The organism is Massilia sp. TS11 (assembly GCF_022012445.1).
In the GTDB taxonomy this organism is placed as follows: domain Bacteria; phylum Pseudomonadota; class Gammaproteobacteria; order Burkholderiales; family Burkholderiaceae_D; genus Telluria.
Map to the genome: position 1 here is coordinate 229,245 of NZ_JAKLTS010000003.1, position 115,343 is coordinate 344,587.

The 115,343-nt window shown below is 65.1% G+C and carries 96 protein-coding genes, 1 tRNA gene and 2 riboswitches (2 of these 99 cut by a window edge); of the genes, 62 read left to right on the forward strand and 35 right to left on the reverse strand.

The window, feature by feature from the left end:
- The 12 genes from LZ005_RS06505 to LZ005_RS06560 all read left to right on the forward strand — a co-directional run.
- A protein-coding gene (locus LZ005_RS06505; protein ID WP_237805884.1) for a heavy metal translocating P-type ATPase crosses the window boundary here: on the forward strand, window positions 1–1,397 show its 3' portion. The gene continues 1,015 nt to the left of window position 1, outside the view; only the last 1,397 of its 2,412 coding nucleotides appear in the window; the start codon falls outside the window, past its left edge; the stop codon is at window positions 1,395–1,397.
- A 13-nt stretch (window positions 1,398–1,410) separates the two neighbouring features.
- Window positions 1,411–1,578: a cbb3-type cytochrome oxidase assembly protein CcoS gene (gene ccoS / locus LZ005_RS06510; protein WP_237805886.1), complete on the forward strand. Its 168-nt coding sequence runs from the start codon at window positions 1,411–1,413 to the stop codon at window positions 1,576–1,578.
- Between the two features lie 103 nt (window positions 1,579–1,681).
- Window positions 1,682–3,109, forward strand: a complete 1,428-nt coding sequence (gene ccoN, locus LZ005_RS06515) for a cytochrome-c oxidase, cbb3-type subunit I (RefSeq protein ID WP_237805888.1) — start codon at window positions 1,682–1,684, stop codon at window positions 3,107–3,109.
- A gap of 12 nt (window positions 3,110–3,121) precedes the next feature.
- Window positions 3,122–3,736, forward strand: coding sequence for a cytochrome-c oxidase, cbb3-type subunit II (gene ccoO, locus LZ005_RS06520; protein WP_237805890.1), 615 nt, complete (start codon window positions 3,122–3,124; stop codon window positions 3,734–3,736).
- 2 nt (window positions 3,737–3,738) lie between these two features.
- Window positions 3,739–3,909 (forward strand): CcoQ/FixQ family Cbb3-type cytochrome c oxidase assembly chaperone, encoded by a 171-nt coding sequence (locus tag LZ005_RS06525; RefSeq protein ID WP_237805892.1) that lies wholly within the window; start codon window positions 3,739–3,741, stop codon window positions 3,907–3,909.
- Entirely contained in the window at window positions 3,902–4,900 is a 999-nt protein-coding gene (gene ccoP / locus LZ005_RS06530) for a cytochrome-c oxidase, cbb3-type subunit III (protein WP_237805894.1), read from the forward strand. The genes LZ005_RS06525 and ccoP overlap by 8 nt, the downstream gene beginning before the upstream one ends.
- 16 nt (window positions 4,901–4,916) lie before the next feature.
- Window positions 4,917–6,299, forward strand: coding sequence for a cytochrome c oxidase accessory protein CcoG (gene ccoG / locus LZ005_RS06535; RefSeq protein WP_237805896.1), 1,383 nt, complete (start codon window positions 4,917–4,919; stop codon window positions 6,297–6,299).
- A 9-nt stretch (window positions 6,300–6,308) separates the two neighbouring features.
- Window positions 6,309–6,833 carry a FixH family protein gene (locus LZ005_RS06540; protein ID WP_237805897.1) on the forward strand — a complete coding sequence of 175 codons (525 nt, stop codon included), beginning with the start codon at window positions 6,309–6,311 and terminating at the stop codon, window positions 6,831–6,833.
- Window position 6,834: 1 nt separating this feature from the next.
- A complete protein-coding gene (gene hemN, locus LZ005_RS06545) occupies window positions 6,835–8,232 on the forward strand; it encodes an oxygen-independent coproporphyrinogen III oxidase (protein ID WP_237805898.1) in 1,398 nt (465 codons plus the stop codon).
- 258 nt (window positions 8,233–8,490) lie between these two features.
- Window positions 8,491–9,879, forward strand: a complete 1,389-nt coding sequence (locus LZ005_RS06550) for a tetratricopeptide repeat protein (RefSeq protein WP_237805899.1) — start codon at window positions 8,491–8,493, stop codon at window positions 9,877–9,879.
- Window positions 9,880–9,958: 79 nt separating this feature from the next.
- Window positions 9,959–10,558, forward strand: a complete 600-nt coding sequence (locus LZ005_RS06555; RefSeq protein WP_237805900.1) for a hypothetical protein — start codon at window positions 9,959–9,961, stop codon at window positions 10,556–10,558.
- An 85-nt stretch (window positions 10,559–10,643) separates the two neighbouring features.
- A complete protein-coding gene (locus tag LZ005_RS06560; protein WP_237805901.1) occupies window positions 10,644–10,877 on the forward strand; it encodes a hypothetical protein in 234 nt (77 codons plus the stop codon).
- A gap of 3 nt (window positions 10,878–10,880) precedes the next feature.
- Here the strand turns inward: LZ005_RS06560 and LZ005_RS06565 are convergent, their stop codons facing one another.
- From LZ005_RS06565 to LZ005_RS06575, 3 genes are read right to left on the reverse strand one after another with little or no spacing between them, the layout of a single operon-like run.
- Complete coding sequence (locus tag LZ005_RS06565) at window positions 10,881–11,426, reverse strand: DUF1353 domain-containing protein (protein ID WP_237805902.1); 546 nt, start codon at window positions 11,424–11,426, stop codon at window positions 10,881–10,883.
- A gap of 60 nt (window positions 11,427–11,486) precedes the next feature.
- A complete protein-coding gene (locus tag LZ005_RS06570; protein ID WP_237805905.1) occupies window positions 11,487–12,050 on the reverse strand; it encodes a chromate transporter in 564 nt (187 codons plus the stop codon).
- Window positions 12,047–12,610, reverse strand: coding sequence for a chromate transporter (locus LZ005_RS06575; RefSeq protein ID WP_237805907.1), 564 nt, complete (start codon window positions 12,608–12,610; stop codon window positions 12,047–12,049). The genes LZ005_RS06570 and LZ005_RS06575 overlap by 4 nt, the downstream gene beginning before the upstream one ends.
- A 299-nt stretch (window positions 12,611–12,909) precedes the next feature.
- On the opposite strand from LZ005_RS06575, the gene LZ005_RS06580 reads away from it, so the two are divergent.
- On the forward strand, window positions 12,910–14,973 hold the full coding sequence (locus tag LZ005_RS06580) for an ATP-dependent helicase (protein WP_237805909.1): 2,064 nt from the start codon (window positions 12,910–12,912) through the stop codon (window positions 14,971–14,973).
- A 3-nt stretch (window positions 14,974–14,976) separates the two neighbouring features.
- On the opposite strand, the gene LZ005_RS06585 is transcribed toward LZ005_RS06580, so the two are convergent.
- Together LZ005_RS06585 and LZ005_RS06590 are read right to left on the reverse strand one after the other, a co-directional pair.
- Window positions 14,977–15,855, reverse strand: coding sequence for a PAS domain-containing protein (locus LZ005_RS06585; RefSeq protein ID WP_237805911.1), 879 nt, complete (start codon window positions 15,853–15,855; stop codon window positions 14,977–14,979).
- Between the two features lie 266 nt (window positions 15,856–16,121).
- Window positions 16,122–16,712 carry a hydrolase gene (locus tag LZ005_RS06590; RefSeq protein WP_237805913.1) on the reverse strand — a complete coding sequence of 197 codons (591 nt, stop codon included), beginning with the start codon at window positions 16,710–16,712 and terminating at the stop codon, window positions 16,122–16,124.
- A 110-nt stretch (window positions 16,713–16,822) separates the two neighbouring features.
- Here LZ005_RS06590 and glpD point away from each other — a divergent pair, with 110 nt between their 5' ends.
- Both glpD and LZ005_RS06600 read left to right on the forward strand, forming a co-directional pair.
- On the forward strand, window positions 16,823–18,337 hold the full coding sequence (glpD, locus tag LZ005_RS06595; RefSeq protein WP_237805915.1) for a glycerol-3-phosphate dehydrogenase: 1,515 nt from the start codon (window positions 16,823–16,825) through the stop codon (window positions 18,335–18,337).
- 34 nt (window positions 18,338–18,371) lie between these two features.
- Window positions 18,372–19,001 (forward strand): LysE family translocator, encoded by a 630-nt coding sequence (locus tag LZ005_RS06600; protein ID WP_237805917.1) that lies wholly within the window; start codon window positions 18,372–18,374, stop codon window positions 18,999–19,001.
- Here the strand turns inward: LZ005_RS06600 and LZ005_RS06605 are convergent.
- The 3 genes from LZ005_RS06605 to LZ005_RS06615 are packed head-to-tail and all read right to left on the reverse strand — an operon-like array spanning window position 18,918 to window position 23,188.
- On the reverse strand, window positions 18,918–19,610 hold the full coding sequence (locus LZ005_RS06605; RefSeq protein WP_237805919.1) for a YceI family protein: 693 nt from the start codon (window positions 19,608–19,610) through the stop codon (window positions 18,918–18,920). The genes LZ005_RS06600 and LZ005_RS06605 overlap by 84 nt on opposite strands.
- Entirely contained in the window at window positions 19,607–20,575 is a 969-nt protein-coding gene (locus LZ005_RS06610; RefSeq protein WP_237805921.1) for a type II secretion system F family protein, read from the reverse strand. Before LZ005_RS06610 ends, LZ005_RS06605 begins: the two co-directional genes overlap by 4 nt.
- 3 nt (window positions 20,576–20,578) lie before the next feature.
- Window positions 20,579–23,188 carry a M1 family metallopeptidase gene (locus LZ005_RS06615; RefSeq protein WP_237805923.1) on the reverse strand — a complete coding sequence of 870 codons (2,610 nt, stop codon included), beginning with the start codon at window positions 23,186–23,188 and terminating at the stop codon, window positions 20,579–20,581.
- Window positions 23,189–23,271: 83 nt separating this feature from the next.
- Here LZ005_RS06615 and LZ005_RS06620 point away from each other — a divergent pair, with 83 nt between their 5' ends.
- The 5 genes from LZ005_RS06620 to recD all read left to right on the forward strand — a co-directional run bounded on the left by LZ005_RS06620 (window position 23,272) and on the right by recD (window position 35,793).
- The gene (locus LZ005_RS06620) at window positions 23,272–23,895 is read left to right on the forward strand and encodes a glutathione S-transferase family protein (RefSeq protein WP_237805925.1); all 624 of its coding nucleotides are present in this window, start codon (window positions 23,272–23,274) and stop codon (window positions 23,893–23,895) included.
- Window positions 23,896–23,961: 66 nt separating this feature from the next.
- Window positions 23,962–26,913 carry a CHASE domain-containing protein gene (locus LZ005_RS06625; RefSeq protein ID WP_237805927.1) on the forward strand — a complete coding sequence of 984 codons (2,952 nt, stop codon included), beginning with the start codon at window positions 23,962–23,964 and terminating at the stop codon, window positions 26,911–26,913.
- The gene (recC, locus tag LZ005_RS06630; RefSeq protein ID WP_237805930.1) at window positions 26,910–30,284 is read left to right on the forward strand and encodes an exodeoxyribonuclease V subunit gamma; all 3,375 of its coding nucleotides are present in this window, start codon (window positions 26,910–26,912) and stop codon (window positions 30,282–30,284) included. Before LZ005_RS06625 ends, recC begins: the two co-directional genes overlap by 4 nt.
- Entirely contained in the window at window positions 30,281–33,850 is a 3,570-nt protein-coding gene (gene recB / locus LZ005_RS06635; RefSeq protein ID WP_237805932.1) for an exodeoxyribonuclease V subunit beta, read from the forward strand. Before recC ends, recB begins: the two co-directional genes overlap by 4 nt.
- Window positions 33,847–35,793 (forward strand): exodeoxyribonuclease V subunit alpha, encoded by a 1,947-nt coding sequence (gene recD, locus LZ005_RS06640; RefSeq protein WP_237805934.1) that lies wholly within the window; start codon window positions 33,847–33,849, stop codon window positions 35,791–35,793. The genes recB and recD overlap by 4 nt, the downstream gene beginning before the upstream one ends.
- 1 nt (window position 35,794) lies before the next feature.
- Here the strand turns inward: recD and LZ005_RS06645 are convergent, their stop codons facing one another.
- A complete protein-coding gene (locus LZ005_RS06645; protein ID WP_237805936.1) occupies window positions 35,795–36,679 on the reverse strand; it encodes a serine hydrolase in 885 nt (294 codons plus the stop codon).
- Between the two features lie 125 nt (window positions 36,680–36,804).
- On the opposite strand from LZ005_RS06645, the gene LZ005_RS06650 reads away from it, so the two are divergent.
- The 5 genes from LZ005_RS06650 to LZ005_RS06670 all read left to right on the forward strand — a co-directional run bounded on the left by LZ005_RS06650 (window position 36,805) and on the right by LZ005_RS06670 (window position 40,005).
- Window positions 36,805–37,338, forward strand: coding sequence for a GNAT family N-acetyltransferase (locus tag LZ005_RS06650; RefSeq protein WP_237805938.1), 534 nt, complete (start codon window positions 36,805–36,807; stop codon window positions 37,336–37,338).
- 19 nt (window positions 37,339–37,357) lie between these two features.
- A complete protein-coding gene (locus LZ005_RS06655) occupies window positions 37,358–38,068 on the forward strand; it encodes a DUF882 domain-containing protein (protein WP_237805940.1) in 711 nt (236 codons plus the stop codon).
- Window positions 38,069–38,470: a hypothetical protein gene (locus tag LZ005_RS06660; protein ID WP_237805942.1), complete on the forward strand. Its 402-nt coding sequence runs from the start codon at window positions 38,069–38,071 to the stop codon at window positions 38,468–38,470. It abuts the gene before it with no gap.
- A gap of 98 nt (window positions 38,471–38,568) precedes the next feature.
- Window positions 38,569–39,354 carry a transporter substrate-binding domain-containing protein gene (locus LZ005_RS06665; protein ID WP_237805944.1) on the forward strand — a complete coding sequence of 262 codons (786 nt, stop codon included), beginning with the start codon at window positions 38,569–38,571 and terminating at the stop codon, window positions 39,352–39,354.
- A 3-nt stretch (window positions 39,355–39,357) separates the two neighbouring features.
- Window positions 39,358–40,005 carry an amino acid ABC transporter permease gene (locus LZ005_RS06670; protein ID WP_237805946.1) on the forward strand — a complete coding sequence of 216 codons (648 nt, stop codon included), beginning with the start codon at window positions 39,358–39,360 and terminating at the stop codon, window positions 40,003–40,005.
- Here the strand turns inward: LZ005_RS06670 and LZ005_RS06675 are convergent.
- Entirely contained in the window at window positions 40,002–40,418 is a 417-nt protein-coding gene (locus tag LZ005_RS06675) for a BLUF domain-containing protein (protein WP_237805948.1), read from the reverse strand. The two genes, LZ005_RS06670 and LZ005_RS06675, sit on opposite strands and share 4 nt — an antisense overlap.
- Window positions 40,419–40,517: 99 nt before the next feature.
- The gene (locus LZ005_RS06680) at window positions 40,518–42,146 is read right to left on the reverse strand and encodes an electron transfer flavoprotein-ubiquinone oxidoreductase (RefSeq protein WP_237805949.1); all 1,629 of its coding nucleotides are present in this window, start codon (window positions 42,144–42,146) and stop codon (window positions 40,518–40,520) included.
- Window positions 42,147–42,315: 169 nt separating this feature from the next.
- Between LZ005_RS06680 and LZ005_RS06685 the strand changes: the two genes are divergently transcribed.
- Window positions 42,316–43,107 carry an SDR family oxidoreductase gene (locus LZ005_RS06685; RefSeq protein WP_269106537.1) on the forward strand — a complete coding sequence of 264 codons (792 nt, stop codon included), beginning with the start codon at window positions 42,316–42,318 and terminating at the stop codon, window positions 43,105–43,107.
- 7 nt (window positions 43,108–43,114) lie between these two features.
- Here the strand turns inward: LZ005_RS06685 and LZ005_RS06690 are convergent, their stop codons facing one another.
- Window positions 43,115–43,675, reverse strand: coding sequence for a PAS and helix-turn-helix domain-containing protein (locus LZ005_RS06690; RefSeq protein WP_237805951.1), 561 nt, complete (start codon window positions 43,673–43,675; stop codon window positions 43,115–43,117).
- A gap of 91 nt (window positions 43,676–43,766) precedes the next feature.
- On the opposite strand from LZ005_RS06690, the gene LZ005_RS06695 reads away from it, so the two are divergent.
- Window positions 43,767–44,465, forward strand: coding sequence for a CoA transferase subunit A (locus LZ005_RS06695; protein ID WP_237805953.1), 699 nt, complete (start codon window positions 43,767–43,769; stop codon window positions 44,463–44,465).
- A gap of 18 nt (window positions 44,466–44,483) precedes the next feature.
- Entirely contained in the window at window positions 44,484–45,134 is a 651-nt protein-coding gene (locus tag LZ005_RS06700; RefSeq protein ID WP_237805955.1) for a CoA transferase subunit B, read from the forward strand.
- Between the two features lie 186 nt (window positions 45,135–45,320).
- On the opposite strand, the gene LZ005_RS06705 is transcribed toward LZ005_RS06700, so the two are convergent.
- The 3 genes from LZ005_RS06705 to LZ005_RS06715 all read right to left on the reverse strand — a co-directional run bounded on the left by LZ005_RS06705 (window position 45,321) and on the right by LZ005_RS06715 (window position 48,862).
- Entirely contained in the window at window positions 45,321–46,622 is a 1,302-nt protein-coding gene (locus tag LZ005_RS06705; protein ID WP_237805957.1) for a dicarboxylate/amino acid:cation symporter, read from the reverse strand.
- Window positions 46,623–46,745: 123 nt separating this feature from the next.
- On the reverse strand, window positions 46,746–48,014 hold the full coding sequence (locus LZ005_RS06710) for an amidohydrolase family protein (RefSeq protein WP_237805959.1): 1,269 nt from the start codon (window positions 48,012–48,014) through the stop codon (window positions 46,746–46,748).
- Window positions 48,015–48,067: 53 nt separating this feature from the next.
- Window positions 48,068–48,862, reverse strand: coding sequence for a 3-hydroxybutyrate dehydrogenase (locus tag LZ005_RS06715; RefSeq protein ID WP_237805961.1), 795 nt, complete (start codon window positions 48,860–48,862; stop codon window positions 48,068–48,070).
- A 121-nt stretch (window positions 48,863–48,983) separates the two neighbouring features.
- Between LZ005_RS06715 and LZ005_RS06720 the strand changes: the two genes are divergently transcribed.
- Genes LZ005_RS06720 through LZ005_RS06730 form a run of 3 tightly spaced genes read left to right on the forward strand, consistent with a single transcriptional unit; the run spans window position 48,984 to window position 52,475 of the window.
- Window positions 48,984–49,862: an alpha/beta fold hydrolase gene (locus tag LZ005_RS06720; protein ID WP_237805963.1), complete on the forward strand. Its 879-nt coding sequence runs from the start codon at window positions 48,984–48,986 to the stop codon at window positions 49,860–49,862.
- A gap of 27 nt (window positions 49,863–49,889) precedes the next feature.
- Window positions 49,890–50,240 carry a RidA family protein gene (locus LZ005_RS06725; protein WP_237805965.1) on the forward strand — a complete coding sequence of 117 codons (351 nt, stop codon included), beginning with the start codon at window positions 49,890–49,892 and terminating at the stop codon, window positions 50,238–50,240.
- A gap of 6 nt (window positions 50,241–50,246) precedes the next feature.
- The gene (locus LZ005_RS06730; RefSeq protein WP_237805967.1) at window positions 50,247–52,475 is read left to right on the forward strand and encodes a bifunctional (p)ppGpp synthetase/guanosine-3',5'-bis(diphosphate) 3'-pyrophosphohydrolase; all 2,229 of its coding nucleotides are present in this window, start codon (window positions 50,247–50,249) and stop codon (window positions 52,473–52,475) included.
- Between the two features lie 4 nt (window positions 52,476–52,479).
- On the opposite strand, the gene LZ005_RS06735 is transcribed toward LZ005_RS06730, so the two are convergent.
- Window positions 52,480–53,403, reverse strand: coding sequence for a cation diffusion facilitator family transporter (locus LZ005_RS06735; protein WP_237805969.1), 924 nt, complete (start codon window positions 53,401–53,403; stop codon window positions 52,480–52,482).
- Between the two features lie 57 nt (window positions 53,404–53,460).
- Between LZ005_RS06735 and LZ005_RS06740 the strand changes: the two genes are divergently transcribed.
- The 12 genes from LZ005_RS06740 to LZ005_RS06795 all read left to right on the forward strand — a co-directional run bounded on the left by LZ005_RS06740 (window position 53,461) and on the right by LZ005_RS06795 (window position 64,500).
- Window positions 53,461–54,369: a DMT family transporter gene (locus LZ005_RS06740; protein ID WP_237805971.1), complete on the forward strand. Its 909-nt coding sequence runs from the start codon at window positions 53,461–53,463 to the stop codon at window positions 54,367–54,369.
- 62 nt (window positions 54,370–54,431) lie between these two features.
- Window positions 54,432–54,508: transfer RNA gene (locus tag LZ005_RS06745), tRNA-Val, on the forward strand.
- 178 nt (window positions 54,509–54,686) lie between these two features.
- A complete protein-coding gene (gene thrS / locus LZ005_RS06750; RefSeq protein WP_237805973.1) occupies window positions 54,687–56,594 on the forward strand; it encodes a threonine--tRNA ligase in 1,908 nt (635 codons plus the stop codon).
- Window positions 56,595–56,647: 53 nt separating this feature from the next.
- Window positions 56,648–57,169 carry a translation initiation factor IF-3 gene (infC, locus tag LZ005_RS06755; RefSeq protein ID WP_237806132.1) on the forward strand — a complete coding sequence of 174 codons (522 nt, stop codon included), beginning with the start codon at window positions 56,648–56,650 and terminating at the stop codon, window positions 57,167–57,169.
- Window positions 57,170–57,376: 207 nt separating this feature from the next.
- Window positions 57,377–57,574: a 50S ribosomal protein L35 gene (gene rpmI, locus LZ005_RS06760; protein ID WP_119811915.1), complete on the forward strand. Its 198-nt coding sequence runs from the start codon at window positions 57,377–57,379 to the stop codon at window positions 57,572–57,574.
- 21 nt (window positions 57,575–57,595) lie between these two features.
- Window positions 57,596–57,955, forward strand: a complete 360-nt coding sequence (gene rplT, locus LZ005_RS06765) for a 50S ribosomal protein L20 (protein WP_237805975.1) — start codon at window positions 57,596–57,598, stop codon at window positions 57,953–57,955.
- 102 nt (window positions 57,956–58,057) lie between these two features.
- A complete protein-coding gene (gene pheS / locus LZ005_RS06770) occupies window positions 58,058–59,074 on the forward strand; it encodes a phenylalanine--tRNA ligase subunit alpha (protein WP_237805977.1) in 1,017 nt (338 codons plus the stop codon).
- Window positions 59,075–59,092: 18 nt separating this feature from the next.
- Complete coding sequence (gene pheT, locus LZ005_RS06775; protein ID WP_237805978.1) at window positions 59,093–61,519, forward strand: phenylalanine--tRNA ligase subunit beta; 2,427 nt, start codon at window positions 59,093–59,095, stop codon at window positions 61,517–61,519.
- A complete protein-coding gene (locus LZ005_RS06780) occupies window positions 61,497–61,958 on the forward strand; it encodes an integration host factor subunit alpha (protein ID WP_237805980.1) in 462 nt (153 codons plus the stop codon). Before pheT ends, LZ005_RS06780 begins: the two co-directional genes overlap by 23 nt.
- Before the next feature lie 9 nt (window positions 61,959–61,967).
- The gene (locus LZ005_RS06785; RefSeq protein WP_237805982.1) at window positions 61,968–62,369 is read left to right on the forward strand and encodes a MerR family transcriptional regulator; all 402 of its coding nucleotides are present in this window, start codon (window positions 61,968–61,970) and stop codon (window positions 62,367–62,369) included.
- A 26-nt stretch (window positions 62,370–62,395) separates the two neighbouring features.
- Entirely contained in the window at window positions 62,396–63,028 is a 633-nt protein-coding gene (locus tag LZ005_RS06790) for a response regulator transcription factor (RefSeq protein WP_237805984.1), read from the forward strand.
- A gap of 68 nt (window positions 63,029–63,096) precedes the next feature.
- Window positions 63,097–64,500 (forward strand): CHASE3 domain-containing protein, encoded by a 1,404-nt coding sequence (locus LZ005_RS06795; RefSeq protein ID WP_237805985.1) that lies wholly within the window; start codon window positions 63,097–63,099, stop codon window positions 64,498–64,500.
- Here LZ005_RS06795 and LZ005_RS06800 read toward each other — a convergent pair.
- Entirely contained in the window at window positions 64,478–65,284 is an 807-nt protein-coding gene (locus tag LZ005_RS06800; RefSeq protein WP_237805987.1) for a Crp/Fnr family transcriptional regulator, read from the reverse strand. The two genes, LZ005_RS06795 and LZ005_RS06800, sit on opposite strands and share 23 nt — an antisense overlap.
- A gap of 135 nt (window positions 65,285–65,419) precedes the next feature.
- Window positions 65,420–67,339 (reverse strand): methyl-accepting chemotaxis protein, encoded by a 1,920-nt coding sequence (locus LZ005_RS06805; protein WP_237805989.1) that lies wholly within the window; start codon window positions 67,337–67,339, stop codon window positions 65,420–65,422.
- Window positions 67,340–67,459: 120 nt separating this feature from the next.
- Here LZ005_RS06805 and LZ005_RS06810 point away from each other — a divergent pair, with 120 nt between their 5' ends.
- Window positions 67,460–68,125 (forward strand): response regulator transcription factor, encoded by a 666-nt coding sequence (locus LZ005_RS06810; protein WP_237805991.1) that lies wholly within the window; start codon window positions 67,460–67,462, stop codon window positions 68,123–68,125.
- Window positions 68,122–69,471 (forward strand): sensor histidine kinase, encoded by a 1,350-nt coding sequence (locus LZ005_RS06815; protein WP_237805993.1) that lies wholly within the window; start codon window positions 68,122–68,124, stop codon window positions 69,469–69,471. Before LZ005_RS06810 ends, LZ005_RS06815 begins: the two co-directional genes overlap by 4 nt.
- Before the next feature lie 3 nt (window positions 69,472–69,474).
- On the opposite strand, the gene LZ005_RS06820 is transcribed toward LZ005_RS06815, so the two are convergent.
- Genes LZ005_RS06820 through LZ005_RS06845 form a run of 6 tightly spaced genes read right to left on the reverse strand, consistent with a single transcriptional unit; the run spans window position 69,475 to window position 77,224 of the window.
- Window positions 69,475–74,139, reverse strand: a complete 4,665-nt coding sequence (locus LZ005_RS06820; protein ID WP_237805994.1) for a PilC/PilY family type IV pilus protein — start codon at window positions 74,137–74,139, stop codon at window positions 69,475–69,477.
- A gap of 14 nt (window positions 74,140–74,153) precedes the next feature.
- Complete coding sequence (locus tag LZ005_RS06825; RefSeq protein ID WP_237805996.1) at window positions 74,154–74,717, reverse strand: hypothetical protein; 564 nt, start codon at window positions 74,715–74,717, stop codon at window positions 74,154–74,156.
- Complete coding sequence (locus tag LZ005_RS06830) at window positions 74,714–75,775, reverse strand: PilW family protein (RefSeq protein WP_237805998.1); 1,062 nt, start codon at window positions 75,773–75,775, stop codon at window positions 74,714–74,716. Before LZ005_RS06830 ends, LZ005_RS06825 begins: the two co-directional genes overlap by 4 nt.
- Window positions 75,776–75,784: 9 nt before the next feature.
- Window positions 75,785–76,366, reverse strand: coding sequence for a prepilin-type N-terminal cleavage/methylation domain-containing protein (locus LZ005_RS06835; RefSeq protein ID WP_237806000.1), 582 nt, complete (start codon window positions 76,364–76,366; stop codon window positions 75,785–75,787).
- Window positions 76,367–76,369: 3 nt separating this feature from the next.
- A complete protein-coding gene (locus tag LZ005_RS06840) occupies window positions 76,370–76,834 on the reverse strand; it encodes a GspH/FimT family pseudopilin (protein WP_237806002.1) in 465 nt (154 codons plus the stop codon).
- Between the two features lie 3 nt (window positions 76,835–76,837).
- Window positions 76,838–77,224 (reverse strand): type IV pilin protein, encoded by a 387-nt coding sequence (locus tag LZ005_RS06845; protein ID WP_237806004.1) that lies wholly within the window; start codon window positions 77,222–77,224, stop codon window positions 76,838–76,840.
- A gap of 161 nt (window positions 77,225–77,385) precedes the next feature.
- On the opposite strand from LZ005_RS06845, the gene LZ005_RS06850 reads away from it, so the two are divergent.
- Window positions 77,386–79,026: a peptide chain release factor 3 gene (locus LZ005_RS06850; protein ID WP_237806006.1), complete on the forward strand. Its 1,641-nt coding sequence runs from the start codon at window positions 77,386–77,388 to the stop codon at window positions 79,024–79,026.
- A gap of 61 nt (window positions 79,027–79,087) precedes the next feature.
- Here LZ005_RS06850 and LZ005_RS06855 read toward each other — a convergent pair whose 3' ends face one another.
- Window positions 79,088–79,468 carry a cupin domain-containing protein gene (locus LZ005_RS06855; RefSeq protein WP_237806008.1) on the reverse strand — a complete coding sequence of 127 codons (381 nt, stop codon included), beginning with the start codon at window positions 79,466–79,468 and terminating at the stop codon, window positions 79,088–79,090.
- Between the two features lie 12 nt (window positions 79,469–79,480).
- A complete protein-coding gene (locus tag LZ005_RS06860) occupies window positions 79,481–79,813 on the reverse strand; it encodes a hypothetical protein (RefSeq protein WP_237806010.1) in 333 nt (110 codons plus the stop codon).
- Between the two features lie 96 nt (window positions 79,814–79,909).
- On the opposite strand from LZ005_RS06860, the gene LZ005_RS06865 reads away from it, so the two are divergent.
- Window positions 79,910–80,353 carry a cache domain-containing protein gene (locus LZ005_RS06865; RefSeq protein WP_237806012.1) on the forward strand — a complete coding sequence of 148 codons (444 nt, stop codon included), beginning with the start codon at window positions 79,910–79,912 and terminating at the stop codon, window positions 80,351–80,353.
- 3 nt (window positions 80,354–80,356) lie between these two features.
- Window positions 80,357–81,985 carry a methyl-accepting chemotaxis protein gene (locus LZ005_RS06870; protein WP_237806013.1) on the forward strand — a complete coding sequence of 543 codons (1,629 nt, stop codon included), beginning with the start codon at window positions 80,357–80,359 and terminating at the stop codon, window positions 81,983–81,985.
- Between the two features lie 405 nt (window positions 81,986–82,390).
- On the opposite strand, the gene gcvP is transcribed toward LZ005_RS06870, so the two are convergent.
- The 3 genes from gcvP to gcvT form a co-directional block, all read right to left on the reverse strand.
- Complete coding sequence (gene gcvP, locus LZ005_RS06875; protein ID WP_237806015.1) at window positions 82,391–85,285, reverse strand: aminomethyl-transferring glycine dehydrogenase; 2,895 nt, start codon at window positions 85,283–85,285, stop codon at window positions 82,391–82,393.
- A gap of 64 nt (window positions 85,286–85,349) precedes the next feature.
- Complete coding sequence (gcvH, locus tag LZ005_RS06880; protein WP_237806017.1) at window positions 85,350–85,727, reverse strand: glycine cleavage system protein GcvH; 378 nt, start codon at window positions 85,725–85,727, stop codon at window positions 85,350–85,352.
- Window positions 85,728–85,758: 31 nt separating this feature from the next.
- On the reverse strand, window positions 85,759–86,880 hold the full coding sequence (gene gcvT, locus LZ005_RS06885) for a glycine cleavage system aminomethyltransferase GcvT (RefSeq protein ID WP_237806019.1): 1,122 nt from the start codon (window positions 86,878–86,880) through the stop codon (window positions 85,759–85,761).
- A 69-nt stretch (window positions 86,881–86,949) separates the two neighbouring features.
- Window positions 86,950–87,053: riboswitch (glycine riboswitch) on the reverse strand.
- Between the two features lie 17 nt (window positions 87,054–87,070).
- Window positions 87,071–87,154: riboswitch (glycine riboswitch) on the reverse strand.
- A 125-nt stretch (window positions 87,155–87,279) separates the two neighbouring features.
- Here gcvT and LZ005_RS06890 point away from each other — a divergent pair.
- Window positions 87,280–87,837, forward strand: coding sequence for an ATP-dependent Clp protease proteolytic subunit (locus LZ005_RS06890; RefSeq protein ID WP_237806021.1), 558 nt, complete (start codon window positions 87,280–87,282; stop codon window positions 87,835–87,837).
- 29 nt (window positions 87,838–87,866) lie between these two features.
- Here LZ005_RS06890 and LZ005_RS06895 read toward each other — a convergent pair whose 3' ends face one another.
- Window positions 87,867–88,106: a hypothetical protein gene (locus LZ005_RS06895; protein WP_237806023.1), complete on the reverse strand. Its 240-nt coding sequence runs from the start codon at window positions 88,104–88,106 to the stop codon at window positions 87,867–87,869.
- Window positions 88,107–88,349: 243 nt separating this feature from the next.
- Here LZ005_RS06895 and LZ005_RS06900 point away from each other — a divergent pair, with 243 nt between their 5' ends.
- Window positions 88,350–90,608: a DUF1631 family protein gene (locus tag LZ005_RS06900; protein ID WP_237806025.1), complete on the forward strand. Its 2,259-nt coding sequence runs from the start codon at window positions 88,350–88,352 to the stop codon at window positions 90,606–90,608.
- A gap of 109 nt (window positions 90,609–90,717) precedes the next feature.
- Here LZ005_RS06900 and LZ005_RS06905 read toward each other — a convergent pair whose 3' ends face one another.
- On the reverse strand, window positions 90,718–93,231 hold the full coding sequence (locus LZ005_RS06905) for a toll/interleukin-1 receptor domain-containing protein (protein WP_237806027.1): 2,514 nt from the start codon (window positions 93,229–93,231) through the stop codon (window positions 90,718–90,720).
- Between the two features lie 230 nt (window positions 93,232–93,461).
- Here LZ005_RS06905 and smc point away from each other — a divergent pair, with 230 nt between their 5' ends.
- From smc to LZ005_RS06945, 8 genes are all read left to right on the forward strand, one after another.
- Window positions 93,462–96,977, forward strand: a complete 3,516-nt coding sequence (gene smc, locus LZ005_RS06910; protein ID WP_237806028.1) for a chromosome segregation protein SMC — start codon at window positions 93,462–93,464, stop codon at window positions 96,975–96,977.
- A 72-nt stretch (window positions 96,978–97,049) separates the two neighbouring features.
- Entirely contained in the window at window positions 97,050–98,087 is a 1,038-nt protein-coding gene (locus tag LZ005_RS06915) for a cell division protein ZipA C-terminal FtsZ-binding domain-containing protein (RefSeq protein ID WP_237806031.1), read from the forward strand.
- 30 nt (window positions 98,088–98,117) lie between these two features.
- Window positions 98,118–100,448 (forward strand): NAD-dependent DNA ligase LigA, encoded by a 2,331-nt coding sequence (ligA, locus tag LZ005_RS06920; protein WP_237806033.1) that lies wholly within the window; start codon window positions 98,118–98,120, stop codon window positions 100,446–100,448.
- Window positions 100,448–101,329, forward strand: a complete 882-nt coding sequence (galU, locus tag LZ005_RS06925; RefSeq protein WP_237806034.1) for a UTP--glucose-1-phosphate uridylyltransferase GalU — start codon at window positions 100,448–100,450, stop codon at window positions 101,327–101,329. Before ligA ends, galU begins: the two co-directional genes overlap by 1 nt.
- Window positions 101,326–101,859 carry a peptide deformylase gene (def, locus tag LZ005_RS06930; RefSeq protein ID WP_237806035.1) on the forward strand — a complete coding sequence of 178 codons (534 nt, stop codon included), beginning with the start codon at window positions 101,326–101,328 and terminating at the stop codon, window positions 101,857–101,859. The genes galU and def overlap by 4 nt, the downstream gene beginning before the upstream one ends.
- Before the next feature lie 49 nt (window positions 101,860–101,908).
- Window positions 101,909–103,654 carry a cation:proton antiporter gene (locus LZ005_RS06935; protein ID WP_237806037.1) on the forward strand — a complete coding sequence of 582 codons (1,746 nt, stop codon included), beginning with the start codon at window positions 101,909–101,911 and terminating at the stop codon, window positions 103,652–103,654.
- A complete protein-coding gene (locus tag LZ005_RS06940) occupies window positions 103,651–104,553 on the forward strand; it encodes an ion channel (protein WP_237806039.1) in 903 nt (300 codons plus the stop codon). The genes LZ005_RS06935 and LZ005_RS06940 overlap by 4 nt, the downstream gene beginning before the upstream one ends.
- A gap of 72 nt (window positions 104,554–104,625) precedes the next feature.
- Complete coding sequence (locus LZ005_RS06945) at window positions 104,626–106,605, forward strand: OPT family oligopeptide transporter (protein WP_237806040.1); 1,980 nt, start codon at window positions 104,626–104,628, stop codon at window positions 106,603–106,605.
- 11 nt (window positions 106,606–106,616) lie between these two features.
- Here the strand turns inward: LZ005_RS06945 and LZ005_RS06950 are convergent, their stop codons facing one another.
- Window positions 106,617–108,047: a PLP-dependent aminotransferase family protein gene (locus LZ005_RS06950; protein ID WP_237806042.1), complete on the reverse strand. Its 1,431-nt coding sequence runs from the start codon at window positions 108,045–108,047 to the stop codon at window positions 106,617–106,619.
- Window positions 108,048–108,131: 84 nt separating this feature from the next.
- Here LZ005_RS06950 and LZ005_RS06955 point away from each other — a divergent pair, with 84 nt between their 5' ends.
- A complete protein-coding gene (locus LZ005_RS06955; protein ID WP_237806044.1) occupies window positions 108,132–108,563 on the forward strand; it encodes a cupin domain-containing protein in 432 nt (143 codons plus the stop codon).
- Window positions 108,564–108,639: 76 nt separating this feature from the next.
- Here LZ005_RS06955 and LZ005_RS06960 read toward each other — a convergent pair whose 3' ends face one another.
- The 3 genes from LZ005_RS06960 to map are packed head-to-tail and all read right to left on the reverse strand — an operon-like array spanning window position 108,640 to window position 112,789.
- Window positions 108,640–109,386 (reverse strand): pseudouridine synthase, encoded by a 747-nt coding sequence (locus tag LZ005_RS06960; protein WP_237806047.1) that lies wholly within the window; start codon window positions 109,384–109,386, stop codon window positions 108,640–108,642.
- Complete coding sequence (locus tag LZ005_RS06965) at window positions 109,383–111,965, reverse strand: [protein-PII] uridylyltransferase (protein WP_237806049.1); 2,583 nt, start codon at window positions 111,963–111,965, stop codon at window positions 109,383–109,385. The genes LZ005_RS06960 and LZ005_RS06965 overlap by 4 nt, the downstream gene beginning before the upstream one ends.
- A 2-nt stretch (window positions 111,966–111,967) precedes the next feature.
- Window positions 111,968–112,789 (reverse strand): type I methionyl aminopeptidase, encoded by an 822-nt coding sequence (gene map, locus LZ005_RS06970; protein ID WP_237806051.1) that lies wholly within the window; start codon window positions 112,787–112,789, stop codon window positions 111,968–111,970.
- A gap of 219 nt (window positions 112,790–113,008) precedes the next feature.
- Between map and rpsB the strand changes: the two genes are divergently transcribed.
- The 3 genes from rpsB to pyrH form a co-directional block, all read left to right on the forward strand.
- Complete coding sequence (gene rpsB, locus LZ005_RS06975) at window positions 113,009–113,758, forward strand: 30S ribosomal protein S2 (protein ID WP_237806053.1); 750 nt, start codon at window positions 113,009–113,011, stop codon at window positions 113,756–113,758.
- A gap of 103 nt (window positions 113,759–113,861) precedes the next feature.
- Window positions 113,862–114,776 carry a translation elongation factor Ts gene (gene tsf / locus LZ005_RS06980; protein WP_237806055.1) on the forward strand — a complete coding sequence of 305 codons (915 nt, stop codon included), beginning with the start codon at window positions 113,862–113,864 and terminating at the stop codon, window positions 114,774–114,776.
- 86 nt (window positions 114,777–114,862) lie between these two features.
- Window positions 114,863–115,343: the 5' portion of a UMP kinase gene (gene pyrH / locus LZ005_RS06985; protein ID WP_237806056.1), read on the forward strand. Its footprint extends 236 nt past the window's final position; 481 of the gene's 717 nt are visible here — the first part of the coding sequence; its start codon is at window positions 114,863–114,865; its stop codon lies off the right edge, out of view.

Below are 115,343 nucleotides of genomic sequence, written 5' to 3' on the forward strand. Positions count from 1 at the left end.
TGGGCGAAACCGTGGCCGCCGATGGCGAGATCGAGGAGGGTGCCACCACGCTCGACCTGTCGCTGCTGACCGGCGAAAGCCGCCCCGAGGCGCGCCAGCGCGGCGACAGCGTGCCCGGTGGCGCCATCAACACCGGCGCGCCCGTGACCGTGCGCGTGACGCGCGCGGCCGCCGATTCCACCCTGGCCGCGCTGGTGCGCCTGGCCGAACGGGCAGGGCAGGGCAAGCCGCGCCTGGCCGAAAAGGCCGATGCCGTGGCGCGCGTTTTCGTCGCGCTGCTGTTGCTGCTGGCGGTGGCGGCCTTCGCCTGGTGGCATGTCTACCATCCGGAGCGCGCCTGGCAGGTGGCGGTGGCGGTGCTGGTCGTGTCCTGTCCGTGCGCGCTGTCGCTCGCTACCCCGACCGCGCTGGCGGCGGCGGCCGATGCGCTGCTGCGCCGCGGTGTGCTGCTGATCCGCCCGGCTGCACTCGAGGCGCTCGAAGGCGCCAGCCATATCGTGTTCGACAAGACCGGCACGCTCACCCAGGGCAAGCCGGTGCTGGAAGAAGTGCGCGTGCTCGGCACGCGCGAACGGGCCGACTGTCTGCGCATTGCCGCGGCCATCGAGGCCGGTTCGGCCCATCCGCTCGCCCAGGCCGTGCTGCAGGCGGCCAGCGGCCTGGTGCTGCCGGCCGCGCGCATCCTCAGCGAGAGCGCCGGGCGCGGGCTCGAGGCCGAAGTCGACGGCGTGCGCTACCGTCTCGGTACGGCGGCCTTCGTGGCCGAACTGGCCGGCCATCCGGGCGTGGGGCAGCCGCACAGCGGCGTGTCGGTCGCCTGGCTCGGCTGTGAAGGCCAGATGCTGGCCCAGCTGCTATTCGCCGATCCGCTGCGGCCGGAAGCGCGCGAGATCGTGCGCGGCCTGCGCCAGGCCGGCAAGACGGTGGTGCTGTTGTCAGGCGACGACAGCGGCCTGGTCAGCGCGGTGGCCCATCTGCTCGGTATTGACGAGGCCCATGGGCGCCAGCTGCCGGAAGATAAATTGGCCCATGTGCAGCGCCTGCAGGCCGAGGGGGCCGTGGTCGTGATGATCGGCGACGGCGTCAACGATGCGGCCGTGCTGGGTGCGGCGAATGTTTCGGTGGCGATGGGCAAGGGCGCGGCCCTGGCCCAGGCCCAGGCCGATGCGGTGCTGTTCGGTCATGGGCTGAGCCCGCTTCAGGACCTGGTCCGCACGGCCGGCCAGGCCATGCGCGTGATGCGCCAGAACTTGCTGTGGGCCAGTGTGTACAACGTGTCGGCCATTCCGGCCGCCGCTTTTGGCCTGATCGGCCCGCTTGCCTCGGGCATCGGCATGGCGGCCAGTTCGGCCCTCGTGGTCATCAATTCGCTGCGTTTGCGGCAAACAAAGTTGTAGAGGGGGAGTGGGTATGGAAGCAATGTATTTATTGATTCCCTTGAGCGTCATACTGATCGTGCTGGCCGTGTGTGTATTTTTTGCCATGTCCGACTCGGGCCAGTTTGACGACCTCAAGGGCCCGGCGCTCAGAGTGTTACACGACGACGACGGTTTCTCCGAGGAAAGAAAGTTGCACTAACGCATATACTTTTCTCGGATTTTGATTTGCATCAATGTTTTTTTACATTGCACCGCACACACTGTGACATACATCAACCGCAAGCAACCACGGGAGAGACTTTGTGGAAAAAGAACTGAACTATAACTACCAGATTGTGAAGCAATTCACAATCGCGACGGTCTTCTGGGGGATCGTCGGGATGCTGGTGGGCGTGCTCATTGCCGCCCAACTGGCCTGGCCCGCCCTGAACCTCGATACGGCCTGGCTGACCTACGGCCGCCTGCGCCCCCTGCACACGAACGCCGTGATTTTCGCCTTCGGCATCAACGGTCTGTTCGCTGCCTCCTACTATGTGGTGCAACGCACCTGCCAGACCCGCCTGTTCTCGGACGGCCTGGCCCAGTTCACTTTCTGGGGCTGGCAATTCATCATCGTGCTCGCCGCCGTTACGCTGCCGCTGGGTCTGACCCGCGGTAAGGAATACGCCGAGCTCGAATGGCCGATCACCCTGATCATTGCCGTCGTCTGGATCGCCTACGCGATCGTGTTCTTCGGCACGCTCATCAAGCGCAAGGTCAAGCACATCTACGTGGCCAACTGGTTCTTCGCGTCCTACATCCTGGCCGTGACGATCCTGCACGTGGTCAACGGCATGTCGATGCCGGCCACGCTGACCAAGTCCTACTCGGTCTACACCGGTGTGCAGGACGCCATGATCCAGTGGTGGTACGGCCACAATGCGGTGGGCTTCATCCTGACCGCCGGCTACCTGGGCATGGTCTACTACTTTATTCCGAAGCAGGCCAACCGTCCGGTGTACTCGTATCGTCTGTCGATCGTGCACTTCTGGGCCCTGATCTTCACCTACATGTGGGCGGGTCCGCACCACCTGCACTACACGGCTCTGCCGGACTGGGCGCAGTCGCTCGGCATGGTGTTCTCGCTGGTGCTGCTGGCTCCGTCGTGGGGCGGCATGATCAACGGTATCATGACCCTCTCGGGCGCCTGGCACAAACTGCGTCAGGACCCGCTGCTGAAGTTCATGATCGTCTCGCTGTCCTTCTACGGTATCTCGACCTTCGAGGGCCCGATGATGTCGATCAAGACCGTCAACGCCCTGTCGCACTACACCGACTGGACCGTCGCCCACGTGCACGGCGGCGCCCTGGGCTGGGTCGGCTTCATCACCATGGGTTCGCTGTACTACATGATCCCGCGTATGGCTGGCAAAACCAGCATGCATAGCACCAAGCTGATCGACCTGCACTTCTGGGTCGCCACCATCGGCATCGTGCTGTACATCGCCGCCATGTGGATCGCCGGTGTGATGCAGGGCCTGATGTGGCGCGCTGTCAACCCGGATGGCACCCTGACCTACACCTTCGTTGAAGGCGTGAAAGCCACCTTCCCGTACTACGTGATTCGCGTGGGCGGTGGTCTGCTCTACCTGTCTGGCATGTTGATCATGGCTTACAACACCTGGAAGACCCTGAGCGGCACCAAAACGGCCGTCGCTCCCATCCCGGCCCTGGCCACGAACCACGCCTAATCGGAGACCACAATGAATTTTAAGCATGAATGGATTGAGAAAAACCCCTGGTTGCTGATCGGCCTGGTTGTGGCTGTGATCAGCGTCGGCGGCCTGGTGGAAATCACCCCGCTGTTCTTCCAGAAGTCGACCACCGAAGCCGTGGCCGGCGTGACCCGCTACTCGCCGCTGCGCCTGGCCGGCCGCGACATCTATGTGCGTGAAGGCTGCTACAACTGCCACTCGCAGATGGTGCGTCCGTTCCGCGCCGAGACCGAGCGCTATGGCCACTACTCGGTGGCCGGCGAATTCGTGTTCGACCGCCCGTTCCAGTGGGGTTCGAAGCGTACCGGTCCGGACCTGGCCCGCGTTGGCGGCCGCTACAGCGACGACTGGCACCGCGCCCACCTGAACGATCCGCGTGAAGTGGTGCCGGAATCGAATATGCCGCGTTATCCGTGGCTGGCACAGACCCCGCTGAACCCGCAGGCCATCGTGCCCCACCTGAAGGCCCTGCAGCGCCTGGGCGACGGTTACACCGACGCCGAAATCGCCGCCGCGCCGAAGGAACTCGAAGGTAAGACCGAACAGGACGCCCTGATCGCCTACCTGCAAGGCCTGGGCACCGCCATCAAGAAGAGGAACTGATCATGTTCAACATTAATTTCAGTGACGCATCGACGATCACGACCTTGATTAGTTTCATCACTTTTGTGGGCATCGTGGTCTGGACCTACAGCCACAGCAATGCCGATTTCGACCGCGCAGCCGCACTGCCGTTCGCGGACGAAGCAGCGGATAAGGAGAATGTACATGGCTGACTTTACTAGCGGTTTCTGGGACCTGTTCATCACGGTCCTGTCCATTGCCGGCGTGATCGGCTGCGCGCTGCTGCTGTACATGCAGTCGAGCGAGAAACTGGAACCGGGTCAGAAGGCCAGCGATACCGGCCACACCTGGGACGAGGACCTGAGCGAGCTGAACACGCCGATGCCGCGCTGGTGGATCTGGCTGTTCTACATCACCATCGTGTTCGGCCTTGCCTACTTCTTCCTGTACCCGGGCCTGGGTTCCTATCCGGGCAAACTGGGCTGGAAGTCGACCGGCCAGTATGACGAGGAAGTCAAGGCGGCCCACGCCAGCTACGACCCCCTGTTCGAGCGCTACAAGGCGATGGACCTGAAGGCCGTTGCGGCCGATCCGCAGGCCCGCGCCATCGGTGAACGTCTGTTCCTCACCTATTGCGCCCAGTGCCATGGTTCCGACGCCCGCGGTAACAAAGGCTTCCCGAACCTGACCGACAAGGACTGGCTGTATGGCGGTGCACCCGAGACCATCAAGCAGACCATCATGACTGGTCGCAATGGCGTGATGCCCTCGATGGCCGCAGCCGTTGGCGGCGACGAAGACGTCGCGAATGTGGCAAACTATGTGCTGAGCCTGTCGAACACCTCGCACGACCCGGTCAAGGCTGAACTCGGCAAGAGCAAGTTCGGCGCCTGTATGGCCTGCCACGGTGCGGACGGCAAGGGCAACCAAGCCATCGGCGCCCCAAACCTGACCGACAAGACCTGGCTGTATGCGGGCAATGTCGAGACGATCTCGGAAGGCATCCGCAAGGGCCGTAACAATGTGATGCCGGCCTGGGGCGACTTCCTCGGCGAAGGCAAGGTGCATGTGCTGGCCGCCTACGTCTGGAGCCTGTCGAACAACCCGGCAGAGGCGAGCGCCGCCGACGCCAAACCGGCTGAAGCCGCAGCGCCTGCTGCTGATGCCGCAGCCTCGGCAGCATCGGCAGCCCCGGCCAAGTAATTTTTAGGAGTACAGAGTGTCAGAGCAAGAGTCAGCCCAGGTTATCAAGTTCTACGCTGCCCGCGAGGCCATCCATCCTCGCGAGATCAGCGGCCGATTCACCCGCCTGCGCTGGCTCTGCCTGATACTCACGCAGATCGTCTTCTACGGTTTCCCGTGGTTGACCTGGAACGACCGCCAGGCGGTGCTGTTCGATCTGGTCAACCGCAAGTTCTACATCTTCGGCCTCGTGCTGTGGCCGCAAGACTTCATCTACCTCGCAGTTCTGCTGATTATTTGTGCCTATGGCCTGTTCCTCGTAACAGCCGTGGCCGGACGGGTGTGGTGCGGCTTTGCCTGCCCCCAGACCGTCTACACTGAAATCTTCCTCTGGATCGAACGCAAGCTCGAAGGACCGCGCTCGGCGCGTATCGCCCTCGACCGCGCGCCCTGGTCCGTCAACAAGCTGGCCCGCCGCGGCACCAAGCATCTGGTCTGGATTGCGCTCGGCCTGTGGACCGGCTTTACTTTCGTTGGTTTCTTCACCCCGATTCACACGCTCGGCGCCGAGATCTTCAATCACTCGCTGGGTCCGTGGGAAACCTGGTGGATCCTGTTCTACAGCTTCGCCACCTACGGCAATGCCGGCTGGATGCGTGAACAGGTCTGCAAATACATGTGCCCGTATGCGCGTTTCCAGTCCTCGATGTTCGATAAGGATTCGCTGCTGATCACCTATGACGTCGAACGCGGCGAACCGCGCGGCGCCATGCGCAAGGGCGAGAAAGCCAGCGGCAATGGCGATTGCATCGACTGCTCGCTGTGCGTGCAGGTCTGCCCGACCGGCATCGACATCCGCAAGGGCCTGCAGTACGAGTGCATCGGCTGCGCCTCCTGTATCGACGCCTGCAATAGCGTGATGGACAAGGTCGGTTTCCCGCGCGGCCTCGTGCGTTACGCCACCGACAACGGCATGAAGAACCGCTGGACCGACCAGCAGATGATCAAGCGCGCGCTGCGTCCGCGCGTGCTGATCTACACTGCCATCCTCGGTCTGATCATTCTGGCCTTCTTCACTTCGCTTGCGCTGCGCAAGCCGGTCAAGATGGACGTCATCCGCGACCGCGGCTCGATGGGCCGCATCGTCGAGGACGATCGCGTCGAAAACGTCTATCGCCTGCAGATCATGAATACCTCGGAGCGCGCGCAGCGCTTCACCATCAGTGCCAGCGGCCTGCCGTCGCTGGCCCTGAACACGCCGGCCGAAGTCACGCTGGCGCCGACCGAGACGCGCGCTGTGCCGCTGCGTCTGCGTGTCGACCACGGCGTGGGCCAGCCGGGTTCCAACAAAATTATCATCACCCTCAAGTCGGACGACGCCCAACTCGACGAAAAAGCGGTGTTCTTCGTACCGCGTTAAGGAGCAGCCATGAACACGACCACCCTCAACAGTGCACGCGACGACGGTCCCTGGTACACGCACCGCTGGCCCTGGCTGCTGATGCTGGGCCCGGGCGTGGTGGTGGCCGCCGGCGGCTACATGAGCTACTTGGCCTACAAGAACCAGGATGCGCTGGTCGTGGGCGACTACTACAAACAGGGCAAGGCCATCAATCAGGACCTGCGCCGCGACAAAGAGGCCTCGCGCCTGGGTCTCGCGGTCGAGCTGGCCGTGGATGTGGCCGATGCGCGCCTGAGCGGCCGCCTGCTCAGCCATGGTCAGCCGCTGCAGGGCGCACTCCAGCTGCATCTGGCCCATGCGACCCAGCCCGAGAAAGACATCCAGCTGTTCGTCAAGACCGACGCCGATGGCCGCTTCAGCCTGAATCTGCCGCCGCTGGCCCCGAGCCGCTGGCAGGTGACGCTCAGCGACACGGCCAACCAATGGCGTCTCGAAGGTCCGTGGCAATACCCGAAGGTCGCCACCCTGCAGCTGGCGGCGGACAAGCTCTGACATGGCCGTTATCCCGATCAAGCCCCTGGTCCAGTTCGATGAGGACCTGATCCGCCGTCTCAACCAGTCCGGCCCGCGCTACACGTCCTATCCGACGGCTGACCGGATGCACAAGGAATTCAGCGAGCGCGACTATTACCAGGCCGTGCTGCGGCGCGAGCTCAAGCCGCTGTCCGTGTATGTGCACATCCCGTTCTGCGAGTCGCTGTGCTACTACTGCGGCTGCAACAAGATCATCACGCGCGACCACAGCAAGGCGCACGACTACCTCAGCTATCTGTACCGCGAGATCGCGCTGCAGGGCCCGCTGTTCGGGCGCGACCGCCGCGTCGAGCAGCTGCATTTCGGGGGCGGCACGCCGACCTATCTGAGCGACGCCCAGATGGACGAGCTGCTCGGCCAGCTGCGCCAGCATTTCGATTTCGCGCCCGACGAGGTGGGCGAGTATTCGATCGAAGTCGACCCGCGCACGACCAGCCCAGAGCGCATCCACACGCTGCGCCGCCAGGGCTTCAACCGCCTGTCGCTCGGCGTGCAGGATTTCGATCCCGATGTCCAGGCCGCCGTCAACCGCATCCAGCCCGAGGAAATGACGCTCGGCGTGATGCAGGCGGCGCGCGAGGCCGGTTTCCGCTCGATCAGTGTCGACCTCATCTATGGCCTGCCGCTGCAGAGCGCGGCCTCGATGGAGCGCACGCTCGACAAAGTGGTCAAAGCCAATCCCGACCGCATTGCCGTCTACAACTACGCGCACCTGCCGCACCTGTTCAAGTCGCAGCGCCTGATTCCGACCGAGCAGATTCCGGCCCCGGAAGCCAAGCTCGAGATGATGCGCCTGTCGATTGAGCGTCTGGTCGCGGCCGGCTATGTGTATATCGGCATGGACCATTTCGCCAAGCCCGACGACGAGCTCGCCGTGGCCCAGCGCGAAGGCAAGCTGCACCGCAATTTCCAGGGTTACTCGACGCATGCCGAGGCCGATCTGGTGGCATTGGGTGTGTCGGCCATCAGCGCCATGGCCGGTACCTACAGCCAGAACGAGAAGGTGCTGGCTGACTACTACGCCCGTCTGGACCGGCGCGAGTTGCCGATCGCGCGCGGGATCGTGCTCGACGACGACGACATCCTGCGCCGCCGCCTGATCACCGACCTGATGTGCAATTTCGAGCTGCGCTATGCGAATTACGGCGAAGTCGATTTCGCCAGTTATTTCGCGGACGAGCTGGCAGCGCTGAAACCGATGGAAGCCGACGGCCTCTTGAGTTTCGAGGCCGATGGCCTGCGCGTGAGTCAAAAGGGCCGGCTGGTCATCCGCAATCTGTGCATGGTGTTCGACCGCTACCTGAAGGCCCCGCGCGCCGAGGGTCCGGTGCAGCCGCGCTACTCGCGCACCCTGTAGCCTCCGCAAAACCAGCGTCCACCCGCGATCCCGGCCGCAACCCTTGCTGCGCCGACAAATCGGGGTCAGACCCCAATTTCCCCGGCCGGCAATATTATGCTGTGTGGATAAATTGGGGTCTGACCCCGATTTGTTTGTGAGGAAATTTTGGCCTTGGGCTTGGCGCGGTCGCGATCCTTTACTCCTACTTTCTTCGGGGCTGGCCTTGTGCAACCCGGCCAGGCCGGGCAGCCCTGCGCGGCTGGCATAATGGCGGGCATGAACGCCATTTCCACCTTGCTGCAGCAAGCGCTGGCCCTGCACCAGCGCGGTAAATTTGTCGATGCGATTGATCTCTACGCGCTGGTGCTCGCGCGCGAACCGGAGAACTTCGATGCCCTGCACCTGATGGGCGTGGCTGAGCGCCAGCGCGGCCATCCGCAGGCGGCCGTCAACTGGATCGACGCGGCGCTGGACGTGCGTGAGGAAGCCATCGCCCACTGCAACCGCGGTGTGGCCTTGCAGGATCTGGGCCGGACCGAGGAAGCCTTGGCCGCCTTCAGCCGTGCGCTCGAACTCAAGCGCGATTATGCGATGGCCTGGAGTAATCATGGCAACGCGCTGCACAAACTCGGACGTGAGCGCGAGGCGCTGGACAGCTATGCGCGCGCGGTCGCCTTGCAACCGGACTATGCCGAAGCCTGGGCAAATCAGGGCATCGTGCTGCATCAGCTCGGTGCGTTTGAGGAGGCGCTCGCTTGTTTCGGCCGCAGTCTGGCCCTCAAGCCGCAGCAGGATGGCATCTGGACGCGCCAGGGCATGAGTCTGCTGCGTCTGCAGGATCCGGCCGCCGCGCTGGCCAGTCTGGACCGGGCCTTGGACCTGCGTCCCGACGCAGCCGACGCGCTGCGGGCGCGCGGCAATGCGCTGCGTGCGCTGGGCCGGCGCGAGGAAGCCGTGGCCAGCTACCGCGCCGCGCGCGCCGCTGGCGCTGTGGCCGATGACATCGACTTTCTGCTCGCCAGTCTGGGCGAAATGGCGGCCCCGGCCGCTGCCCCGGCCTCCTATGTCAGCCAGTTGTTCGATCAATACGCGGGCCACTTCGATCAGCACCTGCAGGGCCAATTGGCGTATGCCACGCCGCAGCAGCTCGAAGCCATGCTGCAGGCGGCTGGGCAGGGCAGGGTGGCGCGCGCGGCCGATCTTGGCTGTGGCACCGGTCTGTGCGGACCCTGGCTGCGCCCGCTGGCGGACGAGCTGATCGGCGTCGACCTGTCGGCGCGCATGCTCGCCCAGGCGGACGCGCGCGGCTGCTACGACCGGCTCGATTGCGCGGAACTGGTCGACTGGCTGGGTGACCAGTCCGAGCTGGGCCTGCTGGTCGCGGCCGACGTGTTCGTCTACCTGGGGGCGCTCGATGGCCTGTTTGCCGCGTGCCGCTGGGCCTGCCTGCCCAGCGCGCGTTTCGCGTTTTCCGTGGAAAGCGGCCCGGCGCAGGGCTACCGTCTCGGTGAAAACGGCCGCTACGCGCACAGCGAGGCCTATGTGGCGGCCACGGCGGCCCAGCATGGCTGGCGCGTGCTGACCCAACAGGAGGCGGTCCTGCGTGAAGAACAGGGTGTGCCGGTAATCGGACACTTGTGGTTATTGGAAAAGGTATTGCTTTAATTCAAACAAACATGGCGCTAGAATGCATACACGATAAAAACAAGAGGAGCCTGCCATGCTAGCCCAATGGAAAACGTTCTTGAGTCTTCTGGTGATGCCGCCTTTCCTCGTGTTTTTGCTGGTGGTGGGTGCGGCCGGCGTGATGCTCGGACTCAGCCTGTTGCTGCGTTCCAAGCTCGTCTGGCGTATCGCCGGCACCCTCAATCGCTGGATCAGTTTCCGCCGTCTGCTGCGTCCGCTCGAAGTGTCGTATGACAGCTGGGCTGTTATCGAGCGCAACCGCCGTCTGCTCGCGCTCGGCATGACTGTGGCGGCGGCCTATACGCTGTATGTGCTGTGGTCGGTCGACATCAAGCTGACGGCCTATGCGATGAGCAAGCGCTGGGGTATCAATCCGGTGGGCATCGACTGGCTGCTGCGCTCCTTCCTCGTGTTTATGACGGGCGGGAACCTGATCGCGATTCTGGCCGGCTGGGTGCTGGCCCTGCAGCCGGCCTGGTTTGCGCAGTTCGACAAACGCGCGAGCCGCTGGATCTCGACGCGTAAATTGTTTCGCTCGGCCGATGCGATGAACAGTAGTTTCGACCGCATCGTGGCGGCCTGGCCGCGCGCGGCCGGCGGGCTGATTGCCTTGTTCTCGATCGTGGAAATTGTGTGCGTGGTGCGGGTGTTGCGCTAGGCTGCAGATTCCATACAAATTTCAGACACATCGCCGCAGGCTGGCCTGCTAGGGTGGCGTCTTTGTCCACCATAGAGGAATTGCCATGTCCCGTTTCGCCCTGTGTCTCGCCCTTCTTGCCCTGATCAGCGGTTGCGCCAGCAGCGGCGATGCTGCGCGCAACGCCTCGCTGATGGACGACAACGACAAGCCCGAATACCGGACTGGCTCGATCATCGCTGTCAAGAAGAAAGACGCTGCCAAGGCCGACGGCGTTAAGCAGGGTTCGGCTGAAGAACTGGAACAGGTCCGCAATAATTCCTCCATCAGTACGCGCTAGGGCTCAGGGTGGCAGGTGACGGTCGACCGTTGCCTGCACCTCGGCCACGCTGTCGCCGGTTTCCTGCAGATCGGCGGCGATCAGGGTGAAGCGCGCGCGCACGGCCAGCTCCTGCGCGCTGTGGTCGCCGGGAAGGCGCGGCCCGGGCGCCGCCTGCAGATCGGCAAACAGGGGACCGTACTGGTCGAGCCAGGCGCCGACCCGTACCCCCGCATACAGCAGCTTGGCCTCGGCCGGCGTGCAACCGCCGGCCAGGCAAGCCTGGTAGAACATGGCATCGGCCTCGCTGCGCGCCACGCGCAGATCGCAACAGGCGACGTCGTGCACGATGGACGCGCGCCGGTAGCGCCCCGTGTAGGGGCTGCCCACCGCCGACCACAACGTGCGTGGAATGCTGGCCCCGTCGATTACGCTGCCGGCCGGCGCCAGCCATTCGCCCCCGGCCGGATCGGTATAGCTGAAGGGCGCCAGCAGGCGCATTTGCGTGTCGCGCCCGTCACCGGTGATCCATTCCGTTTGCGGGTCGGAAGAAAACGTCCCGACTTCCATCGCTGCCTCCTGTGACAGAGATCAGTTCAACAGAAGCTTCGCGCGCGCGTTTGCGCTACCTCAAACCAGATTCAAGGCACCGAGCAGGGCGCCGGCGGCGAGCAGCCATAGCAGATGAATCCGGGTGCGCCAGACCAGCACCGCGCTGACAGCCGCCAGCAGCCAGCTGGGCCAGAAATGCGCTGCGTCGCGTCCGGCCACCACCAGCACCCAGGCCACCGACAGCATCAAGGCAATGACCATCGGCGTCATGCCGAGTTTGAAAGCGCGCACGGCGCGCGCCTCGCGGTTGCGCTGCAGCCAGCTGGCGGCCACATAGGTCAGATAGGTACTCGGCAGCATGATGCCCGTCATCGTCACCAGCACACCGAACAGGCCCAGGCCCGGTCCGCCCGCATTCAATCCGACCTGCCAGCCCATCAGCGCGACAAACAGGATGTTCGGCCCTGGCGCCGCCTGGGCCAGGGCGATGGCGTCGCTGAACTGGGCCTGGCTCAGCCAGTGATGCTGTTCCACCAGAAAACGGTGCATATCGGCCGTGGTGGAAATGGCGCCGCCGACCGACATCAGCGACAGCAACAGGAAGTGGGTGAACAGACTGAACCAGTCGGCCGGGCTCATCATGCGCGCAGCCTCCGGTAGGCGATCAGGCAGCCGAGCCCGCCAAGGCCGAGCAGGGCATAGCCGATCGGCAGGCGCCACAGCGCGGTGCAGATAAAACCGAGCGCGGCGATGGCGAGCGCCAGCGGGCGTGGAATCGGATTGCGGGCCAGGGTCGGCAGCAGCTTGAGACCGGCTGCCGCCACCATGCCGGCCGAGACCGCCGCCATGCCGCGCAGCGCCCCTTCGACGGCGGGCTGCCCGGCAAACTGGGCGAACACGGCGGCCAGCACCAGCACGATCAGCAGCGGCAGACTCAGCATCCCGGCCAGGGCCACGCCGGCCCCGCGCCAGCCGAAATAGCGGGCGCCGATCATCATCGACAGATTGATGACATTCGGTCCCGGCATCACTTGCGCGACGGCCCATTCCTCGACAAATTCCTCCTGCGTCAGCCAGTGTTTGCGCTCGACAAGCTCGCGCTGGACGATGGCCAGCACGCCGCCGAAGCCCTGCAGGGCCAGAAAAGTGAAGGACCAGTACAGATCGCGCAGTGAAGCGGGGCGTTGGGCGGGAGATGTCATGCAGATGTGGTGCGTTGAAGGCTGGTTATGCACAAAAGCCGGGCGCAAAAAATAATTTCGCGTCTTTTTGTGTGCATACGGGCTAGGGTTTCTAAGTACTTGATTTTACACGATTTAAATTTTGCCTGTTCTGTGGGCATTTTATTGAAAGCCGCGCCATTACTGGCTTTCAGCGTGTCAATAGGGGCTTTTCCACAAAGTTATGCACACGCTCTGGGGACATCTCAAAAAGCGCTTATAAATCCGAGGCTTACGAAAAGACTTGCGGCTTGCACTGTATAAATGTACAGTTTTATTCTATGCGAGAAGAGGTCTTCGATCTGTTAAATCCCCAGCAACGGGCGGCCGTGGAGCACGACATTGGTGCGCCGCGCACGCGCCCCTTGCTGGTCATTGCCGGGGCCGGGTCGGGCAAGACGAATACGCTCGCGCACCGGGTGGCGCGCCTGATTCTGGCCGGGGTCGATCCGAACCGGATTCTGCTGCTGACCTTTTCGCGCCGCGCCGCGCAGGAGATGACCCAGCGCGCCGCCGCCACGCTGCAGCGCGCGCTCGGCCAGCAGGGCGCCGCCGGTGCCGCGCCGAGCCTGCCCTGGGCCGGCACCTTCCATGCGATCGGCGCGCGCCTCTTGCGCGACTACGCGGCCCAGCTGGGCCTGGATCCGGGTTTCACGATCCACGACCGCGGCGACGCCGAGGACCTGATGGGCATGGTGCGCCATGAAATCGGCCTGAGCCAGACCACCAAGCGCTTTCCGCTGAAAGGCACCTGCCTGGCGATCTACTCGCGCGTGGTCAACAGCCAGGACAGTCTGGAACTCGTGCTGAAGACCTTGTTTCCGTGGTGCGCAGAGTGGGAGAGCGATCTCAAGCGCCTGTTCGGCGCCTACGTCGACGCCAAGCAGGAACAGAACGCACTCGACTATGACGACCTGCTGCTGTTCTGGTCCGAGATGATGCAGGACCCGGAACTGGCGGCCCATATCGGCGGCCTGTTCGACCATGTGCTGGTCGACGAATACCAGGACACCAACCGCCTGCAGGCCGCCATCCTGCAGGGGCTGAAGCCCGATGGGCGCGGTGTGATGGTGGTTGGCGACGATGCCCAGTCGATCTACAGTTTCCGCGGCGCGACGGTGCGCAATATCCTCGACTTCGGCAAGGACTATGGCGCGCCGCCGGAGCTCATCACGCTCGACCGCAATTACCGCTCGACCCAGCCGATTCTCGACGCCTCGAATGCCGTGATCGCCGCCAGTGTCGAGCGGCATGCCAAGACCCTGTGGACCGATAAGCCCGGTTCGGCCAAGCCGCAGCTGGTGCTGATTCCCGACGAGGCCGAGCAGGCGCGCTGGGTCTGCAACCGCATCCTGGCGCTGCGCGAGGCCGGCATTCCACTGATCCAGCAGGCCGTGCTGTTCCGCGCGGCTAGCCACAGCGCCGCGCTCGAACTCGAGCTCATGCACCGGAATATCCCCTTCGTCAAATTCGGCGGACTGAAATTCCTCGAGGCGGCCCACATCAAGGACGTGCTGGCCGTGCTGCGCTTTGCCCAGAACCCGGCCGGGCGCCTGGCCGGGTTCCGGGTCGCCCAACTGATTCCGGGCATCGGCCAGGCCACGGCCACCCGCCTGCTCGAGGCGATTGCCGCCGCGCCGGAGGCCACGGCCGCCGTGCAGGGCTTTGCGGCCCCGTCCAAGGCGGGTCAGGAATGGCAGGATTTTGTGGCGCTATACACGGCCTTGCGCCAGCCGGGCCTGCGCTGGCCGGCCGATATCGAGCTGGTCAAGCAATGGTATCTGCCGCATCTGGAGCGCCTGCACGATGATGCCTCGGTACGCCTGCTCGATATTGAACAATTGGTCCAGCTGGCGGCCGGCTATGGCACTCGCGAGAACTTCCTGGCCGAGGTGACGCTCGACCCGCCCGAGGCCACCAGCGACCGCGCCGGCCCGCCCCATCTGGACGAAGACTATGTGATCCTGTCGACCATCCATTCGGCCAAGGGGCAGGAGTGGAAGTCGGTCTCGGTGCTGAACGTGGTCGATGGCTGCATCCCGTCCGACATGAGCACCGGGAACAGCGCCGACATCGAGGAGGAGCGCCGCCTGCTCTACGTGGCGATGACGCGCGCCAAGGAGCATCTGCACCTGATCGTGCCGAACAAATTCTTCATCAAGCAGCAGGCGCAGCTTGGTGATCGCCATGTGTATGCGGCACGTTCGCGCTTCATCACGCCGGTGATGCTCAAGCATTTCGAGGAAACGACCTGGCTCAGTGCCGACAAGGCCTATGTGAAGTCGCCGATGCCGGAGAGCGTGCGCATGCTGGTGCGCGAACGCGCGCGCAATGCCTGGAAGTAGGCCTCAGTGCTCGGCGCAGACAGTCGCCACGAGGATGTACTCGTGCCCATGCACGGGGCTTTCAGGGGCGCCGTAGACGGTGGTGCGCAGGCTCAGCGTGGGACCGTCGGCGCGCAGGCGCCCGCTGAAGTCGCCCTGCCAATGGCCGCCCACACTGACGGTCTTCAGAATGTTGCCGATCATGCCGGGCGTGAAGGCATGCGGCAGCAGTTGCGGCAGGTCTTTGCCGATCATCTGTTCGCGTGCCAGGCCGGTCAGTTCGCAGGCTTTCGGATTGACCTCGATGAGCCGGCCGAAGCTGTTGATGTGCAGGACCACGGCATGCAGGTCGAGCGCGGCCTGCAGATTCAGCATGCGGTCGAGCGTGGCGCGCAGGGCGTCGCGCGTGGCGGCGGCCGCGGCCAGCGTGGCATAGGCGCGCAGGGCCGAAATCACCGTGGTGAACAGCTTGCGCGTGGTGAGGTCGGCCTTGCACCAGAAATCGTTGATGTCGTAGTCGACGATGATGCTGTGCTCGAGCGCCTGACCGGGCTGACCGGTGCGCAGCACGATGCGTACCAGTTCGTTGTCGAGTTCCGTGCGGATTTTGCGGGCCACCTGGAGGCCGGCATCGTCCGACTCCATGATGACGTCCAGCAGCACCAGCGCGACATCGGGATTTTCCTCCAGCATGAGCAGCGCTTCCTTGCCCGTGTAGGCGTGCAGGAAGCTGATGCGGCGGCCCTGGTAACTGGCATTCGACAAGGCGAACTTGGTCACCACATGCACATCGACATCGTCATCGACGATCAGCACGCGCCAAGGCGCGTCCGCCTGCGGCGCCAGGCTGGCGGGCAGGTCGTCTTCTTCGATGACAAGGTCGTTGCTGGTGCTTGAATTCATAGGGGGCCTGTTCGTTTCAACACTATGACAACATCGACCGCTTTGTCAAAAGCTTTTGGTCGGCTCAGGATATTTCTGCGGGGGCGGTGTTGTGGGCGCCAAGGCCTGCGCTAAGTGTTTGATTTATAAAGAGCAAATTTTTGCCGCGGAAATTGGCAACTTGTTGCTGAGGCCGTCATTGCAAGCGTTTTGGCTTGTCAAGAGGGCCTTGTCCACATGCTTATCCACAGCTTGTGGGGATAAGATTGAAATATGCATGAAATCAATCACTTGCGACGGTTGGCGCGGGCCGGTGGCAGGGCCAGATGCTGCAATTCTTCAAATCTTTCCATGAACAGGGTGTAGGCGCGTTCCGGGCCGACCGGGACAATGCGCTCCGGATGCGGGGGCGGCAGGTGGCCCCATTCCATCCAGGCGCGCGGCAGAAGGTCGCGCAGCTCGGTGGCCATGCAGACCAGGTCGGCCTGTTTCACGGCTTCATCGCTGTCGCCGCTAAAGCCGAAGCGTTCGCGCAGGGCCTGTTTGACGGGGGCGAGCCGGTCCTTCACATAGTCGCGCCCGAGCATGACTTTGACGGGCGAGGGCCAGTCGCCGAGGAACTCTTCGCAGTCGTGCATCAGGCCCGCCAGGGCCAGCGGCGGCGGTACCAGACGCGACACCATGATCGAATGCTCGGCCACCGAATACCAGGGCCGCGCGGCGCCGCCCCAGCGCGGTTGCGAGGCCAGGCACAGGGCGATGTCGGTGACCGGCATGCCGTGCGCATCAGGCGCCATCAGGTCGAATACAAAGCCCGAAGGCAGCAGGATGGCGGTGCGGCCATCGGGTTTATTGAACAGGTCGAGTTGCGGCAGCATAGGTCGTTTCGGCAAGGCGGCGCGGGCCGGTGGTGAGGTTTTCGCGACGCTGGCGCCATCTTACCTGCTTTGCGCGCGGCTGGCAGAAGGGCCTGTGGTAGAGTCGGCCCATGAATTCCATCACCTGTGATGTGCTGATCATTGGCGGCGGCGTGAACGGGACGGGCATTGCGCGCGATGCGGCCGGGCGCGGCCTGTCGGTGGTGCTGTGCGAGAAGGACGACCTGGCCGCCCATACCTCGTCGGCATCGAGCAAGCTGATCCACGGCGGCCTGCGCTATCTCGAGTACTACGAATTTGCGCTGGTGCGCAAAGCCCTGCGCGAACGCGAAACCTTGCTCAAAAGCGCGCCCCACATCATGTGGCCGCTGCGCTTTGTGATGCCGCACGATGCCGGGCAGCGGCCCGCTTGGCTGATGCGCGCGGGCCTGTTCCTGTATGACCATCTGGCGCCGCGCGAGTTCCTCGGCGCCTCGCAAGCGATCGATCTGCGCCGCCACCCGGCCGGTGCGCCGCTCAAGCCGGCATTCGTGCGCGCCTTTGAATATGCCGATGGCTGGGTCGACGATGCGCGCCTGGTGGTACTCAATGCGGTGGATGCGCGCGCACACGGCGCCCAGGTGTTCACCCGCACCACCTGCATCAGTGCCGAGCGCGGCCAGCAGCACTGGCTGGCCACGCTGCGCAGCGGGCAGGGCGAGCCGCTGCGGGTGCAGGCGCGCTGCCTCGTCAACGCTGGCGGCCCCTGGGCCGGGCGCCTGCAGCGAACGCTGACGGGCGCGCCCGCCCACCACCAGCTGCGCGCCATCAAGGGCAGCCATATCGTGGTGCCGCGCCTGTGCGAGCATGGCTATGCCTATCTGTTTCAGCATCCGGATGGGCGCATCGTGTTCGCGCTGCCATTTCAGCAGCAGTTCACCCTGATCGGCACCACCGACGTCGAATACAGCGGCGACCTCGATCGCGTGGCCATCACGGCGCAGGAGATCGACTACCTGTGCACGCTGGCCAGCCACTACTTCCGCCGCGCTGTCACGCCCGACATGGTGCTGTCCACCTATGCGGGCGTACGTCCGATTCTGGAGGACGAACAGGCGTCGGCCTCCGCCGCCACGCGCGACTACCGGCTCGAACACGATGTCGATGGTGCGCCGCTACTGACGGTCTGGGGCGGCAAGATCACCACTTTCCGCGTGCTGGCCGAACAGGCGGTGGACTGGATCGCGCCGCGCCTCGGCGTAACGGCTGGTCCCTGGACGGCGCAGGCCTGCCTGCCGGGCGGCGATCTGTTTGGCGAGGGACCGGTGGCGCGCAATGTGCAGGGCTTCGATACCTTTGTCGAGGCGCTGCAGGCGCGCCACGCCTGGCTGCCGCCTGCCCTGTGCCGCCGCTATGCGCGCGCCTACGGCAGCCGCTGCGCGCTGCTGCTCGAGGGCGTCAAGGATCTGGCGGGCCTGGGCGAAGAGGTGCTGCCCGGCCTGTATGCGCGCGAGATCGATTATCTGCGCCGCGAGGAGTGGGCTTGCGCGGCCGAGGACATCCTCTGGCGCCGCACCAAGCTCGGTCTGAAGCTGCCTGCGGGCGCGGCCGAGCAGCTGGCATTGTGGCTGGAAGCGAAGGTATGATGGCGCTCTCTGTCCATCGCCCGAGTGTCCGTCCATGCCAGTCACGCCCGAACAACTTGCCGCCTTCCTTGCTGTCGCCGTCCTGCTGACCATTTCGCCGGGGCCGGACAATCTGATGGTGCTCGGGGTTGGCATGTCGCGCGGGCGCCAGGCCGGCGTGGCGTTCGGCCTGGGCTGCGCACTTGGCTGCCTGAGTCACACGCTGCTGGCGGCGCTCGGCGTCAGCGCGCTGATCGCGGCCTCGCCGCTGGCCTTTGGCGCGCTCAAAATCGCCGGCGGTGCCTACCTGGTCTGGCTCGGCATTGGCGCCTTGCGCTCCAGCGGCCAGGTGCGCGTCGACGGTTCCGGGTTGGCGCAGGAATCCTATGGCCGCCTGTTTGCCAAGGGCCTGGTCGCGAACGCCATCAATCCCAAGGTGGTGCTGTTCTTCCTGTCGTTTCTGCCGCAGTTTGTGGTGGCCGGGCAGGGCGCGGCCAGTGTGCAGACAGCGATTCTCGGCATCGTGTTCACCCTGCAGGCCTGCGTGATTTTCGGCCTGCTTGGCCTGTTCTCCGGCCATGCGGGGCGTTGGATCAGCGCCTCACCGCGTGCCGCGCTCTGGCTGGACCGGGTCGCCGGCGCCGTGTTCGTGGGCCTGGGCGTGCGCCTGCTGGTCGCGCGCTAAGCGCACGCGGAAGGCCAGCTCCATCCGGTCTTCCACGCGCAGGGCGCCGCCCAGCACGGTCATCGGCGTCAGGCCAAACTCGCTTTGCAGCAGGGTGAAGCTGCCGCGCGCGCTGATGCTTGCGGCGTCTTCGGTGATCTGCGCGGGGACCACGACTGTGCGCGTGACGCCGTGCAGGGTGATGGCCAGCGCCAGGCCGCCATCCGCGCGGCGCGCGTCGATGCGCACTTCCGGGTAGCGGGCGGCGTCAAGCACTTTTTCCAGCATGTTGACGCGGGTCGCCGCGATGGCCTCGGGGCTGGGCACGGTATCGAGTCCGGCGGCCTGGCGCAGCGCCGGCTCATCGACGGTCATGGCGTCGAGGCGGAATCTGAAGCTGGCTTGCTGCTGCTGCGCGTCGTAGCGCCCATCGAGGCCGCGCACGGCGATCACGTGGTCATGTCCAAGGCGCGCCAGCGGACCGGCACGGCGTACCACGATGGTGAGCAGGCTCTGGTCCTGATCGACGCGGTGGCTGACCGCCGGCGTTGCCGGGGCGTCGAGGCGGGCGTCGGGCCCGGTCGCGCAGGCGCTTAGCAGAATCAGGATCGGCAGCAGACGGCGCATCATCGGCCTCCCACCAGACTCCAGATCATCCAGCCGCTGACCAGCGCATACGCAAGGCGCGGCATCCAGTCGGCCAGAAAGCGCGCATCGGCCGCCACGTTGTCGGATTCGTCGGCCGCAAACTTCAGCAGCATCGTGGACAGCATGCCGCTCGCTTCCCCCGTCTGGATCATGCCGACCAGGCGCGGCGTGTCGAAGTAGCGCAGCCCGGCGGCGGCGGAACTGAGGGGCAGGCCGGCTTCGACGGTCGGCTGCATGCGCTCCACGTCATCGCGCAGTAAAGGGTTGGCCAGCACGCTGGCGGCCAGCGGCAGCGCGTCGAACATCGGCACGCCGGCGTCCAGCGCCAGGCCCAGAGCGGCCGTGTAGTCACGTGCGGCGCGGCGGCGCTGCATGGCGCCCAGGACCGGCAGATCGAGCTGCCAGGCCTGCAGGTGAGCGCGCACCGGCCCATCGCCATCCTGGGCCAGCCAGTGCGGCAGCCAGAAGCCGAGCCAGACCAGCAGCACGGCCAGGACCAGGGGCCGCAGCGCCTGCCCAAGGTAGCCGGCCGCTGTCAGCTGGCCGTGCACCAGCTGCGGCAGCGGCGCGATGAACAGGGCGGCGGCAAAAACAAACAGGATCGGCAGCAGGCGGCCACGCAACTGGCGCGCCGTACGGGCGCGCAGGGCATAGTCGTCTGCCAATTGCGCGTACACGGTTTCCAGTTGGCCGCCGTCGTGGGCGGCGCGCAGGATGCGCTGCTCCACGCTGTCGAACAAGCCTGCGCGGGCGGCGGCGTGCATCGGCGGGGTGCCGCGCTTGATCAGGCGCTGCATCAGGGCGGCGCGCTGGCCCGCCTGGCCAGTCAATTGCAGCATGGCGTAGGCCTGCTGCGCTGGCAGGCCAGCCTTCTCGGCCATCGCCAGGTGGCTGAACAGCTCCGCGCGGGCTTGCCACGGCAGGGGCGAATAGGATGGCCGGTCCATGGCTCAGGGGCCGCCGTGGGTGCGCAGCCAGGCGTCCACCTCGGGCAGGCGGGCGCGCCGCATCTGGATGCGGCCCTCGATCTGGGCGACCGCGCTCTCCGTATCCTGGCGCGCCTCGGCGCTGAACTGGGCACTGGCAAACTGGCGCAGGCGGGCGATCATGGCCGGGTCGGCCGAGGTGGCGGCCAGCATCGGATAGAAACGGCTGCGCGACGAGGCATCCAGGCGCGCATCGACTTCCTGCTGGCGCGCACTGGCAAAGCTGAAAGCCAGTTCCGGGTGCAGCACGGCGACCGCGCTGATCATGCTGGCCGTCTGGGTTGGCGCCACTTCCGCGCTCAGGCTTAGATCGAGCGCGCGCCGGGCCAGGGCCGGATCGGCGCTGGTGGCCAGCAGATCGTACAGGGTTCCCTTGGCCAGGGCGGAGGTTTCGGCGCGGGCCACGGCCAGCAGCTGTTCCCAGCTGGCGGCGTCGGCGTGCAGAGCCACCACGCCCAGCACCGCCTTGCGCAGGGCGGTCGGCAGTGCGCTCGGATTCAGGCGGCTGGCCTCGAACAGCAGGCGCGCCTCGGTGACCGTGGCCGGGTCGCCCAGGCCGCCGAGGGTGTCGATCAGTTGGGCGCGCAGGGTCGTGTCGGTGTCCGGCTCGCCCGCGCGCGGGGCCCAGCCGAGGACGCGCAGACGCGGCGCCAGTCTGGCGCTGGCGTAGTGGCGCAGGCGCTCCAAGGCTGCATCCTGGCCGCGCAGCTGGACGCCGAGAGCCAGCATGGCTTCGGCCACGCGGCCCCAGACTTGGGCGTTGGCGTTGGCCGGCACGGCGTGCAGCAGGTCGAGCGCGCGCGCCATCGGCTGCTGGCCGGCCAGACCGAGCGCCCAGCTATCGGACAGCAGGCCAAGCTGGTCCAGGGGCGGCAGGCTGGCAAAGCGTTCGGCCAGCGCGCTCAGGGCGGGCGCCGGATAGGCACTGCGGTAGTAGCCGGCCTGGCCGGCGTTCAGCAGCAGCGGGCCGCAACCGGGCAGGGTGAGGGTGGCGGCGCCGCCTTCCAGCAGGGTGCGTACCGGCGCCTGGCCAAGCACGGAGACCACCACCGGCACGCGCCAGCGGCGCGCCGGACCTGGCCGCGGCTCGCGCTGAAATTCTTCCTGCAGCAGGCGGGCGCGCGTGCTGCCGTCGACGCATTCGGCGCTGGCCAGGCGCACCAGCGGCACGCCTGCCTGCAGCGTGAAGTCGTGGGCGATGGCGCGCACTGGCTTGCGCGCTGCCTGTTCGACGGCGCGCCACAGGTCGTCCGACACCGTATTGCCGTAACGGTGTTCGCGCAGGTAGATGCGGATGCCGTCGCGCCAGGTCTCCTCACCCACGTAAGCTTCCAGCATGCGGATCACCGCTTCGCCTTTGCGGTAGGTGATATTGTCGAAGGCCTGGTTGGCCTGTTCGACGGTGTTGATGCGCTGTACGACCGGGTGCGCGCCAGCCAGCGCATCGACCGCCATGGCTTCGTCGCGCAGCGCGATGGTGCCGAGCCGCGTTTCCCATTCGGGATGCAGGCGTTCGAGCATGCGGCTTTCCATCCAGCTGGCGAAGCCTTCGTTCAGCCACAGGTCGTCCCACCAGCGCATGGTGACCAGATCACCGAACCACTGGTGGGCGATTTCGTGCGCGGCCGTCGCGAAGACTTCCTGTTTGTCGGCCGCGGTGGAAATTGCCGGGTCGAGCAGCATCGCATGTTCAAACGTGAAGATCGCGCCCCAGTTTTCCATCGCCCCGAAAAACGGATTGCGACCCGGCGCGGCGACGTTATCGAGCTTGGGCAGCGGGTAGGGCAGGCCGAAGTAGTCGTTGTACTCGGTCAGCAGGCGGGTCGTGGCGTCGAGCACAAAGCGCGCCTGCTGGGCGCGGCCGCGCGTGGTGATCACCCCCACATCGGTCGGCCCCACCTGGGCGCTGACGCGTTCCAGCGGCCCGCTGGCGAAGAACAGCAGATAGGTCGACATGCGCGGCGTATCGGCAAAGCGCACTTCGGCGCGGCCGTCGGGCAGGATGGTGCGCGCGGCCACCGGCATATTCGAGACGGCCAGGTCGTCGGCCGGGACGATGGCGCGCAGTGCGAAGCTGGCCTTGAAATTCGGTTCGTCCCAGGATGGCAGCAGACGCCGTGCGTCGGAATTTTCGAACTGCGTGAACAGGGCGCGGCGGCCTTCCTCGTCGTCGAGGGCGAACAGGCCGATGGTCTGCTGGCCGATCTGGCCGCGGTAGTCCAGGTGCAGCTGGTGGCGCCCCGGCTTGAGCGGGGCTGCAAAATCCAGACGCAGGGTCTGGCGTTGCGGATTGAGCGTGATGCGCTGCGGCCGCCGGCGTCCGTCCAGACGTACGGCGCCAATCTCCAGATCGAGCGCATGCAAGGTGATGCTGCGGGTCGGCCGCTCGACCACGAGGCGGATATCGGCTTCGGCCGCAAAGCGCAGGGCCTTGGCATCGGGCTTGAGCAGCAGCGCATAGTGCTCGGGACGGACGCCGCCCGGCAGTTGGCTCGGCGTGGCCCAGACACAGGTGGCATGGGCCAGCAGCAGGCCCAGGGCCAGGCGCGGCAGAAGGGTGGCGGTGATCGGCATGGGCGCAATCTACGGCCTGAGCGGGGCGCTGTCAACGCGCGTCTTCTGTGTCATCATGGCGCGCAAACCACGAAAGGAGACACATGAAACTCTATACCGCGCCATACGCGCCCAATCCGCGCCGGGTGACGATGTTCATCGCCGAGAAAGGCCTGACCGGCATCGAGAGCGTCAATGTCGATCTGATGACGGGCGGCCACCGCGCGCCCGACTTCCTGACCAAGAATCCGTTCGGCCGGGTGCCGGCGCTGGAACTGGAGGACGGCCGGGTGCTGTGCGAGACGCGCGCCATCTGCACCTATCTGGAAGGCCTGGCGCCGGAACCGAACCTGATGGGGCAAGACGCCACCGAGCGCGCCTTCATCGAGATGGCCGACCGCCGCGTCGAATGGCATATCCACCTGCCCATCGTGAACTGGGTGCGCCACACCCATCCGGCCCTGGCCGCGATGGAGCAGCCCCAGTTCGGCGAGTACGGCGCCACCCAGGGCGAGAAACTGCGGGATGGCCTGGCCTGGCTGGAGGCCGAACTGGCGGCCCAGCCGTGGATCGCCGGCGCGCGCTTCACCATCGCCGATATCACCGCTTTCTGTGCGCTGGAGTTCGCGCGCGGGATGGTGAAATTCAAGCCGGGCGAGGCTGGTTTTTCCAACGTGCAAGCCTGGCGCGACCGCGTCGCGGCCCGTCCGAGCGTCGGCCGCCCCTGAGTCCGGAAGCTCGCGCCGCCGTCGTCCGAAGCCTGCTAGATTGCGGGACTTTGGAGGACGACATCGATGCGCGACTGGTTGCATGTGCCCGGGGCCGAAGCGGCCCCGGGACCGCGTCTGCGCCTGCTCCTGGGCCTGGCCGGACTGGCATTGGCGCTGCTGGTGGGCGGTCTTGCTTTGCACGCCAGCGCGCGCCTGCTGGAGGCGGACGCGCGTCAGCGCTTTGAGTTCGTCGCGCGCAATGCGCAATACAGCGTCAGCCAGCGCGTCAAGTCCTACACCGACGCGGTGCGCGGCCTGGTCGCGCTGTTTGGCGCCAGCGAACGCCTGCCCGACCGGGTGGCCTTTCACCGCTATGTCGCCGGTCTGGACGTGGCCACCAACTTCCCTGCCATCGAGTCGATGAATTTTTCGCGCCATGTGCGCGAAGGCGAGCGCGCCGCCTTTGTCGCAGCCGTGCGCGCCGACCGCAGCCTGAGCGCCCAGGGCTATCCGGGTTTTGATATCCGGCCCGCCGGCCGGCGCGCCGATTACGAGGTGCTCACCTTCCTCGAACCGGATGTGCATATCGCCGAAAAGCTGGGTGTGGACATCGCCGCCAGCGCGCCGGTGGCACATGCCCTGGCCCGCATGCGCGATACCGGCAAGATCAGCGCCTCGGGCCAGCCGATCGTGGTCGACGTGCCGGAGCCGCATCTGGCGATGGGCATGCGTCTGCCCGTGTACCGGCATGGCGCGCCGCACGAGGACGTGTCGACGCGCCGGGCCGCCTATGTCGGCTCGGTCGGCATTGGCTTCTCGATCCCCCGTCTGATGAGTGGCGCGCTCGAAGAAATGACGATACGGCGCGTGCATCTGGCGCTGTACGCGGCGGGGCAGGAGCGCAGCCTGCGGCTGGCCGCGGACGACCGCCTGCTGTTTCGCGATAGCCCGGCGGCGCAGCAGATTGCGCCGGACGGGCTGCAGATTGTCCTGCCGATCAATTTCAACGGGCGCCTGTGGAAGGCCCATTTCAGCGTGCGCCGCGCCGACGCGCTGGGTGCGGCCGACCCGGTGCTGCCCGCCGTGGCGGGGCTGCTGGCCGGCGGTGCCACGCTGCTTCTGTGCCTGCTGGTGAGCAGCCAGTACTGCCGCCGGCGCGAGGCGGCGGCACAGCGCGCCTACCTCGATACGGTGCTCAATAATATCCAGGCCCAGGTGCTGATGAAGGACACGGCGCGCCGCATCATCTACGTCAATGCGGCCGGTGCGCGCGCCCTCGGCCGCACGCCCGAGGAAGTCATTGGCCGTTTCGACCATGAGCTGGTCGACCCCGCCGTGATGGCCCAGATCTGGCGTCAGGACGAAGAAGTGCTGCGCAGCGGTGCGCGCCGCACGGACGAACTGGAGATGCCGCTGGCCGATGGCAAGCCGCGCGCGCTGTGGTGCGTGCGCGCGCCGGTGCGGGTGGGCGGGCGCGTGGTGGCGGTGGCGATCGTGGCGACCGACGTGACCGCATTGCGTGAGCTGCGCGAGCAGGCCGATGCCGCCAACCGCGCCAAGAGCCAGTTCCTGTCGAATATGAGCCACGAGATTCGCACGCCGATGAACAGCATTCTCGGCATGGCCCATCTGGCCCTGAAGGCGGCCGACGATCCGCGCCAGCGCGACTATCTGCGCAAGATTCGCCACGCGAGCGAACACCTGCTCGGCATCCTGAATGACATTCTCGATGTCTCCAAAATCGAGTCCGGGCGCATGGCGCTGGAACAGGCCGACTTCGGGCTCGATACCCTGCTTGGCAATGTGGTCGACCAGCTGTCGCCCGCCGCCAGCGCCAAGCGGCTGCCCCTGCGGCTTGATGTCGAGCCGGCCATGCCGCGCCAGCTGCGCGGCGATGCGCTGCGCCTGGAGCAGGTGCTGCTCAATTTTGCGGGCAATGCCATCAAATTCTCCGAACAGGGCGAGGTCTGGCTGCGCGTCCGGCCGCTGGAGCGCGAAGCCGACACGGTGCTGGCGCGCTTCACGATCGAGGACCAGGGCATCGGGCTCAGTGAAAGCCAGATCGCGCAGCTGTTCCAGCCATTTCACCAGGCCGACGCCTCCACCACGCGCCGCTACGGCGGCACCGGTCTGGGTCTGGTGATCAGCAAGCAGCTGGCGGAGCTGATGGGCGGCGAGGTCGGCGTCGAGAGCGCGCCCGGTGTCGGCAGCCGCTTCTGGTTCACGGCGCGGCTGGGGATCAGCACCGCCTTGCTGGGCCAGCCGGAAGAGGAAGCCACGCTCGGGCCGGAGCTGCAAGAGCAGCTTGCGGGCGCACGCATCCTGCTGGTTGAGGACAATCCGTTCAGCCAGCAGGTCGGGCAGGAGCTGCTGGAGGACGCCGGTTGCCAGGTGCTGCTGGCCAGCGACGGGCGCGAGGCCATCGGCCAGCTGCGCCGCCACAGTGTGGACGCGGTGCTGATGGATGTGCAGATGCCGGTGATGGACGGGCTGGAAACGACGCGCATGATCCGCGCCGACCCGCGCCTGCGCCAGAATCTGGTGATCGCCATGACGGCCAATGCCGGCCATGCGGAGCGCATGCTGTGTGAGGAAGTCGGTATGGACGCGGTGCTGACCAAGCCGGTGCCGCCGCAGGTGCTGCTGGCCAGTCTGGCCCAGCATCTGGGCGCGCGCGCCGAGCGCCTGCCGCTGCTCGACCGTAGCCGTCTGGCGGAGAGCTTCGGCGGCGACGAAAAGCGCATGGCGCGCTTTGCCCAGCTGTTTCTCGACTCGGCGGCGGCGGGTCTGGCCGAACTGGAGGACGCGGTGGCGCGGCGCGATGCGCGCCGGGTCGCCCAGCTCGGACACCGCATGAAATCGGGGGCGCGCGCGGTCGGTGCGCTGCGCTTCAGCGCCGCCTGCGCCAGCCTGGAGGCCTATCGCGATGAAAAGGCTCTTGACGGCCTGCCCGCGCTGCTGGACGATATGCGCGCGCAGCTCGACGCGCTGCGCACCCATATTAACCAGGAACTGCATACGCATACTCCGCCTTGAGCCCGCGCACCCCGCTCCAGCCCGGCCTGTTGATCCTGCATGGTAACCAGCTTGAATCGCTGCGTGACGCCGTGCTGGATTGGCTCGCCCGCCATCCGCTCGATCCGCTCGAGCAGGAGACCCTGCTGGTGCAGTCCAACGGTATCGCCGAATGGATGAAGGTGGCGCTGGCCAGCCACGGCGGCATCTGCGCCGCCACCCGCGTGGTGCTGCCGGCGCGCTTTCTGTGGGAGGCCTACCGCGAGGTGCTCGGACGCGAGCAGGTGCCGCGCCACGCGCCGTTCGACAAAGCGCCGCTGACCTGGCGCCTCATGCATCTGCTGCCCGCGCTGCTGGGGCAGCCGGTGTTCGCGCCGCTGCGCCATTTTCTGGCCGACGGCGACCCCGAGCGCCGCCTGCAGCTGGCCGCGCGCCTGGCCGACCTGTACGACCAGTACCAGGTGTATCGCGCCGACTGGCTGCGCGACTGGGAGGCCGGGCGCGATCAGCTGCGCGGCGCCAGCGGCAGCCTGCAGCCGCTGGCCGACGATCAGCGCTGGCAGGCCGCCCTGTGGCGGGGCGTGTGCGACAGCGTGCCGGCCGCGCAGCGCGGCGTCGGCCGCGTCAGCATCCACGAGAATTTTGTCCAGGCCCTGCAGGCCGGGGCGGCGCCGCAGGGCAGGGTGGTGCGCCGCGTAGTGGTGTTCGGCGTGTCGGCCCTGCCTTACCAGACCTTGCAGGCCCTGGCCGCGCTGGCGCGCGTGACCCAGGTGCTGGTCGCCGTGCCCAACCCCTGCCAGTTCTACTGGGGCGACATCATCGACGGGCGCGAACTGCTGCGCGCCCATTACAAGCGGCAGCGCCAGCGCGGGGCCGATCTGGCGCAGGTGCCGCTCGAGCAGCTGCACGCGCACAGCCATCCGCTGCTGGCGGCCTGGGGCCGGCAGGGGCGCGACTTTGTGCGCATGCTCGACGAATTCGATCCGGGGACGGCGGCGGCGCCGCTGCGCGTGGACCTGTTCAACCCGGAACCAGGCGCGCATCTGCTCGGCCAGGTGCAGGAGGCCGTGCGCGACCTGCTGCCGCTGAACGAGCACGCCTTCCCGGCCCCGCAGGCGGACGACGATTCGATCAGCTTTAGCATCGCTCACAGCGCCCAGCGCGAAGTCGAGATTCTGCATGACCGCCTGCTCGACTGGTTCGCGCGCGACCCCACGCTGCGCCCGCGCGACGTGGTGGTGATGGTGCCCGACATCGACACCTTCAGCGCCGCGATCCACGCCGTGTTCGATCAGTTCCGGCGCGGCGACGCGCGCACCATCCCCTACGAAATCGGCGATGTGCGCAAGCGCACGACCAATCCGCTGGTGGCGGCGCTGGAATGGCTGCTGCGCCTGCCCCAGCAGCGCTGCCGCCAGAGCGAGGTGCGCGACCTGCTCGACGTGCCCGCCGTGGCGCGCCGCTTTGGCCTGCGCAGCGATGATCTGCCGGTGCTGGGCCGTTGGATCGCCGGGGCCCAGGTGCGGTGGGGCCTGGACCAGGAACACCGCGCCAGCCTCGGTCTGGGCGCCGCCGGCGAACAGAACGCCTGGCTGTTTGGCCTGCGCCGCATGCTGCTCGGGTATGCCAGTGGCGCCGGCGAGGCCTTTCAGGACATCGAGCCTTATGCCGAAGTCGGCGGCCTCGATGCCGCGCTGGCCGGTGCGCTGGCACGCCTGGTCGACGCGTTGCTGACCTGGCGCGGGCGGCTGGCGCAGCAGGCGACACCCGCTGTCTGGGCCGAGCATGCGCGCGCCCTGTTGGCCGCCTTTTTCGACCCGGCCGACGAGGAGGAGCGTCTGACCCTGGCGACGCTCGAACAGGCCTTGCAGTCCTGGCTCGACACCTGCGCGCGCGCCGCCTACACCGACAGCATGCCGCTGGCCGTGCTGCGCGAGGCCTGGCTCGGCACCTTCGACGAGCCGGCCCTGAACCACCAGTTTGTGTCCGGCGGCGTCACCTTCTGTACCTTGATGCCGATGCGCGCGGTGCCATTCCGCGTGGTCTGCCTGCTTGGCATGAACGATGGCGACTTTCCACGACGCGCGCCCAAGGCCGACTTTGACCTGCTGGCCCTGCCGGGCATGCACCGCCCCGGCGACCGCTCGCGCCGCGACGACGACCGCTACCTGATGCTGGAGGCCCTGCTGGCCGCGCGCGACCGCGTCTACATCAGCTGGTGCGGGCGCAACCCGCGCGATAACAGCGAGCAGCCGCCCTCGGTGCTGGTGGCCCAGCTGCGCGATTATCTGGCAGCCGGCTGGCCGCTGGAGCTGGCGCGCCTGACCAGCGAGCATCCGCTGCAGGCCTTCAGCCGCCGCTATTTCGAGGCCGGCGGCCTGCACACCCATGCGCGCGAGTGGCGCGCCGCCCATGCGGGCGAGGTGCCGGCCCTGGCCGAACTTGGTCCCTGCCAGTTGCCCGAGGGCCGCCAGGTCAGCCTGCGCGAACTGGCGCGCCTGTTGCGCAATCCGGCGCGCGAGTTCTTCCGCCTGCGCCTGGGCGTGGTGTTCCGCGATGAGGATGACGCCGCCGAAGACGAGGAACCGTTTGCCACCGACGGCCTGCAGCGCTATCAGCTGCAGGCGGCGCTGCTGGCCGACGCCGGCCCGCCCGAGCTGCCGTCCGAGGTGGCGCGGGTGCTGGACGAGCGCAGCGCACGTCTGCTGCGCGAGGGACGTCTGCCGATCGGCGGCGCCGGCGCCGCACTGCGCCAGGAGCTGATGGCGACCATCTACCCGGCCCGCCTGGCCTGGGTCAGCCAGTGCGCCGCCTTCCCCGATGCCGCGCCCAAGCTGGCCTTGAGCCTGGACGCGCCAGAAGCCAGCCTGTTCGACTGGGTCGAGCAGATTCGCGTGGGTGCGGCCGGCCGCCTGATACTGAGCCAGAGCGCCTCCAAACTGTGTAGCGGTGAGGCCCCGCGTCCGGACAAGCTGATCGAGGCCTGGCTGCTGCAACTGGCCTGCGCGGCGATGGACGAGGCGGCGCACGGCATCCTGGTCGGGGCCGACGCGCAGCTGCTGCTGGCGCCGGCCGAGCCAGAAGCGGCGCGCGGCATTCTGCGCGCGCTGCTGGCCCTGTGGCGCGCCAACCTCGATGCGCCGCTGCCCACGGCCTGCCTGACCGGCCTGGCAGTGATCACCCAGGGCAAACCGCGTCAGGCCTATGAATCGGGCGACCAGCATACGGGTGAGGGCGAAGACCCGGCGCTGGCGCGCCTGTGGCCAGATTACGCCAGCCTGGCCGCCGAGCCGGCCCATACCAGCGTCAGCCAGGCCCTGTACGGCGCTTTCGCCGACTGGCTGGCCGAGGCTGTGCAGGTGCAGGCCTACGGGCAGGAGGAGGGCGCATGAGCCAGCCGCTGCACGCCATCGACTTTCCGCTGCATGGCTCGCGCCTGATCGAGGCCAGCGCCGGTACCGGCAAAACCTGGACCATCGCTGCCCTGTATCTGCGCCTGGTGCTTGGCCATGGCGGCCAACAGGGTTTTGCACGCGCGCTGCGGCCCGGCGAGATTCTGGTGATGACCTTTACCCGTGCCGCCACGCGCGAGTTGTCGGACCGGGTGCGTGCGCGCCTGGTGCAGGCGGCCGCCGTGTTCCGTGGCGGCGCCCCGGCCGACGATCCCTTCCTGGCCGCGCTGCTGGCCGACTACCAGGGCGAAGCCCAGCGCCTGCAGGCCGCGCACATCCTCGCCACGGCCGCCGAGGCGATGGACGATGCCGCCGTCTTCACCATCGACGCCTGGTGCCAGCGCATGCTGCGCGAGCACGCCTTTGACTCGGGCAGCCTGTTTGATGAAGAACTGGTCAGCGACGAAAGCGCCCTGTTCGACGACGCCGCCCACGACTACTGGCGCCAGCAGGTCTATCCGCTGGCCGGCCGCACGCTCGACGTGCTGCGTCGTGTGTGGCCGCATGTGGAGGCGATGAAGGACGCCGTGCGGCCGCTGTTGTCCCAGCGTGAGCTGCTTCCGGCGCAGGCGGACACGCTGGCCGATACGATTGCGCTGGCCGATGCCACCGCTCAGGCGACACTGGCGGCCTTGAAGCGGGGCTGGGACAGCCTGGCCCTCGACATGCGCGACTGGATGGATGCGCGCCGCGCCGAAAAGCTGATCGATGGCGCCAAGCTGCAGGCACGCTATGTCAATGGCTGGTGCGAGAAGCTGCAGGCCTGGGCGGCCGACCCCGAGCTGGTGGAGCCCGACTTGAGCGACACCGCCTGGAAGCGCCTGAGCGAGGACGGCCTGCGCGAATGCCTGAAGCCGGGCTTCAGCGGCAGCCTGCCGCCCTGGGTGGCTGCGGCCGAAGCGCTGCGCGCCGGGCTCGATGCGCTCAGTCCCATCGCCCACACCTTGCTGCGCCACGCGGCCGTACATATCGGCGAACGCATGGACGCGCTCAAGCAGCGTGCCGGCCAGTTTGGCTTCGCCGATATGCTGGTGCGCCTGCGCCGCGCGCTGGAAGGCCCGAACGGCGCGGCCCTGCGCCAGCGCATCGTGGACCAATACCCGGTTGCTCTGGTCGACGAATTCCAGGATACCTCGCCCGAGCAGTACCGCCTGTTCGATCTGCTGTACCGCATCGAGGACAATCTGCCCGAGCTGGGGATCTTCCTGATCGGCGATCCCAAGCAGTCGATCTACGCCTTCCGTGGCGCCGACATCCAGCTGTATCTGCGCAGCCGGCGCGCCACGCGCGGCCGCCACTACCAGCTGGGCACCAACTACCGCTCCACCAGCGGCATCGTGGAAGCGGTCAACCGCCTGTTCGGCGGCGCCGAGGAGCGCCCCGGCGAGGGCGCCTTCCGCTTCCGGCGCGGCGGCGAGAATGAACTGCCGTTCGAGCCGGTGGCCGCCGCCGGCCGCAGCGAAGTGCTGGAAACGGGCGAGGGGCCGCTGCCGCCGCTGGACGTGGCCTGCCTCGCGGTCGACGGTCTGCAGGCCGATCCCGAGCGCGACTGCCTGGCCGCCCACTGCGCCGAGCGCATCGTCGCGCTGCTCAATGACAGCCGCGCGGGCCTGCGCGACCAGGACGGCTGGCGCCCGCTGCAGGCGGCCGACATCGCCGTGCTGGTGCGCGGCCGCAAAGAGGCGGAGCTGGTGCGGCGTGCGTTGCTGGCGCGGGGCGTGAAGAGCGTCTACCTGTCCGATAAAGACTCGATCTTCAGCCAGCAGGAGGCGCAGGATATGCTGCGCTGGCTGCGTGCCGTGGCCAACCCGCTCGACAACGATCTGGCGCGCGCCGCCTTTGCCAGCGCCAGCTGCGCACTGAGTCTGGGCGAACTGGCGCAACTGGTTGACGATGAGCTGCAATGGGAGGCCCGCCTCGAACAGCTGAAGGCCCTGCACCTCGTCTGGCAGCGCCAGGGCGTGCTGGCCATGCTGCGCCGCTTTATCCATGAACTGGCATTGAGCGCACGCCTGCTGGCGCGGCCCGATGGCGAGCGCCGCCTGACCAATCTGCTGCACCTGGCCGAGATGCTGCAGCAGGCCAGTATCCAGCTCGATGGCGAGCTGGCCCTGGTGCGCTGGCTGTCGGAGCAGATCGCGGCGGCCGGGCAGGGCGGCGATGAAGCCGTGCTGCGCCTGGAAAGCGACGCTGCCCTCGTCAAGGTGGTGACGGTCCACAAATCCAAGGGTCTCGAATATCCGCTGGTCTTCCTGCCGTTCGCGCATGCCGCGCGCAAGGCCGACAAGCGGCGCACCCCGTTCGTGCTGGTGCCGGACGCGAACGGGCGGCGCCAGCTGGATCTGATGCGCGGACGCGCTGCCATGCAGCAGGCCGACGAGGACCGCCTAGCCGAAGACCTGCGCCTGATGTATGTGGCGCTGACGCGCGCCCGACACTACCTGTGGCTGGGCATGGGGCCGCGCGGCGTGGGCGACTCCGCCATGGCCTGGCTGCTGACCGGGAGCGACGCTGCCCTGAGTGGCGCCGCCCTGCTGGCCACTTGGCAGGCTTGGGGCGGCGCCCGCGTGCAGCCGCTCGATGAACAGGTCGGCCACACCTGGCTGACGCGCGGCGAGGCCCTGCCGCCGCTGACCGAGGCATCCAGCTACAACGCCCAATTCGAACGCGACTGGCAGGTCGGCAGCTTCAGTGCGCTGGTGCGCCAGCTGGTCGCGCCTCCGAGCGAAGCGCGCGCCGCCGTGCTGTTCGACGACGATACTGCCAATGGCGAAGGGCAGGGCGAGGCGCCGTGGCACCGCTTCCCGCGCGGCGCGGTACCCGGCAATTTCCTGCACGAGCAGCTCGAGTGGATGGCGCAGGAGGGCTTTGCCAGTGCCGACGATGAGGACTTCGCCACCCGACTCACCCAGCGCTGCGAGCGCGCCGGCTGGGGCAACCGGGCCGAGGATGCCTGCGCCTGGCTGAAGCGGGTCGCCAGTACGCGCCTGCCGCCGCTCGAGGCCAGCCTCGGTGACATCGGCAGTGCGCTGCCCGAGATGGAGTTCTGGTTCCCGAGCGAGCGCCTGCGCGCGGCCGAACTGGATGCCGTCTGCCGCCGCCATCTGCTCGATGGCATCGCGCGCCCGCCGCTGCCGGAGCGCCAGCTGCACGGTATGCTCAAGGGCTACGCCGACCTGGTGTTCGAGCACGATGGCCGCTACTGGGTGCTCGACTACAAATCGAATGCGCTCGGCACGCAGGACGCCCACTATCCGCGCGAGGCGCTGGCCGCCGCCATGGCCGAACACCGCTACGACGTGCAGGCTGCGATCTACATGCTGGCCCTGCACCGGCTGCTGCAAAGCCGCCTGGGCGCCAGCTACGATCCGGCGCAGCAGCTGGGCGGCGCGGTCTTCCTGTTCCTGCGCGGGATCGCGCATCCGCAGACCCACGGCTGCTACTGGATCGCGCCCGATCTGGCGCTGCTCGACGCGCTCGATGCCTTGATGGAGGGGAGGGCATGAAGCCTGAAGATCTGAATGCCTTCTGGGCGCACGCCGATGCCTGCGTCAGCGCCGGCGAGCTGCGCGCGCTCGGCCCGGCGTTCGCCCGCTTTATCGACGAACTCTCGCCCTTGAGCGGTCCGGCCCTGCTGGCGGTGCTGCTGCTGTCGGAACTGGAAGGCCAGGGGCACTCCTGCCTGGACCTGGAACAGCTGGCGCCCGACCCCGCCGCGCTGCTCGACTGGCCGCGCGAGCGCTGGCAGACGCTGGTGGCGCCGCTGGGGCCTTTGCCGCGCCAGGCCAAGGGCTGGCGCGAGCAGCTCGCCGGCGTGGCCAGCGTGTGGCGGCCCGGCGAGATGGACTTCGGCCAGCCGCTGGTGCTCGATGGCGCACGCCTCTACCTGCGCCGCTACTACCGCGACGAGACTCTGGTGGCGGCCACCGTGCGCCAGCGCGCCACCAGCGCCAGCGCGGTCGATATGCAGGCGGCCAGTACCTGGCTCGGTCGCCTGTTCGGGCAGGACCGGCGCGCCCATGCGGGGCCGGACTGGCAGAAGATCGCCTGCGCGGTGGCGCTGCGCGCGCGTCTGTCTGTCATCACGGGCGGCCCCGGTACCGGCAAAACCTATACGGTGGCACGCCTGTTGGCCCTGTTGTTCGCGCTGGCGCCGGACCCGATGCGCTTGCGCGTGGCCCTGGCCGCGCCGACCGGCAAGGCGGCCGCGCGCCTGAAGCAGTCGATCGACAAGGCCCTGCTGGACTTGAACGAACGGCTCGACACCCAGCTCGATCTGGCCGCGCTGGTAACGCGCATGGGACCAGCGCGCACCCTGCATAGCCTGCTGGGTGCGCGCCCCGACACGCGCGCCTTTGCCCACCACGCCGGCCGGCCGCTCGACGTCGACGTGCTGATCGTCGATGAAGCGTCGATGGTGCACCTGGAGATGATGGCGGCCCTGCTGGCGGCGCTGCCGCCGACGGCCAGCCTGATTCTGCTGGGTGACAAGGACCAATTGGCCTCGGTGGAAGCGGGCGCCGTGCTGGGCGACCTGTGCGCCGAGGCCCAGGCTGGCGGCTTTGATGCGCGCACCTGCGACTACGTCGCCGAGGCCAGTGGCGAGACGATTCCCGAGGCTTTCCGCGGCAGCGCCGGCCCACTGGCGCAGCAGACGGTGATGTTGCGCGAGAGCCGCCGTTTCGGCGGTCCGATTGGTCAACTGGCGCTGGCCGTGAATGCGGGCGAGCGAAGCCAGGCCGAATCGATCCTGCGCAGCAGCGCGCCCGATCTGCATTGGATCGCGCAGGCCCAGCCCAGCCAGGTGCTGCCGCTGGCCATCGGCGGACGTGAGGATGCGCCAGGCGGCTATGGCAGTTATCTGCAGCTGATTCAGGCTGGCCCGGGCGGCCAGCCGCACGAAGACTGGGTACGCGCCGTGCTGCGTGCGTTTGAAGGCTTTCGCATCCTGTGCGCGCTGCGCGAAGGCGAGTGGGGCGTCAGTGGCCTGAATGCCGCCATCGAACAGCGCCTCGAAGGCTTGGGCCTGATCAGCAAACGCGGCGAATGGTATCCGGGACGCCCGGTGATGGTCACGCGGAACGACTATGCGAGCGGCGTCTTTAACGGCGACATCGGCATCGTGCTGCCGGACCCGCAGCGGCGCAGCAGCATGCGCGTCTACTTCCTCGAAGGCGATGCGGTGCGCTCGGTGCTGGCCACGCGCCTGGCCCACGTCGAAACGGCTTACGCCATGACGGTCCACAAATCACAGGGTTCGGAATTCGCGCACACGGTGCTGGTGCTGCCGCGCGAGCGCGCGGCCATGATGGCGCGGGAACTGGTCTACACGGGGATCACGCGGGCGCGCACCCACTTCACGCTGGTCAGCGGCGCGCCCGAGGTGCTGGGCGAAGCGATCGCCCAGCGTACCCAGCGCGCTAGCGGCCTGCGCGCGCGTCTGGCCTGAATCAGGCGTTACGCGCTTTGGTCTTGTTGGCGGCCAGCGCGCGCTTGCGGGCTTTGGGCGGATTGGCCTTGGCCTTGGCGGCTACCGGGGCTTCATTCCCGGCCAGCAGACGGCGGATGTTGAGTGCATCGGCCATGCGGGCCGAGTTGGCCTTGGCGTTGAGCAGCACCACGGTCGCGTAGCGGCCGGCGGCCTTGACGCGCATGATCAGGCAGCGCCCGGCTTCTTCGGTGTAGCCGGTTTTCGACAGGCCGATGTCCCAGCCCTTGGCGCCGACCAGACGGTTGGTGTTGTGGTACTCGCGTTTGCGGCCTTTCATGGTCAGCACTTCGCGCGTGTCAGTGGTGATGCGGCGGATATCCGGATAATTGGCGGCGGCATCGGCCATCTTGGCCAGGTCCACGGCCGTCGATTTGTTCTCGGGCGAGAGGCCGGTCGGCTCGGCGATCACGGTCTGGGTCATGCCCAGGGTGCGCGCCTTGGCGCTGACGGCGCGGCGGAAGGCGTCCATGCCGCCCGGGTAGGTGCGGCCGAGCGCGTGGGCGGCGCGGTTATCGGAGGACATCAGCGCCAGCTGCAGGGCTTCGCCGCGCGTCATGGTGGCGCCCACCGGCACGTGCGAGGCGCTGTGCTTGAGCGTGTCCACGTCGTCGTTGTCGATGGTGATGGTATCGTCGAGACTCTGTTTGGCGTCGAGCACGACCATCGCCGTCATCAGCTTGGTCAGCGAGGCGATGGGCACGACGTCGGAGGCGTTCTTTTCGAGCAGGACTTTGCCGGTCCCGTCTTCGACCACCAGCACCGAGGCCGACTTCAGCGGCACGTTGGCGGCCATGGCCCCGGAGGCCAGGCTCAGACAAAGTACGGCGAGAATGCGTTTGATCATAGTGTTTAGCTGGCAAGCAATATTTCAGCCGGGACGATATCATGAAGCAACATGCGCGTCTATGCTATTGTGGCGTTGCGTATGCATGCACTAGAATGCGCAGCATTATTTGAAACCTAAAGTAGATGAATAGCCCCATCCTGGTCCGTCCCGCCGCACCACAAGACGCCGCCGCCGCCTGCCTTGTCCTGCGCCGTTCCATCCTGGAATTGTGCGTGCGCGACCACCAGCACGATCCGGCCTTGCTCGAGAACTGGCTCGGCAACAAGGAACCGGCCACGGTGGCGGCCTGGTTCAGCTCATCGGCCAATTACTGCGTGGTGGCCGAACGCGATGGCCAGGTGGTCGGCGTGTCGCTGATGACCCTGGCCGGTAAGCTCTCCCTCTGCTATGTCCTGCCCGAGGCCCTGCACAGCGGGGTGGGCAAGGCCATGCTGAGCCATCTCGAAGCCAAGGCGCGCGAACTGGGCATCGGCATCATCCGCATGCACTGCACGGCCAGCGCGCTCGACTTCTTCACGCGCCATGGCTATATCGCCGCCGGGCGCGAGAAAGCCTGCTTCGGCCTCGACACGGACTTCCTCTGGAAGAAACTGAACGCCGTCGAGGGCGACTGTAGCAAGGCCGGTCAGCGTTTCTGTCCTTGCAGTCCGCCTTAGCGCACTGTAAAGTTTAGAAATGGCATCACGACGCGATTTTCTCCATTCCACTGCAGTGACGGGCGCCCTGGCCCTGATCGGCGCGCCCCTCGTGGGTTGCGGCTCGGCTCAGGCGCGCCAGAGTAATATTCAGCGCGTGGCCGCCACGCGCGCCACCGGCAAGGCGGCCAACAGCAGCGCCGATCTGCCGCAGACGGGCGGGCCGAATGCTGCGCCCGACATCTTTGACGCCCAGGGCCTCGATCTGGAATTCTGGCTGCGTCCGCGCACCCTGAATGTCGTGCGCCCGGCCTCGGGCGAAAAGGCGCGCGTGCTGTACTGGAAGGACGGCGAGATCATTCCTTCCGCCTACGAACAGCTGTGCCACCTGATGCGCGATGTGAACGGGCGCGAAACCGTGCCGATCGATCCGAAATTGTTCGAGACCCTGTGGGGCACCCAGGCCTTCATCGCCCGCTTCGGGCTCGAGCAGCCGCTCGAAATCCTGTCGGGCTACCGCACCCCGGCCTCGAACGCCAAGTTGATCGAAGACGGCGTGCCGGCCGCGCGCAAGTCCCTGCACATGGAGGGCAGGGCGGCCGATATCCGTGTGCCGAATCTGAATCCCGAAATTCTGGGCGGCCTGATCCGCTCGTTCCGCCAGGGCGGCGTCGGTTTCTACTACCGCGCCAGCAACAATGGCGGCTGGATCCACGCCGACACCGGCCTGCAGCGCGTCTGGAAGGGTTGAGTGGACGCCCCCCGTTTCAAGCCGGTCCCGTGGACCGAACTGGCTACGCCTGCCGATGTCGAACTCTGGATCGACGCCCATAACCGCAGCCTGCAGGAGCATATCCGCCCGAACGAGAGCGGCTATGGCGTCTGCTTCATGCTGGCGCCCGGCGGCTGCCTGTACCTGCACACCACCCAGGATGGCGCGATCCTGCTCGACGTCGACGAAGAGGCCGACTGGGTCACGCCCCTGATCGCGGCCGCCACCGGTGCCACGCCGCCCAAGGGCCGGCTCTGGGTGCTGCCCGACGATAAGCTCGTGCAGCTCGTGTTTGGCCTCAATACCCTGGTCGATGCCACCATCCTCGTGGTCGGCCACGATTTCGGCAGCAAGCTGGCGCGCCATTCCCGGCCGTACTGAGCGGATATCCTGCAGTTATCGGCAGCCGAATTCCCTAGGCAGGCGCGCCGGTTTTCAGTTATAAATCGGGTTCCCTGTTGCTGAGACTTTCCACCTCCATGATCGATCGATTCCGTCGTCACGCGCTGCTGGCCCTGCTGGCGGCCGCTTGTACTCTGCCGGTTGCGGCTGCCGACCTGCTGGCCGCTGTCAAGGCGCGCGGCACCTTGCGCATTGCGATGGAGGGCACCTATCCGCCTTTCAATTTCAAGGACCCGAAGACGGGCGAGCTGACCGGCTATGACGTCGATGTGGCGCGCCTGCTGGCGCAGCGCCTCGGCCTCAAGCCCGAGTTCATCACGACCGAATGGACTGGCATCCTGGCCGGCCTGCAGGCAGGCAAGTACGATGTGATCATCAGCCAGGTGAATGTGACGCCGCAGCGCGCCCAGGCCTTCGATTTTTCTGACGCTTACATTTATTCGAGCCCGCAGCTGCTGCTGCGCCGCGACGACAAGGCCGCCTACACCTCGCTCAACGACCTGAAGGGCAAGAAGCTCGGCGTGGGCCAGGGTTCGGTCTTCGAGCAGCAGGCCAAGACGGTGGCCGGCATCAATATCAAGAGCTACCCGGCCGCGCCCGAGAACATGGCCGACCTGGCCGCCGGCCGCATCGATGCCGCCCTCAACGACAGCCTGCTCGTCGCCTATCTGGTCAAGACCTCGCCCCTGCCGATCAAGGCCGGTGCGCGCGTCGGCAAGGCCGAGAGCCTGGCCATGCCGGTCAAGAAGGGCAATCCGGAGTTTCTGGCCGCGCTCAACAAGGCCCTGGCCGAGATCCGCGCCGATGGCAGCCTGAAGAACGTCTCGCTGAAGTGGTTCGGCACCGACGTCAGCAAGCCCTGAGCGATGAATCTGCAAGAGCTGCTGCACGCCGCCGCCCCTGTGATGCTGCAGGGCGCGCTGTACACGCTGCTGTTCGCCGTGGCGGCGATGCTGGGCGGCCTGGCGATCGGCTTTCCGGTGGCCGTGATGCGCATGCTGCCGTATGCCGTGCTGCGCTGGCCGTCCGCCCTGTATGTCAGCGCAATGCGCGGCACGCCGCTGCTGGTGCAGATTTTCGTCATCTATTACGGCCTGCCCAGTATCGGCATCGAATTTGAGCCGGTCACGGCCGGCGTGCTGGCCCTGAGCCTGAATGCGGGCGCCTACCTGTCCGAAACCCTGCGCGGCGCGATCTCCAGCATTGCCCTGGGCCAGTGGCGCGCGGCCTATTCGCTCGGCCTCAATTACTGGCAGACGCTGGGCTATGTGGTGCTGCCGCAGGCCCTGCGCGTGGCGGTACCCTCGATGAGCAATACCCTGATCAGCCTGATCAAGGATACCTCGCTGGTGTCGGTGATTACGGTGACCGAGCTGATGCTCGCCACCAAGGAGGTGATCGCCGCGACCTTTCAGCCGCTGCCGCTGTACTGCGCCGCGGCCCTGGTCTACTGGGCCCTGAGCCTGCTGTTCGAAGCCCTGCAGGGCTATGCCGAGCGGCGCCTGCGCCACTAACGGCCGCTGCGGAACATCTCGATCAGTTCGTGCACGCCGCTGTGATCGGCGCGCGTGGGGCTGCGGTCGCGTCCGAGATTCATGTAGTGGCTGTAGCCGGGCGTATTGTGCAGCTCAGGATCGTCCAGATCGCGAAAGCCCATGCCCCAGCCTTCGAAAAAGCGGGTGTCCGCCGGTTCTTCGATGATCAGCATCGGGCCGGTGTGGCGCGCATCGCGCACGATCTTGCGGTACAGCGTGCGCACGGCCTCGGGTTCGCCTTCCAGCACTTGCATGAAATTGCCGCCTTTGTAGAGCAGCAGGCCGGTGATGCCAAGGCGGGCATTATTCTCGCGCGCCGCTTCCAGCAGGTCGAGCAGTTCAGATTTGGTCAGCTCCCGGGTGGCGGAACTGAGATAGACGAGGCGCAGCACAAAATTTCCTGATATGTACGAACGCGCCCATCCTAGCATTGCTCGCAAGTAATGACAATGGTAAAAAAAGAAACGCGGGACCGGCCCGCGTTTTCTTGGTTACATGTTCGGATAATTGGGTCCGCCGCCACCTTCGGGCACCACCCAGACGATGTTCTGGGTCGGGTCCTTGATGTCGCAGGTCTTGCAGTGGACGCAGTTCTGCGCATTGATCTGCAGACGGTCGCCGCCCTCATCGGTCTTCACGAACTCATACACGCCGGCCGGGCAGTAGCGCGCCTCCGGCCCGGCGAACTTGGCCAGATTCACCTGCACCGGCACCGAGGCGTCTTTCAGCGTCAGGTGCACCGGCTGGTCTTCCGTATGGTTGGTGTTGGAGATGAACACCGAGGACAGGCGGTCGAAGGTGATCTTGCCATCGGGCTTGGGATAGACGATGGGCGTGAACTCCGAGGCCGGGCGCAGGCAGGCGTGGTCGGGCTGATGGTGGCGCAGGGTCCACGGCGCCTTGCCGCGGAAGACGATCTGGTCGATGCCAGTCATGATCGTGCCCAGCACCAGACCCTTGCTCATCCACGGCTTCACATTGCGCGCCACATGCAGTTCCTCGTGCAGCCAGGAGTTGGCGAAGGACTCGGCATACGCGCCCAGTTCGTCGCTCTGGCGCTCGGCGCCCAGGGCCGCAAAGGCCGCCTCGGCCGCCAGCATGCCGCTCTTGATGGCCGCGTGCGAGCCCTTAATCCGGCTCATGTTGAGGAAGCCGGCGTCGCAACCGATCAGGGCGCCGCCGGGGAAGACGAACTTGGGCAGCGACTGCAGGCCGCCGGCCGCGATTGCCCGCGCGCCGTAGGCGATGCGCTTGCCGCCTTCAAAATAGTGGCGGATGGCCGGGTGCGTTTTGTAGCGCTGGAATTCTTCGTAGGGCGACAGGTAGGGATTGGCGTAGTTGAGGCCGACGACATAGCCGACCGCGACCTGATTGTTCTCCAGGTGATACAGGAAGGAGCCGCCATAGGTGTCGTTGTCGAGCGGCCAGCCGGCCGTGTGGATCACCAGGCCAGGCTGATGCTTGGCCGGATCGATTTCCCACAGTTCCTTGATGCCGATGCCGAAAGCTTGCGGGTCCTTGCCTTCGTCGAGCTTGTATTTGGCGATCAGCTGCTTGCCCAGATGGCCGCGCGCGCCTTCCGCAAAGAAGGTGTATTTGGCGTGCAGTTCCATGCCGAGCTGGAAGGAGTCGAGCGGCTCGCCTTCGCGGCCGACGCCCATATTCCCGGTGGCCACGCCCTTGACCGAGCCATCTTCGTTGTACAGCACTTCGGCGGCCGCGAAGCCGGGGAAGATTTCCACGCCGAGCGCTTCGGCCTGCTGGCCGAGCCAGCGCACGACATTGGCCAGCGAGATGATGTAGTTGCCGTCGTTGTGCAGGCACTGCGGCAGCAGGAAGTGGGGCGTGTGGATCACGCCTTTTTCAGTCAGGAACAGGAAGCGGTCTTCGGTCACCGGCTGGTTCAGCGGCGCGCCCATTTCCTTCCAGTTCGGGAACAGTTCATCCAGTGCACGCGGGTCCATCACGGCGCCCGACAGGATGTGCGCGCCCAGTTCGCTGCCTTTTTCCAGCACGCACACGGACACTTCGCGGCCCTGTTCGTCAGCTTGTTGTTTCAGTCGAATCGCAGCCGACAGGCCGGCCGGGCCACCGCCGACGATGACGACGTCATATTCCATCGCGTCGCGCGGACCAAATTGTTCAAGTAGGGACTGGGACATTGTTCGGGTGAGTGGATTGGAAAAGCACGAGTGTGCGGGTTTTTGGGCGGGATTGCAACTTGGGGCGCCTGCGTTTAGACGCGTCCATCTAATCGCTGCGCAGTGTAAGATACTACGGACGAGAGAAATGGAGGAGCCGATCGTGGGCATTGAGGTGAATTTCGAAGGCAAAATCGCGCTGGTGACCGGCGCGTCGAGCGGGCTGGGTGCGCGTTTTGCGAAGGCCCTGGCCGGCGCCGGCGCCCAGGTGGTGCTGGCCTCGCGCCGTGTGGACCGGCTCAAGGAGCTGCGCGCCGAGATCGAGGCCGAGGGCGGCGCGGCCCATGTCGTGACCCTCGATGTGACCGATCTGGCCAGCATCAAGGCGGCCATCGCCCATGCCGAAACGGAGGCCGGGCCGATTGACATCCTGGTCAATAATTCGGGTGTATCAACCACGCAACGCCTGCTCGATGTCAGCCCCGAGGACTACGCCTACGTGATGGATACCAATCTGCGCGGGGCCTTCTTTGTCGCCCAGCAGACGGCCAAGCGCATGATCGCGCGCGCCAAGGGCGACCCGCGCAAGCAGCACCGCATCATCAATATCGCCTCGGTGGCCGGCCTGCGCGTGATGCCGCAGATCGGCATCTATTGCATGAGCAAGGCTGGCGTCGTGCAGATGACCAAGGCCATGGCCGTGGAATGGGGCAAGTACAACATCAATGTCAACGCCATCTGCCCCGGCTACATCCGCACCGAAATCAACGAGGACTATTTCGACACCGACCAGGGCATCAAACTGATGGAAATGCTGCCGCGCAAACGCACGGGCAAACCGGAAGACCTCGATGGCCTGCTGCTCTTGCTGGCGGCCGAAGAATCGCACTTCATCAACGGCGCCATCATCACGGCCGACGATGGCATGACGGCCCAGTAAGGCCCGCTCAGGCCGCCAGGCCGAAGAGCTTCTTGATGAGCTCGGAGGAATTGGCGGCGCTGAATTTGCGCATCAGGCGCGCGCGGTGCATCTCCACCGTGCGCGGGCTGAGGTCGGTGTCGCGCGCAATCTGCTTGCTGGTTTTTCCTTCCACCAGCAGGGCCGCGATCTCGCGTTCGCGCGCCGTCAGCTCGGCCGTGACGGGGCGCTTTTCGCTCACATCCTCAAAGGTCCAGACGCCAGCGCCCAGCGGGCGGGCCGGATCGAGCGCGCGGCCGCTCACATGGCACCAAAACAGCTCGCCATTGGCGCGGCGCATGATGCGCTCGTCCGAATAGCTGCCTTTCTTGTTCATGATGGGCACGATGCGCGCGCCCGTGCGCAGGAACTCGTCGGCCGTCGGGTAGAGCTGCTGGAAGGACATGCCCGCCAGTTCCGCGAGCCGGTAGCCGAACATGTCGGCCAGCGCCTGGTTGGCGGCCTGGATGATCCGCTCGTCGGAAATGCACATGCCAACCGGCGCGAACTGGAAAATCGTCTCGTAGTCGAAGGCGTAAGAAGAGGGCATCGGGCCGGTAGTTCTACGGTATTGTGATTTGAACAGGGCTATTTTAAGCTCAGTCCCCGGTTTATCTAAAACTGATCATATTGGGAGACGTATGAATAAAGTGTACCCTGACGCGGCCTCGGCGCTGGCCGGCATCGTCCAAGATGGCCAGACCATCGCGGTCGGCGGCTTCGGCCTGTGCGGCATTCCGGAGGCCCTGATTGCGGCCCTGCGCGACTCGGGTGTCAAAGACCTGACCGCCATTTCGAATAACGCAGGTGTCGATGGCTTTGGCCTGGGCATGCTGCTGACGACGCGCCAGATCAAGAAAATGATCTCGTCCTATGTCGGCGAGAACAAGGAATTCGAACGCCAGTATCTGGCCGGCGAACTCCAGCTCGAATTCACGCCCCAGGGCACGCTGGCCGAAAAGCTGCGTGCGGGCGGCGCCGGCATTCCGGCTTTCTTCACCAAGACCGGCGTCGGCACCATCGTCGCCGAGGGTAAGGAAACCCGCGAGTTCGATGGCGAAACCTATGTGATGGAACGCAGCCTCGTGGCCGACGTCTCCCTGGTCAAGGCCTGGAAGGCCGACAAGGCCGGCAATCTCGTCTACCGCAAAACGGCGCGCAACTTCAATCCGAATGTGGCCACGGCTGGCAAGATCACCGTGGTCGAAGTCGAGGAGCTGGTCGAGATCGGCGCGCTCGATCCGGATGAAGTGCACACGCCGGGCATTTTCGTGCACCGGATCGTCGTCAACGCGACCCCGGAAAAGCGCATCGAACAGCGCACCGTGCGCGCCAACTAAGCCAAGCGGAGACAGAACATGGCATGGAATCGTAATGAAATGGCTGCACGCGCGGCCAAAGAGCTGCAAGACGGCTTTTATGTGAACCTCGGCATTGGTCTGCCGACCCTGGTGGCCAACTATGTGCCGGCCGATATCGAAGTCTTCCTGCAGTCGGAAAACGGCCTGCTCGGCATCGGCCCCTTCCCGAGCGAAGCGGAAGTCGACGCCGACCTGATCAATGCGGGCAAGCAGACCGTGACGGCGCTGCCGGGCGCGGCCTTCTTCAGCTCGGCCGACTCCTTCGGCATGATCCGCGGCGGCAAAATCAACCTGGCCATCCTCGGCGCCATGCAGGTGTCGGACAAGGGCGATCTGGCCAACTGGATGATCCCCGGGAAGATGGTGAAAGGCATGGGCGGAGCGATGGACCTGGTGGCCGGGGTCAAGCGCGTCGTGGTGCTGATGGAACATGTGGCCACGGCCAAGGATGGCAGCACCTCGCACAAGATCCTGCCGGCCTGCACCTTGCCGTTGACGGGCGTGGGCGTGGTCGACCTGATCATCACCGACCTCGGTGTTATGGAAGTAACGGGTTCTGTTTTGAAAGTAACGGAGCTCGCACCGGGCGTCACCAAGGAGCAGATCCAGGCCGCCACCGGCGTGCCGCTCGACCTGTCGGCCGTATAACGCGGCAAGCGATGGCGTAAAAAAGGCCGGCAGCGATGCCGGCCTTTTTCTTTTAGCGCGGCGTAGCCGGTTAGAAAAAATGGGGTCAGACCCCATTTTTCCCCGCAGATAAATGGGGTCTGCCCCCGATTTTTCTGGGCGAAAAAAAGGGCCGCTGTTGCGGCCCCTTGGGGTTGGTGCGGGGAATTATTTGGCGGTGTCAGGCACCGACACGGGTGCGCTGTGCACCTCGGTCGTGGGATGGGCGAGTTCGCGCGCCAGCGTTGCCTGGTCGAGCTCTTTTTCCCACTTCGAGACGACGATCGTGGCCACGCCGTTGCCGACGAAATTGGTCAGCGCGCGGCATTCGCTCATGAAGCGGTCGATGCCGAGGATCAGGGCCATGCCGGCCACCGGGATCGTCGGCACCACGGCCAGCGTGGCCGCCAGGGTGATGAAGCCGGCGCCGGTGATGCCCGATGCGCCTTTCGAAGTCAGCATGGCGACGCCGAGGATGGTCAGCTGCTGGGTCAGGGTCAGGTCGGTATTGGTGGCTTGGGCCACGAACAGGGCGGCCATCGTCATGTAGATATTGGTGCCGTCAAGGTTGAACGAATAGCCGGTCGGCACGACCAGGCCAACCACCGGCTTGGAGCAGCCAAGCTTCTCGAGCTTGCGCATCAGGCCGGGCAGGGCGCTCTCCGAGGACGAGGTGCCGAGCACGATCAGCAGCTCTTCCTTGATATAGCTGATGAAACGCGTGATCGAGAAACCGGTCATGCGGGCGATGGTGCCCAGCACGACGAACACGAACAGCAGGCAGGTCAGATAGAAGGAGCCCATCAGTTTCATCAGCGGCAGCAGCGAGGCCAGGCCGAATTTGCCGATCGTGAAGGCCATGGCGCCGAACGCGCCGATCGGGGCGGCCTTCATGATGATGGCCACCACGCCGAACACGGCATGCGAAATCACGTCGATGGCCTGGGTGACCGGGCGGCCAAACTCGCCCATGCGCGAGATGGCGAAACCGAACAGGATCGCAATCAGCAGCACCTGCAGGATGTCGCCCTTGGCAAAGGCATCGACAAAGGTGCTGGGGATGATGTTGAGCACGAAGTCGACGGTCGACTGGGCCTTGGCCTTGGCCGTGAACTCGGCGATGGCCTTGGTGTCGAGCTTGGCCGGATCGGCATTGAAGCCGGCACCCGGTTGCATGTAATTAGCCACGATCAGGCCGATGATCAGGGCGATCGTCGACACCACCTCGAAATACAGCAGGGCCTTGCCGCCGACGCGGCCGACCTTCTTCATGTCTTGCATGCCGGCGATACCGGACACCACGGTGCAGAAGATCACCGGGGCAATGATCATCTTGATCAGCTTGATGAAGCCGTCGCCGAGCGGCTTCATGTCGGTGGCGAGACTGGGATACCAGACCCCGAGCAGCACGCCGCAGGCGATGGCAAACAACACCTGGACGTAGAGGATCTTGTAGAAGGGCTTTTTCATGGCGCGATGCGGCGAGGGTGGAGGATGAATCGCATCATCGCGCGCACTGCCTTGGGGCGCTATTGTGGATTACGCATAGTGGAAACTACGTAGGCCCCACCCACGCCGGTGCAGGCACGCACCTCAATCGTGCCGCACGACCTCGCCGTTCTTCATCACGAAGCGCACTTGCTGCACGGCGCCGATGTCGCGCGTGGGGTCGCCTTCGACGGCCACCAGGTCGGCCAGCAGGCCGTTCTGGATGGCGCCCAGCTCGGCACTCTTGTCGATGACCTGGGCCGCGACCACGGTGGCGCTGCGCAGGGCTTCCAGCGGGCTCATGCCAAGCTTGACCATCCAGATCAGCTCGCGCGCGCTGGTGCCGTGGGCGAACACGCCGACGTCGCTGCCGCAAGCGATCGTCACGCCGAGCTTGCGCGCCAGCTGGAAGGCGCGCGCGGCCTGCTGCATCGATGCGCTCGGCGGGCCGCCGCGCTGGTACTTCTGAAAGTATTCGCTGGTCGCTTCGGGCGCGGTCAGCGTGGGGACGTAGACGGTCTTGCGCTCGGCCATCAGGCGGAAGGTCGCCTCGCTGGCGCCATAGCCGTGTTCGATGGTATCGACCCCGGCCAGCACGGCCATGCGGATCGCGTCGTCGGTGGCGGCATGGGCGGCCACTTTGCGGCCCGACTGGTGCGCGGCCTGGACGATGGCATTCATTTCTTCCTGCGACAGGGTGGGGCGCGCCGTGCCGTTCGGGCCGAAGCGGTAGTCGGCATAGAACTTGATCCAGTCGGCGCCGTGGGCGGCCTGCTCGCGCACGGCTTTCACGGCTTCGTCCACGCCGGTGACTTCCTGCGCGCCCTGGGGGAAGGCGTGGTCGTGGCGGTAGTTGCGCGGCGCCGGGCCGTAGGTGTGGGTGGCGACGATGGCCTTGGTGGCGATCAGCAGGCGCGGGCCGGGGATGATGCCTTCGTCGATCGCGCGCTTGATCGACACGTCGGCATACTCGGCGCCCTCAGTGCCGAGGTCGCGCAGCGTGGTGAAGCCGGACTGCAGGGTGAGAGCGGCGTGGCGCACGGCCAGCATGCTGCGGTATTCGATCGGCTCTTTCAGCACCTGGTCGTCCCACAGCACTTCGTTATACGGGTGCAGCAGCACGTGCGAGTGCAGGTCCATCAGACCGGGGATCAGGGTCTTGCCGGGCAGGGCGATGCGGCGCGCGTTGGCCGGCACCCGCAGACTGGCGGCCGGTCCGACCGCCGTGATGCGCTTGCCTTCGACCAGCACGGCCCAGCCGCTGTGGGGCGCGCTATCGCCGGTCCAGACGGCCGCCGGTTCGAGCAGCACGGCGGGGTCGGCGGCCCGGGCCAGGCCGCAGATGAGGGCAAGGACGACAAGTAGATGGCGCATGTTTTCATTCCTGAAATCGTGAACGCGCCATCATAGCCCGAAACGGGCCGGGCTTACTGGGCGACCCAGCCGCCGTCCATATTCCAGGCCACGCCGCGCACCTGGTCGCCGGCCGGGCTGCAGAAGAACACGGCCAGCGCGCCCAGTTCTTCGGGCGTGACGAATTCGCCCGAGGGCTGCTTTTCCGACAGCAGGGCTTTTTTGGCGGCCTCGATGCTGGTGCCGTCCTTGGCGGCGCGCGCGTCGACCTGCTTTTGCACGAGCGGGGTCAGCACCCAGCCCGGGCAGATGGCATTGCAGGTGATGCCGGTGTGGGCATTTTCCAGGGCCGTGACCTTGGTCAGGCCGACCAGGCCGTGCTTGGCCGCCACATAGGCCGATTTTTCGGCCGAGGCCACCAGGCCGTGCACCGAGGCGATATTGATGATGCGGCCCCAGTTCTTGGCCTTCATGCCGGGCAGGGCCAGGCGCGTGGTGTGGAAGGCCGAGCTCAGATTGATGGCCAGGATGGCGTCCCATTTCTCGACCGGGAACTGGTCGATCGGCGCGACAAACTGGATGCCGGCATTGTTGACCAGGATATCGACGCCGCCGAAGGTCTGGTCGGCATAGGCGATCATGTCGGCGATTTGCTCGGGCTTGGACATGTCGGCGCCGTGGTAGGCCGTTTTCACGCCAAACTCCTGGGCCACGCCCTGGTGCAGCTGTTCGATCTCCTGCGCATCGCCGAAGCCGTTGAACAGGATGTTGGCGCCCTGGGCGGCCAGGGTGCGCGCGATGCCGAGGCCGATGCCCGATGTGGAGCCCGTCACCAGTGCAGTTTTACCGCTAAGTAGTGCTTGCGTCATACAATCCTCTGTGGAGATGGTGGAAGAAAACTGGTCAGGTAGAATTCTATTCGGAACGCCCGCTAAAATGGGCATATTAATCACATCGACGCGCGTGAAGCGCGATCTTGAAGGAGTGCACATGAGCGAGGCCCAGATCAAGACGGTGCAATGCATTTCGCTGGCCGGCTTGCATCATCTGTCCTACAAGGAGTGGGGCGCGGCCGATAACCCGAATGTGCTGGTCTGCCTGCACGGCGTGACTCGCGTCGGGGACGACTTCGACAATCTGGCGCGCGCCATGAGCGACCGCTACCGTGTGATCTGCCCCGACATCGTCGGCCGCGGCCGCTCGGGCCGGCTGCGCAACCCGCAGCTGTACGGCATTCCGCAGTATGTGGCGGACATCGTGACCCTGCTGGCGCGCGTCACGCGCGGCGACGGCAGCGACCGCGTGTCCTGCGTCGGCACCTCGATGGGCGGCCTGATCGCGATGGCCCTGGCCAGCCTGCCCGGCAATCCGGTGCAGAAGCTGGTGCTCAACGATATCGGCCCGACCCTGGACCCGGTGGCCCTGCAGCGCATCGGCGACTACATCGGCCAGGAGCTGCGTTTCCCCACATTTGAGATGGCGGCCAAGTTCGTGCGCGACGTGTCGCAGCCGTTCGGGCCGCATACGGAAGAAGAATGGCATAAGCTGGCGGCCGACGTGCTGCGCCAGGATGCCGATGGCCAGTGGGTCCGTCATTACGACATGGGCCTGGCCGTACCGTTTCGTTCGGCAACCCCGGAATCGGCCAAGGCCGATGAGGCGGCGCTGTGGGCGGCCTACGATGCCATCCGCTGCCCGACCTTGCTGGTCCGCGGTGAGCAATCCGATCTGCTCACCCGTGAGACCGCGCACATCATGACGCAACGCGGGCCCCTGGCTCGTCTGGTGGAGGTGCCGGGTGTCGGTCACGCCCCGACCTTCCTGCACGACGAGCAGATCGCGATTGTGAGACAATTCCTGGTCGGCTGACGCCGCCCGTTTTACAAGTAGAGAGTTATGGAAATCAAACGACTGCACGTAGGCAAGCGCCTGTCCGAAATCGCCATCCACAATGGCACCGTCTATCTGGCTGGCCAGATCGCGGAAAACACCGCGGCCGACATCGTCGGCCAGACGCGCGAAGTGCTCGGGCATATCGACCGTCTGCTGGCCGAGGCCAACAGCGACAAAACGCGCATCCTGATGTGCCAGATCTTCATCAAGGACATGGCCCTGTTCCCCGGCATGAATTCGGTCTGGGATGAATGGGTCGAGGCCGGTCACACCCCGCCGCGCGCCACGGTCGAAGCCAAGCTGGCCAATCCGGCCTGCCTGGTCGAAATCTGCATCACGGCCGCACAGAAGTAATCCGCGATGGTCTCGGTTGCTGCGCTCGGAAGTGCGCGGGCTCAGCTTGTTCACGGCCTGAGCCCGGGCGATAGCGCGCGTGTCGCGGCGGCGATTGATTTCGCCGCCGAGGCTTATGGCGAACGCCTGATCCACCATGGGCAGAGCGCGTTCGAGTTCGCGCTCGGGGTCGGCAGCGTGCTGTCGACCCTGCGCTCGGATGCCGAGACCCGTATCGCCGGCCTGATGTTCGAGATGGCCATGCTCGACCCAGCCTCGGTGGCCGGGCTGGAGCCGCGCTTCGGCAAGGAAGTCGTCGACATGGTCGGCGGCGTGCGCCAGCTGATGCGCCTGCGCGAAATCACCGAGGCCCAGAAAGGCGGGCGCGACAAGAAAGCCCCGTCCGATCAGGTCGAAACCCTGCGCAAGATGCTGCTGGCCATGGCCAGCGATATGCGCGTGATTCTGGTGCGCTTGTCGGCCTGCGTGGTGACGCTGCGCTATTTCGCCGAGATCAAACGCTTCGACCAGCTGACCCACGAGTACGGCAAGGAAGTGCTCGACCTGTACGCGCCGCTGGCCAACCGGCTCGGCATCTGGCAGCTGAAATGGGAGCTGGAAGACCTGGCCTTCCGCTTCATGGAGCCGGACACCTACAAGCGCATCGCCAAGATGCTGGAGGAAAAGCGCCTGCTGCGCGAGTCCTTCGTCCAGGCCTCGATCAAGCGGCTGCAGGATGAGCTGAAGGCGGCCGACATCCAGGCCGAGGTGTTCGGGCGGCCGAAACACATCTTCAGTATCTGGAACAAGATGCGCGGCAAGGAGCTCGATTTCTCCGAGCTTTACGACGTGCGCGCCTTCCGCGTGATCGTCGCCGACATCAAGACCTGCTACACGGTGCTGGGCGTGGTCCACAATATCTGGACGCCGCTGCCCAAGGAGTTCGACGACTATATTTCGCGCCCCAAGCCGAACGGCTACCAATCGCTGCACACGGTCGTCATGGCCGAAGACGGGCGTCCGCTCGAAGTCCAGATCCGCACTCAGGAAATGCACAATTTCGCCGAGTACGGGGTGGCCGCGCACTGGCGCTACAAGGAAGAGGGCGGCTCCAACTTCAAGGCCCAGAAGTACGACGAAAAGATCGCCTGGCTGCGCCAGCTGCTGGCCTGGAAGTCGGAGGTGACCGAATCGGTCGTCGGGCAGGAGGAAAAGGAGCGCGAGTGGGTCGAGAAGCTCAAGGCCACCCAGCTCGATGACCGCATCTTCGTGCTGACGCCGCAGGCGCGCGTGATCGAGCTGCCAAATGGCGCCACGCCGATCGACTTTGCCTACCACCTGCACAGTGAAGTCGGCCACCGCTGCCGCGGCGCCAAGGTCGATGGGGTGATGGTGCCGCTGAACACGCCGCTGAAAAACGGCCAGACCTGCGAAATCATCACGGCCAAGGGCGCGCCCGGCACGGCCGGACCCTCGCGCGACTGGCTGAGCCCCGGCTATACGGTCAGCCCGCGCACGCGCTCCAAGGTGCGCGCCTGGTTCCACGCCATCGAGCTGGAAGAGACGATTGCGCATGGCCGTGCGCTGGTCGAAAAATCCCTGCAACGCGAAGGCAAAACGGCTGTCAACCTCGAGGATCTGGCGCAGAAGCTGGGTTTCCCCAAGGTGGATGAACTGTTCATCGCGGTCGGCAAGGATCTGTTCAGCCTGCGCCATGTCGAGGCGGCCCTGCACGATGATGTGCCCGAGGTCGCCGCGCCCGATGCGCCCGTCGTCAACAAGAGCCGCGCCTCGAGCACGGAGCAGGGCGCCAAATCGGGCGTGCTGGTGGTCGGCACCGACGGGCTGATGACGCAGCTGGCCAAGTGCTGCAAACCGGCGCCGCCGGATGGCATCGTCGGGTTCGTCACGCGCGGCAAGGGCGTGTCGATCCACCGCATCACCTGCAAGAACTTCGCCGAGATGCGCGCCAAGGCACCTGAGCGCGTGATCGTCACCGAATGGGGGCGGGCCGGGGCAGACACCGTCTATCCGGTCGACCTGTTCATTCTGGCGGCCGACCGCCAGGGCCTGCTCCGCGATATTTCCGAGGTCTTCTCGCGCGAGAAGATCAACGTCATTGGCGTCAACACGCAAAGCGCCAAGGGCCAGGCGCGCATGGTCTTCACGGCCGAGATTTCCTCGACCGGGCAGCTGCAGAAGGCGATTGCCGCCATCAATGAAGTCAGCGGCGTGCTCGAGGCGCGCCGCCAGTAAGCGCTCAGTGGGCGTGCTCGTCCACTTCCGGCTGCAGCGTGATGTGGTCGATGCCGTGCTTTTCCAGCAGCATGGCCTTGACGGCCGCCAGCACGGCCGGCCATTGGGCCAGGTCGGCGATTTCGAGATGGCCGATCAGGGCCGGATGGCCGGGCGACATGTCCCAGACGTGCAGGTCGTGCACATTGAGCACGCCCGGCACCTGGGCCAGGTCGGCGCCGACCTGCAGATAGTCGATCGCGTGCGGCACGCCTTCCATCAGGAAGTGATAGCTCTCGCGCAGCACACCGATCGTCGATTTCAGAATCAGCAGGGAGACGAAGATCGACAGCAGCGGGTCGGCCTGGAGCCAGCCCGTGTAGTAGATGATGGCGCCGGCTGCGATCGCGCCGACCGAACCCAGCAGATCGCCGAGGACGTGCACCAGCGCGGCGCGCGTGTTCACGCTATCCTTATCACGCGACAAGATCCAGGCCACCAGAATATTGATCACCAGGCCGATGGCGGCCACCACCGTGACCATGCCGCCTTGCACGGGCTCGGGCGCACGCAGACGGCTGATGGCTTCGCTCACGATCCAGCCGACGATGGCCAGCATGGCGAGGCCATTGACGAAGGCGGCCAGGGCTTCGGCGCGCACGAAGCCGAAGGAATGGCGGGCTGAGGGCGGGCGCTTGGCGATGGCCTGGGCCATCAGCGCCAGGCCGAGGGCGGCGGCGTCGGTCACCATGTGGCCGGCGTCCGAAATCAGGGCGAGGGAGTTGGACAGGAAGCCTACGCCGACCTCGACGCCGGCGTACAGCAGGGTCAGGGCCAGGGCCCAGCCGAGCACGGACGCGGGACGCTGGTCGATCACGTGGGTGTGCTGGGCGTCGCCCGCGCGGTGGGCGTGCAGGTGGGCGGACGAGGGCAGGGGCTGGTTCGGCATGCGTGTGTACAAAGATGAGGAGCGCAAAGTGTACTTGAAAAACAAGGCGGGGGCCTGATGCAGAAACCGATCTCGGCCGGCACGGCCCTGCTGCTGACGGTGCCGCCGGTGCTGTGGGCCGGCAATGCCGTGGTGGGCCGTCTGCTGGCGCCGCTGGTGCCGCCGATGACGCTCAATCTGATGCGCTGGGTTCTGGCGCTGTTGATCCTGGCCGCGCTGGCCTGGCGCTCGCCCGCCTTTCCGTTTCGCCGCGGCGGCGCCGGCCTGGCCTACTGGCGCCGCCTGGCGCTGCTCGGTCTGCTCGGCATTGGCCTGTATAACTCGCTCCAATATCTGGCCCTGCAGACTTCGGGGCCGATCAACGTCACCCTGGTGGCGGCCAGCATGCCGGTCTGGATGCTGGTGGTGGGCGCGCTGTTCTTCCGCGTGCCGGCCAAGCGCGCGCAGTGGCTGGGGGCGCTGCTGTCGGTGCTCGGTGTGCTGATCGTGATCTGCCATGGCGACTGGCATCAGCTGCGCGGCTTGCGGCTGGTGCCGGGCGATGTGCTGATGATTGTCGCCACCATCGTCTGGTCGTTTTATAGCTGGATGCTGGTGCAGCGGCGCGAACCGGACAGCCTGCGCCAGGACTGGGCCGCCTTTCTGCTGGCCCAGGTGGCCTTCGGGGTGCTGTGGTCGAGCTTGTTTGCGGTCGGTGAATGGAGCTTGCGGCCTCAGCACATCGTGTGGGGCTGGCCGACCGTGTTGGGCCTGCTGTACGTGGCGGTGGGGCCGGCCGTGATCGCGTTTCGTTGCTGGGGTGCGGGAGTGGAGCGCGCGGGGCCGAGCATCGGCAGCTTCTTCGTGAACCTGACGCCGCTGTTTGCGGCCCTGCTGTCGGCCGCCGTGCTGGGCGAGGCGCCCCATCTTTACCATGGCCTGGCCTTCGCGCTGATCGTCGGCGGCATCCTCGTTTCACGCCGCTGAAAAACAATTCGCAAATGGCTCTTGCACATTCGAGAGAGTTTCCCTATAATTCTGGTCTCGACGGGCGGTTAGTTCAGCTGGTTAGAATACTTGGTCGACATCCAAGGGGTCGGGGATTCGAATTCCTCACCGCCCACCAGAATTTTTAGTAAGAGCGAGAAAGGCAGTTACGGTTATGACACCGCGAACTACGACGCTGGAAGGTTTCAAGCGACGCTAGTCGAGGGCTTTTCTTTACTCTTGCTTTTCAAAGAAAAAACGCGGCTAGTCCGCGTTTTTTTTCGTCTGTACATTTCGTATTCCCCCAGGAGATCAGCATGCTCAACATTACTCTGCCCGATGGTTCCCAGCGTTCCTTCGAGGGCCCGGTGACCGTGGCCCAGGTGGCCGCCAGCATCGGCACTGGCCTGGCCAAGGCTGCGCTGGCCGGCAAGGTCGATGGCAAGCTGGTCGACACTTCCTATCTGATCGAGCAGGACGCCCAGCTCGCCATCGTGACCGACAAGGATGCCGATGGTCTGGAAGTGATCCGTCACTCGACCGCCCACCTGCTGGCTTATGCCGTTAAGGAGCTGTATCCGGACGCGCAGGTGACGATTGGTCCGGTCATCGAAAACGGCTTCTACTACGACTTCTCGTACAAGCGCCCGTTCACGCCCGACGACCTGGCCGCGATCGAAAAGAAAATGACCGAGCTGGCCAAGAAGGACGAGCCGGTGACGCGCAAGGTGCTGCCGCGCGACGAGGCCGTCTCCTATTTCCACTCGATCGGCGAAAAATACAAGGCCGAGATCATCGCCTCGATTCCGGCCAATGAAGACGTGTCGCTCTACACGGAAGGCAATTTCACCGACCTGTGCCGCGGCCCGCACGTGCCCTCGACCGGCAAGCTCAAGGTCTTCAAGCTGATGAAGGTGGCCGGCGCCTACTGGCGCGGCGACGCCAAGAACGAGATGCTGACCCGCGTCTACGGTACCGCCTGGGCCAAGAAGGAAGACCAGGAACAGTACCTGCACATGCTGGAGGAAGCCGAGAAGCGCGACCACCGCAAGCTGGGCAAGCAGCTCGACCTGTTCCACTTCCAGGACGAGGCCCCGGGCCTGATCTTCTGGCACCCGAAAGGCTGGGTGATCTGGCAGCAGGTCGAGCAGTACATGCGCAAGGCCTATCAGGACAATGGCTACCAGGAAGTGAAGGCGCCGCAGATTCTCGACCGTTCGCTGTGGGAAAAGACCGGTCACTGGGAAAACTACCGCGAGAACATGTTCACGACCGAGTCGGAAAATCGCAACTACGCACTCAAGCCGATGAACTGCCCGGGCCATATCCAGATTTACAACTCGGATCTGCGCTCCTACCGCGACCTGCCGCTGCGTTACGGCGAGTTCGGCCAATGCCACCGCAACGAGCCCTCGGGCGCCCTGCATGGGGTGATGCGCGTGCGCGGCTTCACCCAGGACGACGGCCACATCTTCTGTACCGAAGAGCAGATCGAAGCCGAAGTCACGGCTTTCCACGCCCAGGCCATGCAAGTCTATAAAGACTTCGCTTTCGCCAATGTGGACGTGAAGATCGCCCTGCGTCCGGACAACCGTATCGGCGACGACGCCACCTGGGACCGCGCCGAGAACGCGCTGCGTCAGGCCCTGCGCGTGTGCGGCGTGGAATGGACCGAGCTGCCGGGCGAGGGCGCCTTCTACGGCCCGAAGATCGAATACCATCTGAAGGACAGCCTCGGCCGCCCGTGGCAGGTCGGCACGATGCAGGTCGACTTCTCGATGCCGGGCCGTCTCGGCGCCGAATACGTGGCCGTGGACAACACCCGCAAGGTGCCGGTGATGTTGCACCGTGCAACCGTGGGCTCCCTCGAACGATTTATTGGTATCCTGATTGAGAACCATGCCGGCGCCATGCCGCTGTGGCTGGCTCCGGTCCAGGTGTCCGTGCTCAACATCTCTGATGCACAGGCGGAATATGCACAAAACCTGACGGCAACGTTGCGAAAAGCAGGCTTCCGTGTCCAGGCTGATTTGCGGAACGAGAAGATTACCTATAAAATTCGCGAACATTCCGTCCAAAAAGTGCCGTATATCGTCGTCATTGGCGACAAAGAGCGGGATGCCAACACCGTGGCCGTGCGTGCCCGTGGCAATGTCGATCTGGGCGTGATGCCGATCGACGCCTTCGTGCAACGCCTGCAGCAAGAGGTTGCTGCCAAGGCCTGACCCCAAGCGTCGGGCTGTGCGGCTTTTTTCTGACTAACTGAAAAGGATTTACCATAGCTACTGATCGTTCGCATCGCATCAATGGTGAAATTACCCACGCTGAGATTCGTCTGAATGGCGTGGAGAATGAACCGCTGGGTATCGTGAGCCTGGCTGAAGCGTTCAAACTGGCCGAAGAAGCCGACGTCGACCTCGTGGAAATTGCGCCCATGGCCAATCCGCCGGTCTGCCGTCTGATGGATTACGGCAAGTTCAAGTACGCCGAGCAAAAGAAGGCGCACGAAGCCAAATTGAAGCAAAAGGTCATCTCGGTCAAGGAAGTGAAATTCCGTCCGGGCACGGATGATGGCGACTACAACATCAAGCTGCGTAACCTGATCAAGTTCCTCGAAGACGGTGACAAGACCAAGATTACGCTGCGTTTCCGTGGCCGCGAAATGGCCCACCAGGATATCGGCATGCGCATGCTCGAACGCCTCAAGGGTGATCTCGAGGCCTATGGCCAGGTGGAACAGTTCCCCAAGATGGAAGGCCGCCAGATGATCATGGTGATCGCGCCGAAGAAAAAGAAGTAAGTCGGCGCTGCACCCGCACCGGAGACCCGGCCTCGCCGCGTCTCCGGTTTTGTTTCTTGGAAACATCCACAGCCGCAAAAATCATGCTATACTTTGCGGCTCTGTTCTTTAGGGAACGGACATTTGTGAGAGCAGGCACCAAAAGCGCAGCACAGGGCTGCCACCTGCAATCCTAACCATGGAGCTGCCTGAGAAGGCAGAAAATCTATGCCTAAAATGAAAACCAAAAGCTCCGCGAAGAAGCGTTTTCGCGTGCGTCCCGGTGGCACCGTGAAATCGGGTATGGCCTTCAAACGCCACATCCTGACCAAGAAAACCACCAAAAACAAGCGTCAACTGCGCGGCACCCGTAACATCAATGCGTCGGACGTCACGAGCGTCATGCGCATGATGCCGTCTGCTTAATCTCACTATCAAGGAGCTACTATGCCTCGAGTTAAACGTGGGGTTACTGCACGTGCCCGTCACAAGAAAGTCCTGGACCTTGCCAAAGGCTACCGTGGTCGTCGTTCGCGCGTGTATCGCGTCGCCAAGCAAGCAGTCATGCGCGCTGGCCAGTACGCCTACCGCGATCGCCGCAACAAGAAGCGCGTCTTCCGCGCTTTGTGGATCACCCGTATCAACGCGGCTTCGCGTTCGCACGGCATGACCTACAGCGCCTTCATGAACGGCCTGAAAAAGGCTGGTATCGAACTGGACCGTAAAGTCCTGGCCGATATGGCAGTGACTGACAAGCCGGCCTTCGCCGCGATTGTCAACACCGTGAAGGCCAAGCTGGCCGCCTAAGGCACAGCAAGCCAAACGGCGTCTGCCAGGCAGACGCCAAGAGAGCGGGGCAGAGGGTCACACCGATGCCCCGTTTTTGATTGTGGACTGGAAAACACACCCATGACGAACCTGGATCAGCTCGTATCCGCCGCGCAGGCTGACTTTCTCGCCGCCGCGGATGCCGCCGCACTGGAAAACGCCAAGGCCAAATACCTGGGCAAGACCGGTCAGATTACCGAATTGATGAAAGGTCTGGGCAAGCTCGAACCCGAGCAGCGCAAAGCCGCCGGCGCCCAGATCAATGTGGCCAAGGAAGCCATCGAAGGCGCGCTGACGGCGCGCCGCGAGGCCCTGGCCGATGCCCAGCTGCAGACGCGCCTGAATGCCGAAGCGATCGACGTCAGCCTGCCCGGCCGCGGCCGCGCGATCGGCGGTCTGCACCCGGTGATGCGCACCTGGGAACGGGTCGAACAGATTTTCGCCTCGATCGGCTTCGATGTGGCCGACGGCCCCGAAATCGAGACCGACTGGTTCAATTTCACCGCGCTCAACAGCCCGGAAAACCACCCGGCCCGCTCGATGCAGGACACCTTCTACGTGGAAGGCAATGACAGCCAGGGCAAGCCCTTGCTGCTGCGTACCCACACCTCGCCGATGCAGGTGCGCTATGCGCGCAGCCATCAGCCGCCGATCAAGGTGATCGCCCCGGGCCGCACCTACCGCGTCGACAGCGATGCGACCCACTCGCCGATGTTCCACCAGGTCGAAGGCCTGTGGATCGACGAGAACATCAGCTTCGCCGACCTCAAGGGCGTGTACCTGAATTTCGTCAAGGCCTTCTTCGAGACCGAGGACCTGCAGGTGCGCTTCCGTCCTTCGTATTTCCCGTTCACCGAGCCGTCCGCCGAGATCGATATCGCCTTCGGTTCCGGTCCGCTCAAGGGCCGCTGGCTGGAAGTGTCGGGCTCGGGCCAGGTGCACCCGACTGTGGTGCGCAATTTCGGGCTCGACCCGGCGCGCTATATCGGCTTTGCCTTCGGTTCCGGCCTCGAGCGCCTGACGATGCTGCGCTATGGCGTCAATGACCTGCGCCTGTTCTACGAAGGCGACCTGCGCTTCCTGAAGCAATTCAACTAATTCCCAAGGCGAGAGAACATGCAATTTTCGGAAAAATGGCTCCGCACGATGGTCGATCCGAAGATGACGTCGGATGAACTGGCGCATCTGCTGACCATGTCGGGCCTGGAAGTGGAAGAGATCGAGCCGGTCGCCCCGCCGTTCTCGAACGTGGTTGTGGCCGAGGTGCTGGAAGTGTCCAAGCACCCGAATGCCGACCGCCTCAATGTGTGCACGGTCAATGTCGGCACGGGCACCCATCTGAACATCGTTTGCGGCGCGCCGAACGTGCGCGCTGGCATGAAGGCGCCGTGCGCCATGGCCGGCGCGGTGCTGCCGCCGGGCGCCGACGGCAAGCCGTTTGAAATCAAGGTCGGCAAGCTGCGCGGCGTCGAGTCGCAGGGCATGATGTGCTCGGCACGCGAGCTCAAGCTGTCGGACGAGCATGGCGGCCTGCTGGAACTGCCGGACGATGCGCCGGTCGGCCAGAACATCCGCGATTATCTGGCCCTCAATGACCTGAAGTTCACGATCAAGCTCACGCCCAACAAGGCCGACTGCCTGTCGGTGCTCGGCGTGGCGCGCGAAGTGTCGGCCCTGACCGGCACGCCGCTGCAACTGCCGGCCACGCGCAGCGTGCCGGTGACAAGCCAGGAAGTGCTGCCCGTGAAAATCTCGGCGCCCGACCTGTGCGGCCGCTTTACCGGCCGCGTGATCCGCCATCTGAACGCCAAGGCGGCCACGCCCGACTGGATCAAGCAGCGCATCGAGCGCAGCGGCCAGCGTTCGGTGTCGGCCCTGGTCGATATCTCCAACTATGTGATGCTGGAACTCGGCCGTCCCTCGCACGTGTTCGATCTGGACAAGATCCACGGCGGGCTCGATGTGCGCTGGGGTAAGCCGGGCGAGCAGCTCAAGCTCCTGAACGGCAATACTATCGCCGTCGACGACTGGGTCGGCGTGATCGCCGACGACAAGGAAATCGAGTCGCTGGCCGGCATCATGGGCGGCGACAGCACCGCTGTCTCGCTCGACACCACGCATATTTACCTGGAAGCTGCGTTCTGGTGGCCCCAGGCCATCCAGGGCCGTGCGCGCAAGTACAACTTCTCGACCGACGCGGCGCACCGCTTCGAGCGCGGGGTCGACTATGCGACCACGGTCGAGCATATCGAACGCATCACGGCCCTGATTCTCGAAGTCTGCGGAACTGCGCAGACCACGGTCGGTCCAATTGATGACCACATCGTGAATCTGCCCCAGCACCAGCCCGTGATCCTGCGCACGGCCCGTGCCCAGCAGGTGATCGGTGTGCCGATCACGGACGACATGGTGGCCGACATCTTCACGCGCCTGGGCTTGCCCTTCACGCGCGCGCCGGGGCAGTTCGCCGTCACCTCGCCGTCCTACCGTTTCGACATCGAAATTGAGGAAGACCTGATCGAGGAGGTGGCCCGCGTCTACGGTTTCGAAAACATTCCGGCCCGCCCGCCGGTCGCGCCGAACGCCATGCGCATCGCGTCGGAAAACACGCGTTCGCTGTTCGCCGTGCGTCACCAGATGGCCGACCTCGGCTACCAGGAAGTGGTCAACTACAGCTTCGTCGAAGCCAGCTGGGAGCAGGACTTCTGCGACAACAGCGCGCCGATCAAGCTGCAGAACCCGATCGCCAGCCAGATGAGCGTCATGCGTTCCTCGCTGATCGGTTCGCTTGTGGCCAATGTGCGCTACAACCTGAACCGCAAGGCCAGCCGCGTGCGCGTGTTTGAAGTCGGCGCCGCCTTCGTGCGTGACGCCAGCGTGGCCGATGGCACGCTGTCGGTGGCTGGCTACGCCCAGCCGAAGAAGGTCGCCGCGATCGCCTACGGTCCTGCCGCCGATGAGCAGTGGGGCCAGCCGACGCGCGCCGTCGACTTCTTCGACGTCAAGGCCGACCTCGAAGCCCTGTTCGCACCGGCGACGCTGCGCTTTGAAAAGGCGGCCCATCCGGCCCTGCACCCGGGCCGTTGCGCGCGCGTGCTGCTCGACGGCCGCGACATCGGCTTCATCGGCGAATTGCATCCGCGTTGGCTGCAGAAGTACGAGCTGCCGCAGGCGCCGGTGCTGTTCGAAGTGGACGCTGTGGCACTGCAGCAACGAAAGCTGCCGGAATATAAAGAAATCTCGAAATTCCCGGGGGCAACTCGTGACCTCGCCCTGGTGGTGAAACAGGCCGTGCCGGCCCAGGCCATGCTCGACTGCTTCTGGGCTGCCGCAGCTCAGCAAGCTTCTGGTAAGATCGTGCAAGCCATTGTTTTGTTTGACGAATATCGCGGCAAAGGTTTGGAAATCGACGAGAAAAGTCTTGCATTCCGCTTTGCTCTGCAAGATACTCAAAACACCTTGCAGGACGATGTCGTTGAGGCATTGATGAGCTCCATGGCCGCCGCTGCGCAGCAGCAGCATGGCGCAAGGCTACGTTCTTAAACCCCAGAGAAGGCAGGGTAAGAAAATTAACAGCAACGACGTGGATTCCGCCGTCCTCCAGTCTGCATTGGATGCCGACCTGCATCGTGCGATGCAGGTCGCCAAGACCCGACGCGAAGCGGAAAAAGCATTGCCGACCTTGACCAAGGCCGAGCTCGCTGAAATGCTGTTCGAGCATGTGGGCTTGAACAAGCGCGAGGCCAAGGACATGGTCGAGACGTTTTTTGACGAGATTCGCAATGCGCTCGAGCGCGGCGAGGCCGTCAAGCTCTCCGGTTTCGGTAACTTCCAGCTGCGCGACAAACCGCAGCGTCCGGGACGCAATCCGAAAACCGGTGAAGCCATTCCCATCACGGCGCGCCGCGTCGTGACCTTCCATGCGAGCCAGAAGCTGAAGGCCATGGTGGAAGGGACCGAACCGGCCGCGCGTGCCAGCTGAGCTTGAATCATGACCAACAAGCCCGAGTTCACGCTGCCGCCGATTCCGGCCAAACGCTACTTCACGATCGGTGAGGTGAGCGAGCTGTGCGGTGTAAAGCCGCACGTGCTGCGTTACTGGGAACAGGAATTTACCCAGCTTAAACCGGTCAAACGCCGTGGGAACCGGCGTTATTACCAGCACCACGAAGTTTTGCTGATCCGCCGGATCCGCGAACTGCTGTACGAACAGGGTTTCACCATTAGCGGCGCCCGCAACAAGCTGGACGCGCGTATCGGCGCGTCCGCAGCGCCGGCTGAAGAGTCCGAGACGAGTCTCCCCGCGGCGCCCAGCGCCCGCGCTGCGGTGGATGTGGCGGCGATCCGCCAGGAATTGCTCGGCATTCTTGATGTGTTGAAGCTCGCGATGTAGAACCCTGGGCGCCGTCGTGGGATGCCATGATTCGCGTTGCCATCTGTGATGACCACCAAATAGTCCGGGCCGGCTTCAAACAGATCTTCTCCGCCGAAGACGAGTTTGAAGTCGTGGCCGAAGCCGGCAGCGGGCGCGAAGCGCTCGACATTGCGCGCCGCGAAAGCTGCGACGTGCTGCTGCTCGACATCGCCATGCCCGACCAGAGCGGGATCGATATCCTGCGCACGATCCGCCAGGGGCAGCCGAATCTGCCCGTGCTGATCCTGTCCGGCTATCCGGCCCAGCAATATGCGCTCAATCTTTTCAAGATGGGCGCCAATGGCTATCTCAACAAGGAATGCGATGCCGACGAGCTCAAGCTTGCCGTGCGCACCGTGTTCCAGGGGCGCCGCTATGTCAGCGCCCAGGTCGGCGAACTGCTGGCCCAGAGTTTCGACCGCGATCCGCACACAGCCCCCCATACCGAACTGTCCGACCGCGAGTTTCAGGTGTTTTTGCGCCTGGCCAAGGGGGCGACCGTGTCCGACATCGGCCAGGCCCTGTCGCTGAGCATTAAAACCGTGTCGACCTACCGCACCCGCGTGATGGAAAAAATGGGCATGCAATCGAATAGCGAGCTCACTTACTACGCGATGAAAAGCAATCTGCTCGACTGAGGCAGAGTTCAGCCGTGCGCGCCCGGGGCCAGACTATAATCGGCCCAATTCCACACGGACGGACGCGCATGGATTTCTTTCACGAGTCGGCCGAAGCGCCGCGCCTTCCGCTCTACCAGACCGTGCTGTTGCTGGTCTGCGTGCTGATCCTCGTGGTCAATGCACTGAGCTTGTCGCATGATCTGCAATCCCTGAAATCGACCACGGCCCTGATGAGCCGGACGGCCGAGGTGGCCGATCGTCTGCAGTATGTGAATGTGCTGGTGATGGATGCCGAAAGCAGCGAGCGCGGCTATTTCATCTCGGGCGATGAAGCTTATCTGGGCCCGGCGCGCCAGGCGCCCGAGGCCGTGGAGCGCGAGCTGCGCCAGCTGGAAAGCCTGTTGCTTGACAACCCCTCGCAGCTGCGTAATCTGCGCCAGCTGCGCCAGCTTATCGAAAGCAAGCTGCAGCTGCTCGATGAGGGTCTCGAGGTCTACCGCAAGGGCGGCCTGTCCGACATCGTGCGGCTGGCCCGCATTGGCGAAGGGCGCTCGGCCATGGACGAGGTGCGCCTGCAGGTCGTCATCATGGTGCAGGAGCAGGACGAGTTGCTGAAGGCGCGCACGGCCCAGTTCTACAATGAATATCAAAAGGCTGTGCTGCTCGGCATTGGCATCAATGCGCTGGCGATCCTCGTGCTCGTGTTGTTCTACCGCCTGGTGCGGCGCGGCTTCTTCAAGCGCATCGCGGCCGAACGGCAGCTCAAGGAATCGAATGAAAATCTGGAGATGATGGTCTCGCGCCGGACCGAGCAGTTGTCGGTGCTGTCGCGCCATCTGATCAATGTGTCGGAGACCGAAAAAGCCAAGCTCGCGCGCGAACTGCACGACGAAATGGGGGCCAAGCTCACGGCCATCAATATGGACCTGGCCAGCGTGGCCAGCAAATTGCAGCCCGAGCAGGGCGAGCTGCTGCAGCAGCTGCAGCGCGCGCGCCAGATGGTGCAGCATACGGTGGCGCTCAAGCGCCGCATCGTCGAGGACCTGCGTCCGAGCATCCTCGACAATCTGGGCCTCAAGGCCGCGCTCGAGAGCTACACCGATGAATTTACCAAGCTCAGCGGCATCCCCTGCGATACGCTGATCGCGGGCGATGTCGACGCCGCCGGGCCAATGCACACGATCGCCATCTTCCGCATCGTGCAGGAGTCGCTCAACAACGTGCTCAAGTACGCCAAGGCCCGCCACGTAATTGTCGAGCTCGAGCGTGAGGACGGCCACTTACTGTTGCGCGTGACCGATGACGGCATCGGCATCGACACCGATGCAGTCAGTAAGCCGCGCTCGCACGGCCTGGTCGGCATGCGCGAGCGCGCCTTGCTGCTGGGCGGCAGTCTGCACGTGGGCCGTGGTATCAATGGCGTCGGCACCGTGCTGTCGGCCAGCCTGCCGCTGGCCACCACCACGCCTAGCAGCGTGCTACATCCATGAGCAGGCGGTCGTATTCGGTTTTGGCGACCTTGTAGCATTCCCCCGCATAGTGTTCGAGACCCTGCCGGTCCAGCACGGTGATGGTGCCGCGCCGGTAGTGGATCAGGCCTTCGTCCTGCAGTTTGCCCGCCGCGGCCGTGATGCTTTCGCGCCGCACGCCGAGCATGATGGAGATGAGCTCCTGCGTGACCTTGAGCACATTGCCCTGGCTGCGGTCGAGCCGGTCGAGCAGCCAGCGGCACAGCTTCTGTTCGATCGAGCTGTGGCGTCCGCCGACGGCGTTTTGCGCCATCTGCGCGAACAGTGCATTGGTGTAGCGCATCAGCAGCTGGGGCAGCATGCCGCCTTGCGCGAAGACCTCGCGCAGGGTTTGATTGCGCAGGCGGAAGCCGGCGCCCGCGCTTTGCACCACGGCGCTGCAGATGGCGCGCTCGTGCATGAAGAGCGAGACCCCGGCCACGCCTTCGTGGCCGATGACGGCGATTTCAGTGGTGGCGCCGTCCTCCATCACATACAGCAGGGCGAGGATGGCGCTGGTGGGGAAGAACACGTAGTCGAGTCGGCTGCCGTACTCGAACAGTTCTTTGCCCAAGGGCAGAGGGACCAGTTCGAGATGCGGGAACAGGGCCTCGAGCTCGGCGCGCGGCAGGGCCGCGAGCAGTTCGTTTTGCTGGGCGTGCCCAGGACTGGCCCCGGGCAGCGGTGCCAGCGCCAGTGCCTTGTCTGCCGCCTGGCCGCCGAGCAGGGCGCTGCTGGCCCGATGCAAGGTGTGGGTGGTATTCATGGATGCCTCACAATCGCAGGGTTTCATGGACGGGACGTCCTTGACACCGACTTTAAAGCGATTGGGAGGCGGCGAACATAAGATTGACAGTCGTACAAATGTAGGCTGTGTGCATGATCTTTTGTAGGTCTAGTCCTACGCTGCCCACGGGAGGCGCGCCGGCTCGGCCGCGTCCGTTTCCTGGGGCTCGGCGTCGCCCAGTTTGAACTGACTGACCGCTACCGACAGTTGCTCAGTTTCGGTGCGCAGACGCTGCGCCGCCTGATGCGCGCCGGCCACCAGATCTTCGTTCTGGCGCGTCATCGCATGCACTTCGGCCAGCGCGCCTTCGAGCTGGCCGATCTCCTTGGTCTGCAGATGGCCGGCGTCGGCGATATCGTGGATCACCTGATTGACTTCGCCGACCGCGGCGACCAGGCGGCCGATGCGGTCGCCCGCCGTGGCCACCAGCGAATTGCCGCTGTCGACGGTGCGCACCGAGCTCTGGATCAGGCCCTTGATCTCATTGGCGGCGGCGGCGGCGCGCTGGGCCAGCGTGCGCACCTCGCCGGCGACGACGGCGAAGCCGCGCCCCTGCTCGCCGGCGCGGGCCGCTTCCACTGCGGCGTTCAGGGCCAGCAGGTTGGTCTGAAAGGCGATGGCGTCGATGACGCCGATGATGTCCGCGATCTTGTGGGCGCTGGCGCGGATCGACGCCATCGTGGCCACCACGTCCTGCACGGCGGCACCGCCGTCGGCCGCCACGCTGCTGGCGGTCTGCACGATGCTCAGGCCGGCGCGTGCGCTGTCGGCATTGCGGCGCACGGTGGCGCTCAGGGCGCGCATGGTCTCCACCGCATGGCGCAGGGCGATTGCCTGGCTGTCGGTGTGCTCGGCGATGTCGCGGTGGCTGCCGCCGATGTCGTCGGTGGCGTCGCCGAGGTGGCTGGCACCCTGGCGGATACGGCTGACCAGCCCCACGAGGTCGGCTTCCATCTGGCTGAAGGCGGCCGCCAGTTCGCCGATTTCGTCCTCGGCGTCGGCCTGCAGGCCCACGCTCAGGTCGCCGGCGGCGGTGCGTTTGACGGCCGCGCGCAGCTCGCCGATGTCATGCGAGAAGGAAGCGTAGAAGCCGGCGATCAGCCAGGCCGCCAGCAGGGTCACCAGCACGATGGCGGCGCCGACGCTGTTGCGATAGATGCGGTCGCGCTGCACACGCGCCGCCAGCAGGCCTTGCAGGCTGCGCTGGCTGGCCGCACTCAGGGCGTAGAGCTGGTCGGCGCTGTCCAGGGCCGCCGCCAGAAACGCGCCGCCCGAGGTCTGGTTGTAGGAATTGCTCACTTCATTCCTGGTGCGTTCGAGGAAGGCCAGGACGCTCGCGGTTGCGGCCTGCTGGGCCGGGGCGAGCGCGCCCTTTAGTTGCGGGGCGCCGCTGAACAAGGCCGCGTACTGCTGGCCAAGACCGTCGATCTCGTAGCGCGCCACCATGGCCGCGGCGTTGACCAGCTGGTCCTCGTTGGCGGCGAACAGGCCGGTATCGATGTAGGCGCCGCCGCGCGCGCCGATGTCGACCAGCGAGGCCGCGAGCGCGGGCAGGGTGCGTGTGCTGGCGGCGGCCAACTGGTTGCCCTGGATGTCGGCGTCGATCGCCAGGCCCGAGGCTTCGGTCAGCTGGCGGCGTAGCAGGGCGAGGGCGTCGAGCACCTGTTGGTGGGCGGCCAGGCTGTCGGCGGCTTTCGCCGGTGTGCCGAGATTCTGCCAGCGCTGGTGCACGGCGCTCAGTGCGGGCGCCGTCAGCTCCAGGGTGTCGATGGCCTTGATGGCCGCGTCGGTGTCGGCGCGCAGGGCGCGCTGATCGAGGTCCGCCTTGCCGCTCAGGCGCAGGTGTTCGAGCGCGCGCAGCTGCTGTACGCGGCGGCTTGCGAGGTCGACGCGGGCGAGTACGTCCAGGGCCTGCATCTCATCGAGACTGGCACCGACCGAGCGGTTCAGACTCGACATGTAGAGACTGCTGATGATCACCAGCGGCAACAGCAGCACGGTGCAGACCAGCAGAAATTTCGGGAGGAGGCGCAAGCGGCGCATGAGTGCGACCGCCGGGGCCAGCGCGGGGTTGGGGCGTCGGCGTGTGGTTTCCATGCGTCAATTATTTCAAGCGATTGTGACTCGCTGATGAAATGACTGATAATGCCGCCCATGCATGTACTTCTTGTCGAAGACGACGCCGTGCTGGCCGATGGCCTGAGCCGTGTGCTCAGCGGCCACGGCATGCAGGTCGAGGTCGTCAACAATGGCCTGCTCGCGGATCAGGCGCTGCTGCGCAGCGAGGTGGCGGTGGTGGTGCTCGATATCGGCCTGCCCGGCATCGACGGCTATGAAATCATGCGCCGCCTGCGCGCGCGCGGCAGCACTGTGCCGGTGCTGTTTCTGACCGCGCGCGACGCCGTCGAGGACCGCGTGCGCGGCTTCGATCTGGGCGCCGACGACTATCTGATCAAACCCTTCGCCACGCCCGAACTGGTGGCCCGCATCAAGGCGCTGGCGCGGCGCGCGGCGCCCCAGCCGACCGTCCTGAGTCTGGGCGCCCTGGTGCTCGACGCGAACGCGCACCGCGTGCGCGTGGGCGAGCGCGCCATCGAGCTGTCGGTGCGCGAATGGGCCGTGCTCGAATACCTGATGCAGCATCCGGGCCGCGTGGTGTCCAAGCAGCAGATCATCGACGCCATCCTGCCCTGGGGCGAGGAAGTCACGCCGAATGCGGTGGAAGTGTATGTCTCGCGCCTGCGCCTGAAGATCGCCGATGCCGGCGTCGCGCTGCGTACGATCCGCGGCTTCGGCTACATGCTGGAAGCCGGATCGTGAGCAGTCTGCGCGGCCGCCTGTTCGCCTGGCTGATCGCGCCGCTGCTGCTGGTGAATCTGGCTGGCGCCGTGCTGGCCTACACGCTGGCCTGGCTGCCGGCGCAATCGGCCATCGACCATGGCCTTGGCAGTCTGGCCGGCGCGCTGGCGCGCCGCGTGCAGCTGCAGGATGGCCAGCTGGTGCTGGCCCTGCCGCCGGCCGCGCGCGACATCCTCGAGGCCGACCCGCAGGAGACCCTGATCTTCCATGTGCAGACCGGTGACGGCCGCTGGCTCGGCGGCGAGCGCGCGCTGGCCTGGCAGGGCGGCGGTACGCGCGATCTGCAGTGGCAGGGCGAGTCGCTGCGGCTGGTGGAACGCAGCCTGCGCGTCCAAGGCAAGGAGCTGCGCATCGCTGTCGCCAGCACGGTGCGCCAGCGCGCGCAGTGGCGCGCATCAATCGTACGCGCGCTGCTGCCGCTGGAACTGCTGTTCACGGTGGCGGCGGTGCTGATCATCGGCGTCTCGCTGCGCATCGGCCTGCGCCCGCTGGCACGCGTGCGCAGCGCCCTGCATGAGCGCGAGGCGGGCGACTTCACCCCGCTCGATCTGCCCGACCTGCCGCGCGAACTGGCGCCCGTGGTCCAGGCTTTCAATGAACTGCTGGAGAAGGCAGCCGGTGCGCGCGCCGACCAGCATGCCTTTTTGGCGAACATGGCGCACCAGCTGCGCACGCCGCTGGCCGGCATTCAGCTGCAGCTCGAAGTGCTGCGGGCGCGCCATGCCGACGATGCGGAGAGCGCGCGGGCGCTGGCCCTGATCCAGACGGCGAGCGAACGCATGATCCGTCAGGCCCGACAGCTGCTGGCCCTGGCGCGGGCGGAGCCGGACCGCTTTGACGCCAGCCAGCTACGGCCGCTCGATCTGGCCAGCCTGTTGGCCGATACGGTGCAGCTGGCCGTGGAGGAGGCAGGGCGCAAACAGATCGACATTGGTTTTCATCTGGCCAAAGCGCCGCTGCTCGGAGAAGCCTTCCTGCTGCGCGATCTGGCCGACAACCTGATCGACAATGCGATCCGCTACACGCCGCCCGGCGGCCACGTGACGGTAGTCTGCGGCGCCAATGCCGAAGGCACCTGGCTGCGGGTCGAGGACAATGGCCCTGGTATTCCTGCGGCCATGCGCCAGGCAGTGTTCAGCCGCCACGTGCGGCTGGACGACAAGAGCAGCGGCACGGGCCTGGGCCTGGCGATTGTGCGCGACATCGCACGCGCCCATGCGGCCAGCGTCAGCATCGAATCCGGAGCGGGCGGCGGCGGCAGCTCGGTGCGCGTATTCTTCCCGCCGCTGCTGCCGAACGCCGCCTGAACCTCAGTCGCCCGAAGTAGTCGTGTAGGTGCGGCGCCGTTTCGAAGTAATGCTCGGGCGTACCTTTTGTGGCGCGATCGCCACCGAGGCCCCGCCATCACGCTGAATCGCCCCGATCACCACCGAAATCGCCTTGCCATTGACCGGTACACCGGTCGCCAGCACCGGCGAAGGCGGCAGGCCGCCGCCGACGAAGGTGGACGAGCGCGTGCCGCCGCAGGTGCCGGCCGTCTGGATGCCGCCCGAGCCATTGAACAGATTGACCCAGTAGCCGCGTGCTTCGCCCAGGGCCGTGCTGCAGGTGCCGGCTGCCGCCGCCACCGGGCGGTTGGTCGAGAAGGTGACCATGCCGGCGGCGATCAGGGCGCTGGTCACGGTCTGTTCGCCGGGGCCGTTTTCATTCAGGTTCATGAACCAGCCGCTCAGGCCCGAGGACGGCGTCACAGCCGTGGTGGCGCAGCCGCCATCGGTGCTGTAATTGCTCATCGTGTCCATGTCCTTGGCCGGTGTGGCCGCGCCTGCGGTCAGGTCGTCCTTGTAGACGTAGAAGCGGTTGGTCACGCTCGAATACGGATAGTTGGACGCGAGCGGATGCTCGCGGTCGCCGCTGCCGATGGCGATGTAAGCCTTGGTGCCGACGGCCAGCACGGCCGGGGCAAACAGGAATTTGCGTCCGCCGCCATTGGTGTAGGCCACGCGGCGTGCGGTCCAGGCGGCCGAGGCCAGCGGCGTGAAGCCGCCGTTGACGAAGTCGACCCGGTAGATATTCCCGCCGGTGTCGGCGGCGTAGGCGAAGTCCGGGTAGCCGTCGTTGTCGGCGTCGACCAGGGCCACGTCGGCCGCCACCGCGCGCGAGGTGGTGAAAGATTGGATCAGCGCGCCCGTATCGGCATTGACGATGTAGATGCGGTTGCCCTTGGTGCTGCTGCAGCTTGGGCTGGCGGTGTCGCCGTCCTCGCAGCTGTCGTAGCCGCCGCCGAAGATGACCACCGGCGTGGTGGTCGAGAAGCCTTTGATGAAGGCCACGTTCGGGGTCGACCAGGTCTGGCCGATATTCGTGAAGCCGCCCGTGCAGCCGCTGTCGTCGGACAGGTTGGGGCAGCCGATCTTCCACTTGTAGGACGGGTTGGCCGGATCGGTCACGTCGAGCGCATACACGGTGCGGCCGCCGCGCCGCATCGAGGGGAAGATCCAGACCTTGGAGTCGTCTGCATTCTGGAAGACGCCCGTGGTCCCGTCGAAGAAGTAGTCCTTGCCGGTCGGTGTCGGTGAGATGCCGGCGGCCAGATTCGGATAGCTGATCAAGGGGCTGTTGTCCGACAGGCGCTGCAGGCGCGAGAAGAACTCGGGCGCCACGAAGGCCCAGCGCTCGACCCCGGTGTTGGCATCGACGGCGCGCAGGGTGCCGTCATTGGCGCCGTAGAAAACCGTGACGCCGGTGCTGCCGCCGTAGTTGACGGGCAGGGGGCGCGAGTGGATCACATCGCCGTGGATCGAGGGACGGGTATTGGTGCTGGCGCCCGTGGTCAGCTCGTTGTTCACGTCCTCGCCGCGGATGAAGCGCACCAGGCTATCGGACAGGCCGCTGCTGCCGGTGTCGAAGTTCACCAGCGAGGTGCCGGACTGGGTCAGCACGCGCCGGTTCACCGCAAAGCCGGAGGCGCTGGCGGCGGGCACATTCCCACGCCGCAGAATCTCGGCGACCGCGCCTTTTTCCACCAGCGGGCCATCGGGCGCATCGGAGTAGGCGTTGTAAGTGGTGGTGGCGCAGGTGCCGGCCGGGTCGGGATTGATGCCCAGGCCATTCCAGTAGCTGCCGCTGTCGCTGGTCCAGTAGGACGTGGCGCAGGGCGTGATGAAGCCGGTGACGGTGTTGATGGCCGCCTGGCCATCGACGTCGCCAAGGTCGCCGTTGGCGCCGATCAGCTGATAGCGCTTGAGATTGCCGAACCAGCGCGGCTTGGCGCTCGGGTCGGGGCGGAACATGCCGATGAAGACCTGGTTCTCGTTCTGCGAGCGGTTGGTCGCGTTGACCGGCAGCGAGGTCGAGGCGAAGGCCGTGTTCACCGCCTGGATCTCGACGAAGATCTGTTTGAGCGCGTCGATGATGGCCTGCTCGTTCTTGGCGGCGAAGTACTTGCCGCCGCCGACCTTGGCCATGCTCATCAGCAGCGAAGTGAAGGTCGCATTCGGCTGCTTGTTGTAGACGTCGATCGTATAGGTGGTCACGCTCGGGCGGATCGTGCTGCCCGCCATCGGAATGCCTTTGTCGTGCATGAAGCGCACCCACTCGTCGGCGTTGTAGGTGGCCGTATCCGTGGTGCTGGTGCCGTTCGGCGTGTCGACCAGGGTGATGTTCGTGCCCTGCACCGTGTACAGGCTGGTGCCGCCCGGGCAGCGTGCCAGCGTGCTCGAGGTCGGCGTGTTGTTGTAGGTGCAGCTGATATTGGTGCCGGTGCAGCTGCTGGCGTAGTCGCTGGTGCTGGCCGGCGGTGCGGCATAGCACTGGTCGGTGTAGCCGAGTACATTCACCGTTGTGTAGGCGGGCGTGGTGGTGGTCGTCACGCTGCTGGGCACGGCGGTCTGGGTGATCGTGAATTTGGCCACGCCGGTGGTCACCGTGGTGGTCGGCGTCGCCGTCAGGCTGACGTTGTACTTGCTGGTGATGGTGGTGGTCTTCACCCCGGTCTGGGTGATCGTGTACTTGTAGGTGATCGGTGTGGCCGTCTGGATCACGTTGTACTTGGTGCTGTTCGGCACGGCCGTCTGGGTCACCACGATGTGCTCGATGTTGGAGCCCGTGCCCGCGCAGCCGGCCGTGCTGCCGTCGGCGCCGCTGTAGGAGCAGGTATAGCCGCTCGGGCAGCTCAGGCCCGCGTTGTCGCCCGAGTTGACCCAGTAGGTGGTGCCGGTGCCGCCACTGACGGCGCGGTAGCAAAGGCTGGTGGTGGCCGTGCTCACCTGATTGGGCGTCACCGCGCTGCCGAGGCTGTAGGTGCAGGTGTTGTTGGCCGGGCAGCTGAGGCTGCCGTGATCGCTGTTCACATTGACGCTGGCGGCCGAGCTGTAGCTGTTGGTCGTGATGCCGGTGGTGGTGACCGGCGTGCCGGTCGAGGGCGCGCCCGTGGCGGCACCGACCGTATAGCTGCACACCGTGCTGACCGTGGTGGTGTTGCCGCCGCTGGTGCTGACGGTCGTGGCCGGGCAGCTCAGGCTGCCGTGGTCGGCATTCGGGTCGACGGCCGCGGCCGAGCTGTAGTAGTTGGTGGTGGTGCCGGTGTAGGGACCATAGCTGGCCGTGCTGGTGCCGGTGGCCGTCGCGCCCACGGCCGAGCCAACCGTGTAGTTGCAGGCATAGGTGGTGCTGGTGGTGACGCCGCCGCTGGTGCTGCTGGTGTTCGACGGGCAGCTCAGGCTGCCATGGTCGAGGTTGGCGTTCACCGAAGCTGCCGAGATGTAGTAGGACGTGGTCTGGCTGCTGGTGGTGACCGGCGCGCCGGTGGTGCTCGACACTGTGCTGCTGCTGGTGCCGGCCACGATGCCGCCCACGCTGTAGCTGCAGGTATAGGACGTGGTGGTGCTGCTGTTGCCGCTGGTGCTCGTGCTCGCGGACGGGCAACTGAGCCCGCCCGTATCGGTGCTGGTGTCGACCGCGCCGGCCGAGGCGTAGTAGCCGCTGCTGGGTGCCGAGCTCACCACGCTGGTGCCGGTGACCGGTGCACCGACCGTAGTCGTGGGCGGCGTGTAGACCGACTGCTTGACCGTGTAGCTAAGCTGCCCGGCCGGGCAGGCGATCGGCGCGCTGTTGCTGGTGGCGCCGCCGATGCTGCAGCCTTCGGTGTAGGACGAGCAGGTGGCCGCATAGTTGCTCAGCTCAGCCGACGCCGCCGTGGCGTTCGCATAGCAGGCCGAGGTGACGCCCAGTTGCGTCGATACCGTGGTGTTGGCCGTCGTCAGGCCCGGCAGGCCGATCTGCGAAGTCACGCCGCCCAGGCCCGCCAGCAGGGCCGTATTGGCCGCCGTATCGGCGCGCGGGCCGCTGCTGTTCGGATTGCCGATGAAGATCATGAAGGTCTTGCCGCACAGATTATCGGCCGTCAGCGGCGTGCTGAACGTGCTGTAGCGGCTCGTATAGCCATCGCCATCGGCCGTGCTGGATGGCACGGCAGCGGGTGAATAGCTATTGGCCCCGGAAAAATAGTTGTACACGTCATAGAGCAGATTTCCGTAGGACGTGTTCGAATTGCGCTTCTCGATCGGGTCGTTGATGTTGTTGTAGATCTGGCTCAGCTGGCCGGTGAAGGCCGTCTTGTTGGCGTCCGTCATCGGCTTGACGGCATAGCGGATGAAGCCGCCATCGTCATTGGCGCTGCCGCCGGTCACAAACTCCATCAGGCCCAGGTTGACCGAGCTGCTCAGGCTCGACAGCACGCTGGCGATCGCGCGCGCTTCCGACTGGCCCTGCTGCAGGCCGCCCGGCCACTGCTGGCTTTGGCGCGCCCAGTTCGAGGTGTTGTCCAGCACGATCAGAATGCGCGGATTGCCGGCCGTGCCGGCCGAGGCGCCGGTGAAGATGTCGATGTCTTCGGCGGCCGCCCGCATCGGCCGCCCGACCAGGCCCATGGCCAGGCTCAGGGCCAGGAATTTGACGGGGAGGGTGCGTTTCATGACGGCGGCTCCGCTTACGGGCAATTGGTGGTGATGTCGTCCTTGGCCACGCGGACCGAGACGCCCTGCACGACTTCGACGCGCGCTTCAGTGATGTTGTCGACGGCGACCGCATGCACTTCCCAGGTGCTGTCGGCGCACAGCGAGTCGCCGGTCATGCTGCCGGCCACCCCAAAGGTCTGGCCGCCGCTGACGAGGCAGCCCGCATCTTCGGCATTGGTGACGTCCAGCGCCGTGTTCTTGATCGACTGCACCTTCACGCAGCTCGGCGGCGGCGTCAGGCTGACGGTGACGTCGGCAATCCCGTCGCCGTTGGTATCGACGCAGCGCGTATTGGCCACGCTATTGCAGGGATTGGCCAGCGCATCGCTCGGATTGGTGAAGAAGCGCGTGTTGGAGATGGTTTCTTCCAGCACCTCGCGCGCGGCCGAGATGCCGGCTTCGCGCACCTGCATATTGTTCACAATTTGCAGGTTGGACTTACCAAGGTTAAAGCTGGTCAGCGCGAGCAGGGTCACGAGGACCAGCATAATCAGGGCCATCACCAGGGTGATGCCGCGCTCTTGACGGCGGATCATGGGGCTTTCCTTCCGGCGGGGTTGGGCAGGCCGATCAGGGCCTGGAAGACGTGGCGTTTGTAATGGTCGCCAGCGGCGGGAATCGTGTTGTCGCTGCCATCGGCCAGTTTGCCCAGCACATAGCTACGGCCATCGATGTACTCGGGCGATTGTTCGAGATTGCGCGCCAGTACGTGCATGCGCACGGCCACCACATTGCGCCAGTTGGTGTTGCTGCAACTGTCCGTGGTGCAGCCGCCATAGCTGGCCGGATTCGGCGTGAAGGTGTCGGCGGCGCCGTCGTTATTGGTGTCGAGCCCGTATTCGAACTGTAGGTTCTCCACGCCCTCGACCAGGGCCACGGTGCTGAACACGATGCTGCTGCCGCTCACGCCCAGTTCCGCGCGCTTGAGCGTGGGAATGCCGTCGCTGCCATTGCTGTTGTTGGCGATGAAGTAGATATTGGTTTGGTAGCGGTGGATCGGCGCCAGGCTGCCGCTGCCGGCCGTGCTGGCGCAGTCGCGCTCGTGACGGTCGAGGCCGGCGGTGCTGAGGTCCAGCCGGTAGTGTTCGCTGGTGGAGCCGGAGCCGAGCTCGCTGCTGTTATTGCACAGCGAAGCCTGGAAGAAGGGGCCGCCGGCCGAAGCCGGGTCGCAGCTGCCCACGCCAACCACACAGCCGCGCGCACGCCGCACGACCAGGATGTCGGTGCCGGCCTTCACATCGCTGAGACAGCTCGGCAGATTGCTGACGGTGGCGTCAAAGCCCTGCACATGCAGGGGCATCGAGGTGACAAGGTCGGCCACCGCCGTCGCGCAGACGTCCTGGGCCGTGGTCGGGGTCGGCAGTTCGGTCGGGTCGAACTCGCCCAGATAGCCGGCATTGCGCAGGTCCGTGCTGATCAGCTCGATGGAGAAGCGGCCGTTTTCGATCTGGCGGTTGGCCTTTTCGATCTCGCTCTGGGCTTTGTTGTTGTTGACAAAGAGGGTGATCATGCCGGCCAGGATCATGATGCCGATGGCGGCCGCCACCATCAGTTCGACCAGGGAGAAACCGGCTTGGCGTGAGACGGGACGCATGCTGACTCCTCAGTGGCAGCTGGGCAGGCCGATGGCCACGCGGGTGGCGATGGCGCGCCGGTAGGTGTCGGCCCCGTACAGGCCCTGGCCGCAGGACAGCGCGGGCGCGACCGTCTCGTGCTGGCCCTGCCAGGCGATGGTGATGCGGTAGATGCCCTGGCGGCACACGCCATCGCTGGGGTCGGGCGCCTGCAGCTCCTCGATGCAGCCGCGCGGATTCGCCATCGTGCCCAGCTTGGCGCTGTTTTTCACTTCGGCCGCGCCTTTCAGCGCACGGCTCCATTCGCACAGGTCGCGCGCGGCGCTGCCATCGGCATAGGCCGAGCAGTCGTCAGGCAGACCGTCGCCGGTGCCGTACACGGTGCTGCTCACATAGTCGCCGGCATTGGCGCTATGGCCCTCGATGCGCTGCTGCATGTCCTGCAGCAGCACCACGGCCTGGGCGCGCTGGAAAGATTCGATGGTGCCGACCTGGGCCTTGCTCTGGAAGGCGGCAATGCCGATCAAGCCGAAGGCCAGGATGACCATGGTGACCAGCACTTCGATGAGGCTGGTGCCGCGGACGGGACGGGACAGGGCAAGGGGCTTCATGGCTCAGCAGGCGGTGTTCAGTTCGTAGGCGCGGCCGGACAGATCGACCTTGACGCAGCGGCGCTTGTCGGTGCCAGCGGCGGCGATATCGAATTGGGCGGTGCCCGAGCCCTGGATGCGGCCGCTCGGGTTGAACACCACCGCGGTCGGGCCGCTGATCGTGACGTTCGGCACGGCGCCGTGGCTGTCGAGCAGCACGGCCGTATTGGCCGGGTTCGGTATCGTCCAGCCGCTGACCCAGCTGCCGCTCGCGGCCGGGCTCAAGCTAACCGGGGCATTGCGCTTGATAGCTTCGCTGCGGGCCTTGACCAGGGCCGTGTGCAGGTCGCTGGCGGTCGAGCGCACGTTCTGGCCGGCCGTCAGCGCCCGGATCGAGGGCGTGGCGATACTGGCCAGGATGGCGACGATCGCCACCACCGAGAGCATCTCGATCAGGGTGAAGCCACACTGGCGCAGGGGCGTTTGCATGGCTTACCAGTTGGCGGCCGGGGTCTTGGTCCCGGCCTGGTCGATGCTGAGGGCGCCATCATTGGCCTGGCGCGAACCGCTGACCGGCGTGGCCGTGATGGTGAAAGTCGGCGGTGGCCCATCGGACGTGGTGATCGACACCGTGTAGTTCTCGCCCAGCTTGGGCGGGGCTGTCACATGCAGGGTGGCCAGGGTGCTGGTGTAGGCGCGCGCGTCCATCAGATACTGCTGCTCGGCCTGGGCCAGGTCGATCAGATAGGCCTGGGCGGCGCGGCGGTTGTTCTTGACCAGATACTGGTTGTAGGCGGGAATGGCAATCGCCGCCAGAATGCCGACAATGGCGACGGTGACGAGAATTTCGACCAGGGTAAAGCCAGCGCTGCGCCGCATGTTTTTCTCCAGGAATGATATTTCTTGTAGGTAATAGCATTCTAGGAGGCCAGGCTGTCAATTCCCTGAAGAAACCCTGACAGTTTGCTGACAGGCGCCCGGCATTGAGGGCGGGCGAGGGCATGCGTTAAAATAGAGGGTTTTCACGTCCCAGCCCGACCATGTCCACCGAAACCGAAGACCTGACCCCCGAACCGAGCGCCAAGCCGGCCGCCGTCATTGCGCGCGAAGTGGCGCGCCGCCGTACCTTCGGCATCATTTCTCACCCGGACGCCGGTAAGACCACGCTGACCGAGAAGCTGCTGCTGTTCTCGGGCGCGATCCAGATGGCCGGGACGGTGAAGGCGCGCAAGAGCGCACGCCACGCGACTTCGGACTGGATGGAGATCGAAAAGCAGCGCGGCATTTCCGTGGCCTCGTCGGTGATGCAGTTCGAGTTCCGCGAGCACGTGATCAACCTGCTCGACACCCCGGGCCACCAAGACTTTTCGGAAGACACCTACCGCGTGCTGACGGCCGTCGATTCGGCCCTGATGGTGATCGACGCGGCCAAGGGCGTGGAGGCGCAGACGATCAAGCTGCTCGACGTCTGCCGCATGCGCAATACCCCGATCGTCACCTTCATGAACAAGCTCGACCGCGAAACCCGCGATCCGCTCGAGCTGCTCGATGAAGTGGAGTCGGTGCTGAAGATCCAGTGCGCGCCGGTGACCTGGCCGATTGGCATGGGCAAGAACTTCCGCGGCGTGTACCACCTGCTGCGCGACGAAGTCATGCTGTTCACGCCGGGCGAAGAACGCGCCGACCAGGAATTCGAAGTCATCAAGGGTATCGACAATCCGCGTCTGCAGGAAATGTTCCCGATGGAGATGGACCAGCTGCGCATGGAGGTCGAACTCGTGCATGGCGCCTCGCATCCCTTCGATCTCGAGGCCTTCCTGGCGGGCGTGCAGACGCCGGTTTTCTTTGGCTCCGCGATCAACAACTTCGGTGTGCGCGAGATTCTGTCGGCCCTGGTCGACTGGGCGCCGGCGCCGAAAGGGCGCGACGCCAGCGTGCGCGCGGTGGAGCCGACCGAGCCCAAGTTCAGCGGCTTCGTTTTCAAGATTCAAGCCAATATGGACCCGGCCCACCGCGACCGCATCGCCTTCCTGCGCGTGTGCTCGGGCCGCTTCGAGCGCGGCATGAAGATCACGCACCTGCGCCTGGGGCGCGAGGTGAAGATTTCCTCGGTGGTCACCTTCATGGCCTCGAGCCGCGAGCAGGTCGAAGAAGCCTACGCGGGCGACATCATCGGCCTGCCCAATCACGGCAATATGCAGATCGGCGACAGCTTCTCCGAAGGCGAGATGCTGACCTTCACCGGCATTCCCTTCTTCGCGCCCGAGCTGTTCCGCGTGGTGCGCATCCGCAATCCGCTGAAGATCAAGCAGCTGCACAAAGGCCTGCAGCAACTGGGCGAGGAGGGGGCCGTGCAGGTCTTCAAGCCGCTGCTCGGTTCCGACCTGATTCTGGGCGCCGTCGGCGTGCTGCAGTTCGAAGTGGTGGCCAGCCGCCTGATGAACGAATACGGCGTCGACGCCGTGTTCGAAACGGCGAGCGTCAGCTGCACGCGCTGGGTGTCGAGCGAGGACAAGAAATCGCTGGCCGATTTCGAAGCCAACCAGCCGCACAATCTGGCCCACGACGCCGCCGGCAACCTGGCCTACCTGGCGCCGAGCCAGGTCAACCTGCGCCTGACCGAAGAGCGCTGGCCGAAGCTGCAATTCCACGCCACGCGCGAGCACGCCGCCAAGCTCTGAAGCAATTCGGGGTCTGACCCCATTTTTCCCCGCAGATAAATCGGGGTCAGACCCCATTTTTCTAGGGGGCAGGACTGGCCAGGGGTTTGCCTTTGTCGACGATGTAGTTGCCGATCAGCTTGGCCATCTGGCTGCCCGGGTTGCGGGCCGCGTGGACTGTGCCGGCGGGGATGATGAAGGCTTCGCCGGCCTTGACGCGGCGCGGCGCTTCGCCGTCGATCAGGACCTCGACTTCGCCTTCCAAGACATAACTGATCTCGTCGCCCGGGTGGGTGTGGCGTCCGGCCACGGCGCCGGGGTCGATCTCGACCCGCGCCACCATGGCCTCGCGCCCGGGGACGGATACATCATGGGTGAGGATGGCGGCGCGGCGCAGGCCGCTGGTCTGGGCCAGCGCGGCGGCGCTGCACAACAGGAGTACGAGGCTGAGCTTGCTTCGCATGGCGGTCTCCGTTCAAGGGGATGGACGTCCGGTGTAGAGCGCGTCGATGATGCTCCCGACCCAGCACAATAGCAAGACGGGGCCGGCAAAGCTGAGTACGGCGGGCGGCGGCGGCTGGCTGTCGAGATAGGCCGCGATCGCGCCCAGTTCGGGCGCCAGCTTGCCGGCCAGGATCAGGTTGCTGATCTGCTCCGCCCGGCTGAGGACGTTGTCGGCCAGCGCCACCAGCGACACCAGACTCGGCAGCGAAAACGCGATCCCGCGCATCCAGTCGCGCAGATAGAACTGTCCGACACCGGGAAACACCAGTCCGCTCAGCAGAGCCGCCTTGCTCGCTCGATTCATCGTTCACTTCTTTCTCTTGATACCGCGCAAAAGTGCGCGCCACGCACAGCGTAGATTAGGTCCCTGCACTTAGGCAACCTTTCCTTGGAGCATAAGATGGGCAAATTCGCGTGGGGGCTGTGCCTGCTGTGTCTGGCGGGCCTGGTCCAGGCAGGGGAACCGAGCGCCAAGGATGCCATTGCGATGGCTGAGCGCGGCGCGCAATTCGTCAAGCAGCACGGCAAAGACGCGATGATCGAGAAGATCAAGGCGCGCGATCCGGAATTCAATCAGGGCGCGCTGTACCTGGCCATGCGCGATCTGCAGGGCATCACCGTGGCCCACCCGACGGCGGCCTTCGTCGGCAAGAACCTGCTCGAGGTGCCGGACGCCGACGGCAAGCTGTTCCGCAAGGAGATGCTGGCCGTCGCCCGCGAGAAGGGCAAGGGCTGGGTCGATTACAAGTACAAGAATCCGGACTCGGGCAAGGTCGAGGCCAAGTCCACCTACGTGCTGCGGGTTGGCGACGTCGCCCTCGAAGCCGGCATCTACAAGCGCTGAACCATGCTGGCCCGCCTGCGTATCGGTCCCAAACTGCTGCTGGCGCCCGGCGTGGTGCTGCTGCTTCTGCTGGTGCTGTCGGCCGCCGCGTATGTGGCCATGGTGCGCCAGAACGCCTCGCTCAACACCATCGTGCAGGAGCGCGCGGCGAATATCCGCATGGCCGCGGACCTGGAGATCACCAGTAACCGCGCCCACGCCGACATCTATCAGCTGCTCACCCAGATCAACGCCTCGTTTGCGGCGGCGCGCATCGAGGCGCAGGTAAAGACCCTGCGCGCGCGCCACGCCCATATCAGCGAGCTGCTTGGCCAGCTCGATGCGACCACGCTACAGGATGCAGTCGAACATGCGTTGGTGGTGCAGTCGGGCGAGGGCTTCAAGGAGTATCTGAAGGCCGTCAACGATGTGATCGAACTGGCCCAGGTCGACCAGTCGATGGGTACGAATGCGATGATCAAGGCCGAGAAGGCCTACGAGGGCATGGCCCAGCGCCTGCAGGCCCTGGCCGCGTCGGAGCGCGTGATGTCGGAACGGGCGGTGGAATCGGCGCGTGCCGACTTTGGCCGCGTGCGCACCTTCATGCCACTGCTGGTGCTGCTGTCGATTGCGCTGTCGCTGGGGATTTCGATGGCGGTGCGGCGCGCGCTGCTGCGCCAGGTGCGCGATATCGGCGAGGCGGCCGGTGAACTCGCCAAGGGTAATCTGACGGTGCGCCCGCGCAGCTATGGCGAAGACGAAATCGCCCAGACGGCGCGCGCGCTCGACACCAGCATCCGCAATCTGAACCGCACGCTGCGCGGCATTCTGGCCTCGGCCCAGTCGATCGACACGGCCTCGCGCGAGATCGCGATGGGCAATGCCGACCTGGCCAACCGCACCGAGTCGCAGGCCAGCAGCTTGCAGCAGACGGCGGCCTCAATGGAGGAACTGACCGAGACGGTGAGCCAGACCGCCAACAACGCGCAGGCGGCCAACCAGCTGGCGATCAAGGCTTCGCATCACGCGGAGCGCGGCGGGCAGGTGGTCGATCATCTGATGCTGACCATGGAGTCGATCCGCGGCAGCTCGCGGCGGGTGGTGGATATCGTCGGCGTCATCGACGGTATCGCGAATCAGACCAATATCCTGGCCCTGAATGCGGCGGTGGAGGCGGCGCGCGCCGGCGAGCACGGGCGCGGTTTTGCAGTCGTGGCGAGCGAGGTGCGTACACTGGCGCAGCGCAGCGCGATGGCGGCCAAGGAGATCAAGGAGCTGATCGCGGCGGCGGTGGCGGAGATCGATGGCGGCAGCGCCTCGGCCGTACGGGCCGGCACCAGCATGGCCGACATCGTGCAGTCGGTGCAGCAGGTCGGTGACCTGATCGCGCAGATCTCGCAGGCCAGCGCGGAGCAGGCGCAGGGCATCACCGAGATCAATCAGGCGGTGGTGACGATGGACGGCATGACGCAGCAAAATTCGGCGCTGGTGGAAGAAGCGGCCGCCGCAGCCGAGAGCCTGCATGACCAGGCCGTGAGCCTGTCGGAGGCGGTCAGCGCCTTCCAGCTGGAGGAGGGCGCGCCGGAGCGTGTGCCGCAGCGTGAGGGCGCGCCGCTGCGCCCGCATCTGTGGCTGGCTTCGACGCGGCCGTGAGTGGTGCGCGCGCGGGTCTGAAGACCCGCCCTACAGGCGGTTGGACGTGCCGCCGATCTCTGCATGACGCGTAGGGCGGGTCTTCAGACCCGCGCACCAAAAGTTGGACGTGCCGCCGATCTCCGCATGAGGCGTAGGGCGGGTCTTCAGACCCGCGCACCAAAAGTTGGACGTACCCCCGATCCCTGCACGGGGCGTAGGGCGGATCTTCAGAGCCGCGCACCAAAAGTTGAACCTGCCACCGATCCCCGCATGAGGCGTAGGGCGGGTCTTCAGACCCGCGCACCAAAAGTTGAACGTGCCACCGATCTCCGCATGACGCGTAGGGCGGGTCTTCAGACCCGCGCACCAAGGACACAAAAAAAGGCGGCCCGCAGGCCGCCTTTTTCACACCTCACGCATGGCTTACTCGTAATCGCTGATCGGCGCGCAGCCGCAGAACAGGTTACGGTCGCCGTAGACGTTGTCGGCGCGGCCGACCGGCGGCCAGTACTTCTGCTTGCGCAGCGAAGGCACCGGATAGGCCGCTTCTTCACGCGAGTACTTGTGGGCCCAGGTATCGGCCGTCAGCACCTCGGCGGTGTGCGGCGCGCCCTTGAGCGGGTTGTCCATCTTATCGAATTCGCCGCGTTCGACCTTGGCGATTTCGGCGCGGATGGTGATCATCGCGTCGATGAAGCGATCCAGCTCGGCCTTCGATTCCGACTCGGTCGGCTCGATCATCAGCGTACCCGGCACCGGGAAGCTCATGGTCGGTGCGTGGAAGCCGAAGTCCATCAGGCGCTTGGCGACGTCTTCGTTGCTGATGCCGGTGGCATCGGTCAGCGGACGCAGGTCCAGAATGCACTCGTGCGCCACCAGGCCGTCGTGGCCCGTGTACAGCACCGGATAGTGCGGCGCCAGGCGGCGCGCCACGTAGTTGGCAGCCAGGATGGCCGTCTCGGTGGCGGCCTTCAGGCCGTCGGCGCCCATCATCGCGATGTACATCCACGAGATCGGCAGAATCGAGGCCGAGCCATAGGCCGCGGCCGAAATGGTGCCGATGCCCTGTTCGCCGCGCACATAGCCGGTCGAGCGCTGGTTCGGCAGGAACGGAGCGAGGTGGGCGCCCACGCCGATCGGGCCGACACCCGGACCGCCGCCGCCGTGCGGGATGCAGAAGGTCTTGTGCAGGTTCAGGTGCGAGACGTCGCCGCCGAACCGGCCCGGTGCGGCCACGCCGACCAGTGCATTCATGTTGGCGCCGTCGATGTAGACCTGGCCGCCGTGCGCGTGGATGATCTCGCACAGCTGCTGGATGCCTTCTTCGAACACGCCGTGGGTGGACGGATAGGTGATCATCACGCAGGCCAGATTGGCGCTGTGCTGTTCGGCCTTGGCCTTGAGGTCGGCCAGATCGACATTACCGTTTTCGTCGCAGGCGGTGACCACCACCTGCATGCCGGCCATGGCAGCCGATGCCGGATTGGTGCCGTGCGCCGAGGACGGGATCAGGCAGATATTGCGGTGGCCTTCGCCGCGCGAAGCGTGGTAGGCCTGGATCGTCAAGAGGCCAGCGTACTCGCCCTGCGAACCGGCGTTCGGCTGCAGCGACACGGCCGCATAGCCGGTGGCCGCGCTCAGCATGGCTTCCAGCTGGGTGATCATCTCGCGGTAGCCGACGGTCTGATTATCCGGCACCAGCGGGTGGATATTCGAGAACTCGGGCCAGGTCACCGGAATCATCTCGCTGGTGGCGTTGAGCTTCATCGTGCACGAGCCGAGCGGGATCATGGTGCGGTCCAGCGCCAGGTCCTTGTCGGCCAGCGAACGCAGATAGCGCAGCATCTCGTGTTCGGCGTGGTAGCGGTTGAAGGTCGGGTGGCTCAGGTAGGCCGAGGTGCGCGCCAGGCTGTCCGGGAAGGCGTGCGAAACGGTCGCCTCGATCGCGTCCAGGTCGGGCATCGGCTGGCTCGACACGCCATGGGCGAACACGCGGTACAGGGTGGCGATGTCCTCGCGCGTGGTGGTCTCGTCGAGCGAGACGCCGACGTGCTGGTCGTCGATGCGGCGCAGGTTGATGCCATGTTCGACGGCGGTGGCGTGCAGTTCCTTGGCGCGCGCGGTCTGGATGGTCAGCGTGTCGAACCAGGTGCTGTTGGTCAGCGTGTAGCCGAGCTGGCCGAGCAGGGTGGCCAGCACGCCGGTCAGGCGGTGCACGCGCTGGCCGATGCGGGCCAGGCCTTGCGGGCCGTGATAGACCGCGTACATCGAGGCCATCACGCCGAGCAGCACCTGCGCCGTGCAGATGTTGGAGGTGGCTTTTTCGCGGCGGATGTGCTGTTCGCGCGTCTGCAGGGCCAGGCGGTAGGCCTGGTTGCCCTGGGCGTCGACGGTCACGCCGACCAGGCGGCCCGGCATCGAACGCTTGAAGGCGTCGCGCGTGGCCAGGTAGCCGGCGTGCGGGCCGCCGAAACCGAGCGGCACGCCGAAGCGCTGGCTGTTACCGACGACGACGTCGGCGCCCCATTCGCCCGGCGGGGTCAGCATGGTCAGGGCCAGCAGGTCGGCGGCCACGATCACCATCGCGCCGGCGGCATGCAGCTTCTCGGCGGCGGCCTTGTAGTCACGCACATCGCCGTTCACGCCCGGGTACTGCAGCAGCACGCCGAAGCAGGCTTCGTTCAGATCGGCCAGGGCGGCGGCGCTGAAGGTCTTCACTTCCACGCCGATCGGCTTGGCGCGCGTCTGCACCACTTCCAGGGTTTGCGGCAGCACGTCGTCGGCCACGTAGAACACCTTGGAGGCCGACTTGCCGACGCGCTGGATCAGGGTCATGGCTTCGGCGGCGGCCGTGCCTTCATCGAGCATGGAGGCGTTGGCGATGTCCATGCCGGTCATGTCGGTGACCATCTGCTGGAAGTTCAGGATGGCTTCCAGGCGGCCCTGCGAAATCTCGGGCTGGTAGGGCGTGTAGGCGGTGTACCAGGCCGGGTTTTCGAAGATGTTACGCAGGATGACGCCCGGGGTGTGGGTGCCGTAGTAGCCCTGGCCGATGAAGGACTTCAGGACCTTGTTCTTGCCGGCGATGGCTTTGAGCTGGGCCAGGGCGGCCTGCTCGGTCTGGGACTCGGTGAAGGCGCCCAGGTCGATGCGGTCATGGCGGCGGATGCCGGCCGGGACGATGGCGTCGATCAGGGCCTGGCGCGAGGGATAGCCGAGGGTTTGCAGCATGGCGGCTTGTTCGGCGTCCGAGGGGCCGATGTGGCGCGAGATGAAATCGTCGCGCGCTTCGAGAGCGGTAAGGCTGGTGCGGGTCATGGTGGGTGCAGATGGCAATGCGGCCGGGGAGGTCCCGGCCGCGTGGTTCAATGGAATGCGGTGCTTAGCCCGTGGTCTTGCCGTAGGCGTCGGCGTCGAGCAGGCCGTTGACGGCGCTGGCGTCGGCCGGCTTCACCTTGAACAGCCAGGCCTCGTAGGCGCCGGCGTTGATCGATTCCGGCGCGGCGGTGACGGCCTCGTTGACGCCGACGATCTCGCCGGCCACCGGGCAGTAGATGTCCGAAGCGGCCTTCACCGATTCGACCACGGCGCAGTCGTCGCCGGCGCCGAAGCTCTTGCCGACAGCCGGCAGCTCGACGTACACGATGTCGCCCAGGGCGTCTTGCGCGTACTCGGTGATGCCCACGGTCAGGGTGCCGTCGGCTTCGACACGGACCCACTCATGGGACTCGGTGTATTTCAGGTCGGCGGGGATATTCATGTTCTTGGCTCCAGGTTGATGGTGATTCGGTTCAGGCGACGAGAATTTTACCGTTGCGGACGAAGGGCAGCTTGACCACGGTGGCGGCCAGGCGCTTGTCGCGGATTTCGACGTGGACGGTGTCGCCCACATTCACGCCCATCGGCACGCGCGCCAGGGCGATCGCCTGCTGCATGGTCGGGCTGAAAGTGCCGCTGGTGATTTCGCCGGTGGCTTCGGTGCCGGCCACGACGACCTTCTGGTGGGCGCGCAGGATGCCGCCTTTTTCACGCAGGATCAGGCCAACGAACTGGGCGTTCTGGCCCTGCGCCTGCAGGGCGGCCTTGCCGACGAAGTCGCGCTCGGAGACCAGGTCGATGGTCCAGGCCAGACCGGCGTCGAGCGGATTCACGCTTTCGTCCATGTCCTGGCCATACAGATTCATGCCGGCTTCCAGGCGCAGCGTATCGCGCGCGCCCAGGCCGGCCGGTTTGACGCCGGCGGCGGCCAGCGCATTCCACAGTGCGGCGGCCTGGCTGGCCGGGAAGGCGATTTCGAAACCGTCTTCGCCCGTGTAGCCGGTGCGCGCCACCATCACTTCGCCGAACGCGGTGTCCTTGACGATCACGGCGTTAAACGGCTTCATCTCCTTGGACGCGGCTTCGGTGGTCGGCAGCACCTGCCACACTTTGGCGCGCGCATGCGGACCCTGGACCGCGATCAGGGCCATCGCGTCGGCGCCGTCGCGGCGCTGGGTGATCGTCAGACCGGCGCCGGTGGCGGCGTTCTGGGCCTGCATCCAGGCGATGTCTTTTTCGGCGGTGCCGGCGTTGACCACCAGGCGGAACCAGGTCTCGCTGAAGAAGTAGACGATCAGATCGTCGATCACGCCGCCTTCGGGCTTGAGCATGCACGAGTACAGGGCCTTGCCCGGGACGACCAGCTTGTCGACGTTATTGGCCAGCAGGCCGCGCAGGAAGGCGCGCACATTCGCGCCCTCGAGGTCGACCACGCACATATGGGAAACGTCGAACATGCCGACATCGGTGCGCACGGCATGGTGTTCTTCGATCTGGGAGCCGTAGTTGACCGGCATGTCCCAGCCGCCGAAATCGACCATCTTGGCGCCGGCGGCGCGGTGGACTGCATTGAGCGGAGTCGCTTTGAGCGTCATGGAATCCTCAGGCAAGGTTTATCGGGTAGCACGCGTACGAGGGAAAGCCACAGCTTCGCCGCGTCGGATCGCGCCCCCTCTGTCCTTGGTACCTGAGAGATAGCGGAAGGTAATCCGCCTGCCCCTTCGGTGGGCCGTTGGCTGAGCCACGGCCGCTCTCCAGAGTTAGCCAGTCGCGCGCTGCGCTGCTGACCCCTGACCGGTCCTTTTGCCTGAGAGTTTTTGGGTGATGCCCCTTCGGCGACACAGTCGTGTCCTCTCCCGATCAAGACTTGGGAGGATATGTCAGAGGAGGGCGAAAGTCAATGTGACGCCCTGCAATATTTGCCAACACGTAATGAACGCGGCGGCCGCGCCGGCCCCGCTAGAATCGGCCTTCGGAAGCGAGGAGGGCGCCAGATGAACGAGGCCGAAGACGGGCACAAGCATGCCTATTACACGCTGTCGGGCGACGTCAACAGCGACATGGTGCAGCGCGTGTTCGAGGCGGTGGCCGCCATGACGCGCGAGCAGATCGACTGCGCCCACATCCTGCTGCAGTCGAACGGCGGCTATGTCAGCGATGGCCTGTGCCTGTACAACTATCTGAGCAACCTGCCGATTGAGTTCCACATGTACAACGGCGGCGCCGTCGCCTCGATCGCCGTCACCGTCTTCCTGGCCGGGCGGCACCGTTTTGCCAGCGAGACCGCGCGCTTCATGGTGCACAAGTCGCATGCCACGGCCACCCATGCGTCGCGTCCCGAAACGCTGCGCATCATTGTCGAGGGGCTGCGTGCCGATGACGCCCGCACCGAGCGCATTTTGCGGCGACATCTGCAACTGAGCGACGAGCATTGGGCCGTGCACGAACATGCCGACCTGCACCTGGCGGCTGAGGAGGCGCGCCAGGTGCAGCTGATTGAAGACGTGGCCGACTTTTGCCCACCCAAGGACATGGTGCTGACCAACATCTGATGACAGGCGGGCCGCAGCCCGCCCCGTGCTTAGCGGTTGGTGGAGCCGCCGCCCTGCTGTTTGGACGAACCGCTGCCGCCCGAGCTGCCGCCCGAGCCGCCACCGGATTGGCGGCTGCTGCCGCTTTCCTTCTGGTCCGTTTTGTGCTGGCCGCCGCTTTGGCCGGAACCGCCGGACTTGCTGCCGCCGCTACCGGATTGCTGATTGCTGGCCTGCTCGGCCTGGCGATTGGATTTGTCCATTTCCTGGTCCTGCTGTTGCTTGCTCATGGTGAACCTCCGCTTGGTATTGCACAGACCGGCAAGGATGAACTTGTCGGTCACGCAATGATGGCTGGGGTAGGGCGGGGCGCGTATCGGAGCCGGACCTGCGCGGACGTAGGAAATTTGCTCGCAAAGTTGAAATATTTTTAATGAGAATCAAAAAAAGACATTGTCCTTTGGTCTAAGTGCTATTGCCATGTGGAAATTTTGTGCCAGAATATCTGTATCCAATTGTATTTAGCCCCGTCCATGGCTCAGCCATCCGCCACTGCCGACGCACCGCCCGCCCTGTTTGACAGCCTCGCCGCCATCGTGGCCGAGCACGTCAAACGCGGCATGAGCGACGTCGCCCAGCGCATGGCCGCCCAGCTACTCGACATGAGTGGTGGCGCGCTCGATCCCGACACGGTGCGCGTGCGCGTGCAGGCCGGGCGCCAGTTGCAGGCCAACGGCTTCGCCTTCTTCCACCTGTGCGCGACGGGCATCGAACTGGCCGTGAAAAAGGAGTGCGAACCGCTCCTGCCCGGCGCCACCTTGCGCCGTCCGCGCAGCGCTGCCGAGCTGAGCCTCGTCAGCTACGAGGAGATGGATAGCAAGTTCCAGTATGACGCCATCGCGCGCCCCTTCAGCCAGCGCTACGGCGATGCGCTGGCCACGATGCAGGTGCGCCTGGCGTTTGCCCTGCAGCGCGGCATCCTGCAGGCGGACCAGAATCCTTTCCGGCCCGAGGTCATTCTGCGCGCGATTCACAATGCCTGGTGCGAGTTCCAGACCGAGGCGGCCGCCCAGGCACTGCTGCAGCCGTTGCTGCGGCCCGAGGTGTTGTTCGACTTCGCCCCGCTGTACGAGGCGCTGAACGAAGAGCTGCGCAAGCGCGGCGCCAGTGCGCGCGCCAGCCAGTCGATCCGCAAGACCGATTGCAGCGCCAGCGAGAAGGCCGCGCGGGCCGCCGGGAAATCAGCCGCCGCCAAGCAGCTGCGCGCCTTGTTCGGCGGCGATGAACATTCGCTCGTCAGCGCCGAATTCGATCCGCCCAGCGGCACCTGGCACACCGCCGGGGCGGCGCCGCTGTCGGCCCAGCGTATGGCGACGGCCAATGCGCCCGCGGCGGCGGTCGTCGGCCCCAGCGCGCGCGAATGGAGTCAGGGCAGTGCCGAAGCCTACCGCAGCGCGATCACGAACGAGATTGTGCAGCGTCCGCGCGCGCCCCTGCTGCAACTGCTGAATAGCCCGGTCATTGCGCCCCAGGGCGTGGTGCCGCCGGCCGGCTATCTGAGCGAGCTGAAGCAGGCCGCGCCCTCCGGCAGCCTGTCGCGCGGCGACGAGGCCACGCTCGACCTGTTGGCCAAGGTGTTCGACAAGGTCTTCGTCGATCCCCAGATTCCGGCCGAGGTGCGCGAGCTGCTGCAATTCCTCCAGGTGCCCGTGTTGAAAGCGGCGCTGCTGGACAAAGACTTCTTCTTCCAGGATGCGCATCCGGCGCGCCGTCTGGTCGAGCTGATGTCGCGCCTCGGTTGGGAGCAGCGCCGCAGCGCGGATGACCCGGTGTTCCTGGCCATGCAGCGCAGCGTCGACCGCGTCGGGCGCGATTTTCAGGACGAAATGGCGGTCTTCTCCGAGGCCGTGGCCGAACTCGAACAGTCGGTGGCCCAGGCCGAGCAGAGCGCCAGCGCCGAGATGGCCGCACCGATCGCCGATGCGCTGCAGACCGAAAAGCGCGAGGAAGCCAAGCGCCAGGCCAGCGATGTGGTGGCCGTGCGCGTCGGCGGCGGTGAACTGAGCCCGATGGTCGAAGACTTCTTGCAGGACAAATGGATCGACGTGCTGGCCCTGGCTTACACGCTTGAGGACGACAAGCCGGGCGCCGTCAAGCACGCGACCGCGACGATGGACAATCTGATCTGGAGCGTGAAACCCAAGCTCACTCAGCAGCAGCGCAAGACCCTGATCGGCCTGTTGCCGACTCTGCTGGCTTCGCTGAATAAATGGCTCGACCTGATCGGCTGGCGCGACGAGAAGCGCCTGCAGTTCTTCAGCCAGCTGGCCGAAATCCACGCCTCGATCGTGCGCGCCCCGGTGGAACTGGCGCCGGAAAAGCAACTGGCCCTGGCGGCCGAGGCCGCCAAGCAGGACGCACTCAAGGTGCAGGAAATGGAACAGCGGCGCCAGGAACGGGCCGCCACCCGAGAAGCCGAAGCCGCCGCTCGCTTCGACGGTGATGCCCATGCCGAGGTGATTGCGATGTCCGAACGGGGCCAGTGGTTCGCCTTCCAGCACGAGGATGGCGAGCGCAAGGTCAAGCTGGCCTGGGTGAGCCCGCGGCGCAGCCTGTTCATCTTCTCGAACGGGGCGCGCCAGCCTTCGTTCACAATGAATGACAAGGAACTCGGGCAGGCCCTGCGCGAGGGCCGCGCCCGCCTGATCGGCAAGGAAAGCCTGGTCGCGGCCGTCATCGAAGACAGCCTGGGCGCCGCCAGCAATGACGCGAGTCTGCACGCATCGGCCTGAGTTTCTTGCAAACCTGGAAAGCTATCCAATGCGGGCCGCTCCAGATGCCAAGTTGTATCGTGATGGCACCGAGTGGCCCGGCATCTGAGATTAAAGGCAAGGACCGTCGCTATTTGCTCCGTGCGGAAATATGAGATTCATGAAAGCGAATTTCTCCCTCGAGAGTTTGAGCGCAGCCCTCAGTGAATTGCTGACGGTATTTGTTCAACAGGGTACGTGCGTCCTGGATACGCCGGTGGGCAGCCAGGTGTCGAATCTCGACGCGAGCGACTTCAATTTGAGCGGGTTTGTTACTTGATTCTCGAATGGATTTCGAAATTTCTCCGAGCAGCTCTGTATATTGAACGTCCTTGCCCTTGTTGGAGAGAATGTCGAGCAGGAGAATCCGCGCTTGAATTGGGAGATTATTCCTGCCGGTGAAGATTCTTTGGAGTTCAGCCATGTCCCCGTGTTCTATCACCTTCCACATTCCTGCTTTCGATCCATGAAAGCGCGTACCCTCACGGATATCTGCCGAACGCAAGTTATGTAAGCAAGCTTCGATCTGATCAGCCAGGTCGCTTCCTTTTTCACGGCGGTATCGTTCCAAAAGGACAAGCGCTTGCACATCAAGTACGTAGGGACTGACCCCGGCTGCTTTCACCGCTCGTTCGATCGCACGGCTGGCGAGGTCGTAATTTCCTTCGAAGGCATAAAGATAGCCGAGCTCGCGATAGACGTGGTGGTCTGCGAGCTTGAGATCTTCAATCTTCTTGAAGCGTTCAAGGGCCTTTCGGAAGTCCCCCCGCAACCGTGCGTAAAAGCCTTCTGCAAAATTGAAGTGGGCATCGCGCCTGGGACCGGCAGGTATCTTGGGATATTCCGCTGTGAAGTAGGAAAATTCTTGTTGGTTGTCTGTACGTGCCGCGCAAAGCCCGATGAGTCGCCAGGCTTCGAGTATGCCGTTAGGGCTCATTTTTGAGCTTTGCCCATAGGCCTCGTGTGCAAGTTTCGATGCCGGGCCATATCTTTGTTGATCATAGAGCCTTCGTGCGGCTTTTAGCTGCTGAGCGGGCATCACGAGATTGGTGAGGTAGCCAGATACCGGTACGCCTGTCGTGAAATGGGAAACGATTCGGGCGTCCAAGATTTCTAAAGGCACGAAGTCAGTTGAAGCAATTCCATCGGTAGATGCGAACAGAACTTTCCGGAGCGGGGCCAAGCGCTCAAACAGAGGAGCGCTGATAATTTGTGCGTAGCGCTGAATGTAGGGGGCAAGTTGATAATAACCATCTCGATAGATCAAGAAGCCCGCCTCCACGAGTACGTTGACTTCCTCCTCGAACATGGGTTCGATCTTGCTAAGTTCGACTACTTCTCCGAATGAAATGATGTGGGCTTCAGCAAATAGTCCGACGGCTATTTCGGCTTGGGGACGGCCTTTCAGGAAGTCGCGGAGCATGCTCTCGACTTCGGCGTTAATCATAATGATCAGCGAATTGTGCGTGCGGGTTGGTTGAAAGCGCGGGTTCATTCGCAGATATCTCACGACGCTCGCAATCAATCCCGGGTGCCCGACCACACTCCCTTCAATCGAATCTCTTGCCCTCTTGTCGGGGAATTCGATGGATGCTTCTTTCAAAAGAAGTTTAAAAAGATATTTACTGTCGGACTCGTCAAGCGGGTCTATCGCAAGAGCAATGCCTTTTTCAAACTGAACCTGGGTAGCGCGACTCGACAGCACGATGAGATATGGGTAGTCGGCTGATGGCAGCTTCTGGAGCAATCTGTGTACCCAAGGGACGATGTCCCCGTTGACCTCGAATCCATGTCGACCGAGGTCGAAAATCAAGGTCTGCTTAAATTTGACAGTGACCTCGTTGATCAATACAGCAATTGCTTCAACCTTGGCATTTTCTGAAAGAGCAGTGAACTCCCGCAAGCGGTCCACCAAATCAAAGGCACGCCAATTCGCGCTAAAGCCGAGCAGTCGTCGGTAAACCAGAGTCATCTCGGTATACTCATCGAGCTCAATCAACAGTCGATTGCGTTGCACTTGTTTGAAAAGTGTCTTGTAAACCTCCCAGATGATGGTGCGACGTCCAATCCCTTGCGGGCCGGACAAGAAATAGAACGTCGGGCTCGGCTCGTAAGAGAGCGTCATTTCGATCAACCGACGGACCGTAATGTCCCTGCCATGGCAGGCGTGTTCCTCAATCTGGCGGTCAGATAATTCGTCTTTGATGCGCAGGGCGACCAGCTCTGGAGAAGGGGGGCAAGAAACAATGTACCGGTGTAGCCATTCTGGGAGGGTGGTCCACGGTGTTTCGTCGAGTTGAAATACAAGAAACTTGGTGATTTTCCACTTGGACTTAAACTCAGCCGCGAGGTCGACTTCGTTCTTCACCCACCCGGATTGAATGGCGTGTTTAGACAGAAACAGCGCATAGACGGTTGCGTCGTCGAATCCCTCTCTGATTTGGCTCACCACATCGCAGTTGCGACGAAACGTTTCCGCATCGTAAATTGCACGGGCAGAGCCGAGCTTCGCGTAAACTTCTGACACGAAGTCTTTATCGAAAGAATTGTGTGATAAGAACGCTTTTTCCACGTTGTACTCGGATTTCTGATCGGTGAACTGCATAGATATGTGACTCGGTTGATGGCTCGGATGCGACTTTTGGTAAGTTTTTCAAAGAAATTTCCAAAAGTCAATGTTGCTTAAATACCTCTCAATCAATACAAGTCACGATCATCGCGCTAAAACGAAATTGTCCTACCCAAGTTCAAGAAATAGCGGGAAACCCTCATTGGGCAACTGGTTGGTAGAGCATGGTATGATTTTCCCCTTTCACTGGCTGAAAAAGGGAAAACGTGCGTTTATCGTCCATTAAATTGTCGGGATTCAAATCCTTTGTGGATCCCACCAATTTCCAGGTGCCGGGCCAGCTCGTTGGCGTGGTCGGCCCCAATGGCTGCGGTAAATCGAACATCATCGACGCTGTGCGCTGGGTGCTGGGCGAGTCGAAAGCCTCGGAGCTGCGCGGCGAGTCGATGCAGGACGTGATCTTTAACGGCTCCACCCACCGCAAGCCGGCCGGGCGCGCCTCGGTCGAACTGGTGTTCGACAACAGCGCCGGCAAGGCCGCCGGCCAGTGGAGCCAGTACGCCGAGATCGCCGTGCGCCGCGTGCTCACGCGCGACGGTACCTCGACCTATTTCATCAATGGCCAGCCGGTGCGCCGGCGCGATATCCAGGACATCTTCCTCGGCACCGGCCTCGGCCCACGCGCCTATGCCATCATCGGCCAGGGCATGATTGCCCGCATCATCGAATCGCGCCCCGAGGAACTGCGTGTGTTTCTGGAAGAGGCGGCGGGTGTCTCGAAGTACAAGGAACGCCGGCGCGAGACGGAAAACCGCCTGCAGGACACGCGCGAGAACCTGACCCGCGTGGAAGATATTCTGCGCGAACTGAATATCAACCTGGAAAAACTGGAAGCCCAGGCCGAAGTCGCGAACCGCTACCACGCGCTGCAGGCCGATCAGGAAGAAAAGCAGAAGCTGCTGTGGCTGCTGCGGAAGACTGAAGCCGAGGCTGAGCAGAAGAAATTCTTCCGCGAGATGGAGGCCGCCCAGACCGAGCTGGAAGCCCAGACGGCCAAACTGCGCAATGTCGAGCTCGATCTGGAACGCATGCGCCAGGCGCATTTCCAGGTCGGCGACCGCCTGCACCAGGCTCAGGGCCATCTGTACCAGACCAACTCCGAGATCGGCAGCCTGGAAGCGCAGATCAAATTCGTCATCGAGTCGCGCACGCGCTTGCAGAATCAGCTGGCCGCGCTGCAGGCCCAGCGTCAGCAATGGATGACGCAAAAGGATGAGACCGCCGCCCAGATAGAGGAGGGCGAGTTCACGCTGGAAGAAATGGCGGCCCGCGTCGAGCAGGCCCAGATGGCGGCCGAAGAGCAGGGCGCGCGTCTGCCGGCGATGGACACGGCCTGGCGCGAGGCCCAGGTCAAGATTACCGAGTCGCGCACGCGCATCATGCAGGCGCAGCAGCAGCTGGAGCTGGAATCGGCCCAGCAGCGCAATGCCTCGACCAATCTGCAGAACCTGTGGGGCCGGCGCGAGCGCCTGCAGCAGGAAAAGCTGGGCCTGAGCCTGCCGGACAGCAGTCTGCTGTCGAACCTGAAGTGGCAGCTGGAGGAAAAGCAGCAGCAGCTCGAAGAAGCCCGCATGACGCTGGAGGAGACGGAAATCCAGCACGGCCAGGCCGAGGAAGAGCGCCAGTCCGCCCAGACTCAGGTCAATCAGGAAACGGCCGCCATTGCCCAGCTGGAAGCGCGCCTCAATGCCCTCAAGCAGCTGCAGGAGCGGGTCCAGACCCAGGGCAAGGTGCAACCCTGGCTGGAAAAACACGAACTGGCCCAGCTGCCGCGCCTGTGGCAAAAGCTGCAGATCGAAAGCGGCTGGGAGGCGGCACTGGAGTCCGTGCTGCGTGAGCGCATGGGTGCGCTCGAAATGTCGAACATCGAATGGGCCAAAGCCTTTTTCAATGATGCGCCGCCGGCTCGCCTGGCCCTGTACGCGCCCGCCGTGGCGCAGGCCGCTGCGCCCGAGGCTGGCCCGTTCAAGCCCTTCATCAGCCTGCTTAAAATAAATGAGCCGGGCCTGCGCGGCCTGCTGCACGATTGGCTGCACAATGTCTTCATCGCCGACGACACGGCCAGCGCCTTTGCCGACCGCGCGCGCCTGCCGCTGGGCGCCTGCTTCATCACGCGCCAGGGCCATCTGATCACCCAGTCCTCGGTACGTTTCTACGCCTCGGACTCGGAGCAGGATGGCATGCTCGGCCGCCAGCAGGAGATCGAGAACATCGGCAAGCAGCTGCGCGCCGCGCAATTGCTAGCCGACGAAGTGCGTGCCCGCTCGGTGCGCGCCGAAGCCCAGGCCAGCCATCTGGCCCGCACCCTGCAGGAGACGCGCCAGCGCATCCAGAGTCTGACCCAGGCCGTGCACGGCCTGCAGCTGGAAGTAGTCAAGCAGTCCGAAGTGGAGGCGCGCTTCAACCAGCGCAGCGGCCAGATCGAGGCCGACCTCGCCGAGATCGCCGCGCAGGAAGAAGAGCAGCGCATGATCAAGGCCGAGTCCGAAGCGCGCTTCGAGCAGCTCGACATGGATCTGGCCAATCTGCAGGGCGACCACGAAGACAATCAGCTCGCCTTCGAGCAGAAGGAGCAGGGCCTGAACGAGGCGCGCGAACGTCTGCGCGAACTCGAGCGCGCGGCCCAGGAAGCGGCCTTTGCCGAAAAGACCCAGCGCAGCAAGCTGGAGGAATTGCGGCGCAACCTGGCCACGGCCAGCCAGCAGGCCGAGCAGATCAGCGAATCAATTGCCGCGGGCCAGCTGGAACTGGAAGCCCTGGAAGCCGGATCCGCCAATGAAGGCCTGCAGGAGCTGCTGGACCGCCGCAGCAACCAGGAGCGCGCGCTGGCCGACGCCCGCCACGAGCTCGACCAGATCACCCAACAGCTGCGCCATGCCGAGGAAGCGCGCATGGCGGCTGAGCGCAGCCTGCAGCCGCAGCGCGACAAGATCACGGAGATGCAGCTGAAGGAGCAGGCCGCCCGCCTGAACCAGGAGCAGTTCGCCGAGGCCCTGCGTGCCACCGGCGCCGACGAGGCCGCGCTGGCCGAGAAGCTGCAGCCCGAGATGAAGGCCCAGTACCTGCAGGGCGAAGTCACGCGCCTGACCAATGCCATCAGCGCGCTCGGCGCGGTCAACCTGGCGGCGCTGGACGAGCTGGCCCAGGCCAAGGAGCGCAAGGGCTTCCTCGACGCCCAGTTTGCCGACCTGACCGAGGCCATTACCACGCTCGAAGACGCGATCACCAAGATCGACAAGGAAACGCGCGACCTGCTGCAAGGCACCTTCGATCAGGTCAACCAGCACTTCTCGGAGCTGTTCCCGATCCTGTTCGGCGGTGGCCAGGCCAAGCTGATCATGACCGGCGACGAGATACTGGACTCTGGCGTGCAGGTCATGGCCCAGCCGCCCGGCAAGAAGAACGCCACCATCCACCTGCTGTCGGGCGGCGAGAAGGCGCTGACGGCGACGGCCCTGGTGTTCTCGATGTTCCGCCTGAACCCGGCGCCTTTCTGTCTGCTGGACGAGGTCGACGCGCCGCTCGACGACGCCAATACCGAGCGTTTCTGCCGCATGGTGAAACGCATGAGCGACCAGACCCAGTTCCTGTTCATCTCGCACAATAAGATTGCGATGGAAATGGCCAACCAGCTGATCGGCGTGACCATGCAGGAACAGGGCGTTTCGCGCATTGTGGCGGTCGACATGGAAGCCGCCGCCGCGCTGGCCGACGCCGCCTGACCCCGAGCACATAGCCGCCGTCGTGCGATATTGGTATGATGACGGCCATGTGACGTTCTATAAGTGTGCCGCATGACCGATTTTCAAATGAGCTTGATCGCTGCCAGCGGGGTATTCGTGCTGGCGGTGCTGGTGTACAACAAGTGGCAGGAGTACCGGGCCAAGAAAACGGTGGAGCGTGCCTTCGGCGCCGACCATGACGACGTCTTGATGCGTACCGAGGGCGAGCGGGTCGAGCCCAGCTTCGATGGCGAGGCCGAGGCCGAGGAGCCGGCGCCAGCCGGTCTGCCGCCCGAGAGCAGCCCGGCCGAGATCGCCGAGAACCTGGTCGATCCGCTGATCGACTGTCTGATTCCGCTGAAGCTCGAGGCCCCGCTGCGCGGCGACAAGGCCCTGCCCATCCTGCGCAAGCTGCGCCACGTCGGTAACAAGCCGATCCACTATGTTGGCCTGGCCGTCAGCGGCGATTGGGAACCGATCGTCCACGGCGGTGTCTACACTGAATTGCAGGCCGGCGTGCAGCTGGCCAGCCGCACCACAGCCCTGAACGAGCTCGAATATTCCGAGTTGGTTACGCGCATCCGTTCGCTCGGCGACGAAATCAGCGCCGAGCCGCAGGTGCCGGACATGATCGAAGTCATGGGCGAGGCGCGCAATCTGCACCGCTTTGTGGCCGGCCACGATGCCCAGCTTGGCATCAATCTGGTCAGCCTGGGTGCGCCCTGGGCCATCAATACGCTCGTCGGCGCCCTCGAGAAGCAGGGCTTCGATGTCCGTCCGGACGGCCGCTTTGCCAAGCCCGACGGCGATGGCGGCACCCTGTTCACCTTGTCGACCAATGAAACCATGGCTGCCGACACCACCTCGCGCCTGACCCTGCTGCTGGACGTGCCCTGCGTGGCTCCGGCCCGCGATGGTTTTGGTCAGATGATTGCCTGCGCCAAGGAACTGGCCGAGCGTCTGGATGGCGCCATTGTGGACGACAGCAATCAGCCGCTGGCCGATGCCGCCCTCGAGGAAATCGCGGGTCAGGTTCAGGCCTTTTATCAAGAAATGGAACAAGCCGATATTCCGGCCGGCTCGGCCCGCGCATTGCGCCTGTTCAGCTAAGAGGTGGCTGTGGCCGATGATCTGGCACGCATGCGGTGGTTGACCGAAGAGCTCAACCGCCACATCTACAACTACCATGTGCTCGACGCGCCGACCATTCCGGACGCCGAATACGACAAGCTGTTCAAGGAATTGCAGGATCTGGAGGCGCGCCACCCGGCCGCCGCCTCGCTCGATTCGCCCACCCTGCGCGTGGGCGCCACCCCGATCGCCGAATTCCAGCAGGTGACGCACAGCGTCCCGATGCTGTCGTTGAACAATGCGTTTTCGGACGAGGACATCGACAATTTCGACCGCCGCGTGCGCGAAGGTCTTGACCGGCTCGAGGTCGAGTATGCGGCTGAACTCAAATTCGACGGACTGGCCATCAACCTGCGCTATGAAGACGGGGTGTTCGTCCAGGCCGCCACGCGCGGCGACGGCACTACCGGCGAGGATGTGACGGCGAATATCCGTACGATCCGCGCCATTCCGCTGAAATTGCACGGCAGCGAAGTGCCGGCCGTGCTCGAAGTGCGCGGCGAAGTGCTGATGTTCAAGGAAGACTTCGCGCGCCTGAACCAGCGCCAACGCGATGCCGGTCAGAAGGAATTCGCCAATCCGCGTAATGCCGCGGCCGGCAGCCTGCGCCAGCTCGATTCGCGCGTCACGGCCCAGCGCAGCCTGCGCTTTTTCGCTTACGGTATTGGCGCGCTCGACGGGCGCGAGCTGCCGCCCTCGCATGCGGCCCTGCTCGACTGGTACGAGAAGCTGGGCCTGCCCGTCTCGCGCGAACGGCGCGTGGTGCGCGGCGCCGCTGGCATGCTCGATTATTTCCGCGATATCGGCCAGCGCCGCCCCAGTCTTGCGTATGACATCGATGGCGTCGTCTACAAGGTCAACAGCCTGGCCGATCAGCGCGCGCTGGGCTTCGTATCGCGCGCACCGCGCTTTGCCATCGCCCACAAGTTCCCGGCCGAAGAGGCGCTGACGGTGGTGCAGGATATCGAAGTCCAGGTCGGCCGCACGGGCGCCATCACGCCGGTGGCGCGGCTGGTGCCGGTGTTCGTCGGCGGCGTGACGGTGACCAATGCCACGCTGCACAACGAAGACGAAGTGCGGCGCAAGGATATCCGCGTGGGCGACACAGTGATCGTGCGCCGCGCCGGGGACGTGATTCCCGAAGTCGTGTCGCATGTGCCGGAACGCCGGCCCGAGGGCACGCTTGCCTGGCAGCTGCCGCCCCAGTGCCCGGTGTGCGGCTCGCATGTCGTGCGCGAGGAGGGTGAGGCGATTGCCCGTTGTTCGGGTGGCCTGATCTGTTCCGCCCAGCGCAAGGAGGCCATTGCCCACTTCGCCGGCCGGCGCATGATGGACATCGACGGCCTGGGCGACCGCTATATCGACAATCTGGTCGAATTCGGCATCGTGCACAGCGTGGCCGACCTGTATGCGCTCGACCTCGACAAGCTGCTAGACATGAAACGCCGCGCCGATGAGCGCGACGGCAGCACGCCGGACACCGTGGCCCAAGGCAAGGTCGCGACCAAGTGGGCCGAGAATCTGCTGAGCGCCATTGCCGCCAGCAAGCAGCCGCCGCTCGAACGCCTGTTGTTTGCGCTCGGCATTCGCCATGTGGGCGAATCGACGGCCAAGACCCTGGCTGACTGGCTCGGCTCGCTGGACCTTGTGCGCCGTGCGCCGGTGGCGGTGTTGCGTGTGCTGCCCGATATCGGCGGCGTGGTGGCCGAGTCGATTGCTGACTTTTTTGCCGAGGAGCGCAACCAGCAGGCCATCGACGCGCTGCTGGCCGCCGGAGTGGCGCCCAGCGGCGAACATGCGCCATCACCCAAGCTGCGCGAGAAGCTCGACACCGTGCCGCTGCTGGCTGCGCTGAATATTCCGAAGCTGACCGAGCCGCGCGCCCGCCAGTTGGCAGAGGAAGGCGTCAGCCTGGAAGTGCTTGGCCACTTGAAAGTGTTTAACGTATTTGGTCTGCCGGCCGCTGTCGCCGAGTCGCTAGAGCAATGGATGCAGGATGCGGCACACCGCGCGCAGGTGCAGGCGCTGGAGGCCATGCGTCTTGAGCTGCTGAGCAAGATTCCGGAAGGCGCAGCCGTGCCCGAGGGCGGCCTGAGCGGCAAGACCTTCGTCCTGACCGGGACTTTGCCGAGCCTGAGCCGCGATGAGGCGGGCGCCCTGATCGAGGCGGCTGGCGGCAAGGTGTCGAGTTCCGTGTCGAAGAAGACCCATTACGTCGTTGCAGGAACTGAAGCGGGGAGCAAGCTGACTAAAGCTCAGGAGCTGGGCATCACCATCCTCGACGAGGGTGGTCTGAAGGCCCTGCTGGCTTCCTTGTCCCCCTCGTCTGGAGATGCTTGATGACTAAGATTCGCAAGGCCGTGTTCCCCGTCGCCGGGCTCGGCAGCCGTTTTCTGCCCGCGACTAAAGCCCAGCCCAAGGAGATGCTGCCGATCGTGGATAAACCACTGATCCAGTACGCGGTGGAAGAAGCCGTGGCCGCGGGCATCAATGAAATGATCTTCATCACGGGCCGCAACAAGCGCGCCATCGAAGACCATTTCGACAAGGCTTACGAGCTGGAGTCCGAGCTCGAAGCGGCGCGCAAGGACGAACTGCTGGAGCTTGTGCGCAATGTGATTCCCAAGCACATCAGCTGCATGTACATCCGCCAGTCCGAACCGTTGGGCCTCGGCCATGCGGTGTTGTGCGCCCGCCCCATCGTCGGTGATGAGCCGTTTGCTGTGTTGCTGGCCGACGACTTCATGGATACCGAAGCCGGCCAGCGCCCTGTGCTGGCGCAGATGACCGAAGTCTACGATTACGAGCAATGCAGCGTGCTGGCCGTGCAGGATGTGCCGCGCGAAAACACCAAGCAATATGGCATCGTCAGCGCCGTCGAATACCGGCCGCAGCTCGAACTGGTCAACGGCATCGTCGAGAAGCCGCATCCAGACCTGGCGCCATCGACGCTGGCCGTGGTGGGCCGCTACATTCTCAGCGGCGCCATCTTCGAACATCTGGAAAAGTTGGGCAAAGGGGCGGGCGGCGAGATTCAGCTGACCGACGGCATCGCCTCGCTGATGGGCAAGGAGCGCGTGCTCGCCTATCGTTACGAGGGACAGCGCTACGACTGCGGCTCCAAGCTCGGCTATCTGCAGGCGATGACGGCTGTCGGCCTCAAACACCCCGAAACCGCGGACGGCTTCCGCGCTTACCTTGATGCCTTGTGCAAACGATGACTGTCCGCCAAATTCTTCGCATGGGTGACCCGCGCCTGCTGCAGGTGTCGCAGCCGATCGCCCGTTTCGATGTGCCCGAGCTGCACGCCCTGATCGCTGACATGTTCGAGACGATGGAGGCGGCCAGTGGCGCCGGTCTGGCCGCGCCGCAGATCGGCGTGCCGCTGCGTCTGGTGATCTTCGGGTTCAAGCAGAACGGCCGCTATCCGGGAGCGCCCGAAGTCCCCGAGACTGTGCTCATCAATCCGATCCTGACGCCGCTGTCGGACGAGATGGAAGAGGGCTTCGAAGGCTGCCTGTCGGTGCCCGGCCTGCGCGGCAGCGTGCCGCGCTACACGCGCCTGCGCTATGAGGGCGTGGATCAATACGGCCAGCCGATCCGGCGCGACGTCGAGGGCTTTCATGCGCGGGTGGTGCAACACGAGGTCGATCACCTCGACGGGGTTCTCTATCCAGCGCGCATCAAGGACTTCACTAAGTTTGGCTTTACCGAGGAACTTTTTCCCGGCCAGACCATCGCCGACGACTGAGTCAGCAGGGTAGAATGCGGCATTCGCAGCCCTTTTCTACCGAATCCACGTGGAAGAACATCAGGCCATCCCCTATCTCGGCGAAATTCTCCTGTTCCTGGCCCTGGCCGGCATGCTGGTGCCGCTGCTGCAGCGGCTGCGTTTCAATCCAGTGCTGGGCTTCCTCGTCGCTGGCGTGGTGTTCGGTCCGCATGGCCTGGGTAGCTGGGCCGGCGATTGGCCCGTGCTGCAGTGGCTGAGCTTCTCCAATCCCGACGAAGCCGATGTGCTGGCCGAGCTCGGCATCCTCTTCCTGATGTTCATGATTGGCCTCGAACTCTCCGCCGAGCGCTTGTGGTCGCTGCGGCGCTGGGTATTCGGCGGCGGCACGGCCCAGGTGCTGCTGGGCGCGGCCGGTATCGGCGCCTGTGCCTATGCTTTCGGCAATGCGCCGGCCGGCGCGCTCGTGCTCGGGCTCGTGCTTAGTCTGTCCTCGACAGCCATGGTTATGCCGCTGATGGAAGAGGCGCGCCTGCTGGCCACGCCGATGGGTCAGGCCGTGTTCTCGGTGCTGATGCTGCAGGACCTGGCCGTGGTGCCGATCATGATCCTGATCGGCGTGCTCAGCGGCGGCGTCGGCGATGGGCTCGGCAGCCTGGTGCTCTGGACCCTGCTTAAATCGGTCGGCGCGATCGTGCTGATCTATCTGCTCGGCCGCCGTCTGATCCGCCCGACCTTCGCCTATTTCGTGCGCCAGCGCCAGCCCGATGTGTTCATGGCGCTGACGTTGCTGAGTACGCTCGGCATTGCCGCCCTGACGGCCAAGGCTGGCCTGTCGCCGGCGCTCGGCGCTTTGTTGGCCGGTCTGCTGCTGGCTGAGACGGAATTCCGGCACGAGGTGGAGATCACCATCGAGCCCTTCAAGGGCCTGCTGATGGGCCTGTTCTTCATGTCGGTGGGCATGGAGATTGACCTGCGCGCCGTGCTGGCGGCGCCGCTGCTGCTGCCGCTTTCCGTGCTTGGTCTTTTCCTGATCAAGACCCTGGCGCTGGGCAGCGTGCTGAAGCTCGGCGGCCTGTCCTGGGGACGCGCCCTGCACGGCGGCCTGCTGATGGGGCAGGGCGGGGAATTCGCCTTCGTCGTTGTGGCCGAGGCCGTCACGCGCCATCTGCTGCCCGAGCCGACTGGCAAGTTCATGCTGCTGGTGGTCGGCCTCAGCCTGCTGGTGTCGCCACTGATGGCACGCCTGGGCATGAAACTCGGCGCCAGGCTCGATGCGGGCCAACAGGCGCCGGCCGACATGCCCTCGGTGGCCGATGCGGCCGGCTGCGTGATCATCGCCGGCTTCGGCCGCGTCGGCCAGATGCTGGCCCAGCTGCTCGAACGCCAGGGCATCGCCTATATTGCGTTTGAGAGCAACCCGCAGCTGGTGGCGACGGCGCGCGCGGCCGGCCGGCCCGTGTATTTTGGCGACGCCGGCCGTGCGGCCTTGCTGCACAAGGCCCATGTCGACGGCGCCCGCGCCATCGTGCTCACCATGGACCACCCGGGCGCGGCCCTGAACGCCGTGCGCGGCATCCGGGCCAGCTATCCGCATCTGCCCGTGTTCGCCCGCTGCCGCGACGAACGCCATGCGCGCCTGCTGCACGAAGCCGGTGCGACTCTGGTGGTGCCGGAAACCCTGGAGTCCAGCCTGCAGCTGTCGGCCCATGTGCTGCGCATGCTGGGCGTACCCGATAGCAGCACGGAACACATGATCGACCTGGAACGCGAGCGCCATCTCGACCGACTGCACGGCGCCATGGAGGCACGATGAGCAAAGCGCCCTACGGCCACCGGCATGGCCATTTCCGCTTCGGTAATTCCCAGATCAAGCGCGTCGGCGGCAAGACCTGGGACTGGAACGACGTCTACCACTGGATGCTGGCCATGTCCTGGCCGCGCTTCTTTTTCGTGGTGCTGCTGCTGTATGTGAGCACCAATCTGGTGTTCGCCACCTTGTTCTGGTTGCAGCCCGGCAGTGTGGCCAATGCCCGGGCCGGCGTCTTCCTCGACCACTTCTTCTTTTCCGTCGAAACCCTGGCGACGGTCGGCTACGGCTTCATGAATCCGGCCACCTTGTACGGCCACATCGTCGCCACCTGCGAAATTCTGCTTGGGATGGCCGAAGTGGCCGTGGTGGCGGGCCTGATGTTCTCGCGTTTCGCCCGGCCGACCACGCGCATCATGTTTTCGCGCGTGGCCGTCGTGTGCAAGTTCAATGGCGTGCCGACCCTGATGGTGCGCACCGGGAACGAGCGCAATAATCTGATTCTCGAAGCCGAGGTGAAAGCCTCGATCGTGAAGCGCGAAACCACGGTCGAGGGTCAGGAGTACACGCGCGTCTACGACCTGAAGCTCGAGCGCGACCGCACCAGCGTCTTCGCCCTCAGCTGGACGGTGATGCACCAGATCGACGCAAACAGCCCCTTGTACGGCAAGGACATCGATGATCTGTTCAGGGAAGGCGTGACCCTGATGGTGTCGATTTCCGGCATCGACGACACCTTCAACGATTTCGTCCATGCCCGCCACACTTACACGCCGGAAGAGATCATGTGGGGCTACCGCTTCGTCGACATTCTGTCCGAACGCGATGGCGATGTACGCCTGATTAATTTCGACAAATTCCACGACGTCATCATCGACGTTGCGCCCCGTAGCCACGAGCATTAAAGGTTTGACGCTGGCGGGGCGCTTGCACTACCATCCTCGCCAGTTTTGCTTTCCTGTTAAGGAGCTGTCTGGATGTCCTCCACGCCACACCAACCTGTTGAAATTACCGTGCGCGGCGTCGTGCTCGGCGTCCTGATTACCCTCGTGTTCACCGCCGCCCAGGTGTATCTGGGCCTGAAAGTCGGCCTCACCTTCGCCACCTCGATCCCGGCCGCCGTGATTTCGATGGCCTTGCTGAGCGCCTTCCGCGACGCGACGATCCAGGAAAACAATATCGTCCAGACCATCGCCTCCTCGGCCGGCACCTTGTCGTCAGTGATCTTTGTGCTGCCCGGCCTGCTGATGATCGGCTGGTGGGTGCAGGTGCCGTTCTGGCCGACCTTTGGCGCCTGCGCCATTGGCGGCGTGCTCGGCGTGATGTACACGATGCCACTGCGGCGCGCGCTGGTCACCCAGTCCGACTTGCCCTATCCGGAGGGCGTGGCCGCCGCCGAAGTGCTGAAGGTCGGCACTGCCACACGCGCCGGCGCGCAGGAAGGCAAGGCCGGGCTGTGGGCCGTCATCTGGGGCGCGCTGGCCTCGGCAGGCTATGCCGCTGCCGGTGCCGCCAAGCTGATCGCGGCCGAAATGGCCACCTATGTGAAGATCGGCGCGGGCGCCACCGGCATGGGCGTGATTTCCTCGCTGGCCCTGCTGGGCGCCGGCCACCTGATGGGCATCACCGTGGGCGTGGCCATGCTGGCCGGCCTGCTGATCGCCTGGGTCTGGCTGGTGCCGATGCTGTCGAATCTGCATCCGGACGCCGCCCTGGCCGCGGCCGATCTGGCCAACAGCATCTGGAGCAAACAGGTGCGCATGATCGGCGCCGGCGTGATCGGCGCAGCGGCGATCGTGACGCTGGCGACGCTCGGCAAGCCCGTGATCGCCGGTCTGAAGTCCGCCATGAACGCTGCGCGCCACGCGCGTGAGAGCGGCGCCGAGCTCGCCCGTTCTGAGCAAGACCTGCCGATCTTCGTGGTCGGCCTCGTCACCCTGTTGTCGATGGTGCCGGCCGGCTGGCTGCTGGCCGCCTTCCTCAGCGATGGGGTGCTGGCCAGCGCCACGCCCGCGCTCGTACTGATCGGCGTTGGCTACATCCTGTTTGCCGGGATGATGGCCGCCGCCGTGTGCGGCTACATGGCCGGCCTGATCGGCGCCTCGAATTCGCCGGTGTCCGGCATCGCCATCCTGACAATTCTCGGTGCGGCCGCCAGCGTGGGCGCAGTCGGTCACGGCATGATCGGGCCGGACGTGAGCAAGGCCCTGGTCGCCTTTGCGCTGTTCGTCACCACCGTCGTGATGGCAGTGGCCGTGATCGGCAACGACAACCTGCAGGATCTGAAGACCGGCCAACTGGTCGACGCCACGCCGTGGAAGCAGCAGGTGGCGCTGGTGATTGGCGTGTTTGCCGGCGCGATGGTGATTCCGCCCGTGCTCGAGCTGCTCAACCACGCCAACGGTTTCGCCGGTGCCCCGAATCTGAATGCCATTTCGAAGGAGCCGCTGGCCGCGCCCCAGGCCGCGCTGATCTCCACCCTGGCGACCGGCGTCATCGGCGGCAAGCTGCCCTGGGATCTGGTCGGCTACGGCGCCTTGCTGGGTCTGGTGCTGGTGGTCATCGACGCCAGCCTCAAGAAATTCAGCGGCGGCAAGTATTCGCTGCCACCGCTCGGGGTTGGTCTCGCCATCTACCTGCCGTCGGGCGTGACTTCGCCGGTAGTGGTGGGCGCCGTGACCGGCTACCTGTTCGAGCGCGCCGTGAAAGGCAAGCGTTTCGGCGAAGCGGCCGTGCGCCTGTCGGTGCTGGTGATGTCGGGCTTGATCGTCGGTGAGAGCCTGTTCAACGTCGCCCTGGCGGGCCTGATCGTCGTGAGCGGCAAGGGCGAGCCCTTGGCCATCGACACCGGCCTGGGCGAAGCGACGGCGATGTGGGTCGCCCTGGCCGTTGGCGCCGCACTCGTGACCAGCCTATACCGCTGGTGCAAGACCTCCGCCAACAAAATTGACGCCTGAACAAATCGGGGTCAGACCCCATTTGTTTCGAGGGCAAGACGTAGCTGGCTGAGCTGGCGGCGCATGCTGGCGACGTCGATCACACCGTAGCCAAACGCGAGGCCGGGCGCGACGCTGCCAATCGCATTCGCCGCATGGGGCTCGACGCCCGGTGTGTGCTGCAGGGCGGCGGCGGTCACCGCGGCGGCGCTGGCCGGGTCGCGCAGCAGGGTGGCCAGGTGCAGGCCGGCTTCGGAAGGCAGGATCGTGAAGACCTCGTCGAAGTCGCGCGCAAGAATCTCCAGCAGCACACTGCGCCGCTTGGCGTACACGGCCTGCATGCGGCGTACGTGGCGCGCCATGTGGCCGGCGCGGATGAAGTCCGCCAGCACCAGTTGGCTGTGCAGTTCGGTGTGGCCGTCGTCACTGCGCTTGACCGCGCGGAGGGCGTTCTGTGCCCACGGCGGTGCGATGATGTAGCCGAGCCGCAGCGAGGGGAACAGCGTCTTGGAAAAGGTGCCGACGTAGAACACCTGGCCGCTGCGGTCCAGGGTCTGCAGGGCGTCGAGCGGACGCTTGCCGAAGCGGAATTCACCATCGTAATCGTCTTCAATGACCACGGCGCCATGCTGGCGCGCCCAATCGAGCAGCGCATGGCGGCGCGCCATTGACAGCACCACACCCATCGGCGACTGGTGCGAGGGCGTGACGCAGATGATCCTGGCCTGCGCTGGCAGGTGCTCAATCTGCATGCCATGTGCGTCGACCGGTACCGGCCGCAGGCGCGCACCCGCCGCCAGCAGCGCCTGGCGCAAAGGGCCGTAGCCCGGATCTTCGACCGCCACCTCGGTTTCGCCCGGTTTGACCAGCATTCGCGCGAGCAGGGTAAAGGCCTGCTGCGCGCCGCAGCTGACCAGCACATCGGAAGGGCGGCAGGCAACGCCGCGCGTCTGCGCCGCATGCTGGGCGATGGCCTCGCGCAGGCTGGCGATCCCTTCAACAGGGGGATAGCTGAAGCCGGTCTTCTCCCAATGGCGTTGGGCGCGCGCGCTCAGGCGGCGCCAGACGTCATGGGGAAAATAGCGTTGCTCGGGCATGCCGAGGCGGAAGCTGCCGTTGCCGGGCGTCGCGGCCTGCACCGTTTGCTGCTGCCAGATGGGCTGGATCAGACGCGCGGCGAGCGGTGCCGCCGTCGTAGGCGCGGCCATCTGCGGCGGTCCCGAGACAATCGGCCGGGCCTTGGTGCGCGCCTGCAGATAGCCCTCCGCCAGCAGCAGATCGTAGGCGGCCACCACGGTGTTGCGCGACAGCCCGAGGCTACTTGCGGCCTGACGGCTGGCGGGCAGGGCGCTGCCATGCGGCAGGCGGCCGTCGAGAATCGCGCGCCGCAAGGCATCGCGCAGTGCCAGTTGGCGGCTGCCGGCCGGGTCCAGCACGATCTCGAAAGGGAAAACTGGCGCCATCATCTTCTCCGTAACTGGCGCTCGCAGGGTGCCAGAACGGGGCTAGAGTAACAGTTCTGCATCTACTTGTCTGGAGACACTTGCATGAGCGACCGCGCCATCGACCACTTCCTGCCCGCCTGCCTGAGCCGTTCTGCCGACCTGGACTGGGTCCCATCGCGCCGCCCCGGCACGTCCTCCAAGCTGCTGCATGTGATGGACGGCGATGCTGGTTTTGTCGAGCTGCTGCGGCTGGAGCCGGGCACCCGCATGCCGCTGCATCGCCACACTGGGGCCGTGCATGCCTACAACCTCAGCGGCTATCGCGAGCTATGCACGGGCGAGCGCATTGGCCCGGGCGACTATGTCTACGAACCGCCCGGCAATACGGATTGGTGGCGCGCAGTCGGCGATGAAGCGATGGTGGCCCTGGTGATCGTGTTCGGCAGTGTCGAATTTCTCGGTCCCGGCGGCGAAGTCCTGCGCACCGTCAGCGCGGCCGACATGCGCGCCGAGAGCGCCCCTCAGGCCCTTTAACTTGCCCGCCAAACAAATGGGGTCTGACCCCATTTTTTCCGGGCAGATAAATGGGGTCTGACCTCGATTTTGTTGGTCAGAATTGTTCGTCGGGGCGCAGGTAGCGCCATTGGCCGGTCGGCAGCTCGCCCAGCTTGACGCGGCCGATGCGCACGCGCTTGAGTCCCAGCACGCGCAGACCGACCATCTCGCACATGCGGCGGATCTGGCGCTTCTTGCCTTCCTTGAGGATGAATCGCAGCTGGTCTTCGTTCTGCCAGCTGACCTTGGCCGGCAATAGCGGTTTGCCGTCCATCCAGAGGCCGTGGCAGAGCTTGCGCAAGTCGGCTTCGGGCAGGCGCCCGGGTTTGCTGTACTGCACGCGCACCAGGTACTCTTTTTCAATCTCGGTGTCCTGGCCAATCAGCTTCTTGGCGATGCGCCCATCCTGGGTCAGCACCAGCATGCCGACCGAGTCGATGTCGAGCCGGCCGGCCGGCACCAGGCTCTTGAGCTGGGTCGGATGGAAGCGCTCGTCAGACGGGTCCTCGGGCCATTGGTTCTCGGGACGCACAAGCACAACGGCGGGCTTGTAGCCGTCCTCGGCCTGGCCGCTCACGTAGCCGACCGGCTTGTTGATGATGATGGTCACGCGCTTGGCCTGCTCGGCCTGGGCCTGGCGTTCGACCGTGATTTTCTGGTGCGGCAGGACTTTGCTGCCCAGCTCGCTGATGACTTGGCCATCGACCCGGACCCAGCCGCGCGCGATCCATTCATCGGCTTCGCGGCGCGAGCACAGGCCCAGTTCGCTCATGCGTTTCGACAGGCGGACGGGTTCACTCATACTTTCAGGACTTCGATCAGTTCGGTTTCAAACTGCAATTGGGTGCGGGGATTGTTCAGGGCGCTGCCGTCGACCAGGAACACGTCTTCGACGCGCTCGCCCAGGGTCATGACCTTGGCGGTGTGCAGGTTGATGCGGTAGCGGTTGAGTACATTGGCAACTGCGTACAGCAGGCCGGTGCGGTCGTTGGCGACGATCGACAGCAGGTAGTACTGGCCACGTTCGTCGGGGCGCAGATCGACCGTCGGCGTGATCGGGAAGGTGCGCGACAGGCGCGACAGGCGTCCGCGCGTCGGCGGCGTCAGCGGCGCCTGCGACTGCAGCACGGCACTCAGCTCATGTTCGATCAGGCTGATGATGTCGCGGTAATTCTTCGAAAAACTGGCCTCGGTCACGAGAAAGCTGTCGAGGCCGTAGCCGTGCCGCGTCGTGTGGATCTTGGCGTCGAGAATGCTGAAGTTCTTGCGGTCGAAATAGCTGCAGATGCGCGCGAACAGATCGGGCTGGTCGGGCGTGTAGACGGCTACCTGCAGGCCTTCGCCAATCGGTGCGAGCCGGCATTTGACCAGCGGCGTCGGGGTGTCGACCTGCTGGTAGAAGCAGCGCGCGTGCCAGGCGATGTCGGCGGCGTCGTGGCGCAGGAAGTAGGCGACGTCGAGCTGCTTCCACAGCGCTTCGTGGGCGTGCGCATCGAGGCCGAACAGGCGCAGCGTGGCGATCGCCTCGGCCTGGCGGTTCTTCAGCTCGCGGTCGGCCGACGGCTGCTCGCCGCCGAGCACGCGCAGAGTCATCCGGTACAGGTCTTCCAGCAGCTTGGCCTTCCAGGCGTTCCAGACCTTGGGGCTGGTGCCGCGGATATCGGCCACCGTCAGCAGGTACAGGGCCGTCAGGTGGCGCTCGTCGCGCACGGTGCGGGCGAAGGCGGCGATCACGTCGGGGTCGGACAGGTCCTGCTTCTGGGCCACGGTGGACATGGTCAGGTGCTGCTCGACCAGGAAGGTGACGAGGGCGCTGTCCTCGGTGCTCAGGCCGTGGTCGCGGCAGAACTCGGCCGCATCGACGGCGCCGAGCTTGGAGTGGTCGCCGCCGCGGCCTTTGCCGATGTCATGGAACAGGGCGGCCAGATAGAGCAGCCAGGGCTGGGCGAAATTGGCCATCAGCTGGCTGCAGAACGGGTACTCGTGCGCGTGCTCGCTCATCGTGAAGCGCCGCACGTTGCGCACCACCATCATGATGTGCTGGTCGACGGTGTATACATGAAACAAATCGTGTTGCATCTGTCCGACGATGCGCCGGAAGGCCGGGATGTAGCGGCCCAGAATCGACAGATTATTCATGCGCCGCAGCGCGTGCAGGATGCCTTGCGGCGCCTGCATGATCTGCAGGAACAGCTGCTTGTTGACGGGGTCCTCGCGGAAATCCACATCCATGTGGAAGCGCGCATGCCAGAGCGCGCGCATGGTGCGGGCCGTCATCTCCTTGATATCGGGCCGCTGGGTCATCAGCAGGAAGACTTCGAGCAGGGCCGACGGGTATTTCTCGAACACGTCTTCGCTGGCCATGTCGATGAAGCCGTTGATCTCGTTGAAACGGGCATTGATCGGCTTGGGCACGGCCGGCTGCGGGAACAGCCAGGCTTCGATGTTCTGCAGCAGGATGGTGTTGAGCTGATAGACGGTCTTGGCGGCCCAGTAGTAGCGCTGCATCAGGTATTCGCTGGCGCGCCGCATGTTCGGGCCGCTGCCGGTCGCGCTCAGGCCGAGGGTTTCGGCAATCGGCGTCTGGATGTCGAACAGCAGCCGGTCCTCGCGCCGGTTGGCCTGCAGGTGCAGGCGGATGCGGATGTCCTTGAAGGCGCGCTCTTTTTCCATCAGCTGGCGCGCCTCGGTGCGCGTGATCAGGCCGCGCGTGGCGAGGCTGGCCCAGCTGTTGCCGAGGCCGGCCGCCTTGGCCACCCATAGGATCACTTGCAGGTCGCGCAGGCCGCCCGGGCTTTCCTTGCAGTTCGGCTCGAGAGAAAACGGCGTGTCCTCGTACTTGACGTGGCGCTGGCGCATTTCCGAGGTCTTGGCGTGGAAGAAGGCCTGCGGGTTCAGGGCCGCGTGGTAGCGCTCCTGCAGCTGGGCGAACAGGGGCAGGCTGCCGGTGATCAGGCGCGCTTCCAGCAAGCTGGTCTGGACGGTGATGTCGGCCGCCGATTCGCTCAGGCATTCGTCCACCGTGCGGATGCTGTGGCCGACGTCCAGTCCCAGATCCCACAGCAGCTGGACGAAATCTTCGAGCTTGCCGGTGGTGGCCGCGTCGGGCGCTTGGCCGAGCAGTACGAGGACATCGACATCGGAAAACGGGAACAGTTCGCCGCGCCCGTAGCCGCCCACGGCCACCAGGGCCGCATTGGCGGGCAGGCCGGCCTGCTGCCAGGCCGAGGTGAGCGCCATGTCGACGCTCTGGCGCAGCCCGCGCAGCAGTTTCTCCGGCTTGCCGTCCTCGCGGAACAGGGCGAACAGATGCTGGCGGTCGGCCTTGAGCTGTTGCTTGAGCTGATCGCGCAGTGCGGGCTTGGGCGCGGGCAGCGTCATGCTCAGGCCGCCGCTTGGCTACCCGTGATGAAGGCCGGCGGCGGCGGCGAGCCGGCCGACAGGGTCAGCACTTCGTAGCCGGTCTCGGTGACCAGCACCGTGTGCTCCCATTGGGCGGACAGGCTGCGGTCCTTGGTTTTGATGGTCCAGCCGTCGTTCATTTCGCGGATCTCGCGGCGGCCGGCATTGATCATCGGCTCGATTGTGAAGATCATGCCGGGCTTGAGCACTTCGCCCGTGTTCGGCTGGCCGTAGTGCAGAATCTGCGGTTCCTCGTGGAAGACTTTGCCGATGCCGTGGCCGCAGAACTCGCGCACGACCGAGAAGCCGTGCTTGTGCGCGTGCTGCTGGATGGCCCAGCCGATATCGCCCAGGCGCTTGCCCGGCTTGACCTGGGCGATGCCCAGCCACATGCATTCGTAGGTGATGTCGGACAGGCGCTTGGCCAGCAGCGAAGGCTCGCCGATCAGGAACATGCGGCTGTTGTCGCCGTGGTAGCCATCCTTGATGACGGTAATGTCAAGATTGACGATGTCGCCATTTTTGAGCACCTTGTCGCCCGGGATGCCGTGGCAGATGACGTCGTTGACCGAGGTGCAGATGGCCTTGGGGTAGGGCGTGTAGCCAGGCGGGCAGTAGTTGAGCGGGGCGGGAATCGTGCCTTGCACCTTTTCCATGTATTCGTGGCACAGGCGGTCGAGCTCGCCGGTGGTCACGCCGGCCTTGACGAAGGGGGTGATGTAGTCCAGCACCTCGGAACCGAGGCGGCCGGCCAGGCGCATGCCTTCGATGTCGGCGGGGGTTTTGATGGAGATATCAGACATGGGGGCTCGCTGGTAGCAAATCGTTCAATAGACGGATTATAGCCGACCCAGAGGGCGTACGTGGGGCATTCCTTGCCAAAGACCGGTGGTCCATAGTAGAATCTCGGGTTGCTTGGATAGCTATCCCTGCAATGCTACTTTTTGTAAATCGCGAATCCGGTCGCATAGGGTGCCTGAATGGTGACTGACCGGATTCCAGACCCAACCCTGGAGAACAGTATGTCCGTCACGATGCGTGAAATGCTCGAAGCCGGTGTCCACTTTGGCCACCAAACCCGTTTCTGGAACCCGAAGATGGGTCCGTACATCTTTGGTCATCGCAACAAGATCCACATCATCAACCTGGAAAAAACCATGGCGATGTATCAGGATGCGATGAAAGCCATCAAGCAAGTTGCTGCTCAGCGCGGCACCATCCTGATGGTCGGCACCAAGCGTCAAGCGCGCGACATCATTGCCGCTGAAGCGCAGCGCGCCGGCGTGCCCTTCGTGGACCAGCGTTGGCTGGGCGGCATGCTGACCAACTTCAAGACCATCAAGACCTCGCTCAAGCGTCTGAAAGACATGGAAGCCGCCGTGGAAGACGGTTCGGTCTCCAAGCTGTCGAAAAAAGAAGCCCTGATGTTCACCCGTGAACTGGCCAAGCTGCAGAAATCGATCGGCGGCATCAAGGACATGGGCGGCATCCCCGACGCCATCTTCGTGGTGGACGTGGGCTACCACAAAGGCGCCGTGACCGAAGCTGGCAAACTGGGCATCCCCGTGATCGGTGTGGTCGATACCAACCACTCGCCGGAAGGTGTGCAGTACGTCATCCCGGGTAACGATGACTCGTCGAAAGCCATCACCCTGTACGCCCGCGGCGTGGCTGACGCCATCCTGGAAGGCCGTGCCAACGCCGCCAAGGAAATCGTCGAAGCCGTCAAAGCATCGGGCGACGACTTCGTGGAAGTGTCCGAGAACGCCTAATGCAGACTGGCGGGCTGCGGCCCGCCCTGCGCGAAAAGGGGTAGCAGTCGCTGTCCCTTTTTTTTAAGCCGAATACGCGAATTAACGATTTAGGAGAATACAGATGGCAGCTATTACTGCAGCAATGGTGGGCGAACTGCGCGCCAAGACCGACGCCCCGATGATGGAGTGCAAAAAAGCCCTGACCGAAGCCGACGGCGACATGGCCAAGGCCGAAGAGATCCTGCGTGTCAAGCTGGGCGGCAAGGCTGCCAAGGCTTCGGCCCGCGTGACCGCGGAAGGTGTGGTCGCCGCCGCCATCAATGGCAGCGTCGGCGCCCTGGTTGAAGTCAACTCGGAAACCGACTTCGTGGCCAAGAACGACGACTTCCTGGCCATGGCCAGCCTGGCCGCCAAGCTGGTCGCCGAGCACAACCCGGCCGACCTGGCCGCCCTCGGCGCTCTGCCGGCCGGCAATGGTCAGACCCTGGAAGAAGTGCGCGCCGCCCTGGTCGGCAAGATCGGTGAGAACATGTCCTTCCGCCGCTTCAAGCGCTTCGAAACCACCGGCAAGCTGGCTTCCTACCTGCACGGCACCAAGATCGGCGTGATCGTCGAATTCGACGGCGCCGACGAGCAAGTCGGTAAAGACGTCGCCATGCACGTGGCCGCCATGAAACCGGTGTCGCTGTCGGCTGAACAAGTGCCGGCCGACCTGATCGAAAAAGAGCGCTCGGTCGCCGCCGCCAAAGCCAAGGAAGACGCCGACAAGGCCGTCGCCGAAGGCAAGCAGCCGCAATCGGCCGAGATCGTCGCCAAACGTATCGACGGCGCCGTCGCCAAGTACCTGAAAGAAGTCTCGCTGCTGAACCAGGCTTTCGTGAAGAACGACAAGCAGACCATCGAGCAGATGCTCAAAGCCAACAACGCCGCGGTGAAATCCTTCACCCTGTACGTGGTGGGCGAGGGCATCGAGAAGAAAGTCGACGACTTTGCTGCTGAAGTGGCCGCGCAAATGGCCGCTTCGAAGCAAGCGTAAAGAAAGCGGGCCGCAAGGCCCGTTTTTTTAAGGGCGGGGCCTCCCGCCCGGTTTCACCCTTCATCCAGCCAACCAGGAGCCCATCCATGACCAAGCCTGCCTACAAACGTGTACTTCTGAAACTGTCCGGCGAAGCGCTGATGGGTGAGGATGCTTACGGCATCAACCGCGGCACGATCGAGCGCATGGTCAAGGACGTGGCCGAGGTGGCGCAGCTGGGCGTGGAAGTGGCCGTGGTCATCGGCGGCGGCAACATCTTCCGCGGTGTGGCCCCGGGCGCCCAGGGCATGGACCGCGCCACCGCCGACTACATGGGCATGCTGGCCACCGTGATGAACGCCCTCGCGCTGGCCGACGCCATGCGCCATGTGGGCGTGACGGCACGCGTGATGTCGGCCATTGCCATCGAGCAGGTGGTCGAGCCCTATGTGCGTCCCAAGGCCCTGCAGTACCTGGAAGAGGGCAAGGTCGTCATCTTCGCCGCCGGCACCGGCAATCCCTTCTTCACGACCGATACCGCAGCCGCGCTGCGCGGCTCGGAAATGAGCGCCGAAATCGTGCTCAAGG

Coding starts and splice junctions, on each gene's coding strand:
- ccoS (WP_237805886.1), top strand. CDS start 1,411: ATGGAAGCAATGTATTTATTGATTCCCTTGAGCGTCATACTGATCGTG.
- ccoO (WP_237805890.1), top strand. CDS start 3,122: ATGAATTTTAAGCATGAATGGATTGAGAAAAACCCCTGGTTGCTGATC.
- LZ005_RS06525 (WP_237805892.1), top strand. CDS start 3,739: ATGTTCAACATTAATTTCAGTGACGCATCGACGATCACGACCTTGATT.
- ccoP (WP_237805894.1), top strand. CDS start 3,902: ATGGCTGACTTTACTAGCGGTTTCTGGGACCTGTTCATCACGGTCCTG.
- LZ005_RS06540 (WP_237805897.1), top strand. CDS start 6,309: ATGAACACGACCACCCTCAACAGTGCACGCGACGACGGTCCCTGGTAC.
- hemN (WP_237805898.1), top strand. CDS start 6,835: ATGGCCGTTATCCCGATCAAGCCCCTGGTCCAGTTCGATGAGGACCTG.
- LZ005_RS06550 (WP_237805899.1), top strand. CDS start 8,491: ATGAACGCCATTTCCACCTTGCTGCAGCAAGCGCTGGCCCTGCACCAG.
- LZ005_RS06560 (WP_237805901.1), top strand. CDS start 10,644: ATGTCCCGTTTCGCCCTGTGTCTCGCCCTTCTTGCCCTGATCAGCGGT.
- LZ005_RS06565 (WP_237805902.1), bottom strand. CDS start 11,426: ATGGAAGTCGGGACGTTTTCTTCCGACCCGCAAACGGAATGGATCACC.
- LZ005_RS06570 (WP_237805905.1), bottom strand. CDS start 12,050: ATGATGAGCCCGGCCGACTGGTTCAGTCTGTTCACCCACTTCCTGTTG.
- LZ005_RS06575 (WP_237805907.1), bottom strand. CDS start 12,610: ATGACATCTCCCGCCCAACGCCCCGCTTCACTGCGCGATCTGTACTGG.
- LZ005_RS06580 (WP_237805909.1), top strand. CDS start 12,910: ATGCGAGAAGAGGTCTTCGATCTGTTAAATCCCCAGCAACGGGCGGCC.
- LZ005_RS06585 (WP_237805911.1), bottom strand. CDS start 15,855: ATGAATTCAAGCACCAGCAACGACCTTGTCATCGAAGAAGACGACCTG.
- LZ005_RS06590 (WP_237805913.1), bottom strand. CDS start 16,712: ATGCTGCCGCAACTCGACCTGTTCAATAAACCCGATGGCCGCACCGCC.
- glpD (WP_237805915.1), top strand. CDS start 16,823: ATGAATTCCATCACCTGTGATGTGCTGATCATTGGCGGCGGCGTGAAC.
- LZ005_RS06600 (WP_237805917.1), top strand. CDS start 18,372: ATGCCAGTCACGCCCGAACAACTTGCCGCCTTCCTTGCTGTCGCCGTC.
- LZ005_RS06605 (WP_237805919.1), bottom strand. CDS start 19,610: ATGATGCGCCGTCTGCTGCCGATCCTGATTCTGCTAAGCGCCTGCGCG.
- LZ005_RS06610 (WP_237805921.1), bottom strand. CDS start 20,575: ATGGACCGGCCATCCTATTCGCCCCTGCCGTGGCAAGCCCGCGCGGAG.
- LZ005_RS06615 (WP_237805923.1), bottom strand. CDS start 23,188: ATGCCGATCACCGCCACCCTTCTGCCGCGCCTGGCCCTGGGCCTGCTG.
- LZ005_RS06620 (WP_237805925.1), top strand. CDS start 23,272: ATGAAACTCTATACCGCGCCATACGCGCCCAATCCGCGCCGGGTGACG.
- LZ005_RS06625 (WP_237805927.1), top strand. CDS start 23,962: ATGCGCGACTGGTTGCATGTGCCCGGGGCCGAAGCGGCCCCGGGACCG.
- recB (WP_237805932.1), top strand. CDS start 30,281: ATGAGCCAGCCGCTGCACGCCATCGACTTTCCGCTGCATGGCTCGCGC.
- recD (WP_237805934.1), top strand. CDS start 33,847: ATGAAGCCTGAAGATCTGAATGCCTTCTGGGCGCACGCCGATGCCTGC.
- LZ005_RS06645 (WP_237805936.1), bottom strand. CDS start 36,679: ATGATCAAACGCATTCTCGCCGTACTTTGTCTGAGCCTGGCCTCCGGG.
- LZ005_RS06650 (WP_237805938.1), top strand. CDS start 36,805: ATGAATAGCCCCATCCTGGTCCGTCCCGCCGCACCACAAGACGCCGCC.
- LZ005_RS06655 (WP_237805940.1), top strand. CDS start 37,358: ATGGCATCACGACGCGATTTTCTCCATTCCACTGCAGTGACGGGCGCC.
- LZ005_RS06665 (WP_237805944.1), top strand. CDS start 38,569: ATGATCGATCGATTCCGTCGTCACGCGCTGCTGGCCCTGCTGGCGGCC.
- LZ005_RS06670 (WP_237805946.1), top strand. CDS start 39,358: ATGAATCTGCAAGAGCTGCTGCACGCCGCCGCCCCTGTGATGCTGCAG.
- LZ005_RS06680 (WP_237805949.1), bottom strand. CDS start 42,146: ATGGAATATGACGTCGTCATCGTCGGCGGTGGCCCGGCCGGCCTGTCG.
- LZ005_RS06685 (WP_269106537.1), top strand. CDS start 42,316: ATGGAGGAGCCGATCGTGGGCATTGAGGTGAATTTCGAAGGCAAAATC.
- LZ005_RS06690 (WP_237805951.1), bottom strand. CDS start 43,675: ATGCCCTCTTCTTACGCCTTCGACTACGAGACGATTTTCCAGTTCGCG.
- LZ005_RS06695 (WP_237805953.1), top strand. CDS start 43,767: ATGAATAAAGTGTACCCTGACGCGGCCTCGGCGCTGGCCGGCATCGTC.
- LZ005_RS06700 (WP_237805955.1), top strand. CDS start 44,484: ATGGCATGGAATCGTAATGAAATGGCTGCACGCGCGGCCAAAGAGCTG.
- LZ005_RS06705 (WP_237805957.1), bottom strand. CDS start 46,622: ATGAAAAAGCCCTTCTACAAGATCCTCTACGTCCAGGTGTTGTTTGCC.
- LZ005_RS06710 (WP_237805959.1), bottom strand. CDS start 48,014: ATGCGCCATCTACTTGTCGTCCTTGCCCTCATCTGCGGCCTGGCCCGG.
- LZ005_RS06715 (WP_237805961.1), bottom strand. CDS start 48,862: ATGACGCAAGCACTACTTAGCGGTAAAACTGCACTGGTGACGGGCTCC.
- LZ005_RS06720 (WP_237805963.1), top strand. CDS start 48,984: ATGAGCGAGGCCCAGATCAAGACGGTGCAATGCATTTCGCTGGCCGGC.
- LZ005_RS06725 (WP_237805965.1), top strand. CDS start 49,890: ATGGAAATCAAACGACTGCACGTAGGCAAGCGCCTGTCCGAAATCGCC.
- LZ005_RS06730 (WP_237805967.1), top strand. CDS start 50,247: ATGGTCTCGGTTGCTGCGCTCGGAAGTGCGCGGGCTCAGCTTGTTCAC.
- LZ005_RS06735 (WP_237805969.1), bottom strand. CDS start 53,403: ATGCCGAACCAGCCCCTGCCCTCGTCCGCCCACCTGCACGCCCACCGC.
- LZ005_RS06740 (WP_237805971.1), top strand. CDS start 53,461: ATGCAGAAACCGATCTCGGCCGGCACGGCCCTGCTGCTGACGGTGCCG.
- thrS (WP_237805973.1), top strand. CDS start 54,687: ATGCTCAACATTACTCTGCCCGATGGTTCCCAGCGTTCCTTCGAGGGC.
- rpmI (WP_119811915.1), top strand. CDS start 57,377: ATGCCTAAAATGAAAACCAAAAGCTCCGCGAAGAAGCGTTTTCGCGTG.
- rplT (WP_237805975.1), top strand. CDS start 57,596: ATGCCTCGAGTTAAACGTGGGGTTACTGCACGTGCCCGTCACAAGAAA.
- pheS (WP_237805977.1), top strand. CDS start 58,058: ATGACGAACCTGGATCAGCTCGTATCCGCCGCGCAGGCTGACTTTCTC.
- pheT (WP_237805978.1), top strand. CDS start 59,093: ATGCAATTTTCGGAAAAATGGCTCCGCACGATGGTCGATCCGAAGATG.
- LZ005_RS06780 (WP_237805980.1), top strand. CDS start 61,497: ATGGCGCAAGGCTACGTTCTTAAACCCCAGAGAAGGCAGGGTAAGAAA.
- LZ005_RS06785 (WP_237805982.1), top strand. CDS start 61,968: ATGACCAACAAGCCCGAGTTCACGCTGCCGCCGATTCCGGCCAAACGC.
- LZ005_RS06790 (WP_237805984.1), top strand. CDS start 62,396: ATGATTCGCGTTGCCATCTGTGATGACCACCAAATAGTCCGGGCCGGC.
- LZ005_RS06795 (WP_237805985.1), top strand. CDS start 63,097: ATGGATTTCTTTCACGAGTCGGCCGAAGCGCCGCGCCTTCCGCTCTAC.
- LZ005_RS06800 (WP_237805987.1), bottom strand. CDS start 65,284: ATGAATACCACCCACACCTTGCATCGGGCCAGCAGCGCCCTGCTCGGC.
- LZ005_RS06810 (WP_237805991.1), top strand. CDS start 67,460: ATGCATGTACTTCTTGTCGAAGACGACGCCGTGCTGGCCGATGGCCTG.
- LZ005_RS06820 (WP_237805994.1), bottom strand. CDS start 74,139: ATGAAACGCACCCTCCCCGTCAAATTCCTGGCCCTGAGCCTGGCCATG.
- LZ005_RS06825 (WP_237805996.1), bottom strand. CDS start 74,717: ATGATCCGCCGTCAAGAGCGCGGCATCACCCTGGTGATGGCCCTGATT.
- LZ005_RS06830 (WP_237805998.1), bottom strand. CDS start 75,775: ATGCGTCCCGTCTCACGCCAAGCCGGTTTCTCCCTGGTCGAACTGATG.
- LZ005_RS06835 (WP_237806000.1), bottom strand. CDS start 76,366: ATGAAGCCCCTTGCCCTGTCCCGTCCCGTCCGCGGCACCAGCCTCATC.
- LZ005_RS06840 (WP_237806002.1), bottom strand. CDS start 76,834: ATGCAAACGCCCCTGCGCCAGTGTGGCTTCACCCTGATCGAGATGCTC.
- LZ005_RS06845 (WP_237806004.1), bottom strand. CDS start 77,224: ATGCGGCGCAGCGCTGGCTTTACCCTGGTCGAAATTCTCGTCACCGTC.
- LZ005_RS06850 (WP_237806006.1), top strand. CDS start 77,386: ATGTCCACCGAAACCGAAGACCTGACCCCCGAACCGAGCGCCAAGCCG.
- LZ005_RS06855 (WP_237806008.1), bottom strand. CDS start 79,468: ATGCGAAGCAAGCTCAGCCTCGTACTCCTGTTGTGCAGCGCCGCCGCG.
- LZ005_RS06860 (WP_237806010.1), bottom strand. CDS start 79,813: ATGAATCGAGCGAGCAAGGCGGCTCTGCTGAGCGGACTGGTGTTTCCC.
- LZ005_RS06865 (WP_237806012.1), top strand. CDS start 79,910: ATGGGCAAATTCGCGTGGGGGCTGTGCCTGCTGTGTCTGGCGGGCCTG.
- LZ005_RS06870 (WP_237806013.1), top strand. CDS start 80,357: ATGCTGGCCCGCCTGCGTATCGGTCCCAAACTGCTGCTGGCGCCCGGC.
- gcvP (WP_237806015.1), bottom strand. CDS start 85,285: ATGACCCGCACCAGCCTTACCGCTCTCGAAGCGCGCGACGATTTCATC.
- gcvH (WP_237806017.1), bottom strand. CDS start 85,727: ATGAATATCCCCGCCGACCTGAAATACACCGAGTCCCATGAGTGGGTC.
- gcvT (WP_237806019.1), bottom strand. CDS start 86,880: ATGACGCTCAAAGCGACTCCGCTCAATGCAGTCCACCGCGCCGCCGGC.
- LZ005_RS06890 (WP_237806021.1), top strand. CDS start 87,280: ATGAACGAGGCCGAAGACGGGCACAAGCATGCCTATTACACGCTGTCG.
- LZ005_RS06895 (WP_237806023.1), bottom strand. CDS start 88,106: ATGAGCAAGCAACAGCAGGACCAGGAAATGGACAAATCCAATCGCCAG.
- LZ005_RS06900 (WP_237806025.1), top strand. CDS start 88,350: ATGGCTCAGCCATCCGCCACTGCCGACGCACCGCCCGCCCTGTTTGAC.
- LZ005_RS06905 (WP_237806027.1), bottom strand. CDS start 93,231: ATGCAGTTCACCGATCAGAAATCCGAGTACAACGTGGAAAAAGCGTTC.
- LZ005_RS06915 (WP_237806031.1), top strand. CDS start 97,050: ATGACCGATTTTCAAATGAGCTTGATCGCTGCCAGCGGGGTATTCGTG.
- ligA (WP_237806033.1), top strand. CDS start 98,118: ATGCGGTGGTTGACCGAAGAGCTCAACCGCCACATCTACAACTACCAT.
- galU (WP_237806034.1), top strand. CDS start 100,448: ATGACTAAGATTCGCAAGGCCGTGTTCCCCGTCGCCGGGCTCGGCAGC.
- def (WP_237806035.1), top strand. CDS start 101,326: ATGACTGTCCGCCAAATTCTTCGCATGGGTGACCCGCGCCTGCTGCAG.
- LZ005_RS06940 (WP_237806039.1), top strand. CDS start 103,651: ATGAGCAAAGCGCCCTACGGCCACCGGCATGGCCATTTCCGCTTCGGT.
- LZ005_RS06945 (WP_237806040.1), top strand. CDS start 104,626: ATGTCCTCCACGCCACACCAACCTGTTGAAATTACCGTGCGCGGCGTC.
- LZ005_RS06950 (WP_237806042.1), bottom strand. CDS start 108,047: ATGGCGCCAGTTTTCCCTTTCGAGATCGTGCTGGACCCGGCCGGCAGC.
- LZ005_RS06955 (WP_237806044.1), top strand. CDS start 108,132: ATGAGCGACCGCGCCATCGACCACTTCCTGCCCGCCTGCCTGAGCCGT.
- LZ005_RS06960 (WP_237806047.1), bottom strand. CDS start 109,386: ATGAGTGAACCCGTCCGCCTGTCGAAACGCATGAGCGAACTGGGCCTG.
- LZ005_RS06965 (WP_237806049.1), bottom strand. CDS start 111,965: ATGACGCTGCCCGCGCCCAAGCCCGCACTGCGCGATCAGCTCAAGCAA.
- map (WP_237806051.1), bottom strand. CDS start 112,789: ATGTCTGATATCTCCATCAAAACCCCCGCCGACATCGAAGGCATGCGC.
- rpsB (WP_237806053.1), top strand. CDS start 113,009: ATGTCCGTCACGATGCGTGAAATGCTCGAAGCCGGTGTCCACTTTGGC.
- tsf (WP_237806055.1), top strand. CDS start 113,862: ATGGCAGCTATTACTGCAGCAATGGTGGGCGAACTGCGCGCCAAGACC.